The organism is Umezawaea endophytica (assembly GCF_025061645.1).
GTDB classification, from domain to species: Bacteria; Actinomycetota; Actinomycetes; order Mycobacteriales; family Pseudonocardiaceae; genus Umezawaea; species Umezawaea endophytica.
In genome coordinates, this window is the sequence record NZ_JANYMP010000021.1 from 80,494 (window position 1) to 180,511 (window position 100,018).

General features: G+C 71.6%; 84 protein-coding genes. 38 read left to right on the forward strand and 46 right to left on the reverse strand.

Translation table 11 applies throughout. The features are described 5' to 3' along the window. Window positions 1–34: 34 nt before the first annotated feature. The 4 genes from NZH93_RS34440 to NZH93_RS34455 form a co-directional block, all read right to left on the reverse strand. Entirely contained in the window at window positions 35–355 is a 321-nt protein-coding gene (locus NZH93_RS34440) for a DUF4387 domain-containing protein (RefSeq protein ID WP_259627464.1), read from the reverse strand. Further along, a complete protein-coding gene (locus NZH93_RS34445; protein ID WP_259627465.1) occupies window positions 348–1,739 on the reverse strand; it encodes an acyclic terpene utilization AtuA family protein in 1,392 nt (463 codons plus the stop codon). Before NZH93_RS34445 ends, NZH93_RS34440 begins: the two co-directional genes overlap by 8 nt. 89 nt (window positions 1,740–1,828) lie before the next feature. Next, window positions 1,829–2,782 carry a phosphoglycerate dehydrogenase gene (locus tag NZH93_RS34450; RefSeq protein WP_259627466.1) on the reverse strand — a complete coding sequence of 318 codons (954 nt, stop codon included), beginning with the start codon at window positions 2,780–2,782 and terminating at the stop codon, window positions 1,829–1,831. Between the two features lie 5 nt (window positions 2,783–2,787). Beyond that, window positions 2,788–4,092: an MFS transporter gene (locus NZH93_RS34455; protein WP_259627467.1), complete on the reverse strand. Its 1,305-nt coding sequence runs from the start codon at window positions 4,090–4,092 to the stop codon at window positions 2,788–2,790. A 123-nt stretch (window positions 4,093–4,215) separates the two neighbouring features. On the opposite strand from NZH93_RS34455, the gene NZH93_RS34460 reads away from it, so the two are divergent. After that, on the forward strand, window positions 4,216–4,944 hold the full coding sequence (locus NZH93_RS34460; RefSeq protein WP_259627468.1) for a GntR family transcriptional regulator: 729 nt from the start codon (window positions 4,216–4,218) through the stop codon (window positions 4,942–4,944). Between the two features lie 91 nt (window positions 4,945–5,035). On the opposite strand, the gene NZH93_RS34465 is transcribed toward NZH93_RS34460, so the two are convergent. Beyond that, window positions 5,036–6,325: an MFS transporter gene (locus NZH93_RS34465; RefSeq protein ID WP_259627469.1), complete on the reverse strand. Its 1,290-nt coding sequence runs from the start codon at window positions 6,323–6,325 to the stop codon at window positions 5,036–5,038. Window positions 6,326–6,609: 284 nt separating this feature from the next. Here NZH93_RS34465 and NZH93_RS34470 point away from each other — a divergent pair, with 284 nt between their 5' ends. From NZH93_RS34470 to NZH93_RS34480, 3 genes are all read left to right on the forward strand, one after another. Further along, window positions 6,610–7,653 (forward strand): aminotransferase class I/II-fold pyridoxal phosphate-dependent enzyme, encoded by a 1,044-nt coding sequence (locus NZH93_RS34470; protein ID WP_259627470.1) that lies wholly within the window; start codon window positions 6,610–6,612, stop codon window positions 7,651–7,653. 98 nt (window positions 7,654–7,751) lie between these two features. Next, on the forward strand, window positions 7,752–9,443 hold the full coding sequence (locus tag NZH93_RS34475; protein ID WP_259627471.1) for a prenyltransferase/squalene oxidase repeat-containing protein: 1,692 nt from the start codon (window positions 7,752–7,754) through the stop codon (window positions 9,441–9,443). A gap of 43 nt (window positions 9,444–9,486) precedes the next feature. Further along, complete coding sequence (locus NZH93_RS34480; protein WP_259627472.1) at window positions 9,487–10,713, forward strand: cytochrome P450 family protein; 1,227 nt, start codon at window positions 9,487–9,489, stop codon at window positions 10,711–10,713. Window positions 10,714–10,843: 130 nt separating this feature from the next. On the opposite strand, the gene NZH93_RS34485 is transcribed toward NZH93_RS34480, so the two are convergent. After that, a complete protein-coding gene (locus tag NZH93_RS34485) occupies window positions 10,844–11,812 on the reverse strand; it encodes a TauD/TfdA dioxygenase family protein (protein WP_259627473.1) in 969 nt (322 codons plus the stop codon). Window positions 11,813–11,847: 35 nt separating this feature from the next. On the opposite strand from NZH93_RS34485, the gene NZH93_RS34490 reads away from it, so the two are divergent. After that, entirely contained in the window at window positions 11,848–12,840 is a 993-nt protein-coding gene (locus tag NZH93_RS34490) for a methyltransferase (RefSeq protein WP_259627474.1), read from the forward strand. A 191-nt stretch (window positions 12,841–13,031) separates the two neighbouring features. Here the strand turns inward: NZH93_RS34490 and NZH93_RS34495 are convergent, their stop codons facing one another. The 4 genes from NZH93_RS34495 to NZH93_RS34510 form a co-directional block, all read right to left on the reverse strand. Then, on the reverse strand, window positions 13,032–14,297 hold the full coding sequence (locus NZH93_RS34495) for an FAD-dependent oxidoreductase (RefSeq protein WP_259627475.1): 1,266 nt from the start codon (window positions 14,295–14,297) through the stop codon (window positions 13,032–13,034). A 49-nt stretch (window positions 14,298–14,346) separates the two neighbouring features. Further along, on the reverse strand, window positions 14,347–15,330 hold the full coding sequence (locus NZH93_RS34500; protein WP_259627476.1) for a UbiA family prenyltransferase: 984 nt from the start codon (window positions 15,328–15,330) through the stop codon (window positions 14,347–14,349). A 2-nt stretch (window positions 15,331–15,332) separates the two neighbouring features. After that, entirely contained in the window at window positions 15,333–17,333 is a 2,001-nt protein-coding gene (locus tag NZH93_RS34505; RefSeq protein WP_259627477.1) for an aminotransferase class I/II-fold pyridoxal phosphate-dependent enzyme, read from the reverse strand. Between the two features lie 446 nt (window positions 17,334–17,779). Beyond that, entirely contained in the window at window positions 17,780–18,370 is a 591-nt protein-coding gene (locus NZH93_RS34510; RefSeq protein ID WP_259627478.1) for a TetR/AcrR family transcriptional regulator, read from the reverse strand. Between the two features lie 92 nt (window positions 18,371–18,462). On the opposite strand from NZH93_RS34510, the gene NZH93_RS34515 reads away from it, so the two are divergent. After that, entirely contained in the window at window positions 18,463–19,497 is a 1,035-nt protein-coding gene (locus tag NZH93_RS34515) for an NAD(P)-dependent alcohol dehydrogenase (RefSeq protein ID WP_259627479.1), read from the forward strand. Window positions 19,498–19,507: 10 nt separating this feature from the next. Here NZH93_RS34515 and NZH93_RS50935 read toward each other — a convergent pair whose 3' ends face one another. Continuing rightward, the gene (locus tag NZH93_RS50935) at window positions 19,508–19,957 is read right to left on the reverse strand and encodes a hypothetical protein (RefSeq protein WP_308214271.1); all 450 of its coding nucleotides are present in this window, start codon (window positions 19,955–19,957) and stop codon (window positions 19,508–19,510) included. A 74-nt stretch (window positions 19,958–20,031) separates the two neighbouring features. On the opposite strand from NZH93_RS50935, the gene NZH93_RS34525 reads away from it, so the two are divergent. Continuing rightward, window positions 20,032–20,976, forward strand: coding sequence for an SMP-30/gluconolactonase/LRE family protein (locus NZH93_RS34525; RefSeq protein WP_259627480.1), 945 nt, complete (start codon window positions 20,032–20,034; stop codon window positions 20,974–20,976). An 81-nt stretch (window positions 20,977–21,057) separates the two neighbouring features. On the opposite strand, the gene NZH93_RS34530 is transcribed toward NZH93_RS34525, so the two are convergent. Next, window positions 21,058–21,612, reverse strand: a complete 555-nt coding sequence (locus NZH93_RS34530) for an EF-hand domain-containing protein (protein WP_259627481.1) — start codon at window positions 21,610–21,612, stop codon at window positions 21,058–21,060. Between the two features lie 94 nt (window positions 21,613–21,706). After that, the gene (locus tag NZH93_RS34535) at window positions 21,707–22,735 is read right to left on the reverse strand and encodes a LacI family DNA-binding transcriptional regulator (protein WP_259627482.1); all 1,029 of its coding nucleotides are present in this window, start codon (window positions 22,733–22,735) and stop codon (window positions 21,707–21,709) included. A 300-nt stretch (window positions 22,736–23,035) separates the two neighbouring features. On the opposite strand from NZH93_RS34535, the gene NZH93_RS34540 reads away from it, so the two are divergent. Beyond that, entirely contained in the window at window positions 23,036–25,453 is a 2,418-nt protein-coding gene (locus NZH93_RS34540) for a glycoside hydrolase family 3 C-terminal domain-containing protein (protein WP_259627483.1), read from the forward strand. Between the two features lie 21 nt (window positions 25,454–25,474). Here the strand turns inward: NZH93_RS34540 and NZH93_RS34545 are convergent, their stop codons facing one another. Then, window positions 25,475–26,065, reverse strand: coding sequence for a TetR/AcrR family transcriptional regulator (locus tag NZH93_RS34545; protein WP_259627484.1), 591 nt, complete (start codon window positions 26,063–26,065; stop codon window positions 25,475–25,477). Between the two features lie 70 nt (window positions 26,066–26,135). Here NZH93_RS34545 and NZH93_RS34550 point away from each other — a divergent pair, with 70 nt between their 5' ends. Further along, entirely contained in the window at window positions 26,136–27,020 is an 885-nt protein-coding gene (locus NZH93_RS34550) for an SDR family oxidoreductase (RefSeq protein ID WP_259627485.1), read from the forward strand. On the opposite strand, the gene NZH93_RS34555 is transcribed toward NZH93_RS34550, so the two are convergent. The 9 genes from NZH93_RS34555 to NZH93_RS34595 all read right to left on the reverse strand — a co-directional run bounded on the left by NZH93_RS34555 (window position 27,017) and on the right by NZH93_RS34595 (window position 38,675). After that, a complete protein-coding gene (locus tag NZH93_RS34555; RefSeq protein WP_259627486.1) occupies window positions 27,017–28,015 on the reverse strand; it encodes a LacI family DNA-binding transcriptional regulator in 999 nt (332 codons plus the stop codon). The two genes, NZH93_RS34550 and NZH93_RS34555, sit on opposite strands and share 4 nt — an antisense overlap. A 42-nt stretch (window positions 28,016–28,057) precedes the next feature. Then, window positions 28,058–31,219, reverse strand: coding sequence for a family 78 glycoside hydrolase catalytic domain (locus NZH93_RS34560; RefSeq protein WP_259627487.1), 3,162 nt, complete (start codon window positions 31,217–31,219; stop codon window positions 28,058–28,060). A 39-nt stretch (window positions 31,220–31,258) separates the two neighbouring features. Then, the gene (gene rhaI / locus NZH93_RS34565) at window positions 31,259–32,428 is read right to left on the reverse strand and encodes an L-rhamnose isomerase (protein ID WP_259627488.1); all 1,170 of its coding nucleotides are present in this window, start codon (window positions 32,426–32,428) and stop codon (window positions 31,259–31,261) included. 13 nt (window positions 32,429–32,441) lie between these two features. Continuing rightward, window positions 32,442–33,512: a rhamnose ABC transporter substrate-binding protein gene (gene rhaS, locus NZH93_RS34570; RefSeq protein WP_259627489.1), complete on the reverse strand. Its 1,071-nt coding sequence runs from the start codon at window positions 33,510–33,512 to the stop codon at window positions 32,442–32,444. Then, window positions 33,509–34,477 (reverse strand): ABC transporter permease, encoded by a 969-nt coding sequence (locus NZH93_RS34575; RefSeq protein ID WP_259627490.1) that lies wholly within the window; start codon window positions 34,475–34,477, stop codon window positions 33,509–33,511. Before NZH93_RS34575 ends, rhaS begins: the two co-directional genes overlap by 4 nt. Continuing rightward, complete coding sequence (locus NZH93_RS34580) at window positions 34,470–35,486, reverse strand: ABC transporter permease (RefSeq protein ID WP_259627491.1); 1,017 nt, start codon at window positions 35,484–35,486, stop codon at window positions 34,470–34,472. The genes NZH93_RS34575 and NZH93_RS34580 overlap by 8 nt, the downstream gene beginning before the upstream one ends. Then, window positions 35,483–36,997: a sugar ABC transporter ATP-binding protein gene (locus tag NZH93_RS34585; protein ID WP_259627492.1), complete on the reverse strand. Its 1,515-nt coding sequence runs from the start codon at window positions 36,995–36,997 to the stop codon at window positions 35,483–35,485. Before NZH93_RS34585 ends, NZH93_RS34580 begins: the two co-directional genes overlap by 4 nt. Window positions 36,998–37,093: 96 nt before the next feature. Continuing rightward, a complete protein-coding gene (locus NZH93_RS34590) occupies window positions 37,094–37,246 on the reverse strand; it encodes a hypothetical protein (RefSeq protein ID WP_259627493.1) in 153 nt (50 codons plus the stop codon). A 463-nt stretch (window positions 37,247–37,709) separates the two neighbouring features. Further along, entirely contained in the window at window positions 37,710–38,675 is a 966-nt protein-coding gene (locus NZH93_RS34595; RefSeq protein WP_259627494.1) for a LysR family transcriptional regulator, read from the reverse strand. Window positions 38,676–38,789: 114 nt separating this feature from the next. On the opposite strand from NZH93_RS34595, the gene NZH93_RS34600 reads away from it, so the two are divergent. The 4 genes from NZH93_RS34600 (at window position 38,790) to NZH93_RS34615 (ending at window position 41,752) form a co-directional block, all read left to right on the forward strand. Then, complete coding sequence (locus NZH93_RS34600; protein ID WP_259627495.1) at window positions 38,790–39,707, forward strand: NAD(P)H-binding protein; 918 nt, start codon at window positions 38,790–38,792, stop codon at window positions 39,705–39,707. After that, complete coding sequence (locus tag NZH93_RS34605) at window positions 39,697–40,062, forward strand: darcynin family protein (protein ID WP_259627496.1); 366 nt, start codon at window positions 39,697–39,699, stop codon at window positions 40,060–40,062. Before NZH93_RS34600 ends, NZH93_RS34605 begins: the two co-directional genes overlap by 11 nt. 182 nt (window positions 40,063–40,244) lie before the next feature. Then, complete coding sequence (locus tag NZH93_RS34610; RefSeq protein WP_259627550.1) at window positions 40,245–41,255, forward strand: LLM class flavin-dependent oxidoreductase; 1,011 nt, start codon at window positions 40,245–40,247, stop codon at window positions 41,253–41,255. Window positions 41,256–41,344: 89 nt separating this feature from the next. Further along, window positions 41,345–41,752 (forward strand): ATP-binding protein, encoded by a 408-nt coding sequence (locus tag NZH93_RS34615; RefSeq protein WP_259627497.1) that lies wholly within the window; start codon window positions 41,345–41,347, stop codon window positions 41,750–41,752. Here the strand turns inward: NZH93_RS34615 and NZH93_RS34620 are convergent. Then, entirely contained in the window at window positions 41,738–42,121 is a 384-nt protein-coding gene (locus tag NZH93_RS34620; RefSeq protein ID WP_259627498.1) for an STAS domain-containing protein, read from the reverse strand. The two genes, NZH93_RS34615 and NZH93_RS34620, sit on opposite strands and share 15 nt — an antisense overlap. Before the next feature lie 12 nt (window positions 42,122–42,133). Further along, complete coding sequence (locus tag NZH93_RS34625; protein WP_259627499.1) at window positions 42,134–42,538, reverse strand: STAS domain-containing protein; 405 nt, start codon at window positions 42,536–42,538, stop codon at window positions 42,134–42,136. Window positions 42,539–42,776: 238 nt separating this feature from the next. On the opposite strand from NZH93_RS34625, the gene NZH93_RS34630 reads away from it, so the two are divergent. Continuing rightward, window positions 42,777–43,154: a hypothetical protein gene (locus NZH93_RS34630; RefSeq protein ID WP_259627500.1), complete on the forward strand. Its 378-nt coding sequence runs from the start codon at window positions 42,777–42,779 to the stop codon at window positions 43,152–43,154. Window positions 43,155–43,402: 248 nt separating this feature from the next. Here NZH93_RS34630 and NZH93_RS34635 read toward each other — a convergent pair whose 3' ends face one another. Next, a complete protein-coding gene (locus NZH93_RS34635) occupies window positions 43,403–45,874 on the reverse strand; it encodes a transglycosylase domain-containing protein (protein ID WP_259627501.1) in 2,472 nt (823 codons plus the stop codon). Window positions 45,875–46,196: 322 nt separating this feature from the next. Between NZH93_RS34635 and NZH93_RS34640 the strand changes: the two genes are divergently transcribed. Continuing rightward, window positions 46,197–47,030: a lysozyme gene (locus NZH93_RS34640; protein WP_259627502.1), complete on the forward strand. Its 834-nt coding sequence runs from the start codon at window positions 46,197–46,199 to the stop codon at window positions 47,028–47,030. Here NZH93_RS34640 and NZH93_RS34645 read toward each other — a convergent pair. Together NZH93_RS34645 and NZH93_RS34650 are read right to left on the reverse strand one after the other, a co-directional pair. Continuing rightward, window positions 47,024–48,052 (reverse strand): polysaccharide deacetylase family protein, encoded by a 1,029-nt coding sequence (locus NZH93_RS34645; RefSeq protein WP_259627503.1) that lies wholly within the window; start codon window positions 48,050–48,052, stop codon window positions 47,024–47,026. The two genes, NZH93_RS34640 and NZH93_RS34645, sit on opposite strands and share 7 nt — an antisense overlap. A 34-nt stretch (window positions 48,053–48,086) precedes the next feature. Continuing rightward, window positions 48,087–48,389, reverse strand: coding sequence for a hypothetical protein (locus tag NZH93_RS34650; protein WP_259627504.1), 303 nt, complete (start codon window positions 48,387–48,389; stop codon window positions 48,087–48,089). Between the two features lie 249 nt (window positions 48,390–48,638). Here NZH93_RS34650 and NZH93_RS34655 point away from each other — a divergent pair, with 249 nt between their 5' ends. After that, a complete protein-coding gene (locus tag NZH93_RS34655; RefSeq protein WP_259627505.1) occupies window positions 48,639–49,469 on the forward strand; it encodes a DUF3152 domain-containing protein in 831 nt (276 codons plus the stop codon). A gap of 80 nt (window positions 49,470–49,549) precedes the next feature. Here the strand turns inward: NZH93_RS34655 and NZH93_RS34660 are convergent, their stop codons facing one another. The 4 genes from NZH93_RS34660 to NZH93_RS34675 form a co-directional block, all read right to left on the reverse strand. Beyond that, window positions 49,550–49,969, reverse strand: coding sequence for a hypothetical protein (locus NZH93_RS34660; protein WP_259627506.1), 420 nt, complete (start codon window positions 49,967–49,969; stop codon window positions 49,550–49,552). 146 nt (window positions 49,970–50,115) lie between these two features. Continuing rightward, window positions 50,116–50,841, reverse strand: coding sequence for a hypothetical protein (locus NZH93_RS34665; RefSeq protein ID WP_259627507.1), 726 nt, complete (start codon window positions 50,839–50,841; stop codon window positions 50,116–50,118). Continuing rightward, the gene (locus NZH93_RS34670; RefSeq protein ID WP_259627508.1) at window positions 50,838–51,368 is read right to left on the reverse strand and encodes a hypothetical protein; all 531 of its coding nucleotides are present in this window, start codon (window positions 51,366–51,368) and stop codon (window positions 50,838–50,840) included. The genes NZH93_RS34665 and NZH93_RS34670 overlap by 4 nt, the downstream gene beginning before the upstream one ends. Before the next feature lie 172 nt (window positions 51,369–51,540). Beyond that, window positions 51,541–52,491: a hypothetical protein gene (locus NZH93_RS34675; protein ID WP_259627509.1), complete on the reverse strand. Its 951-nt coding sequence runs from the start codon at window positions 52,489–52,491 to the stop codon at window positions 51,541–51,543. Window positions 52,492–52,718: 227 nt separating this feature from the next. On the opposite strand from NZH93_RS34675, the gene NZH93_RS34680 reads away from it, so the two are divergent. Continuing rightward, window positions 52,719–52,955: a hypothetical protein gene (locus NZH93_RS34680; protein WP_259627510.1), complete on the forward strand. Its 237-nt coding sequence runs from the start codon at window positions 52,719–52,721 to the stop codon at window positions 52,953–52,955. A 128-nt stretch (window positions 52,956–53,083) separates the two neighbouring features. Further along, window positions 53,084–54,664 carry a putative glycoside hydrolase gene (locus NZH93_RS34685; RefSeq protein ID WP_259627511.1) on the forward strand — a complete coding sequence of 527 codons (1,581 nt, stop codon included), beginning with the start codon at window positions 53,084–53,086 and terminating at the stop codon, window positions 54,662–54,664. On the opposite strand, the gene NZH93_RS34690 is transcribed toward NZH93_RS34685, so the two are convergent. Next, window positions 54,665–55,639, reverse strand: a complete 975-nt coding sequence (locus tag NZH93_RS34690) for an NAD(P)-dependent alcohol dehydrogenase (RefSeq protein WP_259627512.1) — start codon at window positions 55,637–55,639, stop codon at window positions 54,665–54,667. A gap of 309 nt (window positions 55,640–55,948) precedes the next feature. Between NZH93_RS34690 and NZH93_RS34695 the strand changes: the two genes are divergently transcribed. The 3 genes from NZH93_RS34695 to NZH93_RS50940 all read left to right on the forward strand — a co-directional run bounded on the left by NZH93_RS34695 (window position 55,949) and on the right by NZH93_RS50940 (window position 59,511). Continuing rightward, window positions 55,949–56,593: a hypothetical protein gene (locus NZH93_RS34695; RefSeq protein WP_259627513.1), complete on the forward strand. Its 645-nt coding sequence runs from the start codon at window positions 55,949–55,951 to the stop codon at window positions 56,591–56,593. Between the two features lie 646 nt (window positions 56,594–57,239). After that, on the forward strand, window positions 57,240–58,145 hold the full coding sequence (gene ku, locus NZH93_RS34700) for a non-homologous end joining protein Ku (protein WP_259627514.1): 906 nt from the start codon (window positions 57,240–57,242) through the stop codon (window positions 58,143–58,145). Window positions 58,146–59,067: 922 nt separating this feature from the next. Continuing rightward, a complete protein-coding gene (locus NZH93_RS50940) occupies window positions 59,068–59,511 on the forward strand; it encodes a DUF2867 domain-containing protein (protein WP_259627515.1) in 444 nt (147 codons plus the stop codon). Between the two features lie 55 nt (window positions 59,512–59,566). Here the strand turns inward: NZH93_RS50940 and NZH93_RS34710 are convergent, their stop codons facing one another. Next, window positions 59,567–61,069 (reverse strand): chitinase, encoded by a 1,503-nt coding sequence (locus NZH93_RS34710; RefSeq protein ID WP_259627516.1) that lies wholly within the window; start codon window positions 61,067–61,069, stop codon window positions 59,567–59,569. Window positions 61,070–61,194: 125 nt separating this feature from the next. Here NZH93_RS34710 and NZH93_RS34715 point away from each other — a divergent pair, with 125 nt between their 5' ends. The 9 genes from NZH93_RS34715 to NZH93_RS34755 all read left to right on the forward strand — a co-directional run bounded on the left by NZH93_RS34715 (window position 61,195) and on the right by NZH93_RS34755 (window position 74,644). Continuing rightward, window positions 61,195–63,687, forward strand: a complete 2,493-nt coding sequence (locus NZH93_RS34715) for an FtsX-like permease family protein (RefSeq protein WP_259627517.1) — start codon at window positions 61,195–61,197, stop codon at window positions 63,685–63,687. Then, the gene (locus NZH93_RS34720) at window positions 63,680–64,360 is read left to right on the forward strand and encodes an ABC transporter ATP-binding protein (RefSeq protein WP_259627518.1); all 681 of its coding nucleotides are present in this window, start codon (window positions 63,680–63,682) and stop codon (window positions 64,358–64,360) included. Before NZH93_RS34715 ends, NZH93_RS34720 begins: the two co-directional genes overlap by 8 nt. Beyond that, window positions 64,357–65,007, forward strand: coding sequence for an ABC transporter ATP-binding protein (locus NZH93_RS34725; protein WP_259627519.1), 651 nt, complete (start codon window positions 64,357–64,359; stop codon window positions 65,005–65,007). Before NZH93_RS34720 ends, NZH93_RS34725 begins: the two co-directional genes overlap by 4 nt. Window positions 65,008–65,013: 6 nt before the next feature. Further along, window positions 65,014–66,072 (forward strand): GDSL-type esterase/lipase family protein, encoded by a 1,059-nt coding sequence (locus NZH93_RS34730; protein ID WP_259627520.1) that lies wholly within the window; start codon window positions 65,014–65,016, stop codon window positions 66,070–66,072. A 392-nt stretch (window positions 66,073–66,464) separates the two neighbouring features. Further along, the gene (locus tag NZH93_RS34735) at window positions 66,465–67,562 is read left to right on the forward strand and encodes a hypothetical protein (RefSeq protein ID WP_259627521.1); all 1,098 of its coding nucleotides are present in this window, start codon (window positions 66,465–66,467) and stop codon (window positions 67,560–67,562) included. Between the two features lie 10 nt (window positions 67,563–67,572). Continuing rightward, window positions 67,573–68,388, forward strand: coding sequence for an ACP S-malonyltransferase (locus NZH93_RS34740; RefSeq protein ID WP_259627522.1), 816 nt, complete (start codon window positions 67,573–67,575; stop codon window positions 68,386–68,388). A 12-nt stretch (window positions 68,389–68,400) separates the two neighbouring features. Beyond that, window positions 68,401–71,949: an SDR family NAD(P)-dependent oxidoreductase gene (locus NZH93_RS34745; RefSeq protein WP_259627523.1), complete on the forward strand. Its 3,549-nt coding sequence runs from the start codon at window positions 68,401–68,403 to the stop codon at window positions 71,947–71,949. Further along, window positions 71,949–73,286, forward strand: a complete 1,338-nt coding sequence (locus NZH93_RS34750) for an MATE family efflux transporter (protein ID WP_259627524.1) — start codon at window positions 71,949–71,951, stop codon at window positions 73,284–73,286. The genes NZH93_RS34745 and NZH93_RS34750 overlap by 1 nt, the downstream gene beginning before the upstream one ends. Beyond that, window positions 73,283–74,644 (forward strand): amino acid adenylation domain-containing protein, encoded by a 1,362-nt coding sequence (locus NZH93_RS34755; protein WP_259627525.1) that lies wholly within the window; start codon window positions 73,283–73,285, stop codon window positions 74,642–74,644. Before NZH93_RS34750 ends, NZH93_RS34755 begins: the two co-directional genes overlap by 4 nt. Here NZH93_RS34755 and NZH93_RS34760 read toward each other — a convergent pair. Then, entirely contained in the window at window positions 74,641–75,192 is a 552-nt protein-coding gene (locus NZH93_RS34760) for a GNAT family N-acetyltransferase (protein WP_259627526.1), read from the reverse strand. The genes NZH93_RS34755 and NZH93_RS34760 overlap by 4 nt on opposite strands. Before the next feature lie 26 nt (window positions 75,193–75,218). On the opposite strand from NZH93_RS34760, the gene NZH93_RS34765 reads away from it, so the two are divergent. Beyond that, window positions 75,219–75,731, forward strand: a complete 513-nt coding sequence (locus tag NZH93_RS34765; RefSeq protein WP_259627527.1) for a GrpB family protein — start codon at window positions 75,219–75,221, stop codon at window positions 75,729–75,731. A gap of 3 nt (window positions 75,732–75,734) precedes the next feature. Here NZH93_RS34765 and NZH93_RS34770 read toward each other — a convergent pair whose 3' ends face one another. Further along, window positions 75,735–76,181 carry an Lrp/AsnC family transcriptional regulator gene (locus NZH93_RS34770; protein WP_259627528.1) on the reverse strand — a complete coding sequence of 149 codons (447 nt, stop codon included), beginning with the start codon at window positions 76,179–76,181 and terminating at the stop codon, window positions 75,735–75,737. Between the two features lie 92 nt (window positions 76,182–76,273). Here NZH93_RS34770 and NZH93_RS34775 point away from each other — a divergent pair, with 92 nt between their 5' ends. Further along, window positions 76,274–76,699, forward strand: coding sequence for a nucleoside deaminase (locus tag NZH93_RS34775; protein ID WP_259627529.1), 426 nt, complete (start codon window positions 76,274–76,276; stop codon window positions 76,697–76,699). Window positions 76,700–76,708: 9 nt separating this feature from the next. Here NZH93_RS34775 and NZH93_RS34780 read toward each other — a convergent pair whose 3' ends face one another. The 3 genes from NZH93_RS34780 to NZH93_RS34790 form a co-directional block, all read right to left on the reverse strand. After that, on the reverse strand, window positions 76,709–77,353 hold the full coding sequence (locus tag NZH93_RS34780) for a dihydrofolate reductase family protein (protein WP_259627530.1): 645 nt from the start codon (window positions 77,351–77,353) through the stop codon (window positions 76,709–76,711). Window positions 77,354–77,431: 78 nt separating this feature from the next. Beyond that, window positions 77,432–78,679, reverse strand: a complete 1,248-nt coding sequence (locus tag NZH93_RS34785; RefSeq protein ID WP_259627531.1) for a GGDEF domain-containing protein — start codon at window positions 78,677–78,679, stop codon at window positions 77,432–77,434. A gap of 319 nt (window positions 78,680–78,998) precedes the next feature. Continuing rightward, complete coding sequence (locus NZH93_RS34790; protein WP_259627532.1) at window positions 78,999–80,231, reverse strand: MFS transporter; 1,233 nt, start codon at window positions 80,229–80,231, stop codon at window positions 78,999–79,001. A 155-nt stretch (window positions 80,232–80,386) separates the two neighbouring features. Here NZH93_RS34790 and NZH93_RS34795 point away from each other — a divergent pair, with 155 nt between their 5' ends. Beyond that, complete coding sequence (locus NZH93_RS34795; protein WP_259627533.1) at window positions 80,387–81,193, forward strand: polysaccharide lyase; 807 nt, start codon at window positions 80,387–80,389, stop codon at window positions 81,191–81,193. A 3-nt stretch (window positions 81,194–81,196) separates the two neighbouring features. On the opposite strand, the gene NZH93_RS34800 is transcribed toward NZH93_RS34795, so the two are convergent. Then, window positions 81,197–82,756 (reverse strand): FAD-dependent monooxygenase, encoded by a 1,560-nt coding sequence (locus NZH93_RS34800; protein ID WP_259627534.1) that lies wholly within the window; start codon window positions 82,754–82,756, stop codon window positions 81,197–81,199. Window positions 82,757–82,811: 55 nt separating this feature from the next. Here NZH93_RS34800 and NZH93_RS34805 point away from each other — a divergent pair, with 55 nt between their 5' ends. After that, on the forward strand, window positions 82,812–83,525 hold the full coding sequence (locus NZH93_RS34805; protein ID WP_259627535.1) for a TetR/AcrR family transcriptional regulator C-terminal domain-containing protein: 714 nt from the start codon (window positions 82,812–82,814) through the stop codon (window positions 83,523–83,525). 98 nt (window positions 83,526–83,623) lie between these two features. Here the strand turns inward: NZH93_RS34805 and NZH93_RS34810 are convergent, their stop codons facing one another. The 4 genes from NZH93_RS34810 to NZH93_RS34825 form a co-directional block, all read right to left on the reverse strand. Continuing rightward, the gene (locus NZH93_RS34810; protein WP_259627536.1) at window positions 83,624–88,819 is read right to left on the reverse strand and encodes a PDDEXK-like endonuclease domain-containing protein; all 5,196 of its coding nucleotides are present in this window, start codon (window positions 88,817–88,819) and stop codon (window positions 83,624–83,626) included. A 367-nt stretch (window positions 88,820–89,186) separates the two neighbouring features. Next, complete coding sequence (locus NZH93_RS34815; protein ID WP_259627537.1) at window positions 89,187–89,843, reverse strand: DJ-1/PfpI family protein; 657 nt, start codon at window positions 89,841–89,843, stop codon at window positions 89,187–89,189. A 10-nt stretch (window positions 89,844–89,853) separates the two neighbouring features. Then, the gene (locus NZH93_RS34820) at window positions 89,854–90,792 is read right to left on the reverse strand and encodes a GlxA family transcriptional regulator (protein WP_259627538.1); all 939 of its coding nucleotides are present in this window, start codon (window positions 90,790–90,792) and stop codon (window positions 89,854–89,856) included. Between the two features lie 61 nt (window positions 90,793–90,853). After that, window positions 90,854–91,585, reverse strand: coding sequence for an MBL fold metallo-hydrolase (locus NZH93_RS34825; protein ID WP_259627539.1), 732 nt, complete (start codon window positions 91,583–91,585; stop codon window positions 90,854–90,856). Window positions 91,586–91,734: 149 nt separating this feature from the next. On the opposite strand from NZH93_RS34825, the gene NZH93_RS34830 reads away from it, so the two are divergent. The 3 genes from NZH93_RS34830 to NZH93_RS34840 are packed head-to-tail and all read left to right on the forward strand — an operon-like array spanning window position 91,735 to window position 97,353. Further along, window positions 91,735–93,195: a hypothetical protein gene (locus NZH93_RS34830; RefSeq protein WP_259627540.1), complete on the forward strand. Its 1,461-nt coding sequence runs from the start codon at window positions 91,735–91,737 to the stop codon at window positions 93,193–93,195. 56 nt (window positions 93,196–93,251) lie between these two features. Beyond that, a complete protein-coding gene (locus NZH93_RS34835; protein ID WP_259627541.1) occupies window positions 93,252–96,155 on the forward strand; it encodes an ATP-binding protein in 2,904 nt (967 codons plus the stop codon). A gap of 52 nt (window positions 96,156–96,207) precedes the next feature. Next, on the forward strand, window positions 96,208–97,353 hold the full coding sequence (locus NZH93_RS34840; protein ID WP_259627542.1) for an FAD-dependent monooxygenase: 1,146 nt from the start codon (window positions 96,208–96,210) through the stop codon (window positions 97,351–97,353). Window positions 97,354–97,363: 10 nt separating this feature from the next. Here the strand turns inward: NZH93_RS34840 and NZH93_RS34845 are convergent, their stop codons facing one another. Both NZH93_RS34845 and NZH93_RS34850 read right to left on the reverse strand, forming a co-directional pair. Continuing rightward, the gene (locus NZH93_RS34845) at window positions 97,364–97,813 is read right to left on the reverse strand and encodes an Lrp/AsnC family transcriptional regulator (protein WP_259627543.1); all 450 of its coding nucleotides are present in this window, start codon (window positions 97,811–97,813) and stop codon (window positions 97,364–97,366) included. Next, window positions 97,810–98,940, reverse strand: a complete 1,131-nt coding sequence (locus NZH93_RS34850; RefSeq protein ID WP_259627544.1) for a M24 family metallopeptidase — start codon at window positions 98,938–98,940, stop codon at window positions 97,810–97,812. The genes NZH93_RS34845 and NZH93_RS34850 overlap by 4 nt, the downstream gene beginning before the upstream one ends. A 42-nt stretch (window positions 98,941–98,982) precedes the next feature. Here NZH93_RS34850 and NZH93_RS34855 point away from each other — a divergent pair, with 42 nt between their 5' ends. Then, the gene (locus NZH93_RS34855; protein WP_259627545.1) at window positions 98,983–99,924 is read left to right on the forward strand and encodes a 5'-3' exonuclease; all 942 of its coding nucleotides are present in this window, start codon (window positions 98,983–98,985) and stop codon (window positions 99,922–99,924) included. Window positions 99,925–100,018: the final 94 nt, after the last annotated feature.

Sequence of the window (100,018 nt, forward strand, 5' to 3'; positions counted from 1 at the left end):
TGGTGTTCCCGGCGCGGGAACACCACCACGACGGTCAGGGAACGAGCACCGCGAGCGGGACGTGGTGCTGGCCCGCGTGGATGTCGCGGTCGAGCAGGCTGCCCTGGCTGATCGGCCGGGGGTAGGAGATCTTCACGACGTGCAGCGAGGGGATGCGGAAGATCTGCACGCCGTCGGCGGGGACGTCGTAGAGCCGCGCGACGACGGACTCGTTGAGGAACTCCTCGTCGGCGACGATCGCGTACCCCGCGTCGTCGCGCATGAACAGCTCGACGGTGACCCAGAACGGGCCCGCGTTCTTCGACCGGACCTCCAGCGCCAGGTCGCCGAGGGTCGGACGGGCGGTGTCAGACATGGGCGGCGGCCTTTCGGATGCTGGTGCGGAACATGCTGGTGGGGGTGTCGGTGTCGACCACGTGGTTCAGGACGAACTCGTAGGCCGCGCCGCGCTCGGTCTCCGCGGGGGACGTGGCGAACGCCAGGCTGGGCAGGTAGGCCATGTCCACCGCGGGCAGGTGCAGCATCAGCGGGTTGGCGACCTTCGCGATGGCCGTCGCGGTCTCCTGGTCGGCGGCCTGGACGAGCAGCATCACGCCGACCTCGCGCGCGGGCGTGGTCGCCGGGTCGAGGTGACCGAGGACGGCGTTGTGGCCGTAGAGCCGGATGTCGAACGCGTAGTCGGCCGGCTCGAGGCCGAGCGTCTGGGTCACCCGGCCGGTGAGGACCTGCCGCAGGAACTCGGCCCAGCCCTCGATGTCCTTGAGGATCAGCGGATCGCGGATAGCGGTGAAGGACATGGTCTCGTAGCCGGTGATCCGCGAGCCTTCGAGCTTCACGGTGTGCTGGTCGGCGATCTCGAACCGCGACCCCTCGACGCGGACCCTCCGGTCGTCCAGCGCGGTGTAGACGGCGTCGGTGACGTCGAGCGTGCCCGCCGGTTCGCGCATCCGGAACGGGTTCGCCGTCTCGTAGAGCATGTGCGCCGCGACGGAGTGCGGGGTGCAGGAGACGGACTCGTCGAGCGATTCGATGACGAAGCCGGTCCGGTCGATCGTGGCGAACACGCTGCCGGAGCGGGGGTTCGTCGTGCACTGCCCGCCGCACTCGACGATCTTCGAGGCGTGCCAGGTAGGTCCGGCGGGCATGCCCATCATCAACGGGTACGCCGCGGCGACGGCGGTGTCGGTCGCGCGGCCGGCGAGGACGACGTCCGCCCCGCCCTGGAGCGCGGCGACGATGGGTTCGTGGCCCATCATCGCGACGATGTGGGTGCAGCTCTCCAACGTCTCGGCGCGCAGCTCCCCCATGGGCGCCAACGGGTGCACGCGGCCCGCGTCGAGGTGTTCCACGAGGCTCGCGGCCGTCTGCTCCGCGTGGATCGTCGCGACCGCGAGGTCGAGGCCGTCCTCGGCGATGATGTCGTCGACCATCTTCGCGACCCAGTCGACGCCCGAGTCCGTCCCGCTCGTGCCGCAGGAGCCGACGATCAGCGGGATGCGGGCCGTCGCGGCGGCGCCGAGCAGGATCCGCAGGTCGCGGGACACCGCGGCGGCGGCCGTCTTCGGCTTCCCCGAGCCCAGGTAGTACGGGCCCGAGTCGGTGGAGCCGCCGTCGACGGCGATGACGTCGGCGCCCAGTGCGAGGCCGCGTTCGACGGCGGCCACGTCGAACCCGGCGCCCAGCATCCCCGAGGGCACCAGGATCCGCACTTCGTCGACTACCTCGTCCGGCTTGCTCATCCGCACTCCCCTGAACCCTTGATGAGTTGCTTTTGACTTTTGCTATAGCATAACACGATCACCAGTGGCCCTGCCCCGATCGGGGTGGCCTACCGGCCGATCAGGTGGGCGTTGACCGAGGACCGCGGCTTTCCATCCAGCGCGGCGATGACCTCGTGGGCGGCGCCGACCCCGGCGGCCAGCCGGGCTTCGACGGTCTGGCCGGCCAGGTGCGAGTAGACGGTGATGCCGTCGACACCGCGCAGCGGGCTCTCGGCGGGCAGCGGTTCGACGTCCACGACGTCGAGCTGGGCCCCCGCGATCCGCCCGGACGCCACGGCCCGCACCAGCGCCGCCTCGTCCACGAGCGGGCCGCGCGCGGTGTTGACCAGCACGGCGGTCGGCTTCATCAGCGCGAACGCGTCCGCGTCGATGAGGTGCCTCGTGCGCGGGGTCAGCGCGGTGTGCAGGGAGACGTAGTCGGACTCGCGCAGCAGCGTGTCGAGGTCGACGAACCGCACGTCGGGGTGCTCGTCGGGAACGCTCGTGGTGCACAGCACCGTCATCCCGAACGCGCGGGCGAGCGGCAGCACCCCGCGCGCCGACGCGCCGTAGCCGACCAGGCCGAGGGTCGCGCCGCGCAGTTCACGACCGCCCTCGCGCGGCCAGCGGCCCTCCGCGACGCCGACCGCGACGGGCACCAGGCGGCGGGCGGCGCCGAGCAGCAGGCCGAGGGTGTACTCGGCGACGGCGTTGGCGTTCACGCCGGGCAGGTTGCTGACCGAGATGCCCAGGCGGGTGGCGGCCTCGACGTCGACCGAGTCGTAGCCGACGCCGGAGCGGACGACGGCGCGCAACGAGGTCGCCTTGCCCAGGACGTCGGCGGTCATCGGCTCGTTGCCGATGACCGCGCCCTCGACGCCGTCCAGCGCTTCCACGAGGTCGTCGACGACCCGCACGCCCGTTCGCCGGAGGTGGCGGGTCCGGTGCCCGGCCGCGGTGAGCAGCGCGTCGACCTCGTCGCCGGGACGCAGGTGGTCGGTGGTGATCAGGACCAGGGACATGCCTTTCACAGCACCCTTCCGACGCCCGAGGTCCGGCGGCGCGCCAGTACCTGGATCCGCAGCACGGCGACCACCGCGAACGCGGCCAGCAGCCCCGCGTCGAGCAGCATGAACCGCCAGCCGGTGACGTCGACCATGCCGCCGACGACGGTGGGGCCGACCAGCCCTCCCAACTGCCAGGTCACCGTGTACAGGCCGGTGTAGGTGCCGATCACGCGCATCGAGGGCGCGAGGTTCCACAGCACCACGGCGGCGTTGATGATGAACCCGGCGGCGCCGACCCCGGCCAGGCCCAGCGCGACCATGGTCGCGGTCGAGGTCTGCACGACGGTGCCCAGGACCATCGCGGCGGCGAAGATCGCCATGCCGATCGCCATCGTGCGCAGGCGGCCGATCCGTTCCGCCAGCAGCGCGGCGGGGTAGGCGACGACCAGGAACGCCACGCCCGCGGGCAGCGTGAGCCCGCCGGCGTCACCGCGGGACAGGCCGACGGCCTCCATGGCGTACGGCGTCATGAGCGACCGCGACGCCGCGTAAGCCCCGCCGAAGAGCAGCACGGAGACCAGCAGGAGCAACTGGCTGCGGTCGACGTCGCGGAAGATGCCCACCACGACCTGGCGCATGCGCACCCCGGTGACCACGGCGGCCTCGGGGTTCTTCGCGGCGTGCTCGACGTCGGCGGCGTCCTCGACGAGCGCGGCCTGGTACGCCCTGGACCGGTTGTCGCGCACCCTCCACACCAGCACGGCCACGACGAGGAACGCGATCCCGGACGGGACGACGAACGCGAGCGTCGGGTGGTCGTCGACCAGCAGGACGCTGATGACCGCCGTCGTGATGGTGGTGAGGCCGGAGGCGATCTTGACCGCCGCGTTGCCGCGGCTGCGGCGTTCGGGCTCGACGAAGTCCGGCATCAGCGATTCGACGACGGGCTTGAAGCTGTTGCCCACCAACGCGAAGAGGAACATCACGACGACCAGCGACGCGAACGACCAGGAGAGCGGGATGAGCAGGAAGAGCAGTGCCGAGAGGGGCATGACCACGGCGATGTAGGGCATCCGGCGCCCCCACCTGGTCCGGGTGTTGTCGGACCGGTTGCCCATCCACGGCTGGATGAAGATGCCGAGCAGGTTGTCCATGCCCATCAGCAGGCCCACGACCGCGGCGCTGCCGACGTGCTCGCGCAGCAGCGGCGGGACCTGCGCGTCGTAGAAGGTCCACATCGACTCCTGGGCGAACACCGCCAAGGCGCAGAAGAACGTGATCCCGCGTGCGGCCGCACGGTCCACGGGGGTGGTTACCGACGTCATTCGTGGTCCTTCGCTGGAGTCGGATGAGTCAGGAGTGGCGTGCGGCACACCGTAAGATGCTATAGCAAGGTTGTCAAAAGTTTCTTAAGACTTAACCAATCGCACGTGCACTATCGTGGTGGCATGTCCCGCGACACCTTGAGCACGCTGACCACCGACACGCTGGCCGACCGCTCGTACCGGGCGGTCCGGGACGCCATCGGCTCCGGCGAGCTGCGCCCCGGCGAGAAGATCACCGAACGCGGTCTGGCCGAACGCCTGTCGGTCAGCCCCACCCCGGTGCGCGAGGCCATCCGGCGGCTGGAGCAGGACGGGCTCATCGAACGCACCGGCCCGCGCACGGTCGTCGTCGCCACGATCGGCGACACCGCGCGCCAGGACCTCGCCGAGGTCGAGATCGGCCTGCGCGGCCTGGTCGCGCGGTTCGCCGCCCGGCACGCCACCCCGGACCAGCTCGACCGGCTCGACGCGATCCTCGACGAGGCCGACGACCTGCACATCGTCATCCGCAAGCGGTACGACGACGGCAAGCCGATCGACAAGCACCTGGACACGCTGCTCGACACCATGCAGCGGTTCAACGAGGGCGTGAACGCGTGCGCCGCCAACTCGGTCCTGGTCCGGCTGCTGGAGCAGACCAGGGTGTTCTCCCCGTCGGAACGCCGCACGCGCCTGCTGGAACGGGTCGCCGTCGACAAGGAGTTCGGCCTCGACCGCTACGCCAGCCACCGCGCGCTGGTCCACGCCCTGCGCGCGGGCGACTCGGTGGAGGCGGAGCAGATCGTCCTCGAAGACGCGCGCGGCGGCCTCAACGCGCTGCGCGGCGAGCCGCGTCGGGGCGAGACGGGCTGAGGCACCGCTCCGTCGCACAAGGCGATCACGATCGACACGACGTGATCAGGCCACGCGACGCGCACCTGGTCCGAGGGGGACGATGTCGGGTCTACTCCCGTCGGAGGGGTGCGACGCCCGGTGCCCCGCCTTCCTGACCGATCTCCGGCACCCGCCGCACGGCCAGCGCGCCCGCGATCCCCAGTAGCGCGAGGAAACCGAAGAACGCGGTGTACCCACCGAGGCCGAGCAGCAGCGGCGCGGACAGCGGGACGAGCGACTGCGGCAACATGTTCGCGATGTTGACGATGCCGAGGTCCTTGCCCGCGTTCGCACCGTCCGGCAGCACTCGCACGCACATCGCCAGGTCCACGGCGAGGAACATGCCCATCCCGAGGCCCATGACGCCCGCCGCCACGAACACGACCGCGAGCGACGGCGCGAACGCCAGCAGCGCCATCGCCGCCACGCCGATGAACGCCGACACCACCACGAACGGCTTCTGCCTTCGCACCACGTCGGACAGGTGCCCCGCACCGAGGCTCGCGAGGATCGCGGTGGGCACGAGGATCATCGACCACACCAGCACGAGCCCGCCGACGTCGGCCCGACTCACCCCGAACCGCTGGATCAGGTACAGCGAGACGTAGCTGCCCGCGGCGTAGGTGGCGGTGATGAGGAACCGCACCAGCCACGCCCAGCCGAAAGCGGGGTACCGGCGCGGATCGAGCAGGAACGTCCGCAGCGCCGAGCGGATCCCGCCGCGCTCGTTCGTGCGCGGTTCGGGCCTGCCCTCGCGGATCAGCAGCACCGACACCACGCCCGCGACGGCGGCGATGGCGGCGACGACCTGCCACTGGAGAGCCGATCCGGCGGGCAGCGCGGTGACGACCGCCAGTCCCAGCAGCGGCGCGAGCGGGATGACCAGGCCGAGGAGCCCGGAGGCCAGGCCACGCCGCCGCGGGGGCACCTGGTCGGCGAGCACGGCCACCGTGGCGGACTGCTGGAAGCTGAACAGGGCCTTGGCCACGCACCACAGCAGGACCACCTCCCACACCGCCGACGTCTCACCGAGGACGACCACCACGGCCGCGCCGGCGAGCGCCCCGAAGAGGATCCACGTTCGCCTGCGGCCCAGCGCGAACGTCGTGCGGTCGCTGATCCGACCCGCGACCGGGGTGAACACCAGCACGACGACCGCGCCGAGACCGGTGGCCAGACCGAACGCGTCCGTCGCCGCCCCGGTGTCGTCGGTCAGGTCGGTCAGGCGCAGCGTCAGCAGCAGTTGCAGAGGGGTGATGATCGCGATGTACACCCCGAACTGCGACGTCAGCAGCGCGGCGGCCAGCCTGCCGAACCGAGTGGTCCCGGTCGGTCCGGTCGTGGGGGCGTCGACGCTCATTCCGTTTCTCCTTCGCGGGCGCTTGGAAGAGGTGGGACTCGCGGTCACGGTTGACGCAAAGGGGATGGCGGCAGGCCACCAGCCGGGAATCTTCCAGAGGTAATCCGATGTCGGTCAACCGCTGAAATGGTGAATATCGGTTACCGTCCGGTTAAGGGGGAACGATTTCCTGGTTGAGACGGAGACCTTGACGTGATCAGCGCGTAATCGTTAACGTTTTCCTCGATTTGATCGGCGCAAAGTCTGACCGAATGCGGTTCGCCTCACCGGGAAAGGCTGGTCACGTGACCCGGATCGTCCATCAGCTATCCCTCAACGAGAACCACTCGCCGCCCTTGCCGGGTGTGCACGAGGCATTGGCGAGTTCGTTGGACCACGTCCACCTCACCCTTGACGCGCTGGCCGACGGCCTCACGTCGGAGCTGGCCGGGCGCTTGGACCTCGACGTGGAGCGGGTGGTGGCCGGAGCCGGGTCAGGGGCACTGCTCCAGCAGTTCCTCACGGCGCACGCCGGGGCGGGCTCGACGGTCGTCCACACCTGGCCGTCGTTCGAGATGTACCCCCTGCTGATCCGCAACGCCCTGGCCGAGCCCGTCTCCGTGTCCGGCCCCGACGACCGGCAGGACCTGAACGCCGTGGTCGCCGCCGTCACCCCGGACACCAGGATCGTCCTGCTGTGCAACCCGAACAACCCCACCGGCGAGGTCCTCGACGCCGCCCGGCTCCGCGACCTGCTCGACGCCCTGCCGCCGCACGTGCTCGTGCTCGTCGACGAGGCCTACCGGGAGTTCGCCGACCCGGAGGTGATCGCCGACGCCGTCGAACTGGCCAGGACCGACGACCGGGTGGCGGTCGTCCGGACGTTCTCCAAGTCCCACGGACTGCTGGGCCTGCGCGTGGGGTACCTGGTGGGGGCGGTGGAGGTCGTCGCGCCGCTGCGCCTCACCACGCCGTTCTACCGGGTCCCGACCGTCGCCCAGACCGCGGCCCTGGCCGCGCTCAAGGCCGAGCCCGAGATGCGGGAGCAGTGCGAACGGGTGGCCGCCGAGCGCGACCGCGTCCGGTCGGGGCTGCTGGACCTGGGCCTCGACGTGCTTCCCAGCGGCGGCAACTTCCTGTGGCTGCGACTCGGTGCGCGCAACCAGCGGTTCGTCGCGCACCTGGCCGCCGCGGGCATCGCGGTCCGCGTGCTGGCGAACGGCGCCGGGGTCAGGGTCAGCACAGGTACCCCCGAGGCCAACGACGCCGTCCTGCGGGCGGCGGGTCGGTTCGCCACCGAGCCCCGCACGGGATCGCGGACGGTGTCGGCCGGGACGAACGACGGGTGATCGGGGCACCCCGACCGGTTGTCGGGGGTGCCGCGCCCGGTCCGCGATCTCCACCCGTGATCAGTTCCCGGTCCTCCTGCCGGGTGAGAGGAACGCGCATGACTTCGGTGCACATCAATCCCGATCCCTTCACCGACGTGCTGGGGAACGCGATCACCGAGGGGGCCGAAGCCCTGTTCCGGGCCCAGCGACCCGACGGCGTGTTCGACTACGGCGAAGACAGCCTGACCTCGACCCTGGGCACGGTCGGCGCGGTGTCCGCGCTGCACTTCGCCGACCCCGCCGGCAGCGCCGACCTGATCGCCGCGGGCGCCGGGTGGCTCGGGCGCACCCAGAACGACGACGGTGGCTGGGCGATGGTCCCCGGCCTGTCGAGCGAGGCGGGGCCGACGGCGGTCGCCTCCGCCGTCCTCCACCTCGTCGACCCGGAGAGCAGCGCGACACGGGTGGCCGCCGGGCAGCGCTGGATGGACGACCACGGTGGCCTGGACGCGATCCCCCATCCCGAGGTCGTCTCCTGGTGCCGCCAGTACTACGGCTTCGCGGGCTGGCTCGCGCAGGAGGACATGCGCCGCTTCCCGCTGGAACTGGCGCTGGTGCCGAGCCTGTACCGCAAGCTGTTCGACCTGCGCCTGCCGATGGCTTCGGCGCTCGGTCTCGCCCAGGCCAGGCACAAGCCGCTCACCAGGGTGCAGCGGGTGCTGGCCCGCTGGGCGGAGCCGAACGCGCTGAAGGTGATCCGGCAGGTCTACGAGCACGAGGGCTCGACCGGGGCCTGGTGCGAGAACGCGTGGGTCACCGGACTGGTCTGCACCGGGCTGGCCCGTGCCGGCCTGGCACCGGACATGGTCGCCGCCGCCGTGGGGTGGTTCCACCGGTCCATGGCGGCTGACGGCTCGTGGGAGACCGGCCCGCTCGACGCGGCCTGGACGATGTACGCCGCACGCGGTCTCGCCGAGGCGGGTTACGCCGACGACCCGCGGCTGACCGCCTCGGTCCGGTTATTCGTGCGCCTCCAGCAGCACCGCCCGTTCCTCGCGTTCGGATGTCCACCGGGCTACTGGGGGTGGGCGGGCACCGAGGGCTGGCCCTCGACGCTGGAGACGGGGGAGATCCTTTCCGTGCTGTGCAGGCTGCCGGGGGACGAGCAGGCGAACGCGGTCGAACGGGGCGTCGACTGGCTCACCCGCGTGCAGGACACCCGCGGGTCGTGGGGGCTCTGCGTGCGCAACACCAGGGTGGCCAACAGCGGGCCCTGCCCGATGACGACGGTGCAGGCCGTCGACGCCCTGCTCGACGCGGGCGTCCCGGCCGACGATCGCCGGGTGCGTCGTGCGCTGGGCTGGCTCGCCAAGGTCCAGAGCCCGGAGGGCACCTTCGAGTCGGTGTGGTATCGGCACCACACCATGGCCACCGCGGCCGTGCTGGAGACCTTCTCCAGGGTCGGACGCGCCGGTGACGAGCCCGCCCGCAAGGCGGTGGCGTGGCTGGAGGCCACCCGGCTGCCCGACGGGTCGTGGGGCGACGGGGCCGGTGCTCCGGGCACGGTCGAGGAGACCGGATGGGCGGTGTCGGCCCTGGTGGCCGCGGGCGCCGACCCGGCCACCGTGCGCTCCGGCGTGGACTGGTTGCTGGAGCGCAGGCACCAGCCCGGCGGCGGGTGGCCCGCGGAGAACGTGCACGAGTACGTGCGCTTCGTGAGCCGGTACACCAACCCCGCGTTCGCCAACGGGATGGCGCTGCGCGCACTCGGCCGCTACCGGACGGCGATCCGGCGCTCGACGTCGTGACCAGGCACTCCCACCAGGACGCTCCAGGAAGCGGAGAACCCCGATGACCCGTGCGACGGACGAAGGCTCCTTCACCGAGGACTACTGGCGCGACCCGCACGAGACCCTCGCCAGGACGCGGGAGAGCAGCCCTGTCCGCGAGGTCGTGTTCGAGACGGGGCCGACCTGGCTGGTCACCCGCTACGCCGACGTGCGTGCCGGGCTCACCGACGCACGGCTCGCCAAGGACTGGCGGTCGAGCCTGCCCGAGGACGAACGGGCCTCGGCGCCTCCGGGACTGCCCGCTCCGATGTCGCACATGCTGACCTCCCTCGACCCACCGGAGCACACCCGACTGCGGAACCTGGTCGTCCAGGCGTTCACCGCCCGCCGGATCGCCGAACTGCGCCCACGGGTCGAGGCCGTCGCCGCCGAACTGCTCGACGCGTTGCCCGAGGACGAGCCGGTCGACCTCGTCGCCCGGTACGCGATCATCCTGCCGATGGTGGTGATCTGCGAACTGCTCGGCGTTCCCGAGATCGACCGCGAGGAGTTCGCCCGGCTGTCGACCGTCCTCATCGACGAGTGCCCCGAACCGGAACTGGTCCTCGCCTCCACCCAGATGGCCGACTACCTGGAGGGCCTGGTCGCGGCCAAGCGCGCGAACCCCGACCAGGCGCTGCTGTCCGCGCTGATCACGGCATCGGACGAGGGCGACCGGCTCTCCGACCTGGAGATCGTGGCGATGGCCATGCTGCTGCTCATGGCGGGCCACGAGACGACCGCCGTGTTCATCACCAACAGCGTCCGCGCCCTGCTGGCCGACCCGACCGGACTGGACCGCCTGGCCTCGCCTTCGTCGGCCCCGTCCCTGATCGAGGAGCTGCTGCGCTGGCTCTCGCCCGCGATCAACGCCTCGCTGCGCTTCGCCACCGAGGACCTGGAGATCGGCGGGGTCCCGATCCCCAGGGGAGCGTCGGTGATGCTGTCCACAGGCGGTGCCAACCGTGACCCGGCACAGTTCCCGGCGCCTGCGAGGTTCGACCCGGACCGCGACACCGCGGGTCACCTGGCCTTCGGCCACGGCATCCACCGCTGCCTGGGCGCGGCCCTGGTCCGCCTGGAGGGTGAGGTGGGCCTGTCCGCCCTGTTCACCCGCTTCCCGCGGCTGCGCGTGGCAGCCGACCCCGCCGACCTGACGTTCCGCCGCAGCGTCCACGTGCACGCCCCACGCACGTTCCCGGTCGTGCTCGGCCCACGTGCCTTCCCGATCGGGCGGGCACACCACTGATCCGGTCCTACCCGACGACGCGCCTCCCCCGTGACCGGCCACGGTCCGCCGCGACGAACCTGTCGTCTCGACGTTCTGCGGCCGGTCGCCGGGCCTGGCAGCGGGTACTCCTCCGCGGCCCCGCCCCGTGTCACTCCTTCACCGTCGTCGCCGACATCCCCGCCTCCTGGAACTTGCCCCAGCGCGGCTCCGCCCCGCGCGGCTCGTCACCCATCACGGTCACGCGCCGCCCCACGCGGCGCCCCGCGTAGTCGTTCACCGCGTAGTGCTGGGTGGCCCTGTTGTCCCACAGGGCCACCGCACCCTCCACCCAGCGGTAGCGGCAGGTGCGCTGTGGGCTCTCCGACACCGCGAACAGGTGCTCCAGCAGCGCGTCGCTCTCGCCCTTGGCGAGTTGGAGGACGCGACGGGTGAACATGCGGTTCACGTAGAGGCTCTTGCGGCCGGTCACCGGGTGCGTCCGGACCACCGGGTGCTCCGCCTCACTGCGGAACGTGCCGTTCGGGTGGACGAACAGGTGCGCTGCCGTGGTCCCCTCCAGCAATTCCCGCATCGGTTCCGACAGTGCCTCGTAGGCGAGGTACTGATTGCTCCACATCGTGTCACCGCCTGATTCCGGCGTCAGCGTGAGTTGCAGGACCGAAGCGATGGGCGGACTTTGGGAGAATGTCACATCGGTGTGCCACACATCGGCACGCGCGCCCTGGTCGGAGTCCAGCACGACGATTTTCTCGTGCCCTGCCAGCTTGGGCAGGAAGGGGTGCACCTCCAGTTCCCCGAACCGGCTGCCGAACGCCTCGTGGGCCTGCGGGGTCAGGCCGCCCGCGTCCGGGAAGACGAGCACCAGATGGCGCATGAGCAGGTCATGGACCTCCTTGAACTGCTCGTCGTCGACTGACCCCAGATCGACGCCGTACACCTCGGCTCCGAGCGAACCGGAAATCGGGCGAACCTGCAATGGCATGTCGTACACCTTTCTCCTCACGCGCATGGCGGAATTCCGCACACGCATTGTGCGATACGGTCGACACGAATAGAGGAACGCTTCGAGCCACTCTTGACCACACTCGTCGAACGATGTCAGGATCTTCGTGGACAAATTGTTTCTCGCGCTACCGAGGGGAATCCATCGGAATGACCGCACAGGACGAGTTGGCGAAGATGATCGACCTCGCGACGCCGTTCGCGGTCCGGGTGGCCGTCACCCTGCACCTGCCCGAGCTGATCGACAGCGGTACCACCGGGCTCGCCGACCTCGCCACCGCCGCGGGAGCCGACCCCGACGCGTTGCGCAGGCTGCTGCACCACCTCGCCTCCATCGGGTTCCTGGCCGAGCCGGGGCCCGGCACCTACGCGTTGACCGACGTGTCGCGCGTGCTCCTCGGCGAGGACCACCGCGCGGCGCGGCGGTGGCTCGACAGCGAGGGGCCGGGAGCGAGGATGGACCTCGCCTTCGCGGGCATGGCGCACTCGGTGCGCACGGGCGAGTCCGCCTACGGCGCGGTGCACGGCGTCCCGTTCTGGGACGACTACGGCGCCGACGAGGAGCTGCGGATCTTCTTCGGCGAGGTCATGGCCGTCCACGCCTGGCAGACCGGTCCGGTCCTGGCCACCGAGTGCGACTGGGCGTCCAGCAGGCGGGTGCTGGACGTCGGCGGTGGCGTGGGCGCGCTGCTGGCCGAGGTGTTGAAGGGCAACCAGCACCTGACCGGCGCCGTTCTCGACCTGCCTCCGGTCGAACCGGACGCCACCACCGCGCTGGAGGAGGCCGGGCTGTCCGACCGGGCCACGTTCGTGCCCGGCAGCTTCTTCGACCCGCTGCCCACCGGCTACGACACCTACGTGATCTCGCGGGTCATCACCGACTGGGACGACGAGGACGCGCTGCGGATCATGACCCGCGCCGCCGAGGCCGTCGGCACCGGTCGGGTGCTGGTCGTGGAGGTGCTGGCCGGACCGGAGCACGCCAAGAACAACTCGTCGTTCGACCTCCAGTCGCTCGCCCTGCTCGGCGGCCGGGAGCGCACGGAGGACGACTTCACGGCCCTCGCCGAGCGCGCCGGGTTCGCCACCGCCACCGCCCGCCGCTGGGACAGCGGCCTGCTCGTCGTGGAGTGCAGGCTCTGAGCCGGGAGCCCCACGGGTGTGCCCGGCCGGGCGACTCCACCCGTCCGGGCCCTCCGCGATCACGTGCTCGGCAAGACCGGGTGAAGGCGTCCGCGGGGGCGCGAACGCGGTCGGCCGCCGCCTGCCGGGCGGCTCCCCCGGAGCGGACGGGCACGCGACCCGCGGCGCGGATCCCCGAGACCGGTGCGCGGTCACCGCGACCGCGCCCAACCCGGCAGCCGACCGCCCCTCGGGTCGGGCAGCACGCCGAGTTGGTGCAGCCGGTCCAGCGGGCTCAGCGAGTGCTGTCCCAGGCCCGCCATGTTGTGCATGATCGTGTACCGCAGCCGCTGGTTGCCGCCGGTCTTGCGCAGTGCGCGGCGGCCCAGCACCCGGACGAGCGGCGACAGGTCGCTGATCATGCGGGTGGCGTTGTGGCTGGTCGTCCCGACGTGCGCCAGCGCTTGCCTGCGCTCGGTGCTCCACTCGCGCAGCGGCGGTGCCAGCAGGTCCGGTGACAGGTCGCCGTCGAGCGCGCGCAACCGCGCGGCGAGGCCCGCCGCGTCCAGGATCGAGCTGTTCATGCCCTGACCCGCCGCCGGGTGCACGGCGTGCGCGCTCTCCCCGATCAGGACGAGCCCGTCGGCGGTCAGCGACGTGGCCAGCGCCCGGCCCACCGGCAGCACCTGCCGCGTCGACCACGCCCGTGCGACGTCCTCGCGCAGCGGGGCGAACGCCGGGACGTCGCGCACCAGACCGTCGATCCACCCACCCGCCCCACCCGCGCCCACACCCCGCAGCTCGTCGGGTCCGACCTGCACGTACAGCCGTGCCCGGTCACCGGGGAGCGAGTACCTCATCGCCAGGCCCCGCGGGGTCGCGTAGGTGGACACGTGGTCGCCGAACGCCTGGTCGGTCAACTCGAACGCCGCCAGCCGGTGCGCGTAGTCGACGCGCGCGACCTCGATCCCCGCGCCGCGGCGCAACCGCGAGGACACCCCGTCGGCCGCCACGACCAGCGCTGCCGTCAGGTCTCCGCCGTCGGTGCGCACACCCGTCGTGCGACCGCGTTCGTCGCGCACGAGCTCCCGCACCAGCACCCCGCGCCGCAACTCGACCGAGACCGGCAGGGTGCGGATCAGCGCACCCAGGATCACGTGGTAGTCGTGCACGAGCAGCCACGGCCGCTCGGTGGGCAGCGCCCCGTAGTCCATGGTCATCAACACCGCGCCGTGCGGGTCTCGCGCCACCAAGCCCGACAGGCGCAGCGCGCCGTCGGTGTCCAGCGCGTCGGCGACCCCCCACTCCGCGAGCACCCCCGTCGCGCCGGGTTGCAGCAGCTCGCCCTTCGGCACGGACCTGATCTCGCGCTGCTTGTCCAGCACCAGCACGCGAAGGCCGAGTCCGCCCAGCGCGTGCGCCGCCGCGAGCCCGGCGACCCCGGCCCCGCACACCACCACGTCCACGTCGGTGCTCACGCACCACCCCGTTCCCGGTCGGGACGGCCCGCACAGGAGGACACGCGCGTCATGGGGCGATCACCTTCCGAAGTCCGGACGGGGGGATCTCGTACCTGGTCCGCATGGTGTTCTGGGTGATCACGCTGAACGCGACGATCGGCACCAGCACCGCCACCGCGAGTGACACGCCCACACCGGCCGCGGCCACCGCGCACGCCAGCACGAGCCGTTCGACCACCAGGACCTCGTGGGCGCGCAACGCCGACTCGCGGGTGATGCCGTCCCCCTGGGTCAGCAGCCCCCCGAACACCCACGCGCCGATCGCGGTGGCCACCACCAACAGCGCCAGGTAGGAGGTGTGGTCCGGCAACGGCACCAGCACGGACGCCACGGCCGCGGCCAGCGCCAGGCCGTAGAGGGACTGCGCCAGACGCGCGCCGTGGGCGACACCTCGGAGCACCGGCACGGACCGGTACCCGCCCGCCTCGTCGCCCTCCACGTCGCGTACCGCGCCGACCAGGTTGGACGCGGCGTCGTGCAGCAGGAACACGACCGCGAACGGCACCGCCGTCCACAGGTGGCCGCCGGGCACGCAGGTGGCACCCGCGAGCACGGCCAGCGAGGTCAGCGCACCGCGCACCAGGTTGCCGGAGATGCCGCGCCCCTTGCACACGCGGCTGTAGACGACGATCCCGACGACACCGACCACCAGGAGCACCAGCAGCCGCCAGCCCACGGCCACCGCCACCACCGCCGCGCACACCTCGCACACCACCGCCGAGATCAGCGCGGTGCGCGGACTGAGCCGCCCCGACGGTATGGGCCGCTGCGGCTTGTCGATCGCGTCCAGGTGGCGGTCGAGCCAGTCACCCAGGTAGTGGCCGCCCAGCCAGACCAGCACCGGGATCACCACCGCCGCGACGAGGTGCCCTGCCCCTGGTGCGCCGCCCACCACTGACGCGCCCGCCCATCCGACGGCGCCGGGGTAGAGCAGCGTGTAAGGGCGCCACGTCTGAACGTGCGCCTCGACGATTCCCCGCCAGGTCGCCACGGCTACCGCCTCCGGTCGACCGACATGTCCGCGACCTCCGCGAGCATCGCGGTGTACTCGTTGGGGAGCAGGTCGACCAGGTAGGACTTCGCGAGTGCGATCTCGGCCTCGGCGTGTTCCAGCCCCCGTTTCAGCACTCCCGCCTCGTCGAACACGTCCCGAAGCGTCGCGAACGCCTCATCCGGCGCCAGTTCGCCGCTCAACGCGCTGACCACCCTCGCGCGCTGCTCCGCCGTGCCCGTCTCGTGGGCGAGCAGCACCGGGTAGGTGGGCCGCTGGTTGCGCAGGTCGCTCAACCCGGACTTGCCGGTGACGGCGGGGTCGGCCAGGTAGGGCAGCAGGTCGTCGTACATCTGGAACGCGAGGCCGAGGTGCTCGGCGAACTGGCCGAGCGCGTCGACCGCGGCCGGCTCCGCGCCACCGAGGACCGCGCCCGCCCGGCACGCGCCGCGGAACAGCGCCCCGGTCTTGAGCGCCATCACCTCCAGGTGCTCCGACAGCGGACGCGAGGGGTCGGCGGTCATCACACCCTCCAACGCCTGGCCGCGACACACGTCCACCCCGGCGTCGGAGATCGCGCGCACCGCCTCCAACGCGGCCGCCTCCGGCACACCGCGTTCCACGCTCTCCGCCACCGAGCCGAACGTCCGCAGCATCAACGCGTCACCGGTGACGATGGCGTCGGACACACCGAAGCGGTGCTGCACCGAAGGCCTGCCCCGACGGGTCTCGTCGTCGTCGATCACGTCGTCGTGAACCAGCGATCCGACGTGCAGGTATTCCACGGCGAGCGCGGCGGGCACGACCCGTTCCACGTCCCCGCCCACCGCGCCCGCCGCGGCGGTGAGCAGCAGTGGCCGCAGCATCTTGCCCGGCGCGAGCAGCGCGTAGCGGGCGATGTCGAGCACCGGGTCGTGCCGCGCGGGCCACTCGCCGTGCAGCGCCTCGCGCAGCCGGGCCACGACCGCCTCCGCGGCGGCGGAGAAGCCCTTGCGGGTGTACTGCGCGACCAGGGCGATCACCGCGTCGTTGGCCTCCCGCGTCCCCACGGTCACCCGGATGCCGAGGCCGTCCACCTCGCTGACCGCGATCCCGTGCCCGGACAGGAACTCCACCAGCGGGCGGCCTTCGGTACCCAGCGGAAGCCACAGGTAGTTGCCCGCGCTCGGCGGCACCGACAACCCGTGGTCCACCAGTGCGGCCCGCAGCCTCTCCCGCTCAGCGCACACCGCCGCGCACCGCGCGCGCATCTCCTCCTCGGCGGCCAGCGCGGCGATGGCCGCGGCCTGCGCGACCGTGCTGACGCGGAAGAACGGCGCGGTGCCGCGCAGCGGCGTGACGACCTGCTCCGCCGCCACGAGGTAGCCCACGCGCAGGCCCAGCAGCCCGTGCGACTTGGAGAACGTGCGGACCACCACGACGCGGGGGTCCTCCCGGTACAGCGCCAGCGCGTCGGCGATCTCGCCGGGGTCGCAGAACTCGCGGTACGCCTCGTCCACGATCAGCAGCACGTCCGGTGGCAGCGCGTCGAGCAGCCGCCGCACCTCGGAGTGGCCGAGCACGGCGCCGGTGGGGTTGTTCGGGTTGCACAACAGGACGGCCTTGGTGCGCGACGTCACCGCGGCGGCCATCGCGTCGACGTCCGTGCCGTAGCCGTCTTCCAGCGGCAGCTCGATCGGCGTGGCACCGGTGTTGCGCACGAGCGGCCCGTACCCCCAGAACGAGGGCGAGGCGTGCACGACCTCGGCGCCCGGCCCGGCTATCCCGGTGAGCAACTGCTGGAGCACCGCACCGGAGCCCGCTCCTACCATCACGTCGGAGGCGGGTACTCCGAGGTGGACCGCGAGCGCGGCGGTGAGTCCACCGGCGAGCGCGTCCAGGGTCAAGTGGGGGTGATCGGCGGCGTCGATCACGGCTTCCCTGACTCCGGGCAGTGGAGGGGCGAAGTTTTCATTGAGCGAAAGCTGGTGGATGATCTTCGGCACGCTGAGGTCCCCGTTCACCCGTCGAACCTGTCAGGGATTCACCAAAGCTGTTCCGGTCAACCTCTACCGAATTAACGGCCTACTGGGAAGGGGATTACAATCGGTATATCACCCGCTGACCGACCACCTGATAGGCGTAGAAGTTTCAGCGGCTCCGGTTAACATATAGTCAAATCGACGAATCATAATCGCAACAGAACCCGTGATATAGCGCTCAAGGGCGACTGAGCCGTCCAGAGCAGCACTCGACTGAATGGTTCGAGGCTGTTCGTGTGACGTCGTTGTGAGACGGGACCGGGGCGGGAGCCGATATCGCGAACAACTCCGACGCGTGGTGCCGGGGATCCGGCGGGAACATGCCACCGGCAGACAGGGCAACCACTCGAACGGGCTAGGCGCCGGTCTCACGTGGCGGGTCGATCGGTGGCACACCTCGCCCGCGCACGCCCGTGACACCCCTCGACTCACGCGGTGGGCGCCACCGCGCGGCGAACGCTGTCGTGCAGCAGTGCCCGGCGGCGGTCGTGGACCTCGGCGGGTTCGTCTGCGGTGGCCGCGTAGACGTTGCTGACCGGGGACCAGGCCATCGACAGGGCGATGACCACGGCCATCAGGTCGAACGGGTCGCCGTCGCGGATCACGCCCGCGGCCTGGGCCTCGGCGATGGCCCGCAGCTTGCCGTCGTCGAGGCGGTCGGCGTCCTCGACGAGGTGACCGCTGGACCGCCGCTCCAGGCGGGCCCACGTCGCGAGCCGGATGAGGTCGGGGCGCTGGAGGTACTCGTCGTAGAGCCGCACGGCCCAGTCCGCCAGGTCGGTGGCGTCGATCGGGACGACGTTCACGATCCGCTCCAGGGAGCCGAAGAAGATCGCGTCGAACAGCCCTTCCTTGTTGCCGAAGTAGGCGTAGAGCTGGGCCTTGTTCGTGTTCGCCGCGGCGACGACCCGCTCGACGCGGGCCCCGGCGATGCCGTGCTCGGCGAACTCGCGGGTGGCGACGTCGATGATGCGCTGCCGCGTGGCCGCTCCGCGAGCGGTCAACTGCTGGTCGGACATGGTCCAAGCCTACAGACAGAACAGTCGGTTTGCTTTATCGGGGACACCGGCCTAGCCTCGAAACAAACCGAACAGTCTGTTTAAGGAGCGTCATGAGGAGCACCACCGGCTGGCAGGCCCACGGCACGACCGAGTTGCGGCGGGTGTCGATCCCCCGCCGCGACCTGCGTCGCGACGACATCGCGGTGCGCGTGGACTTCTGCGGCGTCTGCCACACCGACCTGCACGCCGTCCGCGCGCACGACGGCGACGACGTGCTCGTACCGGGCCACGAGTTCACCGGCGTGGTCACCGAGACCGGCCCGGACGTGACCCGTTTCCGCGTCGGCGATCCCGTCGCCGTCGGCAACATCGTCGACTCTTGCGGCGTGTGCGTGATGTGCGCGGCGGGGCAGGAGAACTTCTGCCGCGAGTTCCCGACCCTGACCTACGGCGGCACCGACCGCCACGACGGGACCACGACGCTGGGCGGCTTCTCCCGCGAGCACGTCGTCCGGGAGGGGTTCGCCTACCCCCTGCCCGCCGGGCTGGACCCGGCCGCAGCCGCGTCCCTGATGTGCGCCGGGATCACCGTGTGGGAGCCGCTGCGCGCGCTCGGCGTCGGACCGGGCAGCCGCGTCGCGGTGAGCGGCCTCGGCGGGTTGGGCCACCTCGCGGTGAAGTTCGCCAACGCTCTCGGGGCTGAGGTCACGGTCGTCAGCCGGTCGGCGGACCGCGCGGGCGAGGCGGTCAAGCTCGGCGCCTACGACCTCGTCGACTCCGGCGACCCCGACGCGATGGCCGCCGCCCGCGACCGGTTCGACGTCCTGATCGACACCATCCCGGTCCCCCACGACGTCGGCCCGTACCTGCGGCTGGTCGCCGTGGACGGCACGCTCAGCCACCTGGGTCACCTCGGCACCATCACCGTCGAGGCGATGGACCTGCTCGTCGGCCGCAAGAAGCTCAGCTCGGCGGGCAGCGGGGGCCGTCCCGCGACCGCCGCCATGCTCGACTTCTGCGCCGCACACGGCATCACCGCCGACGTCGAGGTCCTGCCGTCCGCCCGCGTGGTGGAGGCCCTCGACCGCCTCGAACGGGGAGACGTCCGCTACCGCTTCGTCCTCGACCTGTCCGACCTGTCCTGACCGGCGGAGCTCACCAGTCGTGCGGGGTCCGATCGGCCAGGCGGTTCACCGGCAGGTAGGCGGCGCGGTACGGGAACCGCGCCGCCACCCCCTGGTCGACCTCCACGCCGAGCCCCGGCGCGTCGGACGGGTGCAGCAGCGGCAGTTCCGGCCCGAACTCGGCGCGCACCGCCGCAGGCTCGCGCCCGTTCACGGTGGCGTCGCCCCACCCGGTGAGACCGTCGTCGGTGGTGATCCTCAGGGTGACGAAGTTGCGCCCTGGGCAAGTCATCACGACCTCGGCCGATTCCCCGCTCCTCCGCGGTCCGACCACCACCACGCCGCGCGGAACCGCCGCCACCGACCAAGTGTCCCGCTGCCGCCCTGCCCCGTCGAGCATCCGCGAGCCGGGACCGCCATGCGTCACGCGCATGGCCCGCATGCCCGATCCGCGTTGGCGGACCGGGTCGCCGATCGGCACGCTCGACCACGTGCTCCCGCCCGCAGGCGGACGGACACCACCGTCACGGAGCACCTCATCCGAAAGGCTCCACCTTGACCACACCGCTCCGCCGCGCCGCCCTCGGTGCCGCCGCCATCACCACGGCCGCCGTGCTCGCGGCCTCCTCCCTCTCCCCTGCCTCGGCCGGGGCCGGGCGTGGTCACCACGGCGGCGAGGTCTCCACCCACGTCGACCTGCCCGACGGCTTCCCGCCCGAGTCCATCGCGATCGACGGCGGGACCGCCTACCTCGGCTCCCGCGCCAACGGCGACATCTACGCGCTCGACCTCGCCACCGGCGAGGGCCGGGTGATCAGCCGAGGTCCGGGGACGCAGTCGCTCGGGCTGGCGATCGACAGCCGCACCCATTGGCTGTACGTCGCGGGCGGAGTGTCCGGCGACGCGCGCGTGGTCGACCTGCGCACCGGCGCGGTGGTGGCCTCCTACCAACTGGTCCCGAAGGGCACACCGGCGTTCGTCAACGACGTGCTCCTGACCGAGCGCGGGGCGGTGTTCACCGACTCGGTCCACGACACCCTCCACCGGGTCCGGGACGGCCAGGTCGAGCACGTCCCGCTGCGCGGCGAGTGGGTGGAGACGACGGAGTACAACGCCAACGGCATCACGACCACCCCCGACGGCCGGGCCCTGCTGGTCGTGAACTCCACCACCGGCGACCTCTACCGCGTCGAGGAGAACGGCCAGGCGACCAAGGTCGACCTCGGAGGCCGGTCCTTCACCCACCCCGACGGCCTGCTCCGCGAGGGCCGCACCCTGTACGCCGTGCAGAACGCCATCAACGCGATCGCCGCCGTCCACCTCGACCGGACCGGCACCAGCGGCGCGGTCGTGAACACGCTGACCTCGGGCGACTTCGACGTGCCGACCGCGGTCGCCCGCCACGGCGACCGGCTCTACGTGCCGAACGCCCGGTTCGCGGTGGAGGAGGCCCCCGGCACCGAGTACTGGCTCACCGCGCTCGAGGTCGGCCGCTCGTAGCGGATCACCCGGTGCCGGGCGGGCCGATCGCGGTCGGCACCGTCGCACGACGGCGAGCGGCGCCCGTCCCCACCGGTGCGGTCAGGCCGGTTGCAGCGACGCCGGGTAGAGCCAGCTACCGGGTGTGTCCTGCGACGAGTTGGTGTAGTAGTCCTTCACCGCCGCGACGTACTCCCGCACGCTGACCGCGCCGTCGCCGTCGGTGTCGAGGTGCGTGAACGCCAGCCCGCACTCGGCCTCGCTCAGCCCGCGCGCCTTCAGCAGCACGCCGAACTCCGCCGCGTCGACCCGGCCATCGCCGTTGGTGTCCGCGATGGCCAGCAGCGACGCCACGACCTCGGGGAACACCACGTCGAACGCGCCGCCGTCGGCGAACGCCACGACCATCGCCTCCTGGTACTCCCGCGGCGAGATCAGGCCGTCGCGGTCGGCGTCGCAGTGCTCGACCAGGGTGTCCCAGAACCCGTCGTAGGCCTCGACCAGTTCTCGCCCGCGCTCCGAGGAGGCGGGTTCGCCGAAGGCCTTGAGCAGGCGGTTGGCGAGCGCGTAGAAGTCGGCGAGTTCGATCACGCCGTTGCCGTCGACGTCGTAGTGGGCGAACGTCGCGTCGATCCGGTGTCGCAGAAGCGGCTTCATGGTCAGGCACTGTGGTTCGACCCGCCGGTGAACGCAACGCACGTCGCCCACCCGAGTGGTGTTGTTCAGCCGGTCCAGCCCCTCCTGCCGCCGGTCACGCCGACTGGCGGACCACCAGCGTCGGTTCGAACACCACGGACGTGACGCGGCGGTCCTGCCTGCCGATGCGGTCGAGCAGCAGGCTCGCCATCTCGGCCGCCATGTCCTCCACGGGCTGGCGGACGGTGGTGAGGGCGGGGCGGCTGGCGGTGGCGGCACTGCTGTCGTCGAAGCCGATGACGGCGACGTCGTCGGGCACGCGGCGGCCGTGGTCGCGCAGCACGTGCAGGGCGCCCGAGGCCATCAGGTCGTTGGCGGCGAACACGCCGTCGACGTCGGGGTGCTCGGCGAGCAGGCGTTCCATGGCGCGCTCGCCGCTGTCCAGGGTGAAGTTGCCCTCCACGAACGGCGCCTCGGGATTCCCGTGGCCCACCCAGGCCTCGCGGAACCCGGCCAGGCGCTCCTGGCTGGCGGGCACGTCGAGCGGGCCGGAGATGGTCGCGACGCGGCGGCAGCCGCGGGCGACGAGGTGGTCGACGGCGAGCCGCCCGCCTTCGCGGTGGGCCAGGTCGACGAAGCTGATCGGCAGCGGCCTGGTCGGGCGGGCGAACAGGACCGAGGGCACGTTGGCGGCGACGAGCATCGCGGGCAGCGGGTCGGCGGAGTGGATGGCGACGACGAGCGCGCCGTCGGCGTTGCCCTGCCGCAGGTGGTCGACCACGTGCGCGCGGGTCTCGGGCGTGTCGGCGAACATCAGCAGCGGGTAGATGCCGCGCGGTCGCAGCGCGCTGATGATGCCGCTGGCGACCCGGCCGAAGAACGGGTCGACCAGGATGTCGCCGCCGAAGTCGCCCGCGCCGGAGACGACCAGCGCGATCGTGCCGGTGCGGCGGGTGACCAGTGAGCGCGCCGCCGTGTTGGGCGTGTAGCCGGTCTTGGCGATGGCCCGCCGCACGGTCTCCTGGATGACCGGGTCGACGTTGCGGGTCGTGTTGATCACGCGCGACACCGTCGCCCGTGACACCCCTGCCACCCGTGCCACGTCCTCCAACGTGGGAGGACGTGCCTGGGACGCTGCGCTCATGAACGCTTTATAACACAGCGGAGAGCGCTCTCCAGGTCACGAACCGGTCGAGCCGGCGCCCGAACGCCGACACCCGGTGCTCCCACCGGTAGCACCGGCACGGCTTTCCCGACGCCTTGGAGAGCGCTCTCCAAGGCGTTTCCCCCGGCCGTCGTCATTCCTGTCCGGGAAGGGTGGAATTCGTTCCCGCACCCACCGTGAAGACCAGGTAGTGGGCATCACTTGACACGCCCGACACCGACACGCGAGGGTGTCCCCAGTCGGAGAGCGCTCTCCAATGACTCCAGGAGTGATCGCCCCATGACGACCACGCAGAGACCCGGCACCGACCTCGACGTGCTCCTCGCGCGGCTCACGCTGGCGGAGAAGATCCGCCTGCTGTCCGGCGGCGGCACGTTCCGCGGCCAGGCCGAGGAGTCCATCGGGCTGCGCGCGATCGTGTTCTCCGACGGCCCGGTCGGCGTGCGCGGCGAGCGCTGGGACGAGCGCGACACGGCGCTGACCCTGCCGTCGCCGACGGCCATGGCGGCGACCTGGGACGTCGACGTGGTGAGCGGGCTGGGCAGGCTGCTGGCGGCCGAGGCCCGGCGCAAGGGCGTGGACGTGCTGCTCGCGCCGAACCTCAACCTGCACCGCTCCCCGTTGGGCGGCAGGCACTTCGAGTGCTTCTCCGAGGACCCGCTGCTGACCTCGCGGATCGGCGCCGCCTACGTCCGCGGCGTGCAGTCCGGCGGTGTCGCGGCGACCCCGAAGCACTACGTGGCCAACGAGTCCGAGACCGAACGGCTGACGCTGGACGCCCGCGTCGACGAGGCCACGCTGCGCGAGGTGTACCTGGCGCCGTTCGAGGCCGCCGTGCGCGCGGGCGCGTGGGTCGTCATGTCGGCCTACAACGGCGTGAACGGCACGTCGATGTCGGACAGCCCGCTGCTGGACGAGCCGCTGCGCGGCGAGTGGGGCTTCGACGGCGTCGTGGTGTCGGACTGGGGCGCGGTGCGCTCGGTCGAGTCGACCACGGACCTCGCCATGCCCGGCCCGCACGAGCTGCGCGCCGAGCCGCTGGAGGAGGCCGTGCGCCGGGGCCGGGTGCGCGAGTCGGAGATCGACGACCGGCTGCGGCGGATCCTGCTGCTGGCCCAGCGGGTCGGGGCTCTCTCCCCTGCTGCGTCGATTCCCCCGCCGCGCATCACCCCGGACGAGGCGCGCGGCAGGCTGCGGCGGGCCGTGGCGGCGGGATCGGTGTTGCTGCGCAACAGCTCCTCTCTGCTGCCGCTGGACCCCGCGGCGCTGACCCGCGTGGCCGTGCTCGGCCCGAACGCCGTGGACGCGCGGGTGCAGGGCGGCGGCAGCGCCGGGGTGTTCCCGGCGGCCGTGGTGTCCCCCGTCGACGGCATCCGGTCCGCGCTCGCGGGCAGGGCCGAGGTGGTGCACCGCGCGGGCGCGGTCCTGCACACCCGCCCGACGCCCCTCAAGCCCGAGCACACCAGCGACCCGGTCACCGGCGAACCCGGCGTGCTCGTGCGGTACCTGGACGCCGACGGCGAGGTGATCCACGCCGAGCACCGGCTCAGCGGCCGGATCCTGGACCCGTCCATCGACGTCGAGGCCGACTCCGTGGAGGTCAGCGCGCTGCTGCGCCCGCCGTCGTCCGGTGACTGGCGGTTCGCCGTGGTCGGTCTCGGCCGGGTGCTGCTGGAGGTCGACGGTCACGTGCTCGTGGACGAGCTGGTGGTGCCAGAGTCGGACGACCCGACCTACGTGCACGTCGCGCCGTCGTTCCGCGAGGCCGTGCGGCCCGTGCGGGAGGGCCGCGAGGTGCTGGTGCGCGCCCGGCGGTGGCTGACGCCCGGCGAGGGCAACGCGGTGGCGCTGGCCGCCGACCCGCCGAGGGTGGACGAGGACGCCGAGCTGGCGGCGGCCGTGGCCCTCGCGCGGACGTCGGACGTGGCGGTCGTCGTGGTCGGCACGACGGACGAGATCGAGAGCGAGGGCTTCGACCGCACGACGCTGGCGCTGCCCGGCAGGCAGGACGAGCTGGTGCGCGCGGTCGCCGCGGTGAACCCACGCACGGTCGTGGTCGTCAACGCGGGCGGTCCGGTGGAGCTGCCGTGGCGCCACGAGGTGGCCGCCGTGCTGGTCACGTGGTTCCCCGGCCAGGAGGCGGGTGACGGACTGGCCGACGTGCTGTTCGGCGCGGCGGAACCCGGCGGGCGGCTGCCGACGACGTGGGCGGCGCGCACGGCGGACGTGCCGGTGCTGGACACGACCCCGGTCGACGGCGTGCTGCCCTACACCGAGGGTCCGCTCATCGGCTACCGGGCGTGGGCGGTCCACCCGGTGGCGCCCGCGTACTGGTTCGGCCACGGCCTGGGCTACACGACGTGGACGTACGAGGGGCTCTCCGCGCGGGACAACGTGGACGCCGGGTCCGGGTTCGACGTGCGGGTGCGGGTCCGCAACACCGGGACGCGCGAGGGCCGCGAGGTCGTGCAGGTCTACCAGGCCGAGGGCGAGGACCGGCGGCTCGTCGGCTACACCACCGTGCACGCCGCTCCCGGCGAGGCCGTGTGGGTGCGGGTGCCGATCGAGGCGGAGGCGCTGCGGCGGTGGTCGGTGCCCGACCGCGCGTGGCGGCGGGCGAGCGGCACGATCACGCTGCTGGCGGGTCCGTCGGCGGGTGACCTGCCGCTGGCCGGGAAGCTCAACACGGCGCCGTAGACCGGTCACCGCACCAGCCGATCAGCCCGCGGGACCCGCTGTCCGGGTGACGCGGGCGATCAGCGTCCCGAGCAGCTCGTCGGCCGTCGTGTGCCACTTCTCGGCGGTGAGGTGACCGCTGTTGGCCATGGTGATGATGCCGTGCACGCTCGTCATCAGCAGCGCGCCGATCGGCCGGGCGTCGCCGCCGTCGCCGAGGACGTCCGCGACGATGGCCAGGAACTGGTCGTGCGTGCGCGACACAGCGGCCACGGCGTCGGCGTGCTCGGCGGTCGGCGCCGTGAACATCAGCGCGTAGGCGTGCGGGTGTCCCCGGCCGACCGCCATGAGTTCCGCCAGCGCCCGTTCCAGGCGCTCCGACGGCGACCTGCGCCCGTCCGCGATCAGCTCGTCGAGCCGCTCGCCGACCGCGTCCCAGTTCTGGGCCGCGACCGCGGCGAGCAGGTGGTCCTTGTCCGGGAAGTGGCCGTAGGGCGCGCTGCGCGACACGCCCGCGCGAGCGCCCACCGCGCGCAGCGTCACGGCGTCGGGGCCGCCCTCGTCGAGCAGTTCGGCCGCGGCGTCGACCAACGCGCGCCGCGTCGCCGCGGCGCTCTCCACCCTGCTGACCATGCGCACAACCTACCTGACATTGTCATCCCACTCACTTGACGCTGTCAGGTGAAGTGCTAGCCTCGTTCATATGACAACGTCACATGAAGAGCTGGTCCTCATCAGCGGCGCCTCCACCGGGATGGGCGCCGCCACCGCCCGCGAGCTGGCCCGCCGCGGGTTCCACGTGCTCGCGGGCGTCCGGCGGGAGACCGACGCCGACGCGCTGCGCGCCCCGAACGTGGAGCCGGTCCTCCTCGACATCACCGATCCGGGACAGGTCGAGGCCGTCGGCCGCCGCGTCGCCGACGACCCGGCGCGGCGACCGCTGCGCGCCGTGGTCAACAACGCGGGCATCGCCATCAACGCGCCGGTCGAGGTGCTGTCGATGGCCGAGTGGCGGCACCAGTTCGAGGTGAACTTCTTCGGGCACGTCGCGGTCACCAAGGCCGTCCTGCCCGCGCTGCACGCCAGTTCCGGCCGGGTGGTGAACATCAGCTCCGTCGGCGGCAAGGTGGCGATGCCGACCTACGGGGCGTACGCGGGCGCCAAGTTCGCGATGGAGGCGATGAGCGACGCCCTGCGCCGGGAACTCGCACCGCACGGCGTGCAGGTGGTGGTCGTCGAACCCGGCGGTGTCCGCACCGAGATGACCGGCCACGGCATCGAGCGGGCGAACGACACCATCGCCGCGCTGTCGCCGACCGAGCGCGGGCGCTACGGCGGGCTGATGCGAGCCATCATCAACCAGGCCACTGGGTTCACCGCCTCGGGACTGCCCGCCGACGCCGCGGGCCTCGTCATCGCCGACGCCGTGACGGCGCGCAGGCCCCGCGCCCGCTACACCATCGGCCGGGACGCGGCCGTGCTCACCCGCCTGTCGCGCGTCCTCCCGGACCGGGTGCTCGACCGCGTCCTGGCGAACTCGCTGCGCCCGCACTTCCCGGAGGAGCGGCCCACCACCTCGGCCGCCTAGGCGACCCTGGTCGACTCGCGGACGACCAACTCCGGTCGGAACATGATCTGCTGGTGGGAGTGCGACTCGGGGTGGTCGCACTCCTCCACGAGCAGCCGCGCCGCCGTCCGTCCGATGTGGAGGGTCGGCTGGCGGACCGACGACAGCGGCACGGCCGCGTCGGCGGCGAACTCGATGTCGTCGTAGCCCAGCAGCGCGATGTCCTCCGGCACCCGGCGGCCGGTGCTCACGGCCGCGCGCAGCACGCCCAGCGCCAGCAGGTCGTTGGCGCAGAACACCGCCGTCGGCCGCCCGCCGCCGTCGAACAGCTCGCGCGCGGCCTCGTACCCGTGGCGCGCCTTGAGCGCGGGCACCTCGATCACGTCGATCGTCACGTCGAGGCCCGCCACCGCGCGGCGCAGCCCGGTGAGCCGGTCCTTGCACTGCCGCAACGACAACGGCCCGGTGACGTAGGCGATCCGGCGGTGCCCCGCGCCGACCAGGTGCTCCCCCGCCAGCTCACCGCCCGCCACGTCGTCCACGGCGACCGAGCAGCAGTCCACCCGCGGGTCGTGCCGGTCGACCAGCACGGTCGGCGTGCCGCGGCGGCGCAGCGCGTCGAGCCGTTCGGACATCGGCCCGACCGGGGTGATCAGCATGCCCCTGACCCGCTGCTCCTCCAGCAGTTGCAGGTACCGGTCCTCGCGGGCGGCCTGCTCGTCGGAGTTGCACAGCACCAGCGCGTAGCCCAGTTCGGTGGCCACGTCCTCTATGCCCCTGGCGATGTCGTGGAAGAACGGGTTGGCCAGGTCGAGCACGATCAGGCCCAGCGACCGGCTGGTGCCCGCGCGCAACTGCGCGGCCTGGGAGTTGCGCACGAAACCCAGTTCCGCGATCGCCGCGAGGACGACCTCCCTGGTGGCCTCGGAGACCTTGTCCGGCCGGTTGAGCACGTTGGAGACCGTGCCGAGGGAGACCCCGGCACGTTCCGCCACGTCCTTGATGCTCGGCGCCATCGCGCGATCCTATTCGTCGGACGACGATTCTGCTGGAACGATTCACTGCCGTCCGGCGAACCTCCAGGTCCCGAACGGCACGCGGTGCACCACGTACCCCGGCTCGGCGCGCACGAACTCCGCGCCGGTCGGGGCGGTGACGGCCTCGCGCGACGCGGCCGGGACGTGCACCTCCGCGGTCGACCCGACGGGGACCTCCACGGTGAGCTGCACCGCCGTGCCGACCAGCGACCAGCCGACCGAGGCGGTGCCGCGCACGGTGCGGATCGACGTCTGCGCCCAGGTCACGCCGACCCGCGCGTCGGGCCGCACGACGAACGTCTTGTACCCGGCGTCACCGGGACGCAGGCCTGCCACGTTCTCGTACAGCCACTGCACGACCGTGCCCTGGAAGTAGTGGTCGCGCGACCGCGAGTCCGCGGGCCACATCTCCCACATCGTGTCGGCGCCGTTGTCGAACCAGTAACCCCAGCTCGGGAAGCTGCGCTGCACCGCGAGCGCGTGCGCCACGTCGGGGAAACCCTGCTGCGTCAACACCCTGAGCAGCACGCTGGTGCCCAGCGCCCCGGTGTTCAGGTGGTCGCCGCGCCGCCGGACGTCCGCGACCAGCGCCGCCACGACCGACGACACCTGACCGGCCGGGACGAGGCCGAACATCAGCGGGATCGCCTGCGACGTCTGGCGGAAGTCCGGGTCCTGCGGGCTGCGGTAGTGCCCGTCGACCAGGAACTTCGCGTTCAGCGCGTCGCGGCAGGCGTTCGCCGTCGTGCGGTAGCGGGCCGAGACGTCGGCGTGCCCCAGCAGGTCGCCGAGTTCCGCCGTGGCGATCAGGGCCCGGTGCAGGTACGCGGTCGCGGTGAGCCGCGTGTCCTCCGGCGGGTTGCCGCCGTAGCCCGGCGGCAGGTAGTCGCCGAGCGCGGTGGAGGCCAGACCTCCTTGCAGGCGGCCGATCTCCCAGTCCAGGTACTTCGTCAACGTCGACCAGTGGTCGGCCGCCAGGCGTTCGTCGCCGTAGACCCGGTACATCTCGCGGACCAGGAACGGGTACACCGTCGTCCACTCCGGCGCGGGCGCGGCCTCCTGGTAGCCCCAGCCGCCGCTGGGCACGATCACCGGCAGCGCGCCCGGACCGGTCTGGCTGTCGGCGAGGTCGCCGATCCACTTGCTCAGGAACCGCTGCACGCCGAACGCGTACGCCATCACCGGGGCGCCGAGCTGCGCGTCACCGGTCCAGCCGTTCTTCTCGTACATCGGGGTGTCGGTGGGGATGCCGTGCAGGTTGTTGAGCAGGGTCCGCTTCATCGCGCGGTCGAGCTGCTCGAAGAACGGCTTGGAGCAGCGGAACGTCCCGGTCTCCGGGACGTCGCTGTGCACGACCCGGCCGACCACGTCGTCCAGTCCCGGCTTCGCCGGGAACCCGGTGACCTGGACGTAGCGGAAACCCTTGTAGGAGAAGCGGGGTTCCCACGTCTCGGCGCCCTGGCCCGAGCAGGTGTACTCGTCGACCTGGTGGCGTCCCGGCACGTGGCCGTTGGTGTTGAGGACGCTGCCGTCGGCGTTGAGGCGTTCACCGTGGGCCAGCCGGACCACCGTGCCCGCTGGCGCGGTGACGGTGATCCGCGACCAGCCCGCCATCGTCCGACCGAGGTCCACCACGTAGACGCCGGCCCGCAGTTCGGTGACGGCGGTGGCGCGCACGGTCTCCACCACGCGGATCGGCTCGTGCTGCTGGGCCCGCAGGGTCCCGGTCGGGGCGGCGACCAGCGTCGGCTCGCTCCAGCCCTCGACGGCCCGGCGGGCGTCGTAGGACTCCCCCGCGTACAGGGAGTTCGTGACGGTCCGGCTTTCCGCGACCCGCCAGCCCGCGTCGGTGGCCACGGTGGTGCGCGAGCCGTCGGTGTGCGTGACCTCGAGCTGTGCCAGCAGCTTCGGCTCGGCGTGCCAGTACGCCTGTTCCCAGCGCCACACGTTCGGCGTGGTCATGCCGTAGAAACCGCGGCCCAGCACCACGTCCAGGGTGTTCGCGCCCTTCGCGAGCTGCGCGGTGACGTCGTGGGTGGCGTAGAGGACGGTCTCCTCGTAGTCGGTGAAGCCGGGGTCCAGCACCCGGTCGCCGACCTTGCCGCCGTTGAGCTGGGCGTCGTAGTAGGCCAGACCGGCGATGTGCAGCCGGGCGCTCTTGACCGGCTTGGCGAGGGTGAACTCCTTGCGCAGCACCGGTGCCGGGGGTTCCACGACCAGGCTGACGCCACGTCCCCACGGGCCCTGGCCGTACGGCGCGAGCACGGTCGCCGCGACCCACGCCGAGTCGTCGAACCCCTTCTGCTGCCAGCCGTCCTGCTCGGTCTCGGCGACCTTCCACCCGGTCCCGGTGACCAGTTCCCGTTGTCCTGAGCCGGATTCGACCACCAGCCGCACGAGCAGGCCGCCGGGGTTGACCGAGACGTTGCCGCGGTTGGTGGCGAGCGCCGCGAGCACGACCCGGCCACCGGCGGCGCGCACCCGGGCGGTGACGTCGGCGGACTTGCCGAGCTTCCAGCCGTCGACCTGCTCCGGCGAGGACAGCACCTGCTGCCCGTTCAGGAACAGGGTGAAGTCGTCGTCGGCCGTGGCGATCACCCGTGCCCGCGTGACGTCCGACGGCACGTCCAGGCCCGCGCGGAACCAGCGCGGACCGGGCACGGCCCCGGACGGGGTGCCGCCGGGTGACCAGATCCACGACGCCGGGTCGAACGACAACCCGGCGACCGGCGGCGCGGCGCCGATCCACTTCGCGGTCCACGCCGTCCCGAGGAACGCCGTCTCCCACCACTTCGCCGCGCTCCAGGCCGACGCCCGCCCCCGCTGGTCCCACACCCGGACCCGCCAGGTGTACCGGGTGTGGGGGCTCAGCGCGGGACCGTCGTAGACGATCCCGACGCTCCGGTCGGACACCACCTTGCCGGTGTCCCACACCCCTTCCACCTTCACCTGGTACGCGGTCTGCGCGCCTCCCTCACCGTCCGCCGCCAGCACCCACGACAGCCGCGGCTTCGCGACGTCCGTGCCCAGCAGCGTCTCCGCGTACTCGACCGTCGTCGACTCGACCCGCAGTCCGCCCGCCGGTTCGACGTCGGCCGTCGCCGTGCCCGTCGGAAGTGCCAACGCTCCCGCCCCCACCGCCGTGCCCACCAGGAAGTCCCGCCGCTTGACCCCGCCGCTCATCGTTTCCCCTCGTCGTACGACTCGTCTGGGAGAATCTGGTCAGGCGCCCCACCCGGCCTGGTCGCCGCCAACGCGGTCCGCGCTGATCCGATCGCCGTAACCGGACCGGCGGTAGGCCCGGACGGGATCGGGGTCGAGCCCCATGTCGGTCCGCAGCTCGGCGAGCAGCGGACGGACGTCGGTGTTGTAGGCGTCCATCAGCACCTCGTTGGACTCCAGCACGTCACCGGCGTCCTGAGCCGCTTCGAGCGCGTCCACGTCGACCAGCAGCGCTTTCGCCGTGGCCTCCTGGACGTTGAGCACCGAGCGGATGATCGCGGGGATCTTCGCCTCGATGTTGTGGCACTGGTCGAGCATGAAGGCGATGCCCGCCTCCGGCTTCAGCGCGTCGCCCCGGACGATCTCGTGCATGATCCGGAAGAGCTGGAACGGGTCGGCGGCCCCCACCATCAGGTCGTCGTCGGCGTAGAAGCGGGAGTTGAAGTCGAACGCCCCCAACCTCTTCTGCCGCACCAGGAACGCCACGATGAACTCGATGTTCGTGCCGGGCGCGTGGTGACCGGTGTCGATCACCACCTGCGCCTTGGGGCCGAGTTCGACGCAGTGCGCGAACGCGGTGCCCCAGTCGGGGATGTCGGTGGCGTAGAACGCGGGCTCGAAGAGCTTGTACTCCACCAGCATCCGCTGGTCGTCGCCCAGCCGGTCGTAGACCTCCCGCAGCGCCTCGGCCAGCCGGTCCTGCCGCCGGGCCAGGTTGTCCTGGCCGGGGTAGTTCAGCCCGTCGGAGAACCACAGCTTGAGGTCGCGCGACCCCGTCTTGTCCATGATGGACACGCAGTCCAGCAGGTGGTCCGTCGCCTTCCGCCGCACGCGCGGATCGGGGTTCGTGACGCTGCCGAGCTTGTAGTCGTCGTCCTGGAACACGTTGGAGTTGATGGCCCCCAGCGCCACGCCGCGTTCCGCGGCGTGGTCGGCCAGGGCCCGGTAGTCGTCGACGGTGTCCCACGGGATGTGCAGCGCCACCGTCGGCGCGACGCCGGTGAAGGCGTGCACCTGCGCGGCGTCGTCGATCTTCTCGAACGGCGTGCGCGGCACACCGGGCTGGGTGAACACCTTGAACCGGGTGCCGGAGTTGCCGTACGCCCACGACGGCGTCTCGATCCGCTGTGCGCGCAGGGCGGCCTTCACCCGGTCCGTGGTCTCCGTCATCGTGCCCCCAGGGCTAGAAGTTGAACTGGTCGATGTTGCTCGCGGTGAACTCCGTCGGCGGGCCGAGCACCAGCTCGCCCTTGGCCCCGAGGGTGTAGTCGCCGAGGTCGCCCGCCTTGAACTTCTCGCCCTCGGCGCCGGTGATCTGGCCGGACGCGAGCGCGCCCGCGGCGTAGACGGCCAGGTAGCCGAGCTTGCTCGGGTCCCACAGCGCGAACGACTTGACGGTGCCGTCCTTGACGTAGTCGCGCATCTGGTTCGGCGTGCCCAGACCGGTCAGCGCGACCTTGCCCTTGTACTCGGAGGAGCTGAGGTAGCGGGCCGCGGCGGCGACACCGACGGTGGTCGGCGAGATGATGCCCTTGAGGTTCGGGTGCGCCTGGAGCAGGCCCTGCGTCTTCTGGAACGAGGTCTGGTCGTCGTCGTTGCCGTAGGCCGTCTCCACGAGCTTGAGGCCCGCGTTGGCGGGCTTGGCCAACTCGGTCTTCATGATCTCGATCCAGGCGTTCTGGTTGGTGGCGTTGGGGGTCGCCGACAGGATCGCGATCTCCCCCTGGCCACCGGTCGCGTCGGCGATCATCTTCACCTGGATGGTGGCGATCTCCTGCGTGGTGGCCTGGTTGACGAACACGTCGCGCGCGTCGGGCGCGGCGTCGGAGTCGAACGTGACGACCTTGACCCCCTGCGACCGCGCGGTCTTCAACGCGGGCGCGACGGCGTTGGCGTCGTTGGCCGACAGCACGAGCGCGTTCTGCTTCTGCTGCGCGGCGGTGTTGATGTAGGTGACCTGGGAGGAGGCGCTGGCCTCCGACGGGCCGGTCGCCTTCAGCTCGGCCTTGATCGCCGACGCGGCCTCGTCCGATCCCTTCTGCGCCACGGTGAAGTACGGGTTGTTCACCGCCTTGGGCAGGAAGGTGATCTTCAAGCCCTCCTTGATCTTCGCGTTCGGGTCGGCGGCGCCGGTGCTGCCCGCCGCCGGGGCGTTGGACTGGGCGCTGTTCTTGCTGGTGCCGCTGCACCCGGCCAGCGCGACCGCGCCGGACAGCAGCAGCACCAGCGTGGTGACCGCGGGGCGTGGGGTCATGGTGATCGCCTTCCTGTGCTTGACGTTCGAACGCGGGCCGTCAGCGCCGGCGCGAGCACGCTCACCAGGAGCAGCAGGCCGGTCACGACGGTGAGGATCTCGGTGGAGACGTCGTCGAGGATGAGGACGTTGCGCAGCCCGCCGAGCAGGAGCACTCCGGCGAGCACACCGCCCAGCGTTCCGCGTCCGCCGAAGATGGAGACGCCGCCGAGGAGGACGGCGGCGACGACCGCGAGTTCCAGGCCGACTCCGTTGTCGGCGCGGGCACTGGAGAAGCGGAACGTGTAGACGATCCCGGCCAGCGCGGACATCGCGCCGGTCAGGACGAACAGCGTGAGCTTGACCCGCTTGACCCGGATGCCGGAGAAGCGGGCGCCTTCCTCGTTGGAGCCGATCGCGTAGACGGAGCGGCCGAACGAGCTGCTGTGCAGGATGACCGCGAACGCGACGGCGAGCACCGCGCACAGCAGGATCGGCCACGGCAGCCAGGTGCCGGGGACGGGGGTGGTGCCGAAATCGGTGAAGCTGCTGGGGAAGTCGGCCACGGCCCGGTCGCCGAGCACGACGAGCGCCAGGCCGCGGTACAGCGCCAGGGTGCCGATCGTGACGGCCAGCGACGGCAGGCCGAGCCGGGTGACCAGCAGGCCGTTGACCGCGCCGCACACCGCTCCGAGCACGATCACCGTCGGCAGGATCGCCTCCAGCGTCCAGCCCGCGTCCCACAGCTCGCCGATGACCGCGCTGGACAGGCCCAGCACCGACGCGACGGACAGGTCGATCTCGCCGGACACCACGACGAGCGTGAGCGGCAGCGCGATCAGCGCGACCTCGCCGATGTCCAGGCCGAGGTAGAACAGGTTGCCGCCGTCGAGGAACGCACCACCGGTGCGGATCTGGCCGACGACCGCCACGAGGACCAGGAGAGCGACCAGCGCGGTCTCCCAGCGGGCGAACCGCTCAAGCATCGTGGTCACTCCTTCCGCGCAGCTCCCTGGCGAGCCTCAGCGCCAGAAGCCGGTCGACGGTGATGGCGCCGATGAGCAGGGCGCCGCTGATGGCCTGCTGCCAGAACGCCGGGATGCGCAGCACGACCAGGCAGCTCGCGATCGTGCCGAGCAGCAGCGCGCCCAGCGCCGCGCCGACGACCGTGCCGGAGCCGCCGAAGATCGCCACGCCGCCGACGACGACCGCCGCGACCACCTGGAGTTCCAGGCCGGTGCCCGCCGCCGCGTCGACCGTGCCGTAGCGGGCGACCCACAGCGCGCCCGCCAGGCCCGCGACGGCGCCGGACAGCAGGAACGCGGTGAACACCCGGCGCGGCACCGGGATGCCCGCCAGCACGGCGGCCTCCGGGTTGGAGCCGATCGCGTAGAGGTCGCGGCCGGAGCGGTAGGAGCGCAGGTACAGCGCGGCGGCCGCGACCACCGCGAGGGTGATCAGGACGAGCACCGGGACGCCGAACAGCCTGCCGTTGCCCAGGTCCAGCAGCTCGTCCGGCAGGTTGGACGCGTTGATCTGCGTGCCCTGCGCCAGCGCGAAGTCGACGCCGCGGAAGACGTAGAGCGTGCCGAGCGTGACGACGAGGCTGGGCACCCTGCCGACCGCGACCAGCAGGCCGTTGACGACCCCGCACACCAGGCCGACTCCGACGCCGACGAGCAGGCCGAGCACGATCGGGGTGTCCGGGTGGTCGGCGAACGTCTGCGCCGTCAGGAACGCCGAGAGCCCCAGCGTGGAGCCGACGGACAGGTCGACGTTGCGGGTCACCACCACGAGCGTCTGGCCCGCCGCGAGGACGGCCACGACGGAGGCGTTGAGCAGCAGGTCGCGGATGCCCTGCGCCTCCACGAACCGCGGGTTGACGAAGGCGGTCGGGATGATCACCAGCGCGAGCGCCACGACGATGCCCAGTTCACGGGCCCGGCCGACCAGGTCGGCGATCCGGCGGGCGCGCGAGGGCGCGACGGTGGTCACGAGACCACCCCCGGCCTGCCCGCGGCGGCCAGCGCGACCCGTTCCTCGGTCGCGTCCGCACGGGGGATGTCGTCCACGAGTCTGCCCTCGTGCATGACGAGCACCCGGTCGGCCATGCCTAGCACCTCGGGCAGCTCCGAGGAGATCATCAGCACCGCCACGCCCTCCCCGGCCAGTTCGGACAGCAGCCGGTGCACCTCGGCCTTGGTGCCGACGTCGATGCCGCGGGTGGGCTCGTCGACGATCAGCACGGACGGCCGCCGGGACAGCCACTTGGCGAGCACGACCTTCTGCTGGTTGCCGCCGGACAGCGTGGCGGCGGGCGCGCCGAGGCGCGCGGTCTTGATGCTCAGCTTGATCGCCCAGTCCTGCGCGAGCCGCCGTTCGGCGCCGCGCGAGAGCAGGCCGAAGCGGGACAGGCGGCCGAGCGAGGCGAGTGCGACGTTGCGCTCCACCGAGGCGTCCACGACCAGGCCCTGCTGGCGGCGGTCCTCGGGGACGAAGCCGATGCCGGAGGCCATCGCGGCGGTCGGCGAGCCGAGCTTGAGCGCCTTGCCGTTCACGCGCACCTCGCCCGCGTCGACGGAGTCGATGCCGAACACCGCGCGGGCGACCTCGCTGCGGCCCGCGCCGACCAGCCCGGACAGCCCGACGATCTCGCCTGCGCGGACCTGGAACGACACATCGGTGAACACGCCCTCCCTGGTGAGCCTGCGGACGTCGAGCAGCACCTCGCCCGCCGTGGTGTCCTGCTTGGGGAACAGCGCGGACAGCTCGCGGCCGACCATGCGGCGCACCAGCCCGTCCGGCGTCTCGCCCTCCAGGGCCCCGTCCCACACGTGCTTGCCGTCGCGCAGCACGGTCGCCCGCTGGCAGAGCGCGAACACCTCGTCGAGCCGGTGGGACACGAACAGCACGGCGGTGCCCTGGGCGCGCAGCACCTTGACGACATCGAAGAGCCGGTCGACCTCGCGGGCCGACAGCGCGGCGGTCGGCTCGTCCATCACGACCACCCGCGCGTCGAACGACAGCGCCTTGGCGATCTCGACGACCTGCTGGTCGGCGATGGACAGGCCGCGTGCCGGGCGGACCGGGTCGAGCGCCACGCCGAGCCGGTCGAACAGGGCGGCGGTGTGCGCGTGCATGGCCTTGGTGTCGATGCGCCGCCCGGTCTTGAGGGGCTGGCGGCCGGTGTAGACGTTCTCCGCGATCGACAGGTCCCCGAAGAGCATCGGCTCCTGGTAGATCACCGCGATCCCGGCGGCCCTGGCGTCGGCCGGTCCGGAGAACCGCGTCTCCGCGCCGTCGACCAGCACCCGTCCGCTGTCGGGGCGGTGCACGCCCGCGAGGGTCTTGATGAGGGTGGACTTGCCCGCGCCGTTCTCGCCCAGCAGCGCGTGCGCCTCGCCGGGGGCTAGGGCGAGGGTGACATCGGTCAGGGCCGCGACCGCGCCGAAGGACTTCGAGACGCGGTCGAGCACGACGAGCGGCTGCTCCTGGGGCAGGTCCACACACGACTCCCGGTACGTGATGAAACGTTTCAATCATCAGGCGTAAGGGAGTGTGCTACGCGTCACATGCGCTGTCAATGGTGCGAACGGACCAGCCTAAGCGCGGCGTTCGGCTCTCTCGGATCTCGACCGCGGCGACTCCTGGTGCTCGGGACGGCGGTCGGCGGGCTCGTGCGGCTCCTGAACGGCGGGGTCGCCGTGCTTGGCGACGAGCGAGGTGTAGATCGGGTGCGGGTCCGGCTGCGTCAAGGGGAAACCTCCTGGCACTCGTGGTCGGGATCGCCGCAGGTGGGTACCTGTCCACAGGCGACACCGCACATCCTGCGCCGCGATACCGTCATCCGCAGGCCATCCGGCCGAAACAGGGGTGGGCCGGATGATCGAGGTCAACCGGTTCAGCCAGTCGGCCGCCCAGGTGAGTCATCGTGGGCCGTTTGCCCCATTCGGCGGCGTGGTTAAGGGCTTAACCCAGCGCCCGTCAACGTCTTTCACACCTGGACGAATAGGGTTTACCGACCTCCTGCCCGCCAGAGGGCCCCGCGTGGCCTGGTCTTCCGGCTCCTCTCGCTGCTCGACGGCGGTATTCACCGAACTGATGGGGATCTCACTAGCTTCCTGCTGGTGATCACGATTCGGGCAAGGAGCCGGTGTCGGCTCGGACGACCGTCGTGGACGGGCTGCGCCACGCTGTCCCGACACCGGCGGGCACCGTTCACCTAGCGGTGGGCGGCTGGCCGGTGCCCGCCCCTCCGGACGGCCGGAGCACCCGACGCACGGCGCCCCGCAGCCACTGGTGGGCCCCGTCGGCGGTGTGGCGCGGGTGCCAGGCCATCCCGATCACCAGCGGGGGCAGCGGCAGCGGGATGTCCAGCAGGCTCAGTCCCAGCGAGCGCGCCGCGTCGCCCAGCGGCGAGGGCGGCTCGCCCGGCAGCGCGGTCGGCACCAGGCAGACCACGTCCTCCACCGCGGCCAGCGCCATCGCCGCCAGGTGCCCGGACAGGACGACGCCGACCCGCCTGCTGAGCCCCTGCTCGGCCAGTGCCGCGTCCAGCGGGCCGGTGAAGCGGCCCCGGCGGCTGACCGCCACGTGCTCGGCCGCGGCCAGGTCGGCGGGTGTCGGGGTGCGCCCGGCGAGCGGGTGCGCGGCCCGGACGCCCGCCGCCATCCGCAGCGTGACCAGCTCCTCGACCCTGGTCTCCGGGTCGACGTGGTCGATGACGCCGATCTCCAGGTCGACCCGGCCCTCGCGCAGCGCGGGACCCGCCTCCCACTCCTCGGCCAGCACCCGCAGCGAGACGCCCGGCGCCTGACGCCTGGCCAGCGCGAGCAGGCCCGGTGCCAGCGCCGCGCCGACCACGTCCGCCGCCTGCACGGTGAACGTGCGCCGCAGTGCGGCGGGGTCGATCCCCCCGCTCGGGGCGAGCAGCGCCCCCAGCGCGCGCACCACCGCGGCGGCCTCGTCCCGGAGTTCCTCGGCGCGGGGCGTGGGCACCATCTCCTGCCCCGCCCGCACCAGCAGCGGGTCCTGGAGCACCCGGCGCAGCCTGGCCAGGACGCGGCTCATCGCGGCGGGGGACGTGTGCAGCCGCGCGGCGGCACGGGTGACGCTCTGCTCGGTCAGCAGGGCGTCCAGCGCGACGGCGAGGTTGGCGTCGAGCCTCGGAGAAGAGCTGCTCATCGAAGTTATTCCGTTCCAGGCAATGATCTGATGCTGAAGTTCCCATTGTGGCAACACGGGCCGGGTCCACACGATGGAGGAGTCACACCGATCCGACACAGACCGCGAGGTTCCATGATCGTCATCACCGCTCCCACCGGGAACATCGGCGGGCGACTGCTGTCCCTGCTGGTCGAGGCCGCGCCCGCACGCGGAGAGGAGCTGCGCGTCGTGGTCCGCGATCCCGCCCGGCTCCCCGAGGCCGTGCGCGGGCAGGTCGAGGTGGTCACCGGCTCGCACGGCGACGCCGCGACCGTCGAGCGCGCCTTCGACGGGGCCGACGCCGTGTTCTGGCTGGTGCCGCCGGACGGCTCGGTCACGCCGGACGAGGGGTTCAGCGGCTTCACCCGCCCGGCCGCGAAGGCGTTCGCCACCCACGGCGTCGGCCACGTGGTCGGCGTCTCGGCGCTCGGCCGCGGCACCCCGCAGGCCGCCCACGCCGGGCTGGTCACCGCCTCGCTGGCCGTGGACGACCTCATCGCGGGTTCCGGCGTCGCCTACCGGGCGCTGGCCAACCCGTCCTTCTACGAGAACCTGCTGGAGGAGGCCGACTCGATCCGCGAGCACGGCGTCTTCACCGACACCGTCGCGGCGGACCGCCCGGCCCCGCTGGTGGCCGTCGCCGACATCGCCGCGACGGCGGCCGGGCTGCTGCTCGACCGCTCCTGGACCGGCGTCGGCAGCGTCCCGGTGCTCGGCCCGCAGGACCTGTCGCCGGACGACCTGGCCCGCATCATGACCGAGGAGCTGGGCCGTTCGGTCCGCTACCGGCGCCAGACGCTCGACGAGCTGCGGTCCGACCTGCTCGGCCACGGGCTCGACGAGGCGTTCGTCGAGGGCGTGGTCGACATGAAGCGCGCCAAGGACCAGGGCCTGGACTCGGGCGTCGACCGCTCGACGCAGGCGGGCCCGGCCACCGGGTTCGCCCAGTGGTGCGCCCAGACCCTCAAGCCCGCCATCCTCACCGCACCGGAGGCAACCCATGCCCGCTGAGCGAACCGAGTCGCCGATCACCGCGTTCATCCTGGTCAAGACCACGCCCGAGTGGCTGGCGATGACCGTGGCCGACCGCGTCCAGGCCTTCACCACTCAGGTCGTCCCGGTGGTCGAGGCCCGCACCCGCGGCGTCCGCTCCCGCTTCTACGACACGGAGTTCTACTCGGCGCGGGTCACCGACGTCTGGGTCTGGGAGGCGGACGACCACGACGCCTACCGGCTGCTGATCGACGCGCTGCGCGAGACCCCGTTCTGGGACCGCTACTTCACCGTCGTGGACCTGCTCGTGGGCATCGAGAACGGCTACGCCCGCACGTACGACCTGGAGCCGGTGGCGACCCTCGCCACCTGACGCCCCCGCCGACCGGCCGGTGCCACCACCCCGGTGGGACACCGGCCGTCGGGTCGCGGATCCCCTGACGACGTCGGCGTTCCCGACCAGTGGACGCGGAGCGCCGCGTCACCGGACCTCCGACCGTCCGCCTGCGACAATCACGACGTTCGCCGGACGACGAAGGAGCTTCCGTGCCACCCATCTCGGAACCGCTGCGGAAGCTGGGCTTCCTGACCATCGGCCTGTTCGACGAGGCCGATCCGCGCAAGGGCCACGAGTCGACACTGGAGATCATCGAACTCGGTGAGCGGCTGGGGTTCGACAGCGCCTGGGTGCGGCACCGCCACCTCCAGTACGGCGTCTCCTCCCCCGTCGCCGTGCTCGCGGCGGCCACCCAGCGCACGTCGCGCATCGCGCTGGGCACGGCCGTCACGCCGGTCGGCTGGGAGAACCCGCTGCGGCTGGCCGAGGACCTCGCGACGGTCGACGTGCTGTCCGGCGGCAGGCTCAACCCCGGCGTCAGCGTCGGGCCGCCGATGCACTACGAGCAGGTCAAGCACGCGCTGTACCCGGACACCGCCGACGTCGAGGACTTCAGCTACGAGCGCGTCCGGCGGCTGCTGGACCTCGTCCGCGGCGAGCCCGCCACCGACTTCGGCGGTGTCGAGGGGTTCGAGGTGTTCTCCCACCGCGTGCAGCCGCACTCCGAGGGTCTGGGGCGCCGCATGTGGTACGGCGGCGCCAGCCTGCGCTCGGCGCGGTGGGCGGGCGAGAACGGGATGAACTTCCTGACCAGCAGCGTGGTCAAGGCGGAGGAGTCCGAGGACTTCGCCGAGATCCAGCGCTCGCACGTGCGGGCGTTCCGCTCCCACCACCCGGACGGCGACCGGGCCCGCGTCTCGCAGGGGCTCGTGGTGATCCCGACCGACAGCGCGACATCGGATCAGCGCGCCAGGTACGAGGAGTACGCCGCCAAGCGCCTGCCCCGCACCGCCTCCCCGCTGGGCCCGGCGCGGATGCTGTTCGCCCCCGACCTGGTGGGCACGTCGGAGGAGATCGCCGAACGCCTCCACGCGCACGCCGGGTTCCAGGAGGTCGACGAGGTCGCGTTCGCCCTGCCGTTCACCTTCGAGCACGACGACTACGTGCAGATCCTCACCGACATCGCCGAGAAGCTGGGTCCGGCGCTCGGCTGGAAGCCCGAGGCCTAGCACTCACCCGATCGAGGCTTTCGCGTGTCGTCCACGGCGGGTACCCGCCCGGTGGGGCAGGCTTCTGCCGTGGGAGGTGCGCCGTGGACGTGCGACTGCCTGAGGGACGGCCGGTGGGGTCCCGTTCGCCGTGGGAACTGCGGATAGCCGACCAGGACACCGCGCGGGCCGTGCGCCGCGCCGTCCGCGAGTTCTGCCGCCCGTCGGTGTTCGGCGGCCTCCTCGACGACCTGCTGCTCGTGGTGAGCGAATTGGTCGCGAACACCTACGCGCACACCGAGGGGCCGAGGGTGCTGCGGCTGTCGTTCGTCCGGGGAGGGGTGCTCGTGGAGGTCGGCCAGGCGGATTCCGCGCCCGCCCTGCTGTGCTCGCCGCTGCCCTGCCCCAGCCGGGCGTGCGCGCTGCTCGACGGCTTGAGCTCCGGCTGGGGCGTGCTCCCCGACCCGGACGGCGGCGCGTCCGCGTGGGCGCTGGTGACGCGGTCAGGCCGTCGGTAGGACCAGCGCTTCGGCGGTGGTCGGGTAGAGGTCGAGCACGCGTTCCAGGCTCGTGGCCGCGATCGGCCGCAGGACCCTGCGGTCGGACGCCGCGACCCGCAGGCCGAGCCCGTGCCGCAGGGCGAGTTCGTGGCAGCGCACCAGCATGTTCAGCCCGGAAGAGTCCACATAGGACACCAGTGTCAGGTCCACCACGACGACGGCGGTCGAGGTGCACGCGGTGGCGGCCTCGACGGCCGCGACGACGTGGCGTTCGAGGTCCGGAACGGTGTCGAGGTCGAGTTCACCCGAGGCCGCGACCACCACGGCACCCGCGTGGAAGTCGCACCGGACGGTCAGCGGCGGCGATTCCTCCGGGCCGCCGTCCACGGTGACGGCGATCTACCCCACCCCTTGCGTGAAGCGGATCCGCGCGCCGTCACGGGGTTCCGGGACGGACGACGCCACCGCCTGCTCCGGGCTGGCGACCACGGCCACCAGGTCGGCCGCCCCGGTGATCTCCAGCGCGCGGAGCACCCCGCGCCTGGTGGTGGCGACCACGAGGCGGACGCCGAGCCGGTCGGCCCGGTGCGCCGCGCCGACGAGGGCGGAGATCCCGCTGGACCCGAAGAAGGCCACCCGCCGGAGGTCGAGCACCAGCGTGTCAGGACGCTCGTCCAGGAGGTCGTGCAGCGCTCTGCGCACCGCGCCCGCCGTGGCCATGTCGACCTCCTCGACGACGCTCAGCACCACGACACCGCCGTTGCGAACGGTCAGCGAACACCCTGTCGACATCGCGTCGCCCATCCCGGACCTCCCCTGTGAAACATTCCGCGAACCAGCCGAATAAATCCTCGCCGTCTCCTTATTACGCCGTGGTCGATCTGCTGACATTAAGCGCGGACTACCCCCACCACAAGGTTCCTACCGCCGACTTCGACGATTTCACCGAGTTGTGTGACTCGTTGACCGGCGGTGACCACCGGTCGACTTCCACTATTCCGCACGAATCGCGTCGGCGCGAAACACACCTAATATTGACCACATGAACCGTGAAACCACGCAGTGCGCCACCAAAACCGAAAATCCCGTCGAGGTGCTGGGGGCCGCGCTGGACGCGGCGGTCTCGCCGCTGCGGCACCTCGACGACCCGACCGGTCCGCGACCGGTTCCGGGAGAGGCGGTGAACCGGGTGCTGCGGGTCTTCGTCGGCACCACGAAGCCCGTGCAGGCCCAGCTCGCCGCGCTGGCCCACGCCGACCCGCACGGCGCCGTGGCGAAAGCGCTGCTGCACGTGCGGCGCGCGTTCGGGCACTTCTGCGCCGACGACGGGCTCGCGGAGGGGCGCGCGGAGCTGCTGGCCGCCCGAGCGTGCCTGGAGGCCCCGTCGCCGATCCCCCAGCCCCGCGACCAGCGCCGCTGAAACCGTTCCGACGCCCGCTCCGACGATCGACGGCTCACCGGTCCCCACCGCGAAACGACCCGCGCCGCGACCGAATGCCGGGACATCGATGTTTATCCCGCCGCCGTTCACCCGTTCGGGAATTCTCCTGGCGTGAGTCGCACCGCTTCGAAATCCGATCCGGGATCGCGCCGCGCTTCATCCGACAGTGGCCACCGGGAAACCCGAATCGGAATTCGACCCCCCGCTCCCGCCGTGCGCGATTCCCGTCAGCCCGTCGTCGCGAGTTCCGGCGGGGCGGCCGAGGACGTCGGCTCCGCAGGGGGCTGGGCGGTCGTGGGCGTGGTCTGGGCCGGTGGCGGGGCCGTCGTCGCCACCTCGCTCGGCTCGCTGGGCTCGGCGGTCGGCGGTGGCGGCACGTACCCGGAGCTGACGGACAGCGTGACCAGCGTGCCGGGGAACCCGGTGCCGCGCGGGGTCTGGCTGACCACGATCCCCCTGGCCTGCCCGGAGTTCACCGTGTGCGTCGCGACCTCGTACCCGGCCTTCTTCAGCGCGTCGGTCGCGCCGTCGACGCCCTGGCCGACGACGTCGGGGATCCGGATCTCCGGCCCGCCCTTGACGTAGCGCTCCTCCGCCTGCGGCATCGGCTTGACCGGCAGGCCCGCGTGCACCTGCGTCATCGTGGCGTACCAGGTGCGGGCGGGGATGGTGCCGCCGTAGATGTTGCCCTCGTCGCACAGCCGGGGCGCCCCGCTCACGCAGATGCCCCGCGGCGCGGGCCCGTCGTTGAACGTCTGCACCGCGCCCGCGAAGTCCGGGGTGGCGCCGACGAACGCGGCCGACTTGTAGTCCTCGGTGGTCCCGGTCTTGCCGAGCATCGGCCGGTTCCACTCGACCTGCCGCGCCGCCGCGGCGGAGGTGCCGCTGGCCTGGTCGTCCTTGCTCATGCCCACCGCGAGCGCGTTCGCCAGCGGCTCGGCGACGACCTGCTCGCACGGCGCGGTGGTGAGCGCGACGGGCTTCCCGTTGCGGTCCACCACCTTCCCGACCGGGGACGGCGGGCACCACGTGCCGCCGCTCATGATCGTCGCGGCGACGTTGGCCAGTTCGAGGGTGCTGACCGGGGCCGGTCCCAGGGTGAACGACGCGTTGGCGTTCGACTTGTAGTGCTCGGCCTGGCTGACGCGGAGTTCCCTCTCGGAGGAAGTCGGGTCGGGTCGGACGCCCGAGATCGAGGTGGCCATGGTCTCGCGCATCCCCAGCCGTCCGGCCATGTCCACCACGGCGTCCAGGCCGACCTGCTCCTCCAGCATGACGAACCCGGTGTTCGGGGAGGTGGCGAGCGCCTCCTGGAGGGTCATCTGCGGCGGGTAGCGGTCGGTGTTGTTGCTCAGGCAGTACCAGCGGGTGTCGGGCTCGCCGGTGGGCGGGCACCCCCCGGCGCCGCCCTTGAACACCTTGGACACGTGGGAGTTGGGCGTGGGGATGACGTTCTCGATCCCGAGCCCCTTCTCCAGCGCCGCGGCCGCGGTGAAGATCTTGTAGACGGACCCCGCGCCGAACTTGTTCTCCACCCCGCTCGGCAGGTCGAACTGGGTCTGGTGCTGGTCGGCCTTCAGGCCGTAGTCGCGGTTCGCGACGAGCGCGACGACCTCGTGCTTGTCCTTGCCCGGCCGCACGACGGCCATCGTGTTCGCGACGCCCTCGGTGTCCTTGGCGACCTCCGCCTCGGCGGCGGCCTTGGCCTGACCGGTGATCGTGCGGTCCAGCGTGGTCTGGACGGTGTACCCGCCGGTCTTGAGCTGTTCGAGGTTGAACCCGGCGGTGACGAGGTGGTTCACGACGTAGGAGCAGAAGAAGCCGTACTCCGGCCCGGCGCCGACGCAGCCGTTGGCGAGCGTGCGCACCGGCTGCTGGAGGACGATCGGCTGCTTCTTCATCTCCTCGGCCTCGCCGCCGTCCAGCTTGCCGGTCTCCACCATCTTGTCCATGACCTCGTTGCGGCGCTTGAAGGCCTTCTCCGGGTAGGCCTCCGGGTCCAGCGCGGACGGGCTGTTCACCATGCCCGCCAGCACCGCGGCCTGCGGGACGGTCAGCTTGTCCGGTGTGGTCTCGAAGTACGCCTGTGACGCGGCGGCGATCCCGTAGATCGTCGAGCCGAACGGCACGACGTTGAGGTAGCGGGCCAGGATCTCGTCCTTGGTGAACGCTCGCTCCAACTGCATGGCGATGCGCGCTTCCCGCATCTTGCGGGCGATGGTCTGCTCCTGCGCCGCCTGCTGGTCGGCCTTGTTGTTGCGCCCCAGCACGTGCACGAGGTAGTTCTTCACGTACTGCTGGGTCAGCGTCGAGGCCCCCTGCGACACGCTGCCGCTCGCCTGGTTCGTCACCGCGGCCCGCACGGTGCCCAGCCAGTCGACGCCCGCGTGCTCGTAGAACCGGCGGTCCTCCACCGCGACGAGCGCGTCCTTGACGTTCTGGGAGATCTTGTCCGCGGGCGTCAGCACCCGGTACTGGTCGTACAGGTACGCGATCGGCGCGCCGTCGCGGTCGGTGATCGTGGTCATCAGGGGCGGGTCGGTGTTGACCAGCTCGGCCGAGATGCTGTCCACCTGTTCGGTCATGCGGTTGGAGATCGTGCCCACCGCGCCCACCGCGGGGAACATGATCCCGGCCAGCACCAGCCCGCCCAGCACGGACAGGACGGCCAACTTCCCCACGCATTCCCAGGTTCGCACCTTTTCCACGGTAGGTCCGATCAGGACCGGGCAGAGCCGGGGCGCACGGGGATTCACCTCTTGAGCGGGGAAAGCGGCCGATGAGGTTTGAGCCTGCCTACTTCGCACTAGGTGACCACGGCACCCGTTCGCGACCGTCCTCTTCGGTCGGACCCCGCGCGTCGGCAGCTCACGGTGACCGGGTGTGAAGGCTCTTCGGCATTTGTTCCCCGCACGGGTTGCACGGCCGAACCCGCGTTTTCCCCGTGGCAGGACAGGGGTAGCCGTTGCTCGGAAGCAATCGCCGCAACGCCTTGGCGGGACGCACGAGGGCAGGGGAAGCATGTCGACACGACGCGGACGGAACAGGTGGGCAGAACGCACCACGGTCATGGCGGTGGTGCTCGGGTGGCTCGTCTCGACCCAGGTCCAGGCGACCGCCGAGGCGCGGCTGCCGGAGGGATCGGCGGACCACTACGCGGGCTCGCAGATCGCCAAGCACGAGGGGACCGGCGGTTCTGAGCGGTCCGCGCCGTCCGGGGAGGGCGGGGTCGAGGGCATCGACGTCAGCAGCCACCAGGGCGAGATCGACTGGGCCGCGCACTGGGCCGAGGGCAAGCGGTTCGCCTACGTCAAGGCGAGCGAGGGCACCGACTACCTCAACCCGCACTTCGAGCAGCAGTACGACGGTTCCTTCCAGGTGGGCATGATCCGCGGCTCCTACCACTTCGCGCTGCCGGACCGGTCGGACGGCGCGACACAGGCGCAGTACTTCGTCGCCAACGGCGGCGGCTGGTCGGCCGACGGCCAAACCCTCCCCGGCGTGCTGGACATCGAGTACAACCCCTACGGCAGCACCTGCTACGGGATGTCCGGCACCGCGATGGTCGACTGGATCCTGTCCTTCAGCGACACCTACGCCGAGCTCACCGGTCGGTGGCCGGTCATCTACACCTCGACGCGCTGGTGGGCCCAGTGCACCGGCAACACCGGGGACTTCAGCGCCACGAACCCGCTGTGGGTGGCGAGGTACTCCGACTCGGTCGGTGAACTGCCGCACGCGTGGACGGTGCACACGATCTGGCAGCACACGTCGACCCCGTTGGACCAGAACCTGTTCAACGGCTCGTACGACCGGCTCGTCGCACTGAGCACGGGCGTCCCGGCCCTTCAGTAGCCGACCGCCCGCCCGGCGAACCGCGCCGACGGGACGACCCCGCTCGACCGCGGGTAGGAGATCCGGTCGGCCCGTCCGTCGGAGGTGTAGCGGCGGCCGGGGTCGGACGCGAGTTCGTCGAGCCGGACCGAGGAACCGTAGGCCGCGTCCTCACCGGTCGGCCCCTGCGACCGGACGCGCGGCACGGCCGACGGGTCGAAGGTCTGCGCGTACGGCGACGGCGACGGTTCCGCACCGACCAGGAAGACGCAGCGGTGGTCGTAGGAAACGCCTTCCGAGGCACCGCGCAGGGCCAGCGCCGGGTCCTGCGGCGCGGACCCGAACGGCAGGGCCAGGCTGGACACCCGGTACCCCGGCACCGCCCGTTCGATCGCGGCCTGCCCCCGAGCGATCTCCCGCTGCACCCCCGCGCCGTCGAGCCCGGAGAGGTCCGCGTGGTCGTGGGTGTGGTTGCCGATCTCGAAACCGTTGTCCCGCAACCACGTCATGGACGTGCCGCCGAACGGTTCGGCGTTGACGTAGAGGCTCGCCACGGGCCGGAAACCGGGGTGCTCGGCCGCCACCCGGAGCAGGATGCCGACGGCGGTGTCCGGGTCGGGGGCGCCGTCGCGGCCGAGCGCGAACTGGCTGGGGTCGCCGTCGTCGAAGGTGAGCACGACGGGGTGCGCGCCCGCCGGGATGTCGATCTCCCCCGCGGCGAAGTCGGCGGCGGTGACGGGCACGTACCCCTCGGTCGCCAGTCGGCGGAGTTCGGCGCGGAACTCCGTCGGGTCGCGGTCGTACACCGACGCGGGGTTCCGCACGACGCGGTGGTACATCAGCACCGGCACCTCCCCGAGTTCGTTCGCGCCCACCTCGGCGGGTTCGGGTGCCCGCGAGCTGGACGTCGCGCTCGGGCCGGGGAGGGCGCTGGACCCGACGGCCTCGACCACCGGCGACCCACCCGTGCCGCAACCTGGAGCGGAGAACAGGACGGCCGTGGTGATCACGGCCCACCGGCGTCGTCGGGGTGACCTCCGCATGGCGTACTCCTCGGTTTCCGCGCGCCGCACGGCGTCACACCAGGTGCTCGCCGTTCAGCGCGGTTCGGCAGTTCTCGACGAACGGGAGCGGCAGCACCACCCGGACGACCGGTGCTCGCTCGCCGTCCTCGTCCCTGGTGATCCCGGTCTCGTCCGTGACGAGCACGACGGGCAGGAGGTGGAAGTTGATCACGAAGGTGAACCCGTCGCCGACGGTGAACGCGACCGGTTCGGCCCGGTGGCTCCACACCCGGACCGCGTCCGCCAGTTCCGCGACCGTCACACCCTCGCACTCGACGAGGAAAGGGACTTCGTAGACCCTGAGGTACGCGACCATGCTGAAACCGTACTTCGCGGGAGGGCGCGCGGCCCGCCCATTCGGCCGGTCTCGCCCGGAAAGGCGTTCCCGTCGGGGAAAACCACCGTTTCGGGTCTCACTTCCGGGCGTTCACCCTCCTGACGACCACCTTCCGCGTTCGGGAATTCCCTTACAGGTGAACAAGTCCCGAGAATCGCCCATTCACCTCCCCGCCTCGGGAGAATGAGTGGACAGAACGAATGCGTTGCTGCCCTGGGGAGTTCATTCATGGTGTTCGGCAAGTCACGGGTCCGGACCATCGCGGGCACGGCAGCGGCCTGCGCGGTTTCCCTGGTCGCGATCACCACCGTGCGGCTGGCGGGGACCACCGCGGAGGCGAAGCCGTGGTCGTTACCGGAGAACGCGCTGATCACGGTCAGGGCGAACCCCGCGCCGACGTCGGCCACCGGCCCTGATCGGCTGACGGGAGCGCGCGGTTCCACCGCGGACCTGCCCGACGGGCCGCCGGTCCCCAGGCTCGGCTACGGCACGTGGCACGTGGTCCCCGGCAGCGGTGAGGCGGTCGGGGACGGGCTCGTCCAGACCTTCTCGGTGGAGGTCGAGGACGGGGTGCGGCCCGCGGACGGCGATCCGGCCTTCGGCCGCGCCGTGGAGCAGGCGCTGGGCGATCCGCGCGGCTGGACGGCGGACGGCGAGGTGGCGCTGCGCCGGGTCGACGTCGAGGAGCCCGCCCTGCGGATCAGGCTCACCTCGCAGGAGACGGCCCGCGCGCTGTGCGGGTTCGAGCTGCCGTACGACACGTCGTGCCGGATCGACGACGCCGTCTACCTCAGCGCGGCCCGCTGGGTGCGCGGCGCCAAGGCGTTCGACGACCTCGGCGAGTACCGCCGGTACCTGGTCAACCACGAGGTCGGCCACTTCCTCGGCCACTCGCACGAGCCGTGCGACGTCGACGGCGGACCCGCGCCGGTGATGATGCAGCAGACGTTCAGCACCGCGAACGACGAACTCGCGCGCCTCACGCGGGAGAACCCGCAGCAGGCCGTGGTGCCGACCGACGGCAAGGTGTGCGAGCCCAATCCCTGGCCCCACCCCTGACGTTCACGGGGCGGCGGTTTTCACCGCTGTCGCCGATTTCCACCGGACCCACGAAATCCGGTGAAAACCAACCGGCGGAATTACTGGTGGATGATCCCCGACATGGAGCAGAAGTCGGGAGAAGCGCTGATCGCCTCGGTGTGGCCCGGCGACCCGACGGGAACGGTGATCCCGTTCGCGACGTCCTCGATGGGCACCTGCACGCCGAGCACGCTGATGTTGTTGTCGCAGACGGCGCCGACGACGTTGACGTTCTCCGCGACGCTCGTGTCGTTCACGTTGACCAGGCCCACCTGTCGGTGTTTGCCCTGGTGAACGCTGTCGCCTTGGCCAATGGCGTCATCGGCGCGGCAGGTGGCGCCGCAGCCTGCCTCCGAGGCGGAGGCCATTCCACCCAGCACGACCAAACCCGTGGCGGTGGCGGCGACGACGGTACCGATCTTCTTCAGCAACGGAATTCCTTCGATAGTATTCCAGGCGACGTGGCCAGCCGGAATCACGGCAGCGGATATCCCGAGTCCTCGCCCACCGGTGGCCGCGAGCGAAATTACCGCCCTCCGCTATCGACCTCCAAGCCGGCTACACGATCGTGTACTCCTCGAACAGGAATCCGTCGAACTCGCCGAGAAGGGCGAATACCGGTTCGTCACATGATCATTTCCGCGGCACCGCCGTCACCTGCGGCGCTCACCCCGGTCTCGACCGCGGTCGGGGTGGTCTCGGCGGCACGCGGCCGCGGTACGCCGACCTCCTCCGGCCTCCTGCTCCGCGGCACCTCGACGGTCCCGTGGAACGACGGCAGGACGTCGAGGAGGTCCGCGAACTCGCGGGTCCACTCCTCGATCACCCGCTCCCGACCGACGAGGCGGGCGAGCAGTTCCTCGCAGCCGCTCCTGGCGTCCCGGACGACGTCGAGCGCCGCGGTGGTCGACAGGGCCAACCGCCGCCGGTCCTCCCGCCCCGCGTCCTCCAGCGCCGCCATCCCCGACTCGATGGTCCGTTCCTGCCGGTCGAGGGCGAGGCGGGCTTGGCCGCGGGCGTCCGCGACGACGGTGGCCGCGTCGTGCCGCGCCCGCGTGACCACGTCGCGGATCGCCGGGTCCTCCTCGCGGCAAACCTCGTCACCGGAGTGGAGCCGGTCGTACTCGTCCAGGAGCGACCGCATCACCAGGACCTGCTCGTCCAGGACGGCCGCCAGTTCGACGTAGGCGTCGGCGTCCTCGACGGCCGCCGCCAACCGCCCGGTGGCCTCCCGGAGCACCTCGTCGACCTCCCGGCGGCCATAACCGCGGAACCGCGACGGGAGGACCCGCCGCGCCGCCGTGAACACCTCCTGCAACGCCGTCGGCCACTCGCCGCGCGTCCCGTTCACGACCCCGTCCTCGCGATCCGCGCCTGGAGCGCGTCCCGCTGGTCGGCGAGGTCGTCGGCCAGCCCCTCCGCCTCCCGCACGATCGCGTCCACCAGCCGACCCGCCTGCACCGCGGCGCCTTCCAGCCTGCGCACGCTTTCCCGGTGGGCCTCCGACAGCTCCTCGCGCCGTGCGCCGAGCAGCCGTTCGCCCTCCTCGGCGAGCGCGCGTGCCCTGGCTCGCGCGTCCGCCTCGATGGCACGGGCCTCGTTCATCGCCGTGAAGAGGAGGTGGCGCACGAAGCACGCGAGCGGGTCGCGGGTCGGGTTCTCGGCGTGCAGCCATTCGTACTCGTGCAACGTCCCGTAGCCGCGCCCCAGTTCGGCGGCCGCGCGCTTGACGCGGACCAGCGCGTCGTCGTGCCTCGCGCGTGCGGCGGCGGTCTCGGAGTCGATCGCGGCGAGTTCCGCATGGACCGAACGCCGGTCGTACCCGCGCAGGCGAACGCGGAATCGGGGTGGCGGAGGATCCGCCTGCTCCTGGGTCATGCCCACCTCTTCCCGGTCGTTCGGAGACGGAGCCGCACACAGCTCCTGGCGGCGGTGCGAAAACCCACGCCGCCAGGAACCTCGCGTGTGCGGCTCCCCCTTTCCCCTACGCGGCGGACCGGGCGTTCCCCGTCACCGACGGGGCGGGCGCCCCGGTCCGCGCACGATTTCCTCAGACCTCGACGGTGTCCATGAACGAGCTCCACACCTCGGCGTCGCCGCCGTGGCCGCCATCGCCGGAGTCGCCACCGGAGGTGTCGCTGGTGATGGACGCGTCGCCGGTGTCGCCGGTCGTGGTGTCGCCGGAGTCACCCGTGGTCACCACGGTGGACGAGTCGTCGTCCCAGTCCCACGAGCCCCACCAGTCGTCGTTGACCGCGCCGTGCTCCCAAACGCCGTCGTTCCAGTCGTCGTTCCAGTCGCTGTCGTTGTCGTCGTTCCAGTTGTTGTTGTTGTCGCTCCAGTCGTTGTTGTTCCACTCGTCGTGGTTCCACTCGTCCTCGGCGGTGGTCAGGGTCGCGTTGTAGCCGGTGTCACCGGAGTCGCCCGAGGCGCCCGAGTCACCGCTGACCGCGACGTTCACGCTCTCGGCGTCGCCACCGGCGCCCGAGTCGCCACCGTCACCCGCGACCGCCACCGATTCCTCGGAGTCGTCGGCCGCGAACGAGTGGACCGCCGGAGTGGCCTCCACCTCGGCGTCACCGCCGCCGCCACCCGCGCCGGTGTCACCGGCGGTGGTGTCGCTGGCGATGGTCGCGTCGCCGGTGTCACCCGTGGTGGTGTCACCGGAGTCGCCCGTCATCACGTACGTGTTGCACCCGCCCAGCGGGCAGTAGACGTAGGTGAAGTTGCCACCCGTCGAACCCGAGTCGCCCGAGTCACCGGAGTCGCCCGACACCGCGACGTTGGTGCTCTCGGCGTCACCGCCGTGCCCGGAGTCGCCACCGTCGCCGCCGACCGCGACCTGGGGGCCGCTGTCGTGCGACGGCCCTCCCCAGTCGCCCATGTCGGACCCGGAGTGGGTCGGGTGGGCGACGCCTGCGCTCGCGCTCCACGTGCCGGGCACGATGAGCGCGCCGGACATCACCGCGGCCAAGAGGCCGCGCTGGATGTTCTTGTGCATGGTCTTCCTTCCGTGACAACGAACTTCGAACACGGTGGTCAACTAGCGGTGGTGCCGGATCGGGTCGGGCGGTTCAAGGTGTCGGCGCGGAACCGAGGTCCGCGCGACTCGCCACCGGGGCGGGAGAACCGCGCACGGTCACCTGCCACGTCGAGCTGATCTCCTTCACGGGTCATCCCCTCCGCGGTAGGCCGCCATCCGTTCCCGATGAGGAATAACCTGCGAACGTGGAAGGCAATCCCGGAAAATGGCCCGCCACCCTTTTCGGTGCCGCCGCCACGACTGGAAAAGCGGTTTTCGGCACCTGGTCGGTGGGTGGTCGGGAGCATTTCGACTCCGCGACTACCCAGCGTGTAGATTCGTACCGGCGCAACGGCTTCGCGATGGTTCACGAGTCGTTGGGCCGGTCGTGGACGATCACCCGTTGGAACAATTTCGGCGGGGCCGTTTTATACCGACGGTGAACACTTTTCCCGGCTCCGTCACCCGGCACGGTTGATCGCGGGTGCCAGGGTTTCCCGTTGGAGAAAATCGGGGTAATCCCCGACGAATGACGACAGGTCCGGTTTTCTCGGAGCACCCGGAGACAACGATGACCGTTTCACCGTCCGTCAGCACTCGGGGCATGGTCATCGTCGCGGTGGCCATGGCCGCCACCGCCGTGGCCGCCACGTCCATCAGCGTCGCCCACTCGCGCGGGACGGCGCTCGTGGTCCAGGGGATCGAGGACGGGGCGGTCGTGCGGTCCGTGGACGTCAACAGGCTCGCGATCAGCTCGGCCGACGCCGGTTCGCTGGACTCGGTCGAGGTGGTGATCGACGGCGTGGTCGTGCCGACGCGGCGGGACGGCGACCGGCTGACCGCGGAGCCGGTGGACCTGGCCGACGGCGCGCACGAACTGGTCGTGCGCGTGGACAACAGCGTGCCGTTCCTGCCCGGCACGTCGACCGAGCGCGTGTTCACCATCGACGACACGGCTCCGACGGTGCTGGCCGACGCCGTCGACGCGGTGTCGTTGCGCGATCCGGTGACCGTCGAGGGGACGGTGGCGGGAGCCGAGTCGGTGCTGATCGGCGAGCAGCGCTTCCCCGTCGACACCAACGGTTCCTTCAGCGCGTCACTGGCCGCCGTGCCCGGCCGCGTGCGCGTCGAGGCGACGGACGCGGCGGGCAACTCCGGCCACCAGGACCTGGAGGTGCGCGCCCACCACCCCGGTATGCGGGCGGTGCACATGAGCGCGCAGGCGTGGGCGTCCGAGGCGCTGCGCGAGCCGGTGCTGCGGCTGATCCGGGAGAAGCGGATCGACACCGTGCAGCTCGACATCAAGGACGAGAGCGGTGAGATCGGCTACGACTCGCAGGTGCCGATGGCGAAGAAGCTCGGCGCGGGCACGGACAACTACGACGCGCGGGCCGTGATCGACCAGCTCCACGGCGCGGGCGTACGGGTCGTCGGCAGGCTGGTCGCGTTCCGGGACCCCGTCCTCGCCGAGGCCGCGTGGCGGAGCGGCGCGAAGGACCTGGTGGTGCAGGACGAGAGCGGGTCGCCGTGGTCGGGCGGGTACGGCGGCTTCGCGTTCACCAACTTCGCCAACCCCGAGGTGCGCGCCTACAACGTCGAACTCGCGGTCGAGGCCGCGTCGCTCGGCTTCGACGACATCCTCTACGACTACATCCGCCGCCCGGACGGCCCGCTCGCGCGGATGACGTTCCCCGGCCTGACCACGTCCCCCGAGCAGTCCATCGCGGACTTCCTCGGGGACTCCCGCGAAGCGGTGCGGCCACGGGGGGCGTTCGTCGGGGCGTCGGTGTTCGGGATCGCCGCGCGCAGCGGGTCGGACGTGGCGCAGGACATCCCGGCGATGGCCGCGCAGGTCGACTACATCGCCCCCATGGTGTACCCGTCCCACTGGGGGCCGGGCGAGTACGGCGTCGCCGATCCGGAGGGGCAGCCGCACGACATCGTCAAGGCCTCGGTCGCCGACTTCGTCGCGGTGACCGAGAACTCCGGCGCGGCGGTCATCCCGTGGCTCCAGTCGTTCTCGCTGGCGAAGTCGTACGGCCCCACTGAGGTCCAGGCGCAGATCGCGGGCTCGACCGAGGCGGGCGCGAAGTCGTTCCTGCTGTGGAACGCGGCCTGCGACTACGAGTCCGCCGGGCTCCAGCCGGGCTGATCACACCGTGATGACGACCTTGGCCCGCGCGTGCTCGACCTCGACGTACCGGATCGCCTCGGCCGCCTCCTCCAGCGTGAACCCGCGGTCGATGACCGGGGTGACCTGGCCGGACTCGACGAGTTCGCCGAGCACGGCCAGGTTCTCCGCGCTGTTCACCGCGGTGAGCGGGCAGACGCGCTGGCTCATGAACGGCCGCACCACCAGGGCCTTGAGCAGCAGCGCGATGGGCCCCAGGAAGGACCCGCCCTCCGACACGCCGCCGCCCGCGAGGACCAGCGTGCCGCCGGGGGTGAGCACGCGGCGGTGGTCGGCCAGCGACCGGTTCGCGACGAAGTCGAGGACGACGTCGTACCGCTTCCCGGAGCGGGCGAAGTCCTCCGACCGGTAGTCGACGACGTGGTCGGCGCCCAGTTCGCGGACCAGGTCGACGTTCCGGGTGCTGCACACGCCCGTCACCTCGGCGCCGTGGGCCTTGGCGATCTGCACGGCGAACGTGCCCACCCCGCCGGACGCGCCGTTCACGAGCACCCGCTGCCCCGCCGTGACCCGGCCGAGGTCGCGCACGCCGATGAGCGCGGTGTTGCCCGCCAGCGGCACGGCGGCGGCTTGCTCGAACGTCAGGCCCGCGGGCTTCACCCCCACGGCCAGCTCGGACACGCGCACGTACTCGGCGAACGTCCCGTCCACCTCGCCGTACACCTCGTCCCCGACCGCGAACCGCACCGCGCCGTCCCCGACCGCCTCGACCACCCCGGCGAAGTCCCGCCCCCGAACCCGCTCCTTCGGCCCGCGCAACCCCATCGACAGCCGGGCGAGGTACGGGTCGCCGCGCATGAAGTGCCAGTCGTAGGCGTTGACCGCCGCCGCGCGCACCCGTACGAGCAGCTCACCGGGGCCCGGAACCGGCTGGGGAACGTCCTTGAGCTCCAGGACGTCCGGGGAGCCGTACCTGTGCTGAACGATCGCCTTCACGGGGACCTCCTCGGCGCGGGTCGCTGCCCACGACGGTGGCAGGCGGGGCGGACGCGCACATCGGGGATGACCCCCGGGGGCTTGCGGATGGGGGTTGATCGACCTGGTCTAAAAAATCTTGAAAAAATTCTTCGCCAGGGCTTGCGCGACAAAACCGCAGCTCAGAAGGTCAGATCGGGACCTTCGACCCGCGTGTCGAGCTTGACAAGGGCTCGCGGGCCGTTCGCCGGTCCCGTTTTTGTCGGTGCTCACCGGCACCATCTCGAACAGGTGTTCGTTTTGGGTGTTGCGAGCCGAGAGGAGCGTGCGATGCGGGTGAGGCTGGATCCGAGGCAGTGGCCCGGTCGTGTCATCCCCGAGACCGATTCCGAGATCGACACGGCTGTCGAAGCCGTGTGCTTGCGCGCGAGTTGGGCGGACGCGGACCGCCAGTCCATCCGCGCGGTGCTGGTGCCGTGGTTCGCCGAGGAGTGGTCGGTGGACGCGGTGCTCAAGGCCGTCGACCACCGGCCGGACGGGTCGTGGCAGGGCAGGCCGCGCGGGCGTGACCAGGAGGCGCACGAGTTCCTGAGAGCGCGGCTGCGCGCGTGGTCCGGCAGTGGGGGGCAGCGGGCGAAGCCGCCGGTGCCGGGCGTGCCGTTCGGGCAGTGGTGGCGGGTGAACCGGCGCAACGCCCGGCTGTACGAGCCGCGGGAGACGGCGCCGCTGGGGCAGGCGGGCCGGGAGGCGCGCGAGGAGTCGCTGGCGCGGGCTCGGGCCCACCTCAGCGATCCGGTGGAGCGGTCGCGGGCGAAGGCCGAGCGCTGGCGCGAGGCGTTGGACTCGCTGCTCGTGCCGGGCAAGGCGGTGCCGACGTTCGAGGACTCGCGGCGGCTGCTGGTCGACCGGGTCGTGCCGCGCACGGTGTGCGCGCACTGCGGGTCGGGGCAGGTGATGATCCGGCGTGCGGCGTGATGAGACCGGGGAGGGTGAGGTGAGGTGGCGCCACGGTGTTGGCCGGTGGGGATTTGGTCAGTGGCGAGAGCGGTGAGGTAGCGCCGGCACAGTCGGCGGTGACCGGTGGCGAGTCAGGTGAGATAGCGCCGGCACAGTCGCCGGTGGTCAGCGGTGAGTGAGGTTCAGTGGTGAGTGAGGTGAGGTAGAGCCGGCACGGTGGCCGGTGGTGAGAGCGGTGGACTTGGTGCTCGTCGGCCGACTGGTCGGTGAGGACGGTCGTGGTCCTGGTGCTGGTCGCCTGGGTGGTCTGCGGACTGGGTACGCCGGAAGTTGAACGGCGCCTTGTCAGTGGGTCTTCGCGGGCCGAGGCTTTCTTTGGCATGCCCGGAATCCGGCTGCTACGGCAGGCTCGACCTTGCGCCTACTGCCCAGCGGGGCGGTGATTCGTGCTGCCCTGCGCGGAAAGCGCTCGCGGTCGGCCACGAGACCACGGCTGCCCGGTGGGACGAGTCTGCCATCCCGTTCGGGCTGAAGCATCTCGGGGGGTGGGTGGATGCCTGGCGGCTCACCGGGTCGATGGTCTTCCGGTCCCTGCTCGGGGGGTTGAGGACTGGCCGCGCGTGGTACCCGACCAGCGTCTTTCGGCGATCTGGAGGGTGTGGCGATGGCTCGGGCGATCTGGAGTGGAGCGGTCAGCTTCGGGCTGGTCACGATTCCGGTGGCGCTGTACGGCGCGACCCACGACCACACCGTGCACTTCAACCAGTTCGAGCGCGGTACGTCCGACCGGATCCGCTACCAGCGGGTCAACGAGCGGACCGGTGACGAGGTCGAGTACTCCGACATCGTGAAGGGCCATGACGTCGGTGGCGGCGAGTACGTCGTCGTCGAGCAGGAGGAGTTGGACGACATCGCGCCCGGACGGTCGCGCACGATCGACATCGACACCTTCGTGGACCTCGACGAGATCGATCCCGTCTACTTCCAGAAGAGCTACTGGCTGGGTCCGGCGAAGTCCGAGTACGCCCGCCCGTACCGCCTCCTGGTGCGCGCCATGGCGAAGACCGGGAAGGCGGGCATCGCCACGTTCGTCATGCGCGGCAAGCAGTACCTGACCGCCATCCGCGCCGACGGCGACCTGCTGGCGCTGGAGACCCTGTACTTCGCCGACGAGATCCGCGACCCGGCGGACGTCCTCGACGAACTCCCGACCGGCGACCGCGCCAAGCCGAAGGAGGTCGCCATGGCGACCTCGCTGATCGAGTCCATGAGCGGCCCGTGGAAGCCCGAGGACTACCGCGACACCTACACCACCAAGGTCGAGAAGCTGATGCGAGCCAAGAAGGCGGGCAAGAAGACGGTCAGCGCCGAGGAACCGCCGGAGGCGACCGAGGTCGTCAACCTGATGGAAGCGTTGCGCCGCAGTGTGGAGGGCACCCGCAAGAAGACCGCCGACCTCTCCGACCTGTCCAAGGCGGACCTGGACAAGCAGGCCAAGGCACTGGGCATCACCGGCCGCTCCAAGATGAAGCGCGCGGACCTGGAGAAGGCAGTCCGCAAGGCGTCCTGAACCACCACAGCTCCACCCACCCCAACTCCACCCACCACAGCTTCGCACCACAGGGTGCCGAACGGTCCCTTGACCCACACCCACCACCCCACGACGATGAGAGCGCTTCCACACCCCGGTCGGGGGGTGACCAAGAACGTCAGGCGCACCACAGGTGGCCGTTCCCCACCGCGCCAGACCACCCGACCGAACCACGACAGCGCCGACCGCCATCGCACTGTCGCGTTGAGACACTCGCGCGGGTGTCCGCTGCCGCACCGGCGAACACCCGCGCGAGCCCCACGATCGCCGCGGACAAAGCCAGACAGGCGCGGATAGGGACCGGACAGCCGCGGACAGGCCCGGACCAGGGACCAGACAGCATCGAGCGGCGACAGCCGGCGAGGGCAGCCACAACACCCGATCTCCACCACCCGGCCTCATACCGCCCAGACTTGCACTACTCAGACTTGTACCACCCAGCCTGGTATCCCCCTGGCTAGCACCACCTGGCCGCCTCGCCGAACGGCCGCCCACCAACCAACCTCCTCGCCACCCGGCCTTGCCCTACCCGACCGCCAATCACCCCGGCTTCCTACCGACCGGCCTCACACCCCTGGCCACCCCGCAAATGGGCCGCCTCACCACCCGACCTCCCCCTGCCAGGCCGCGCTTCCTACCAGCCGTCCTCTCACCACCTGGCCGCCCAACAAACCAGCCGCCCCAAACAGACCACCTCACCACCCGACCAACCCTCCCCCGGCCTTCCCACTGCCCAGGGCCACCCACCACCCCGGCCTATCCACCCGGCCGCCCCGCCATTCGCCCCCAGCCACCCGACCTCCCCCAACCCGCCCTCCCCAACCCGACCTCCCGCCACGACCCGCACCCCCGACGGCTACCGTCCGCACCGACCTGGACACCAGCGAACGGAGCCGTGCCCGTGCCGACCCCCGCCAGCTCCGCGCTGCACGACTCCCTCCCCCACGTCGACTACGCCGACGCCCACTCCGCCCCCCTCCCCGAAGACGCCCCGACCGACCCCCACGCCTGGGTCACCCGCCTGTTCTCCAACCCACCCCGAACGTTCCGCCTGCTGATGGGCGCGCGGGACCGGCTGGTCGGCACGGCTGGGCTCAAGAAGGGGTCGTTCCCGGAGTTGTTGAGCACCGCGGAGGAGGTCGTGCTGGGGGTGGATGATCTCCACCTGGACTTCCGGGTCGGGGTGCGGGTCGATCCCGGTCGCGGGCTGGTGACGGTGGGTACCGTCGTGCGGTTCCACAACCTGTTCGGCAGGCTCTACTTCCTGCCCGTCCGGGCGGTGCACGCGGTCGTCGTGCGATCGATGCTGCGCCACGCGACCGAGCGCCGACCGGGGAACGCCTGAGCGCTCCCCGGTCGGCGTGCCCTTGCCGGGTGGGGGGACCACCCGGCAGTGGCGGTCATCGGGGCAGGAACGCCCGGTTGGCCTTGGAGAACTCGAAACCGTTGAACCGGTCCCAGTTGATCGACCACGTCATCAGGCCGCGCAGGTTCGGGTACACGCCCCGCGGCTGGTACGAGCCGCAGTTCGTGCCCTTCATCAGGCAGTTCAACGCCGTGTGCGTGTCGGCGACGGAGGTGAAGCCGCCGCCGGCGTTGACGCTCGCGGGCAGGCCGATGGCGACCTGGTCCTGGCGGAGGCCGGGGAAGAACTTGGTCGTGTCGCCGCGGACGGGGAAGCCCGCGAGGACCATGTCGGTCATGGCGACGTGGAAGTCGGCGCCGCCCATGAAGTGGTACTGGTTGTCCAGGCCCGTGACGGGGCCCGAGTTGTAGTCCTGCACGTGCAGCAGGGTCAGCGAGTCGCGCAGGGCGTGGATGACGGGCAGGTACGCGCCGGTGCGGCTGTCGGCGCCGCCCTGGCCGCCGTAGAACTGGTAGCCGACCTGGACGAAGAACGTCTCGGGCGCCATGGTGAGCACGAACTTGCTGCCGTAGCGGGCCTTCAGCGTCTTCAGCGCGGAGATCAGGTTCACGATGACCGGCGTGGTCGGGCTGCGGAAGTCGGTGTCACCGGCGTTCAACGACAGCGAGTGGCCCTCGAAGTCGACGTCGAGGCCGTCCAGGCCGTACTTGTCGATGATGGCCGACGCGGAGCTGACGAACGCGTCGCGCGCGGCCGTCGTGGACAACTGGACCTGGCCGTTGGCGCCGCCGATGGAGATCAGCACCTTCTTGCCCGCCGCCTGCTTGGCGCGGATGCCCGCGATGAACTCGGCCTCGGACTCGACGTTCGGGCACTCGGCGACGGGGCACTGGGCGAACCGGAGCTGGCCGGACGTGGCGGACGTGGGCTCGGCGAAGGACAGGTTGATGATGTCCCAGTCGTCGGAGACATCCTTCATCCGGATGTACCCGGAGCCGTTGGCGAAGCTCGCGTGCAGGTAGCCGACGAGCACCCGCTTCGGCAGGCCGGTCGCGGGCGTGGTGGTGGTGGTGGTGGTGGTCGTAGTCGTCGTCGTGGTCGTGGTGGTCGTCGTGCTGCTGGTCGTGGTCGGCGGCGTCGTACCGCCGGTGCACGCGGCACCGTTGATCTTGCAGTTGGCCGGGCTCGCGGTGCCCGAGGCGTTGAAGCCGAACGTGACCGTGGCGCCGGGCGCGACGGTGCCGTTGTAGTCGCGGTTGGTGAACGTGTAGTGGCCTGAGCTGTTGGTCTGCAACGAGTCCCAGTACGCGCCGACGGTGGTGCCCGCGGGCAGGTCGAACTCGACCTTCCAGCTCGTCACCGTCGAGCTGGTGTCGTTCTTGACGGCGAACTGGGCGGTGTAGCCCGTCTCCCAGCTCGACGACTTGGTGAAGGTGGCCGTGACACCCGCGGCGTAGGCGGGCGCGAGGCTCACCAGCACCGCTCCGAGCATCAACGTCACCACCGCCGCCACCCTGGCGGCCAGCACTCGTGACATTCGTCCTCCTAGTGGTGGCGGCCTCCAGGTGGTCCTTCCGGGAATTGGACTAGACCATCTACCCACTGTCAAGGTTCGAGGCGAAAACGTTCCCCGGCCGAACGTCCGACGTATAGCGTGCGGAGGTGCAGATCCCGTGGCGCGCCGCCCCCAGAGCAGCGCTTTCCAGTCCGCTCACGCTGCTGGTGAGCGTCGTGACGGCGTTGCTGCTGAGCTTCGTCGTGGCCGCCGCCGTCCTGCACTCCTCGGCGTCCGGCAGCGCCGCCATCGCCTACCAGGAGGACCGGCTCTGCGACCAGTTGCTGCACCCCGGCCTGGACGCCAAGAAGGGCGTGCCGACGAAGTCGGTGAACGAGGTCGTCGACATCGCGACGAAGGCGGCGGGCGGCGGCGAGGTGCTGGCGGGCACGTACACCGAGGTGCGCAGGGCCGACTTCGGCGGCGCGGCGACGTTCGCGAAGTTCGGCTACCGCGAGGGCGCGGTCGACCGCCTGCGCGTCCTCGAAGGCGGGTCGCGCGACGGGCTGTGGGTGCCGCTGAGCCTGACGAAGACCGTGGAGGGCTTCCAGCTCGGGCAGCGCGGCATGGGCGGACGGCTGCCCCCGGTGACCGCGGTCTACGCCGACCTCAACGACCCGCTCGACCAGTGGTGGTGCACCGAGCGGCAGTTCGTCATCCCGAACATCATCGACAAGAACACCGACGTGACCAGCGCCGTGGTGTGGATGCCCAGCAGGCAGTCGTTCCTCGACCTGCCGGAGAGCGTCACCGCGGGCGGCGTCGGCATGACCGTCCGCTTCCCCACCGAGGCCCCGGCCACCGCGGCCGAGGCGCAGGCCCTGCTGGAGCGCGGAACGGCGGTGCTGGACCGGGCGAACCTGGGGCTGCGCCGCAACGTCGTGCTGCCTCTGCCGGTCGAGAACGCGCGGGCGACCATCGGCAACGTCCGCTCGGCGATCCTGCCGCTGACCCTGATCAGCCTGCTGATCGGGCTCGCGGGCGTCGCCACGGTGACGTCGGGCTGGGTGCAGCGCTGCCACACCGAGCTGCGGATGCTGTGGTGCCGCGGCTCAGGGCCCGCGGCGCTGGGCGGCCGGGCCGTGCTCGAACTGGGGCTGCCGCTGCTGCTGGGCGGCATCGCCGGTCTGGGCGTGGCCTGGCTGCTGCTGCCCGTCTACGCCCCGTCGACCTCGCTGGAGCCCGGCACTGTGCCGACGGCCGCGGCTGCGGTCGGCGTCGTGGTGCTCGCGAGCCTGGTGGTGACGTGGCTGGTCGCCGCGTTCCGCACGCACCGCGCGTTCCAGGGCCGTCCGTCGAGCGGCCGGGCGCGGCGGGTGTTCGCCGCGGTCCCGTGGGAGCTGGCGACCGGTGTGCTGGCGGTCCTCGCCTGGCAGCGCCTGCGCGAGAGCGGCCTGTCCACGCCGGTGAAGATCGGCGGGCTGCCGCGGATCGACGCCGCCGCGCTCGCGTTCCCGCTCCTGGTCGTGCTGACGACGGCGCTGCTCGCGGCGCGGGTGTTGCGCGTGCTGCTGCGGCTGTCGCACCGGATGTCGCTGTGGCACCTGCCCGCCGCGCAGATCGCCGTCCGCAGGCTGGCCGCGACCGCGGGTCCCGTCACGGGTGTGCTGCTCGTCGGTGTCCTGGCCATCGGCACGATCGCCGTCGGCAGCACCGTGGCGGGCGCGCAGAAGGCGTCGCTGGACGACAAGTCCGGCTTCTACACGGGCGCGAACAGCGTGGTGCAGATCGGCACGGACCTGGTCACCGGCGCTCGGGAGCTGCCTGCGGAACTGCGCGGGTCCACCACGATCGTCGGCGTCAGCAGCCAGTACGAGCGCACGGCGCTGGTGGTCGACCCCGCGACGTTCACCGACGGCGCCTACCTCGGCGCCGTGGACCCCGACGAGCTGCGCGCCCGGCTGACCGAGCCGCTGAGGATCGGCACGACGCCGAACCGCGCGGTCCAGCTACCGGGCCTGCCGCCGCTCAACCCCACCGCGGGCCTCCCGTCGTTCCCCAAGGTCGGCACCTCCGGGTACGTGGTGCCGATCGACCGGATCACGTCGGTCAAGGACGTCAACACCTGGTACCTGTGGTCCTCCAGGTCCGCGATCGACCTCGTCCGGCCGCTCCAGGCCGCCGAGATCGGCTACCGCAACGTCGAGGAGCGCTCCAAGGCGATCTCCGGGCTGCCGTTCCTGACGATCCAGTGGACGTTCACCTTCGTCACCGCGATCGGCGGGGTGCTGGCGATCGTGGCGGCCATCGCCCTGCTGCTCGCGATCGAGGTGCGCAGGCGGCAGAACGCCGTCGCGGGCGCGCTGAGCACCCGGATGGGCATGAGCCCGGCGACGCTGCTGTCCAGCCACCTGGTGGAACTCGGCGCGCTGACGGGGTTCGCGGTCGTCGTCGGCAGCGCGGCGGGCGCGATCGGCACCGGGTTCGCCGTGCCGCGCCTGGATCCCGCGCCACGCCTCGCGCCGGGCCCGGTCCTGCCGAACCTGCTGCCGCTGCTCACCACCACGGTGCTCGGCAGCGCGCTGGTCGTCGTGGCGGCGGCGTGGATCGCGCTGCGCGCTTCCAGGTCCGCTCGAATCGGGGAGTTGATCCGTGGCTGACCACGTCCTGCGGCTGGTGGAGGTCGGCGTCGACTACCGGACGCCCGGCGGCACGGTGACGGCCGTGTCCGACGTGAGCCTCGACGTCCCGGCGCGCGGCGTCACCGTGCTGGCCGGTCCCTCCGGGTCGGGCAAGTCGACGCTGCTGCGCGTGCTGAGCCTGGTCGAGCGGCCGACGCTGGGCAACGTCGAGCTGCGCGGCGCGGGCACGACGAGGCTGCCGAACCGGGCTCGGCGGGCGTTGCGGCGCACCGACGTGGCGCTGGTGTTCCAGAACCCCGGCGACAACCTGATCGGCCACCTGTCGGTCGGCGACAACCTGCGCGCCGCCGCCCAGTCCGCGGGCAGGCCCGAGCGGGTCGACGAGGTGCTGGACCAGCTCGGGCTGCCCGGCACGGCGGGCTGGAAGGTGACGGCGCTGTCCGGCGGCCAGCAGCAGCGGCTCGCGTTCGGCTGCGCGCTCGCCCGCGGCGCCACGGTGGTGCTCGCCGACGAACCCACCTCGCAGCTCGACCGCGCCTCCGCCGACCTCGTCCTGGAGACCCTCGTGGACCTGTCCCGCCGCGGCATCCCGGTCGTGGTCGCCTCGCACGACCCGAGGCTGATCGCGTTGGCGGACACGTGCTTCACGCTGCGGGACGGCACCCTGGTCGCGGACGGAGCCCCCGCGTGAGCCTGCGAGCCGAGGACGTTCACCGCTCGTTCGACCACCCGAGCGGCGCGGTGCACGTGCTGCGCGGCGTCGACCTCGCGGTGGAGCCGGGTGAGCTGGTGACGCTGTCCGGCCCGTCCGGGTCGGGCAAGAGCGCGCTCATCACCCTGCTGTGCGGTTTCGACCAGCCCGACCGGGGCACGGTGGCGGTGTGCGGGCGGTCGCTGGCCACTCCCCCCGCGTGGCGGCTGTGCGCCGTGCTGCCGCAGGCGCTGGGGCTCTCGGGCGAGCTGACGCTGGCGGAGAACATCGCGCTGCCGCTGCGCCTGGACCCCGAGCGGCGCGGCGAGCCCGTGGCCGACGCGGTGGCCGGGCTGATGGCGGAGCTGGGCATCGACGGGCTCGGTGACCGCTACCCGGCGGAGGTGTCGTTCGGCCAGCAGCAGCGGACGGCGCTGGCGCGGGCCGTGATCGCCGGACCGAAGGTGCTGCTCGCCGACGAGCCGACCGCGCACCTGGACCACCACAGCGCGCCCGCCGCCGTGCGGGTGCTGCGCCGGGCCGCGGACGCCGGATCGGCCGTGCTCATCGCCACGCACCACGACCTCGTGCACGAGGCGGCGGACCGCACGCTCGTCCTCGAAGCGGGCCGGATTTCCGTAGAGTAGGCGCCGATGCATCCGCTAGCGCGCCGGTCACTGGCCCTCCTCGTGGTGTTGCCCCTCCTCGCCGTCCTCACGGTGGTCAGCGACCACCGCTTCGCGGCACCTCCGGGGCCCGCCCGCGACGCGCCCACGGCCATGGTGGCCATGGGCGACAGCACCATGTCCGGGGAGGGCGCGGGCGACTACGAGCCCGGCACGGACGGCGAGAACGGCGACTGGTGCCACCGCTCGCGCAAGGCCACGATCAACAAGACCGTCGTGGCGGGCATCGACCGGACGTTCAACCTGGCCTGCTCCGGCGCGAACTCCGAGGCCGTCGGGCTGACCGACAAGTTGCAGAACACCGAGCAGTCCCAGGCGAAGCGGCTCGCCGCCATCGCCCGCGTCAACCGCGTCGCGGTCATCGTGGTGGCCGTCGGCGCGAACGACGACCCGCGGTTCTCCGACGTCCTCAACCGGTGCGTGCAGGCCTGGTTCGAACGCGGCCTGGACTGCACGGCGACGCTGTCCGACGACTGGCGCGACCGGGTGGACCGGATGGTGCCGAAGGTCGAGAAGGCGTTGCGGGACATCAGGAAGGTCATGGACGACGAGGGCTACACCGAGCGCTCGTACTCGCTCGTCGTCCAGTCCTACGCCTCCCCCGTCGCCCCCGGCGTACCCGGCGACCTGCAAAACCTCGCGGGCTGCCCGCTGCGGACCGCCGACATGGCCTGGGTGCGCGACACGGGTGTCGGCGTGCTGGCCAAGGGCATCAGGACCGCCGCGACCCGCGTCGACGCCCGCTACCTCGACCTCACGCAGGCTGGCGCGAAGCACGAGGCGTGCACGGGCGGCCCCAAGCCGGAGAGCGAGTGGTTCACCCGGCTCACGGTCGACTTCGACGGTCTCCGCGACGAGGCCCGCGCCTCGCACGCCTTGCAGGAGTCCTTCCACCCCAACGCCCGCGGCCACGAGCAGGTGGGCCGGTGCCTGACGGACTTCCTCGGCACCAGCGCCAGGACCGCCACCTGCGTGGCCGACGACAAGGGCGATCTGAGGGCCGAGACGAACCCGACGGCGGACTAGCCCGCTTCGCGAACACGAAGCGATCCGCGCCCGCTCGATAGGGGTCGGGGTCGCGGCCATTGGGGAACGGGCTGTGCCGAACGGCCGCAGACCTCGCCCGCGCCGTTCCCCGTCGACGGCCGCGCCGTGCGGACTTCCGCACCCGCGGTGAACTGCCCGAACGGGATGGCCGCTCCGAAAAATGCGGAATCCCGCACTCCGCCCGCCATTCGGATGGAAACTTCTCAGCGGTCCGGTACTCCTTCCGCCTTTCGTCGCAACCAGTCCTCCGGTCATGTGGATATCGCTATTAGCCGCCCCGGCCGGGCGTGTGCAACCGTTCACAGGAACTCGCACCACGGCCTCATCGTCGCGGCCACCCCTGGTCAGGACCCCCTGAAGAGGTCGAGGTCATGCGTACCCTGCTGCTCTTCGACGGTCTCGGTGGCACGAACGACACCGTGGTCGCCGCGCTTCGCGAACTCCGTTCCCGACCCGAGAACGCCGCCTACTTCCACACGGTGTTCACCGTTCTGGACGACGTCCTGAAATACATCGGAAACGATACGCGCGACGCGGTGTTACCTAGCGGAATCTCCCTGAAACAATGGCTCGACTCGGACTTCCCCGCCGCCGCTCTGCGCAATTCGATCGTCGCCGGGATCTGCGTGCACGTGTGCCAGGTCTGCCACCTCCAGCCGACCGGGTGGAGCGCGGACGACGTGGTCGTGGGGGCGCTCGGGCACAGCATCGGGCTCCAGGCCGCGGTCGTCGCGGGGATGCGGGTCAGGCGGCTGGACGAGTTCCTGGCGCTGGCGGCGAGTTCGCTCAAGCTCGTCGCGCTCAGCCTCGTGCGCGGGCACCAGCTCGACGAGGCGCGGGTCGCCAGTCCCGAGCTGGTGAGCCGGTACCTGGCACGGGACGGCAAGGGGCGGGCGCCGAGCCCGATGGCGTCGCTCACGGGCATGTCGCGGCACGACCTGACCAGCGCGGTGCGCCGCTTCGACCGGGACGGCGGGCTCTCGGTGAGCCTGGTCAACTCCCCCACCGCCCAGGTGCTCAGCGGGTCGACCGCGGACCTGCTCGACTTCTACTTCGCCCACGAGGACGTGTTCACGCGCGAGCGGGTGAGCTGGGCGTTCCTGTCGAACTCGATCCCGTTCCACAGCTCCAAGCTCGCGCCCGCCGCCCGTCGGGTCCGCGACGACCTGGGGTTCATCGGCCCGATGCCCGGCGCGGACGCGCTGAAGGTGCCCGTGTACGCGACGGACGCGCCCCGCGACCTGCGGGGGTCGACCGACCTGGTGCAGGAGTTCCTGGACCAGGTGCTGGTGCGGCCCATCGAGTGGGAGCTGGCGGCGGGTCACGCGATCGGCGACGCCGGGGTCGAACGCGTGGTGGATTGCGGTCCCGGTCCCGGCGCGCGCCGGTTCACCCGCGAGTGCCTGCGCGCCGACGCCCGTCCCGTGCGCTTCGAGTCCGTCCAGCAGTTCTCCCGCCGAGCCCGTTAGGAGCACCGCCATGCGTTGTCTGCTCTTCCCCGGTCAGGGCGTGCAGCGGAAGGGGATGGGGGCGGAGCTGTTCGCCCGCTTCCCGGACGCCACCGCGCTCGCCGACGAGGTACTGGGCTACTCGATCGAGGAGCTGTGCGTCCGCGACCCCCAGCGGCGCCTGCGGGACACCCGCTACGCCCAGCCCGCCGTGTTCTTCGTCAACGCCCTGATGGGGCTCGCCGTCGAGACCGGTCACGACTTCTACGCCGGGCACAGCCTCGGCGAGTACAACGCGCTGGTCGCGGCGGGCGTGCTGGACCTGGAGGCCGCGCTGCGGCTGGTCCGGCGGCGGGCCGAGCTGATGTCGGAGATCACCGGCGGCGGCATGTCGGCCGTGCAGGGCGTGCCGGTGGCGTTCGTGCGGCGCGCGCTGATCGAGACCGGGCTGACGGGCGTGTTCGTCGCGAACCTCAACGCCGACACCCAGACCACGATCGCGGGCGACCGCACGGAGGTCGCGGTGGCGGCGAAGGCCATCGCCGCGCTGCCCGGCGCGCGGGTCGTGCCGATCAACGTGAGCGGCCCGTTCCACACCCCGCTGATGGCGCCCGCCGAGGCCCGGTTCCGCGAGGTGCTGGCCGGGTTCGAGTTCCGCCCCGCCCGCGTGCCCGTGGTCTCCGGCGTCACCGGCGAGGTGTTCGACGGCCCGGACCTGCTGGCCCGCCAGCTCTCGTCGCCGGTCGAGTGGGTGCGCGCCGTCACGACGCTGCGCGCGGCGGGCGTCACCGCGTTCGACGAGGTCAACGGCACGACCCTGGGTTCGCTCGCCGGCAAGATCGCCTGAGGAAGGGTTTTCATGAACACGGACATCGCGATCGTCGGCGTCTCGGTCGACGTGCCGGGAGCCCGCGACCTCGACGCGTTCTGGCGGATCATCAGCACGGGCTCCAGCAGCGTCCGCCCGTTCCCGCAGGACCGGCGGCAGAAGCTCGACCAGTACATCCACTACCTGCGCGCCACCAGCATCGACCCGTTGAACGAGCCAGACATCGACTACCACAACGGGTCGTTCCTCGACGAGGTCGACACGTTCGACTACGCGGCGTTCGGGATGAACCCGCGGCAGGCGACGCTGACCGACCCGCACCACCGGATGGTGATGCGGGCGATGTTCCTGGCGTTCGAGGACGCCGGGTACTCCGCGGACCGGTTGCGGGGCAGCAGGACCGGTGTGTTCGTCGGGTTCGCGGTCAACCCCGGCTCGACGTACCTGGACTACATCTGCCGGATCGACCCGACGGTGGGCCAGCAGGCGATCACCGGGAACATCCCGACGATGCTGGCGAACCGGCTGTCGCACCTGCTGGACCTGCGCGGCCCGAGCCTGGTGGTGGACACCGCGTGCTCGGCGACGCTGGTCGCGGTGCACCAGGCCAAGAACGCGCTGCTGGTGGGCGACTGCGACCTGGCCGTGGTCGGCGGCGCGCGGATCGTGTTCGCGCCGGTGAAGCACCCGCACTCCAACATCGGCATCGAGTCGTCGGACGGCGTCACCCGCACGTTCGACGAGGCGGCCGACGGCACCGGGTTCGGCGAGGGCTCGGGCGCGGTCGTGCTCAAGCGGATGGAGCAGGCGCTCGCCGACGGCGACCAGATCTACGCGGTCCTCAAGGGCAGCGCGGTCAACCACGACGGGAACACCGAGGGCATCACCAACCCCGACTCCGACTCGCAGGCCGAACTGCTGCTCGCCGCGTGGCGCAACGCCGACGTGGACCCGCGCAGCATCGGCTACTTCGAGGCGCACGGCACGGCGACCCGCGTGGGCGACCCGATCGAGCACGAGGGCATGAAGCGGGCGTTCGCGAAGCACACCGACGACCGCGGTTTCTGCGCGGTGGGCACGGTCAAGGCGAACGTCGGGCACCTGTTCGAGGGCTCGGGCGTGATCGGCCTGATCAAGGCCATCGCCGTGCTGCGCAACGGGATGATCCCGCCGCAGGCGAACTTCGCCACCCCGAACCCGAAGCTCGACTTCTCGTCCGGGCCGCTCTACGTCCCCACGACCCTGCGCCCGTGGGAGTCCGACGGTCCGCGCCGAGCGGGCGTGAGCGCGTTCGGGCTCGGCGGCACCAACGCGCACGCGGTGCTGGAGGAGCACACGTCCGGGGAACGGCCGGTGCCGTCGGAGGGCGAGGTCCTGGTCACGCTGTCCGCCGCCACCCCGCGTTCGCTGACGTGGCTGGTGGAGCGGTACCTCCGGTTCATCGACGGCGGCGGGTTGGCCGACGCTGACATCGCCGACATCGCCTACACCACACGGGTTTCGCGCAGTTCGCACCGGCACCGCGTCGCGGTCCTCGCGTCCGATGTGGACGATCTGCGCCGAGGGCTGGCGGAACTGCTGGTCAACGGGCAGCGGCCGATCACCGGTCCGCTGGCCGCGCGGGCGAAGGCGTACCTCGCGGGCGGTCCGGTCGACAGCGCCCCGCCGGAGGACCGCGCGCCCCGGATCGTCCGGCTCCCCTCCTACGCCTTCGACGAGACGCTGGCCTGGATGGAGTTCCCGGACACCTGGCGGGCGCAGTTGTCGTTGGCCACCAACGACGAGCGCCACCCGGTGACCCACGACGTCGAGTTCCAGCCCACCCCGGCGCTGCCGAGGACCGGCGTCCCCGACGGCGCGTCCGTGCTGGCGCTGGTCGACCCGGACACCGACGCCGAGGCGTTCCTCGCGACGGCCGACCTGGGCGCGGCGCGGGTGCTGCGGCTGGGCGAGGACTTCACCGCCGAGTCGTTCGACGACGTCGCCCGGCTCGTCGTCGACGAGGACGTCACGCACGTCGTGCACGCCCTCGCGTTCGAACCCGCGCCCGCCACCGAGGTCGAGGAGGTCGAGCGGCGCACCGCGAAGAACCTGACGAGCCTGTTCCACCTGTCGAAGGCGTTGATGGCGGCGGGGGTGAAGGTCGACCTCGTGGTGCTGACGCGGACCGCGGTGTGCGCCGAGGAGGGCGACACCACCGCCGTCACCGAGAACGCCGCGCTGGTCGGGTTCGGCAAGGTCATCGGCCGCGAGTACCCGTACATCAAGGTGAAGCACCTCGACGTGGACACCGCGGTGCCCGGTCCGGCGCTGGCGGCGGAGGTGTTCTCCGGCGAGCACGGCCTGTTCCTGCTGCGCGGCCCCGACAGGTCGCGCGAGGTGTTCGTGGAGGTGCCCGACGTCGACACCGACGGCCCGGAGACCTACCTCAAGCCCGGCGGCACCTACCTGATCACCGGCGGCACGGGCGCGCTCGGTCTCGCGGTGGCGCGGTCGTTCGCCGAGAAGCGGCCCGACATCACGCTGGTGCTGCTCAGCCGGTCCGGGATGCCGCCCCGCGACGAGTGGGACGACCTGCTGGCGGCGGGCACGGCGACCAAGCGGATCACCACGGTCCGCGACCTGGAAGCGCTCGGTACCAAGGTGTTCGTGCGCTCCGCCGACGCGGGCGACCCGAAGGCGCTCGCGGCGGCGGTGACCGGGATCCAGCAGGACCACGGGCGGATCGACGGCATCGTGCACGCCGCCGGGCTGCCCGGTGGCGCGACGCTGATGTTCCGCCTGCGCGAGGACTTCGACGAGGTGGTGCGGGTGAAGCTGCACGGCGCGTTCGTGCTGGACGAACTGACCCGCGACGACCGACCCGACTTCGTCGTGCACTTCTCGTCGGTGGCCTCGGTGTTCCCCGCGCCCGGCCAGGCCGACTACGCGGCGGGCAACTACTACCTGGACAACCTCGCCCGCTCGCAGGCGGGCGGGTCGTGCCACGTCGTCGCGCTGGACTGGGTGGCGTGGAAGGAGATCGGCATGGCCGTCGACCACGGCACCAACGGCGACACCATGTTCAAGGCCCTCCCCACGTCCGTCGGGCTCGACGTCGTGGACGCCGCCCTGCGGTCGCGCAGGTCCAGGCTGTTCGCCGGTGAGCTGAACTACCGGGGCGAGCTGATTCACCTGCTGCGCTCCTACGACGTGCCGCTGTCCGCCGACATCGACGCCAAGGTCGAGCGCGAGATGCACGCGCTGGAGGAGCGGCTGCTCAAGGCGTCGGAGAAGATCAAGGCCACCGTCGCCGCCGTGCAGGTCGAGCTGAAGGGGCGGGAGAACGGCGAGTACACCGACGTCGAGCAGTCGGTGGCGCAGTGCCTCGCGCTCGCCTTCGGCTACCCCGCGCTGGACGTCGAGGCCGACTTCTTCGAACTCGGCGGCGACTCCATCATGGCCGCCTCCGTGGCGAGCACGATCGCCGTCCGCCACGGCGTGCACTACGACGTCGCGGACCTGCTGGCCGACCGCACGATCTCGGAGATCGCCTACCACGTCGAGGAACTGGCCGAGTTCGCGGAAGACGTCGCCTGATGACCGACATGACCACGGGGCCCGAGCTGCGCAGGATCGTCGGCTTCGCGCTGCCCCTGACCGCTGCCAACCTGCTCCAGCAGGGGTACGTGCTGATCGACGGCATCCTGGTCGGGCACTACGTCGGCGTCGACGGCCTCGCCGCCGTCGGCGTGGCGGGCCCGATGTTCTACCTGCTCAACGCGATGTTCATCGGACTCGGCACCGCGTTCACCATCCGGCTCGCGCACCTGCGGGGCGCTCGGCAGGACGGTGAGCGCCGAGGCGTGGTGATCGCGCTGGCACTGGTCACGGCGGTGTGGTCGGCCGGGTGCGTCGCGCTGGCGACGCTGCTGGCCGGTCCCGTGCTGTCGGCGATGGGCATCCACGGGAAGCTGGCGGAGGACTGCGCGCTGTTCTTCGGCACGCTGTCCATCGGCTTCCCGGCGATGTTCGGGCTGGCCGCCGTCAGCGCCTACCTCCGCGGGCTCGGCGACTCGCGGGCGGCGATGTGGGTGCAGGGCTTCGGCAACGTGGTCAACATCGTGCTCGTCTGGTTCTTCCTGTCCGTGCTGGGCCTGGGGATCGGCGGCGCGGCGCTGGCGACGGTGATCGCCAGCGCCGTCGCGCTCCTCGTCGGGCTCCTGGCCGCTCGGCGGCTCTACCCGTTGGGGCGCAAGCAGTCCGAGCCCGCCGTGCGCCGCGAACTGGTCGACGCGGTGCGGCTGGGGTTCCCGTTGGCCAGCCAGCACATCATCCTCGCGGTCGGGATCATGGTGCTGGTCTGGATCATCCAGTCCTACGGGACCGTCGTGCTCGCGGCGTTCACCGTGGTGTCCCGGCTAGAACTGTTCACCGGCATGCTGTTCCTGGACTTCTCCGGCGCGGTGACCGCGTTCGTGGCGCAGAACCTGGGCGGCGCGGACCGGGACCGCGCGCGGCGGGGTCTCGTGCAGACGCTGGGGCTCACGGTCGGGCTCACGGCGGTCGTCTCGGCCGTCGTGCTGCTGGCGCGCGGGCCCATCGCCGGGCTGTTCACCGCCGACCCGGCGACCCGCGAGCTGACCGAGCGGTACGTGCTGATCATCTACCCGTTCCTGGTGCTGTACACGGTGATGGTGGTGCTGCACGGGTACCTCAACGGGGCTCGGCGCACGACCGCGCCGCTGGTCTGCACGCTCATCGCGTTCGTCGTCGTCCAGGTCCCGTTCGCCTACCTGCTCAACGGCCCGTTCGGCATCGACGCCGTCATGTGGGCCGTGGTCGCGGGCTGGACGGCGGGCCTGACCTACACCGTGCACTGCCTGCGGGACGTGCTGTTCGCGCGTCCCGCCGTCGAGCTGAAGGGCGCGTCGTGATCACCGAGAGCACCGTCCAGGCCGAGTTCCACGGCGGGCGCTCCCGCGTCGGCCCGCTGACGTGGGGCCAGCAGGGCACGTGGGACGGCATCCACGAGTGGCTGCCGCAGGTGAAGCCGTTCTTCGTGCTGACCCGCTGGCTGCCCGTGCCGCTGCTGCTGTCGGTCGGCGACGTGCTGGAGCAGATCAGCGAACTGCTGCTGCGCCACGAATCCCTGCGCACGTTGTTCCACGCGTCACCGCGCGGCGACGCCACGCAGGAGGTGCTGGCGTCCGGCGCCCTCGACGTGGCGGTGTTCGACCGGCCCGCCGACGACCCGGTCGACTTCACCGACATCGTGACCGACTGCCTGGTCCGCGCGGGCGCCACGGCGTTCGACCACGACCAGGAGCTGCCGATCCGGATCTCCCTGGCGCTGCACGAGGGCATCCCCGTGCTGGTCGTCCTCGGCGTCTCCCATATGGCCGCCGACCACACCGGCACCGAACTGCTCGTCGCCGAACTCACGGCCATGCTCCAGGCCCGCGCCGACGGGAAGCCCGTGCCCGCCCCGAAACCGTCGGTGCAGCCGGTGGACCTGGCCACCCGGCAGAACTCGCCGGACGGCCAACTGCTCAACGTCGAGGCGATGCGGCACCTGCGCGAGCACGTCGCGCGGATGCCGCCACCCGAGCCCGCGCGGGCCGTTCCACTGGAACCGCGCTTCGTGCGCGGCGAGATCGAGTCCGGCACGCTCCCGGTGGCGGTCCGGGCGGCGGCCAGGCGACTGCGGACGACCACGTCCGTCGTGCTGCTGTCGATCACCACCGGCCTGCTCCACCACCTCTGCACCGGCCCGGTGTACCGACTGGACGTCATGCAGAGCAACAGGTTGGACCCCGACCTGTTCGCCGCCGTGACGACGCTGAACCAGGCCGTGAAGACGGTGGTGGACCTGGACGCCGCGGACTTCGACGAGGTGCTCCGCCGGTCCGCGGCGACGATGGTCGCGGCCAAGCGCCACGCCCGTTACGACGGCCGGCTGGCGGCGGAGGTGCTCCGCGACGTCCACCTGCCGCCGGGCTGCCAGGTCAACGACATGTGGTCCACCCTGCCCCGCGCCCGCACGACGTCCACCGCGGAGACCACGGTCGCGTGGCCGGAGCGAACGGCGCACGAGGACATGGCGTTGTACCTGGACACCGGCGGGACACCGGATCGGATGCGCCTGTCCCTGATGGCCGACACCGCCCTGCTCCCACCGGACGGCATCCGCGCGTTCCTGTTCGCCTTCGAGGCACTGGCGGAGGAGTTGGCCACCGGGGACGTGCGGCTGGAGCGGTTCGGGGAGGTGTTCGCCGGGGTCCCGGTCGACTAGGGCAGTTCGTCCTCCAGCAGGGCGTAGATCAGTTCTTCGCCCCACTCGCCCTTGAAGATGTCGTTGTGCCGGAAGTGCGCCTCCTTGCGCATCCCCAGCCGTTCCATGAGCTTGATCGACGGTGTGTTGCGGCCGTCGCACCGGCCGATGATCCGGTGCAGCCCCAGGTTCGTGAAACCCAGTCGCAGCGCCACCCCGGCCGCTTCGGTCGCGAACCCGCGACCGCCGTGGCCGGGGTGGAAGACGAAGCCGAACTCGCCCTGCCGCCACTCCTCGTGCAGCCACTCGACGTGCACCTCGCCGATCACCTCGTCGGTGTCGCGCCGCTGCACGGCCAGCGTGAACGACTCCCCCACCGCCGTCGGCCACGGCACGGCGATCTTCGCCTCCAGCGCGACCCGGCTCTCCTCGCGCGTGCGCGCCGACCAGTACAGGTACCGCGCGACCTCGGACAGTGACTGCCAGGCGTGCACCGCGTCGAGGTCGTCGATCGTGAACGGGCGCAGCACCAGGCGTTCGGTCGTGATCGGGAAGTCGGGTTTCACCACCTCCGCAACCTACTAGGCTGTCCGGAATGCCGATCGACTTCTCCGACCCCGACCCGTCCTGGCCCGCCGAGGCCGCCAGGAGCACGGCCGAGCTGCGGCCGCTGTTCCCGGTCGTCGAGCACGTCGGCAGCACCGCGGTCCCCGGCCTGGCCGCGAAACCCGTGATCGACCTGATGGCGTCCACACCGGACCTCGCAACCGTCGACGAGAACGCCCTCACCGCGCTCGGCTACGTGCGGGAGGAGACCGGGATGCGGAACCGGCTGTTCTACGGCCGCGACACCGACGGCGTCCGCACGCACCACCTGCACGTCGTCCCGGCCGAGGGCTGGGACACGCGCAACGAACGCCTGCTGCGCGACCACCTCCTGGCCCACCCGGAGGCCGCCGCGGAGTACGGCGAGCTCAAGCGCGTCCTGGCGGCCACCGAATCGGACGGACTGGCTTACACGAAGGGGAAGACGGCGCTGATCCAGCGGTTGATCGACCGGGAGCGCGAGGCGCGCGGGCTGCCCGCGAGCGACGTGTGGGAGGACTGAGCGTCACGGCTCGCGCGGGCCGCGGAACGGGAGCGTCTGGCTGTAGACGAGGTTGGTGTTGGTGTCGCCGAAGAACGACAGCGCGTTGACGACCCGCTCCAGGTGCGGCATCGAGGTCGCGGCCACCTTCAGCACGTAGCAGTCGTCACCGGTGGTGCGCAGGCACTCCAGCACCTCGGCGCGTTCCTCCAGCAGCCGGTGGAACGGCTCGTGCCTGCTGCCGGAGTGCTTGAGCCGCACCACGGCCAGCACCGGGTAGCCGAGGCGGTCGAGGTCGACGGTGGCGCGGTAGCCGGTGATGACCCCGGCCGCCTCGAGGCGCTTGACGCGCTCGGTCGTCGCGGACGCGCCCAGGTTGACCCGCCTGGCCAGTTCGGTGAGGGGCACGCGGCCGTCGTGCTGGAGTTCCGCGAGGATCAGCCAGTCGGTCGCGTCGAGGGTCTCGGCCATGGCGCGAACCTACCGGGGAATCCCCGGCGAAGAGGGTCCAACGCCGGGGATCACCTCTTCACCGCCGCGACCGCGAAACCTAGCCTGGTGTGGTGGACACCAGCGAAGAACACCTCCTCCGACAGGCCATCGGCCTGGCCCGCGCGGCACGGGAAGCGGGCGACCCGCCGTTCGGCTCGCTGCTCGCGGCGGCCGACGGCACCGTGCTGGCCGAGGAGCGCAACACCGTCCTGTCCGACGGCGACATCACCGCGCACCCGGAGCTGAAGCTGGCCCGGTGGGCGGCCCGTGAACTGGACCCGGCCACGGCCGCGGCCACCACGATGTTCACGAGCTGCCAACCGTGCGGGATGTGCGCCGGGGCGATCGACCGGTCCGGGCTGGGCCGGGTCGTCTACGCCCTCTCGACCGAGCAGCTCTTGGCGCTCAAACCCGGCGGCGGGTTCCCCGGCTTCCGCCAGGACGGCCCCGCGCTGCTCGACGAGGCGTCGGCCGTGGTGGACGGCTTCTACACCTAGTCCACGGCCTCAGCCCTCGTGCCCGAGACCGCGGTCAGGCTCGCTCATGTCCCCCGTTCCGGGTGTGCCGTCGGCGAGCCCGTACCGCAGGTGCACGGTGCCCGTCGGGGTGGCCACCGGCGGTTCGAGCAGGGTGAAGTTCGCGGGCACCGCGCCTTCGCCGAACACCTTCTTCCCCACGCCGAGCGCGATCAGGTGCACCCAGAGGTCGAGGCGGTCGAAGAGCTTCTCCCGCAGCAGGGTCTGCACGAGGTTCAGGCTCCCCACCACCTTCACGTTCTCGTGCCGGTCGCGGACCTCCCGCACGGCCTCGACCAGGTCCGGCCCGAGGTGGTGGGACCCGGCCCACGAGAGGTCGGGAGTGCCGCGGGAGGCCACGTACTTCGGGACGCGGTTGAACAGCTCGGCGATCCCGCCCGCCTGGCTGTCGTCCTGGTGCGGCCAGTAGCCGGCGAACACGTCGTAGGTCCGCCTGCCCAGCAGCAGAGCGTCCGTGCCCTCGTACGCCGCCGCGATCTGGGCGCCGGCGACGTCGTCCATCAGCGGCGCCTGCCAGCCGCCGAACGGGAACCCGTCCGGGTCTTCCTCCGGCCCGCCCGGCGCCTGCCCGACGAGGTCGAGGGTCGCGAACATCTCGATCTGGATGAAGCCCATGTCCAACTCCCGGTGAGGTCGTCACAACTGTCGGGAGCTAGACCCTCGAACACCGCGAAACTCATCGCGGCCGCGCGGTCAGTCCACCGCGTGCGTCTTGCGGGCCGACGGGGCCCAGCGGAGCCTGCGGTGCGTGCCCGCGAGTTGCACCTGGTCGCGGCCGAGGCGTTTCGCCTCGTACAGCGCGGAGTCGGCCGCGGCCAGGACTCCTTCCAGGGTGTCCTCGTCGATCTCCGGCCAGATGGCCACGCCGATGCTGACGCCGAGGCCGGTGACGGTGCCGCCCAGGCAGTCGTCGATCACCAGGCCGAACACCTGCGCGCGGACGCGTTCGGCGATGGCCAGTGCTTCGGCGCGTTCGACCATGGGGAGCAGGACGGCGAACTCCTCGCCGCCGAACCTGCCCACCGAGTCGCCGCGGCGGACCGAGCCCGCCAGCGTCGACGCGATCTCGCGGAGGACCGTGTCGCCGACCTGGTGGCCGTAGCGGTCGTTGATGTCCTTGAAGTGGTCGACGTCGATCATGAACAGGCCCATGGTCGACGGGGTCTGGCGGTCGCGGGTGCGCTGGAGCTCCAGCCTGGCTTGCAGGTGCCACGACTCGGCGTTGAGGAGCCCGGTCTTGTTGTCCGTTCGGGCAGCCAGCTCCAACTGGTGGATGAGCACCGTGCGGTGCAGCGCGACGGCCGCGACGACCATCGGCAGCGCGAAGCCGGGCCACCAGGCCACGGCCAGCGCCACGAACGCGCCGAGCGCGAGCTGGCCGACTTCGAGGAGGTTGTCGGCCCCGCTGCCGAGGGCCTCGCCGATCTTGCGCAGCTTCACCGTGATGGCGATGACGACGCCGACCAGCAGCGAGTTCACGCCCCACTGCGCGGCGGCCGCGCCGACGATGCCGACCAGGTCCAGCAGGCCGGACGGCGTGCCCGCCAGCAGGTGTTCGCGCAGGCCGGAGGCGTGGGAGACGCCGTTCGCGGCCAGCGCGGCGAGGATCATCATCGACACGGTGAACACGCACCGGTGCGGTGGCCGCGACGCGTCCCAGCGGCCGACCACCCACCACCGGTGCAGGTAGATGACGATCACCAGGAGCACCGCGGGCAGCGGCGGCAGGACCAGGGCCCCCGCGAAGATCCAGATGCTGCACAGGTCAACGTGCGGCAGGTGGCTGTGGTCGCGGCGGATGCGCTCGATCCAGCGCGAGAAGTGCAGGTGCGCGGTCGCGCAGGCGGCCAGGACACCCGCGATGACCCACGAACGGGCGGGCACGGGGCTCAGGGCGCACAGGAAAACCCCTACTGCCGCGCCCAGGTCAACCAGTAGCACGTACGCCAATGCCCGTGCGGGCAGGGACCATAGTGACCAGCGCGCGACGTGCCTAGCACCCCCGGCCTCGGCCGGAGCGTCCGCGCGATGTCCCATGCCCGTTGCCACCTCACGACGCGTAGTCCTGGCGGCGACCAGGACCAACGGACCGTGACGGTAATCGTGACCAGGGGCGATGTCAGCCGCTGCGGGGGTGACACGACGACGGGAGGTGATGACCGTGCGCGACAAGATCTGGTGATCCCCCACCCCGCCCGAGCCGTGTGCCAGGGAAAACAGGGAGGTGGGCCGACATGCGCGACAAGATCTGGTGACCCGGTCAACCCTCGGTAGTCGTCACAGCAGGCCCGACACGCGACCACGAGGTGGCCGCGGCGAGCGCGAGTACCGTTCCCGCGGCCCCCGCGGCGGCGATCGTGCCCACGATCGTCCCGCTCCCCTGCGCCACGAGCCCGCCACCGGCCACGCCGAGCCCCTGCGCGGCGACCAGGCTGGTGCGGGCGAACCCGAGCGCCTGCCCCCGCTGCCGGTCCGGGACCAGGCGGACGAACGTCGCACCCGCCGTGACCTGGTACGCGCTGAACGCGCCGGACAGCGCGAGCAGCGCGACGGCCACCCCGAACCCCGGTGCCGCGAGGTACCCGACCAGCGGCAGCGCGGTGCCGACGGCGAGCACGCCGAGCAGCCGCACGCGCGTGCCCGGCGGCACGAACCGCAGCAGCAGCGTGCCCACGACCATGCCGATCGGGTCGGCCGCCAGCAGGACGCCGACTCCCGCGACCCCGGCGCCGACGTGCTCGGAGAACGGTGCGGCGAGCCCTTCCGGGACGACGCTGAACGTGGCCAGGCAGCCGAGCGCGATCAGCACGCGGAGCCTGCGGTCGTGCCACACGAGGCCCGCGCCCGACCGCACCTGCGTCCACCACAGCCCCGCGGCCTGCCGGTCCGACGGCGTCAGCGACGCGGGGCGGGCGAGCAAGCCGAACCGCAGCAGCAGGGCGGACAGCGCGAACGTCACGGCGTCGACCGCGAGCGCGCCGGACGTGCCCAGTCCCGCGACCACGAGCCCGCCGCCCGCGAACCCGACCAGCAGGCCGACCTGGTGGGTGATCAGGTGGATCGACTGGCCCGCCTCGTACCGCCGGTCGCCCAGCACCAGCGGCAGCAGCGCCCCCTGCGCGGCGGCGAACGGCGGCTCGGCGAGCTGCACGAGCACCAGCAGGCCCGCGACCAGCGGCAACGGCGATCCGGGCAGGGCCATCACGGCCACCAGCGCGGCCCGGACGAGGTCGCTGCACACCATCACCGTGCGGCGCGGGTACCGGTCGGCGAGCCCGGTGAGCAGCACCCCGGACAGCAGGCCGGGCAGCATCGTGAGCGCGTAGGTCAGCGCGGTCCACGCGGGCGAGCCGGTCCGCTGGAACACCAGGATCGACAGCGCCAGCCGGGCGAGCTGGTCGCCGACGATCGACGCGAGCGAGGCGAACCAGAGCACGCGGAACTCGGCGACGGCGAAAGCCGCTCGAAAGCCGCCCCCGGCGTCCCCGCGCATGGTCATCACCGTGGCAGACCCGATCACCCCGATCCAGCGGTTCACATTCATGAACTTGAATCACGGTGTTGAACTTGTGGTCTAGACCGTTTACGTTTCCTCCCACGCCGCCGGACACGGGCAACGGAGCCCGCACCCCAACGGAAGGAAGACGGATGGGAAATCTGACTTCTCGGCTGCTCAAGGCCCTGCTCGCGGTGACCGTCTCGGCCGGGCTGCTCTCGTCCGCCACGGGAACGGCCGCCGCCGCGCCCGCCCCGTGGTCGGGAACGTTCTCCGGGTTCCCCTCCTCCTCGTGGCGCGGCGCCTGGGGGATCGACGGCAGCGGCGAGTTCGGCTTCGGCAACATGAAGGCGAACGGGAGCACGCTGGACGTCAAGTACGGCAAGGGTTCGTCCGCGCCGTCGTGCACCAACTGCCCCACGTCGGGCGGCGGGCAGTTCTACCAGGACCTCGGCAAGAACGGCCACACCGACTTGCGCAACGCCACCACGCTCTACCTGAAGTACGACCTCCGCTTTCCCAGCGGATTCGACTTCGGCCTCGGCGGCAAGCTGCCCGGCCTCTACGGCGGCAAACCCGGCGAGGCGAGCGGCGGCAACCACGGGCAGGCCTGGTCGACGCGGTTCATGTTCCGCAACGGCAGCAAGGGCGAGGTCTACGTCTACACGCCCGCCGGTGACGGCTACGGCAAGGACATCGGCCTCGGGTCGTGGAACTTCGCGCCCGACGGGCAGACGCACACCGTCCAGCAGTCGGTGAACAGGTCCACGGGCCAGATCACCGTCTGGTACGACGGCGCTCAAGTGCTGTCGAGCAAGTCCGCTCCCGGCATCTCCGGGATCCCGTTCAAGGGCGTGTTCTTCTCGACGTTCTTCGGCGGGCACGAGACGAGCTGGGGCCCGAAGAAGGAAGTGCACGCGTACTTCTCGAACTTCAAGGTCAGCACGACGAAGCTCTGATCCTCAGCCCCGACCCGGTGTCCCGACCGGGGTCCTGGCCAGCACCTGGTCCAGGACCCCGGCCAGGAACCGCGCCGGGTCCGGGCTCGGGGTCGTGGTCCGCATCGCGACGATCCCATCAGGACGGACGAGCACGGCCCCTTCCTCGGGGAGCCACGGGACCGCGACGCGGTGGGCCGGGAGGCCGACCTCCGCCGCGGCGGTGAGCCAGTGCCCGCCCGCCAGCAGGGTCCACCGGGACGCGACCAGGTCGAGGGTGGAGACCCCGTCGACCCACGCGTGCGGCACCCGTGATCCGGGCGATCCGTCCAGCACCAGGTCCACAGTGGACGGGAGTTCCGGCCGGGGGTCGACTACGGCGGCCGAGTCGTAGCGCTGGCCGAGGTGCACGACCGGCGCGGCCCACACCCCCGCAGCCGCCCGCGCCGCATCGGCTTCGGGTCCTCTCCCCCAGTGCAGCGCCGGGTCCGACTGCCTGCGCATCGCCTGGTCCACGGTCGCCGCGGCGACCGGCTCCCGTTCCTGCGCGTAGGTGTCCAGCAGTGCGGCACCGGCCTCGCCGTGGTGGACGGCGGCCAGCTTCCACGCCAGGTTGTGCGCGTCGGCGACCCCGGTGTTGAGGCCGAACGCGCCCAGGGGTGACACGGTGTGCGCGGCGTCGCCGACGAGGAACACGCGCCCCTCGGTGAAGTGGTCGGCCAGCGCGCTGCGGGGACGCCAGGGGAGCACGCTGCGCACCTCGACGTCGAGGTCAGGATCGCCGACCGCCGTCCGGACGACCGCGGCGCAGCGCTCGGGGGTGAAGTCCTCGGGGCGCTCGCCCGCGTCGACGTGGAAGACCCAATTCGTCTCGCCGTCCACGGTGACCAGCAGGCCGGGCGCGTCCGGCGTGGTGATCGTGCAGGTGGCGAAGGACATCCCCCGCAGGTGCGGCCGGAGGTCGGCGCGGAACAGGATGTTGATCATCGACTTGCCCAGGTCGCCCGCCCCGGACGTGCCGATGCCGAGCGCGGTCCGCACGGTGCTGTGCGCGCCGTCCGCAGCCACCAAGTACCCGCAGCGCACGGAGTAGCGGCCGTCCGGCCCGTCCAGTTCGACGTCGACCCCGTCGGCGTCCTGCGCGAGGCCGACCAGTCGGGTCGACCAGCGCAGGTCAGCCCCGCGCCGCGCCAGGTCGTCGGCCACGACGGCGTCGAGCCGGTCCTGCGCGCAGACGCCGCGCAGCCGGAACGGCGTCACGTCGAGTTCGGTGGTGGACGGGACCGGCATGGGCACGGTCACGACGTCGCCCGCGCCCATCTCGACGACGGTCCGCGCCACCGCCTTGCCCGCCGAGCCCCGCAGGTCGACCGCGACGGCGTCGACGGCCGCGTCGAGCCCGAGTTCGCAGAGGACCTCGACGGTGCGCGGCCCGATGCCGGTGGCGCGCGGGTGGACCGACGGCCCGGCCCGGCGTTCGACGAGCGCCGCGCGAACGCCGTGGTGGACGAGCAGGGCCGCGGTGAGCAGCCCGACGCTGCCGCCCCCGACCACGAGCACTTCTGGATACGCCGTTTCCGTCATGGATACACCGTAGCCAGAAGGTAGGATGCCGGTCAACGAGAGAGGAACCGCCGCGATGACCGACCCCGCCCCGCCGTCGGTGTGGACCCGACCGCGCCCCGAACCGCGCCGCCGTGCGCCGGGGGTGGACCAGTTCGTGGCCGCCGCCCTCGCCGTCGCCGACGCGGAGGGCCTGGCGGCGGTGTCGATGCGGCGAGTCGCGGCCGACCTCGGCTCCGGGACGGCCTCGCTCTACCGGTACATCACCAACCGCGACGAACTGCTGGACCTGATGGTCGACGCGGCGCAGGGCGAGGACCCGCTCCCGACGGCCGCGGCCGACTGGCGAGCCGACCTCGGCGCCGTCGCACACGGGTTGCGCGCCGCCCTGCTCCGGCACCCGTGGCTGGCGGGCGAACTGACGGGCAGGCCGTCACTCGGCCCCAACTCGTTGCGCCGGGCCGAATCCGCGCTGCGCGCCGCCGTCGCGCTCACGCCCGACATGACCCTGGCCTCACAGGCCGTCGGCCTCGTGCGGGCGTACGTGCTGGGCTCGGTCGCCGCCCAACTGGCCGCCCTGCGCGCGGAGCAGCGCACCGGCCTGTCCAAGGAGCAGTGGCAGCACAGCATGGGTCCGTACGTCAGGGAGGTCATCGCGGCGGGTGACCACCCGATGCTCGCCCGCCGCGTGCACGAGGCCGACGAACCCGAACCGGACGCCGAGTTCGCGTTCGGCCTGGACTGCGTGCTCGACGGCCTCGCGGCCCGCATCGGCGGTCAGCAGGAGTAGCGGTCCACGGTCTCCGAGTGGATCTGAAGCCGCCTCCTGGCCCGCACCGCAACAGCCGACATCAGTCACCCAGACCACCTTCGCCTGGTGTCACGACATCAGGATCGCAGCGCCTGAACAGCGGCGAAACGGTTCTTGACGTTGTCGGTGAGTCGCTTCAGGCCCAGCAGTTCCAGCACGGCGCGCTGCAGTGCCTCCTCGCCCCTTTGCCCGTCCCGCTCGGCGACGAGGTGGAGCAACGCCGCCAGCTCGCTCGGAGGGACTTCCTCGAAGGACCTCGGTCCCACGTGGCGCATCCGCACCTCCGGCTGGCCGGGCAACCGGTACGTGCGTGGCTTGACACCGCTCTCACCGAGGGGGTTGTCCTCAAGAAGGCGCCCTTCGCGCACCGCTTGGGCGATTGCCTTGTTCAACTCGCCCGCGACCAGTTTCGTGACCCTGATGGAGCCCGAGGATCGGACGTAGGCGGTGTGCAGCCGGCTGCCCAGCACAGGCCCTTCGGCTTCGACGAGACGCACAAGTCCGTCGAGCAGATCCCGTCGTGATGCCTCGGCTACCTGGACCACGGTCCCCGTGAACGTTCCGTATGCGGCAAGTGCGGAACCCAGCGCCTGTTTCTCGACGACCACGGGTGGCAGCTCTTCGTGGTGCTCCACGGCCACCGGTACGAACGGTTCTGGGAGGTTCACGGGCACCACGAACTCCGGCACCACGACGGCATCGACCACAACGGGGGTGCGCACGACCTGCGCCGGAACCGTGGGCTCAGCGACACCCGGTTCGGGCGCTGTCGTCACCGAAGTGTGCACTGCGGCTGGCACAGGTGAACTCGCCACCACGGCCGACGGGTCGTTGCGGTCCGATATCCACCCGGAGGGGTGAATGTCGAGCTCCTGCAATGCGTCCCAGAGTCGCGCCATGACCGCAGGCCGGTCAGCGTAGAACTCCGACTCGCGGATGCGGAAGAACGTCCAGCCGCACCGCTCCAGGTCGCGCTGCCGGGCCATGTCGCGCTCGTACGCGTCGGGCCCGTGCCACGCGTCGCCGTCGCACTCGACCGCCAGTCTGGTCTTGCCGCCCACGACTACCAGGTCGATCCGGTAACCCTCGGCCGGGAACTGCGGTACGACGCTGTAGCCGCGGTCGACGAGGCGGTTGAAGACCCGCTGCTCGAACAGCGAGTCGAAGGGCTCCACCTTCCGGTCCTCGGGCACTGCCGTGTTCCTGGCGTCGTCCACGCCGTCCACGTGCCCGGACAACGCGTAGCAGTAGTCCAACAACTGGAACCGCATGTCCTCGGGGTTGCCGAGGTCGGACAGGCGCAGGGAGTGGAACACCCACATCTGGTCCTTGCCGCGGGACGCGGCGACGTTGAAGCGCTGGACGTACAGGTCCTGGGTCAGCGCGCCAATCCGCTTGCCGGGCTCCGCAGCCTTGACCATGGACAGGAACATCACGTTGCGCTCGGAGCCCTGAAAATCGGCCGAGTCGCCGCACCGCAGGTCGCGGGCCTTCCACTCCTCCGGAGGAATGCGCTCCAGCAAACGCTTCTCGATCCTCTTCGCCTGGGCGCGGCCCAGCAGCGACACGACGCCAAACGTCATGCCGTCGTACCTCGGGTCGGCAATGCACTTCTCGATCTGGTCGACGATGGCGTCGGCCTCGGCCGGGTTGACCTTGTCGGTCACCCCGCGCTCGTAGCCGTTGTCGAGGAACACCGGCTTGATCGGCTCCAGGCGGTCCGCGCCGTACTGGCGAACGGGCACCAGCCGGATGCCGTCGGGCTCATAGGCGATCCGGTTCGAGAAACCGATGATCTCCGGCACGCAACGGCGGTGCTCTACAAGCGTGGTCATGCCCTCGAAGCGCATCTTCGCCTCGTCGAACAGGCTGCGCTTGGGGTCCTGCCACGACGCGCGATAGGGGTCGTCCCACAGGTACTGCTCGGCGAGGTCGCGCAACTGCTGCTGATCGGTGCCCACGGCCGTGGGCGAGACCTGCTTGTCATCGCCGATAACCACGATCTTGGGAGCGAGAAAGTGGAGGAACGTCGCTTCCAGTCCCGCCTGGGACGCCTCGTCGACGATCACGACGTCGAACATGTCCGGCTGGACGCGAAACTGCTCGGCGATCCGGTAGACGGGCATGATCCACACCGGCACCGCGGGACGGCAACGGTCCATGGCCGCCTTGATGTCAGCCCGGCGCTGGTTCGCGTAGACACCGGTGCCCTTGCCGAGCAACTTGACCAGCTGCGCGTACTGGAGCAGGTCGGCACGAGCCTTGCCGGACAGTCGTTCCGGCGAAACGGCGTGTCCCCAAGCACGTTCGGCGGCCAGCCGCTCGACCTGACCGCGCACCTGCTCCTCGACGTGCAACACCTCGCCCTGGAGGGCGTTGACATCCTCGACACCACTGCCCAGCACCCACGACCGTGCCACGGTCCACGCCCACGCGGCGTCCCAGTCGGCCAACTTCTCCGCCCAGGTCGGGTTCCGGGGTTCCGCCGACACCGCCTCGTACAACCGCGGCAGCCGGCTTGCCAGCGTCGCCGCGACCTCATCCCGACGACGCGCCAGCCCGACGACCTCGGTCAGCCGAACCAGCCTTTGGTGCGCGACGGCGTACGACTCGTGGTCGCGTTCTGAGACGGCTTGCGCCAGGTGCTTCACGCACGGCGCGGCTTCCGCCCACTGCGCCACCTCGGCGATGGTCCGCACGACCTCCAGCAGCGGCACGGTCGCGGCGGTGCGTGCGTCGGACGCGGCGGCGGCGTCGACGAGTCGGGCGTAGGTCTGGACCGCGTCGAGGTCGGTCCAGTTCGGACGCGGTAGGCCGAGTCCCGCCAGTCCGCGCTCCTCCTCTTCGAGAGCCTCTCCCAGCGCCAGCACGCGGCGCAACTGCTTCAGCTCGGTCACGTGCCACTGCAGCCGCTCGTTCAACGTGTCCTCGGCGGGGATGTGCACCGAGTCGGGCCATGCTCGGTCCAGCGCGTCCAGCGTCCTGCTGGCGTCGGCCCACACCAAGAACACGTCGAGGTGGTCGGCACTGGTGGGCGGGAGACCGTTTACCCTTGCCGCTTGGAACAAGGGCTGGGCCTGCTTCACTGCCTTCGGGGCGAACGTCCCGGTTTTGGGCGAGCCGTCCGGGTTGATCTTGAGTTTGCCGTCGTCTCCAATGTGCGCGCGGAGCGCGCCAGCCAGGGCGACGAGCACGCCCATGTCGGCGGGACCGACCCGCACGTCGGTGAGCGGGCCGAGGCGGTCCACGAGGGGACCGACGCGCCCGACGAGCTGGTCGACCTGGCTCCCGCGCGACCGCCAGTGGTTCGCCCGGCCTACGAGCACGTCGTACAGCGCTTCGTTCATCCACTGTTCGCGCCGCCGCGACAGGTCCTCGGCCTCCCGCGCCAGGCCGTTCAGCCGTCGCCGCAGCACCGTCCGCGTGGACTGGTCCAGGCGGCGGACTGCGTCGAAGGCTGTGTGCTGCGTGAGGTTGCCGTGCCCTTCCTCCGCTGAGATGGCCTGCCGCTCTGCGGTCACCAGCGCGGAGAACGCCTCGGGGGAGGGCACCTCCGCGATGGGCAGCAGCTTGAGCCGCGATTCGGGCTCATCGGCGTTCAACGCGTCGTCAACGACGTTTCGATGCCACTCAGCGATGTCACTCGCGGGGACCGGAGATGGGACGACACCGCTCACGGTGGTCAGGTCGGCCACCCAACCGAACCGCTCCCGCTCCGCTTCCACGCGCTGTGCCAAGGCGGCGAGCGTCCCCCGGTAGTCGCCGACCTCGTGCTCGGCCACCTCATCACCGCGTGCGTCGAGCAGGCGCCGGTACAGCCCCGCCCGGCGCAGGCGGAGTTCTTCGATCGCCGCGACGTGGTCCTCAATGGCCCGGTGTGCGGCCTCGGCGTCGTACTCACCGGATACATGGCTGATCCGCTCCACGGCGACCTTGAGGTCCGCCAGATCCGAACGCGAGGAGCCGACGACCGAGACGGCCAGCGGTGCGATGGCCTCGGGCAGCTTCGCCCGCACCTCCTTCAGTGCGCGATCGGTGTGCGCGGTGACGAGCACCCGCTTGCCTTGCGCAAGGAGGTGGGAGAGCAGAGCGGCGACAGTGTGGGTCTTGCCCGTTCCGGGCGGGCCTTGAACGAGGGTTTGAGCTTTCCCGTCGACCTGAGTGAGCACACGCAACTGCCGGTCGTTGACCGGCAACGGTAGGAAGAGGTCCGCGTCGAGTTCCACCAGAGCGCCGGCCTCTGGCGAGCGTTCCGCGGTCGGCCGGTGGTCCGGGTCGACGAGCGGGAGCAGCCCGTCCGGGACCACGCCCGATTCGCCGAGCTGCACGGCGATCGAGTCGAGGATGTCGACGATCCCCTGCCGTGAGCGCCTGCGCAGGATGACGGCGGGCGCGAACGCCGCCACGGCGTGCGTGCCCGGCTTCTGCGCCTCGTCCTCGTCCAGGTAGGACGCGTCGCCGTCGAGGGCGTGGACCAAGCGCCGCAGCACGCCGCCCACGACTTCGCGGTGCAGTACCGCGGCGGTGACCTCACGGGCCTCATTCCTGATTTGCACGACGTGCGGCGGATTGGCCACGCGACCTGGATCAAGCATGTCCAACTCGACGTTCAATCCGTCTGCGACCTCGGCCTGCTGGAGGGTGAGGCGCCCTGTGGCGTCATCGAAGTGGATCGCTGCGCGCACGGTGGCGAGGTGCCGCCGCACGACGTAGTGGCCAGGAGGCGACCATGACAGGCAGCCGACGCCGACGACGAGTTCGAGTTCCTCGGCGTGCCCGGTCGCGGTGACGTAAGCGGAAAACAGGTCGTTGTAGACGTTCCGCGCAGGTCGATCGCTCCGCTCGCGCTCGGCCCACGCCGACCAACGCGCCTCCCACTCGGCATGGGCGTCGCGGACTTCGGGCGCGTCATCGAGTGCAGTGCGCTGCCCCTCTTCACCGATCGACTCTCGGAGACGCGGCGGAGCACTCGGGTCGTCCCACTCCCCTGCCAACCAGGGCCGCAGGTCCGCTTCCGGTTCAGGCGGTTCCTGGTGCGAGACCCGGTCGACCACGAGCAAAGGGCCACCGGGCTCGGGTGCTTCCTCACGATGTGCGGCCTGGACGGAGGGGTGGTCGGGCAACTGGCCGAACCACAGCACCGAGTCGTAGCTGTCGGTGGTGCGGGGCGAGTTCGACTTGAGCTGTTGGCTCCGCGCGAGGAACTCGAAAAGCCGTACCGCTCTGTCAACCGCAGCACCCTGCGGATTCGGAACAGCGCCGTTGTCCGCCACAGTCGTCCCCCTTCCTCACCACCAAACTGATCAAGCTGCTCATCGCCGACAGGACATGTGGCGATACAGCCGACACCACACCGTTACGAAACAGGCCGAAGGAGCCCAAGAGGTCCTGACGGAACGTCGACTCGACCGGGCGGCCCCATTTATGACCGAGGCTCACAACACGCTGGGTGCGGAGGCCACACATTGTTTGCCGCCACCGGAGCCACGCCTGCCTGATCCCACGTGGGTCCGAAAATCTCTTCGGAGCGAAGGGTGCTCCACCGATCGGCTCGGCGATATTGCCTGGTGAATACCTTCACCGCCTGCATGTCGAAGCGCCCTCCACCAGCACCGACTACCTCACCACGAGCAGCCGCTGTCAGGCCGTCGCAGCTTCGTCCTTATCCGCACTGAAGCCACTGGCGATGACGCCCCGGACGAAGTCGACCACCTCGGGTGCCGCCTTCTCCACCGAACCGCTGTCGTACGGCGGTTCGGGGTCGTACTCGATGGCCAACTGGATGCCCTGGGCGACGGTGTCGCCCCACAGGATTCCCGCCAGCGTCAACGCCATGTCGATGCCCGCGGAGACGCCGGCGGCGGTGAGCACCGATCCGTCCCGCACGACCCGGTCGGTGCTCACCTCCGCCCCCAGCGAGGCCAGCAGGTCGCGCAGCGCCCAGTGCGTGGTGGCGCGCTTGCCCTCCAGTACGCCCGCGGAGGCCAGCAGCGTCGAGCCGGTGCACACCGAGGTCGTCCAGGTCGCGGTCGGGTGGACCTTGCGCAGCCAGGCCGCGACCGCCCCATCGGCCAGCACGTCGTACGGCTCGCCGCCGGGCACGACGATGACGTCCGCGTGGTCCAGCTCGTCGAACGTCGTGGTCGGGACCAGCCGCATCGCCGAGCCCGCGAGCACCGGGTCCGGGGTCGCGGCGACGAGGTGCGCGGTCACGTCCGGTCCGGGCGACAGCACGTCGTACGGGCCGACCAGGTCGAGCGCGGTCATGTTGGGGTAGAGCACGAAAGCGATGTCCACTTCGATCTCCTCAGCCGGTGGTGCGGAAGCGCGATCGGTAGCCGCCGGGCGACACCCCGATCACGCGCTGGAAAGCCCTTCGGAGCGTTTCGGGCGAGCCGAACCCGCTCCGGCGGGCGACGACGTCGAGGGCCTCGTCGCCGGAGTCGAGCAGTCCGGTGGCGAACTCGACGCGAGCCCGTTCGACGTACTGCGCGGGTGGCAGGCCGACCTGGCGCGGGAACACCCGTGCCAGGTGCCGGGTGCTCATCGCGGCGCGGTGGGCCATGTCGGCGACCGTCCACGCCGCCGTGGGGTCGGCCGCGATGGCGTCGAGCAGCACCCGCAGCCCCTCGGACCGGACCGTCGGAACGCTGGAGCGGACGCTGAACTGGGACTGCCCGCCCGGCCGTTGCAGGAACACCACCATCCAGCGGGCGATCTCGCGGGCCACGTCCTGGCCGTGGTCGTCGGCGACCAAAGCCAGCGACAGGTCGATCCCCGCCGTTACGCCAGCCGACGTGGTGATCCGGCCGTGCCGCACGAAGATGGCGTTCGGCACCACCTCGACGGTCGGGTGCAGCCGGGCCAGCTTCGCGCAGAACGCCCAGTGCGTGGTCGCCCGGCCGCCGTCGAGCAGCCCGGCCGCCGCGAGCAGCCACGCCCCGGTGCACACCCCGGCGACCCGCCGCGCACCGGCCGCCAGCCGCCGGACGTGGCCGATCAGCACCTCGTCGGTCGCCGCCGCCTCGAAACCGAACCCGCCGACCACGAGCAGCGTGTCGACGGGGCCGTCGACGTCGGCCAGGTCCTCGGCCAGCACCCGGAGACCGGCGGTCGCCCGCATCGGACCACCTCCGACCGTGGCCAGCCGGACCCGGTAACCACCCGCCCCCTCGAACACCTCCACCGGCCCGGCGACGTCCATCAGGGCCACGTCGTCGTAGCCGACGACCACCACCTCGCGCACTCCTCCACTGTGGTGGAGCCCGATGAGGACGGCAACGACACATGCCCCTCGTATTCCGCCATCACCGCACGCCCGCGGCCACCGCCGCTCGGACGGCGGACGGCAGGCCGTCGGTCCACGGGTCGCCGTGGCCGGGGTGCACCGTGGCGACGTCGTGGGACTCCAGCGCCCGCAACGACTCCAGCGCCGCGCGGCCGTCGTTGGTGAACGCCCGGCACAGCAGCGTCGGCCCGACGTGGCCGACCATCTCGTCGCGCGTGACGAGCGCGTCCCCGGTGAACGCCTGCTCCGCGAACACGAACACCGTGCTCCCGTGCGTGTGGCCGGGGGTGTGGACGGCGAGCGGGCGGCCCGGTACGTCGTCGAGCCTGCCGTCGGCGAACAGGACCGGCTCGACCACCGGCCGGGTGCGCAGGGCCCCGAGCCTGAGCAGGTGCAACGGGGTCCGCAGGCCGCTCGGCCGCCGCAGGGCGTACCCGGCGATCGACTTCTCCGGCCGCGCGTCGGCGGCGGGCCGCAGCGGAGCGGCGACCAGCGCGGCCTCGGCCCGGTGCACGTGGACGCGCGCCCCCGCCTCGGTCCGCAGCCGCTCGGCGAGGCCGATGTGGTCCGGGTGGCCGTGCGTCACGAGGACGTCGGTGATGTCCGACGGGGCGATCCCCAGCCGGTCGAGGTCGGCCAGGAAGCCCGTCCAGTGGCCCGGCAGACCGGCGTCGACCAGCACCAGGCCCTCGCCCGTGTCGACGAGGTAGAAGTTGACCAGCCCGTCACCGAGGCGGTGCACCACGCTCATCGTTCGGTCTCCCTTTTCGTCGACGACCGGTATCTCCGCATGATCTTGCCCGCGTGCGCCGCGCCGACGTACCGTGGCACCGCTTGATCGCTGTAGCTCGCTCGCAAGGGTGCCGCCGCCGGTCCTTTTCCGCGTACGAGGAGATCGGCATGCGCAAAATCAGCACCGGCTGGCGAGCGGCCCTTGGTGCGGCCACCGTGGTGGCCACCCTGACCGGCACCACCACCGCGACCGCGGACCCGGCGTCCACGGCCACCATCACGATCGACACGGCCAACCCGGCGGGACGGCTGGCGTCCGACTTCGTCGGGCTCTCGTTCGAGATGCGGGAACTCGGCATCGGCAACCTCGACGCCGCGAAGGGCAACGCCGCCGCCCTGTTCAAGACGTTGGGCCGCAGCAACGTCCGCATCTCCGGCAACACCCTCGACCGCGACACCCTTTGGGTCCCGCAGGGCCAGCAGCCGCCGAACCCGTTGCCGGAGTGGGTGAACGACGTCGTCACCCCGACGGACATCAAGCGGCTCAACAGGTTCCTGTCCGTCACCGGCTGGGACACCATGGTGGGCATCAACCTGGGCCGCTGGGACGAGGCGCTGGGCAGGGACCAGGCCAGGTCGATGTCCTCCATCCTGGGGCGGAAGCTGGTCGCCGCCGAGTGCGGCAACGAGCCGGACCAGTGGGTGGGCAAGGGTTTCCGGCCCGCCGGGTACGCCTACGCGGACTACCGCACGGACTGGGAGCGCTGCGCCGCCGCCGTCGGCAGCACGCGCATCGCCGGTCCCGACACCGCGGGCACCTCGTCGACGTGGGCGGCTTCGCTGGCCGCGGACGAGAAGGACCGGATGTCCATGGTCACCGTGCACCAGTACAGCGGCGGCCCGGACGCCACGATCGCGACGCTGCTGTCGCCGACGACCGTGACCAACCAGCTCAAGGCCGTGTCGAAGAACCTCGCCGCCGCGAAGGCCAACGGGCTCGCCTTCCGGGTCGACGAGGCCAACTCCGCCTACAGCGGCGGTGTCGACGGCGTGAGCAACAGGTACGCGTCCGCGTTGTGGGGCTTGGACTACAGCCTGCAAATGGCACAGGCCGGTGTGGACGGCATCAACGTCCACGGTGGACTCGGTGTGTGCGACGAGCCCATCTGGAACGGCAAGTTCCAGCGCTACACGCCCCTCTGCGCCGCCAACGCGGCCGACGAGCAGGCCAAGGTGTACCGGGCCATGCCGATCTACTACGGCCTGTGGATGGCCCGGCAGATGAAGTCCGGCAGGTTCCTGCCGCTCACCCTGTCGACCGACCGCAACGTCACCGCGTACGCCGTGAAGGGCGACGACGGCCGCACCAGGATCGCCGTGGTCCAGAAGGACGAGACCACCGCCGCGCCCGTGCGCCTCGACATCGCCGTCGACGCGCGCGGCGCCGAGGTCCTCCGTCTCACCGGGGACAGCCTCGCGGGCGTGGCGACGGCCGTGCAGGGCTCCACGGTCGACCGCCAGGGCCACCTCAGGCCGGGGCGGGCGGAGCAGGTCCGGGCCCGCGACGGCAGGCTCGGCGTCGACGTGGCGGCGGGCAGCGCCGTGATCATCACGCTCGACGGCTGCTGACACCCCGGCACACGGCTCCGCTCACGGGAGGGGAGCCGTGTGCCAGGCTGACCGGCGTGCGATTCGGCGTGCTCGGTCCCCTGGAGGTGTGGTCCGCCGACGGTGAGCTGGTCCACGTCGGCGGGCCCCGGCCGCGGGCGCTGCTGGTGATGCTGCTGCTCGACGCGGGTCGGGTGGTGGAGGTGGAGCGGCTCGTCGTCGGGCAGTACGGGGACGAGGCGCCCGTCGGGGCGGCGAACGCGGTGCAGGCGCAGGTGTCGCGGCTGCGGCGGGTGGTGCCCGTGCGGTTCCACGGTGGTGGTTACCGGCTGGACGTGGACCCGGACGACGTGGACGCGTCGCGGTTCGAGCGGCTCGCTGCCGAGGGGCGGCGGCTGCTCGACGCCGGTGCGCACGCCCAGGCCGTCGTGGTGCTGCGGGAGGCGCTGGGGTTGTGGCGCGGGCCCGCGCTGGTGGACCTGCCCCGCGACCCGGTTCGGGCCGAGCGGCTGGAGGAGCTGCGGCTGACCGCGGTCGAGGACCTGGCCGCGGCGTTGCCGGGTGGTGGCTCGGTGGCCGAACTGCGGGCGTTGGTGGCCGCGCACCCGTTGCGGGAGCGGTTGCGGACGCGGCTGTTGCGGGCGTTGGAGGCCGCGGGGCGCCGGGGTGAGGCGCTGGCGGAGTTCGAGTCGGCTCGACGGCTGCTGGCCGACGAGCTGGGCGCCGACCCCTCCCCCGAGCTGGCCGCGGCCCACCTGGAGATCCTGCGCGCGGACCGGCCCGCGCGGCGCCGGGTGCCCGCGCAGTTGACCAGCTTCACCGGGCGGGACGCCGAACTGGCGCGGCTGCGGGAACTGCGGGACGCGCGGCTGGTCACGATTACCGGGCCCGGCGGGATCGGCAAGACCAGGCTGGCCGTGGAATCGGTGGCCGGGCGGGACGCGTGCTTCGTGGACCTGGCGCCGCTCACCGACGGCGACCAGGTGCCGTGGGCGGTGCTGACCGCGCTCGGCCTGCGCTCCGGCTCGGTGCCGCCGGACCGCGTGCTGGTGGCGGCGCTGGACCGGGACCTGCTGGTGCTGGACAACTGCGAGCACGTGGTCGACGCCGTCGCGGGGCTGGCCAGGACGCTGCTGACCGAGTGCCCCTCGCTCTCCGTGCTGGCGACGAGCCGGGAACCGCTCGGGTTGACCGGGGAAGTGCTGCTCCCGTTGGCGCCCTTGGACACCACGCCCGCCGTCCGGCTGTTCACCGACCGGGCGGCGGCCGTGCGGCCCGGCTTCGCCGTCGACGCGGGGACCGCCGACGCGGTCGTCGCGATCTGCGCCGCGCTGGACGGGCTGCCGCTGGCGATCGAGCTGGCCGCCGCCCGGTTGCGGCAGTTCACCGCGGCCGAGATCGCGGTGCGGCTGCGCGAGGACGACCGGTTCCGGCTGCTGTCACGGGGTGACCGCACGGCGGCGGCCCGGCACCGCACGCTGACGGCGGTCGTGGAATGGAGCTGGGACCTGCTCGGGCCGGAGGAGCGCGAGGTGGCGCGGCGGTTCGCGGTGTTCACCGACGGCGCGCCGCTCGCCGCCGTGGAGGCGGTCTGCGGCGGCTCCGAGGACGTGCTGGCGGACCTGGTCGACAGGTCGTTCGTGGAGACCGACGGCGAGCGGTACCGGATGCTCGACACCATCCGGCTGTTCTGCGCCGACCGGCTGACCGACGCAGCGGACCTCCGCCGCGCCCACGCCCGCTACCACCTCGACCTCGCCCGGCGGGCGGACCCGTTCCTGCGCGGCGCCGACCAGCTCGTCTGGCTGGCGCGGCTGTCGGCGGAGAACGGGAACCTGGTGGCCGCGCTCCGGTGGGCCGCGCGGGAGGACCGCGAGACCGCCTACCGGCTGGTCGCGACGCTGTCGGCGTACTGGTGGTTCACCGGCCGCAGCAGTCAGGTGGGCGAGATCGCCGCGACGCTGCTGGAGGACGTGCCCGCCGGGTTCGAGGAGGAGTACGTCGCGTGCGTCGTGCACGCCGTGCCGCGTGCCTCCCCCGTGCACTGGGAACGGGCGCTGCGGGTCGTCCACGGGCTCGGGTGGCCCGTGCGGTACCCGTTCGGCGTGGCCAGGTGGGGCATGGCGGTCGGGCCGTGGGGTCCGCCACCGGAGGACGAGCCGCTGCCCGGCGCGGACCCGTGGAACGCCGCGCTGGGTGAGTTGGGCATCGCGCTGGTGCGGTTGCTGCACGGGCGTCCGGCCGAGGGGGAACGCCGCCTGCTCGCGGTGCTGGAGCGGTTCCGCGCGCTCGGCGAGCGCTGGGGCACCGCGCAGGCGCTGGACTGGCTGGCGCAGGTCGCGAGCTGGCGCGGTGACTGGGACCGCGCGCACGCGCTGTGGGCCGAGGCGCTGCCAGCGTTCGGGCAGCTCGGCGCGCCCGAGGAACGCGTGGACGTGCTGTGCCGCCGCGCGGGGTGCCTGGTGCGGCAGGGCGAGTTCGACGCCGCCACCGCCGACTACCGGCTGGCGGCCACCCTGAGCGCCGAGGCCGGGCACGCCGACGTCCCCGCGGCCGTGCGCCTCGGGTTCGCCGAGGTCGCCCGGCTGCGGGGCGACCTCACGGAGGCCCGCCGCCACCTCGCCCCGGCACCGACCGACGCGGCCGTGCTCACCGCGCTCGCCCGTCTCGCCGACCCCGCCACCGCCGTGGACCTGCACACCCGAGCACTGGCCGCGGCCCGGACGTCACCGCTGGCGGACCTGGCCGCGGCCGTCGAGGGGCAGGCCGACGCCGCGCTGGTGACCGGGCGGGCCGAACGGGCCGCGCTGCTGCTCGGAGCGGCGGTGGCCGTGCGCGGGACGGCCGTGACCGGTGACCCCGACGTGGCCAGGATCGCCCGCGCGGCCACGGCCTCGCTCGGCCCGGCCGGGTTCGCGGCGGCGTTCGCGCGGGGTGCGGGCCTGTCCCGCGAGGAGGCGCTGACAGTGGTGGACGGCTGACCGTCAGCGGACTGCTCACGGGTTGTCAGGGCGGCCGGACACGCTGCTCCCCATGAAGAACACCACCGTCCTCATCTCCGGCGCGAGCATCGCCGGTCCCGCGCTCGCCTACTGGCTCGACCGCGCGGGCTGCCGCGTCACCGTCGTGGAGAAGGCTCCCGGTCCGCGCTCCGGCGGGCAGGCCGTCGACTTCAAGGGGGCCACGCACCTCGCCGTGCTGGAGCGGATGGGAATCCTGGACGAGGTGCGGCGGCGGCAGACCGGTGGCGGCGACCAGACCGTGATCGACGCCGACGGCCGGGCGCTGACCGTGATCCCCGGCGAGTTCACCGGCGGCGAGGTGGAGATCCGCCGGGGTGATCTCGCCGCTCTGCTGCACGAGCGGACGACCGGGTGCGACTACGTGCACGGCGACACGATCACGTCGTTGACGGAGACCACCGACGGCGTGCACGTGACGTTCGAGCACGCCCCGCCGCGCACGTTCGACCTCGTGGTCGGCGCGGACGGCATCCACTCGAACGTCCGGCGGCTGGTGTTCGGCCCGGAAGCCGACCACGTCCGGTTCCTGGGCTACCACTACGCGCTCGCCTCGACGGACGTGTCACTCGACGAAGCGGTGATGTACAACGAGCCGGGGCGGATGGTCGCGGTCGGCGGCCCGAAGGCGGACGCGTTCCTCGTGTTCGCGTCCGAACCGCTGGACTACGACCGGTACGACCCCGCCCAGCAGAAAGCGTTGCTGCGCAAGGCCTTCCAGCACGGCGGCTGGCGGATGCCCGAGGTGGTCGACGGGCTGTCCGACGTGTACCTGGACTCGATCAGCCGCGTCGAGGTCGACCGGTGGTCGCGGGGACGGGTCGTGCTGCTCGGGGACTCCGCGTTCGGCAACACGCTGGGAGGGTTCGGCACCGGGCTCGCGGTCGTCGGCGCGTACGTGCTGGCGGGCGAACTCGCGGCGGCGGCGGGCGACCACCGGACGGCGTTCACCCGCTACGAGGAGAAGTTCCGGCCCTACGCCAGGGTTTCCCGCAACGGCAACGCAGGGCAGTTCCTCGCACCCCGGACCCGACGCGGCATCCGGGCGCGGAACCTGCTGTTCCAGTCCCGGCCGCTGCTGCGGTCCATGCTGTGGCTGACGGACCGCTTCGCCACCCGGATCGAGCTGGCCGACTACCCGGCGCTGACCGGCGTGTGACACGGGCCCGTCACACCGCGGGCGGCCGGTCCTCGTACGGCGTGGACAGCACGACGGTCGTCCGCGTCGACACGTTCGCGGCCTCGCGGATCTGCCGCAGCAGCTCCTCCAACGCCCCCGGCGACGCGACCCGCACCCGCAGCACGTACGAGGCGTCGCCCGCCACGGAGTAGCAGGCCTCGATCTGCGGCAGGTGCTCGAGGCGCTTGGGGTAGTCGTCCGGCGCGGCCGGGTCGATCGGCGTGATCGAGATGAACGCGCTGAGCGGCAACCCGATCTCGTCACCGTGCAGCCGGGCCCGGTAGCCGAGCAGGACCCCGCGCTGCTCCAGCCGCTTCACCCGCTGGTGCACGGCCGACACGCTCAGGCCCACCCGTTCGGCCAGGTCCGTGAAGCTGCACCTGCCGTCGGCGGCCAACTGCTTGAGGATGGCCCTGTCGATGGGTTCCAGGTTCGTCACGCGGGGAGCACCACCAGCTCGTGCGGACGGTTGTTGACGCTCTCCACACCCGTCTCCGTGGCGATCACGATGTCCTCGATCCGGGCGCCCCACCGCCCCGGCAGGTAGATGCCCGGCTCCACGCTGAACGCCATGCCCGGTTCCAGCACCAGGTCGTTGCCGCCCACGATGTACGGCTCCTCGTGCACGTCCATGCCGATGCCGTGCCCGGTGCGGTGCACGAAGTACTCGCCGAAGCCCGCGTCGGCGATGACCGACCGCGCGGCCGCGTCGACCTCGGACGCCGTCACCCCAGGACGAACCGCGTCGACGGCCGCCTGCTGCGCGGCCTGGAGCACCGCGTAGGTCGACCGCACGTCGTCGAACCGCGGCTCACCGACCGAGTACGTGCGGGTCGAGTCGGAGCAGTAGCCCTCGGCCACCGGCCCGCCGATGTCGACCACCACGACGTCACCGACCTCGATCACCCGGTCCGACAGGCTGTGGTGCGGACTGGCACCGTTCGGCCCCGACCCGACGATCACGAACTCCGCGGTGGTGTGCCCCTCCTCGACGATGGCGGCGGCGATGTCCGCCCCCACCTCGGCCTCGGTGCGCCCCGCCCGCAACCACTCACCCACACGGGCGTGCACCCGGTCGATCGCCGCACCGGCCTTCCGCAGCGCGGCCACCTCCACCGCGTCCTTGCGCATCCGCAGCTCCCGCAGCACCGGCCCGGCGAGCACCTGCTCCCCACCGATCGCGTCGCGCAACGCCAACGCGTGCAACGCGGGCATCATGTCCGCCACCGCGACCCGCCCGGACTCGCGCAACGCCCGCACGACCAGCTCGTACGGATCCTCACCGTCGACCCACGTCGCCACCTCGACACCCAGCTCACCGGTGGGCAGCCCCGCGTACCCTGGGGCCTCCAGCTTCGGCACGACCAGCACCGGCGACCCACCGACGGGCAGCACCAGGCACGTCAACCGCTCGAACGACGTCCCACCCACCCCCAGCAGGTACGCGAGGTCCGAACCGGGCGAGATCAACAACGCGTCCACGCCAGCCGCTGCGGCGACCGCCCCCGCACGGTCCAGCCGCCCACGCAGCGCGTCAACATCGATGGGGCCAACACTCGTCGACATGTCGCCGAGCCTAGTGGCCCGCCGTCTGGCAGTCTTGCCGCCGTGGCCCAACCCCTCGTGCTGCTCGACTCCGCCAGCCTGTACTTCCGCGCCTTCTACGCGCTCCCCGAATCGATGACGGCGCCGAACGGCACCCCGATCAACGCGGTGCGCGGCTTCATCGACACCATCGCCCGAGTCATCACCGAACGCCACGCGCACAGGCTGGTCGCCTGCATGGACGCGGACTGGCGCCCGGACTTCCGCACCAACGCCCTCCCGTCGTACAAAGCACACCGCGTAGCAGCGGAAGCAACGGACGGCTCCGAAGAAGTCCCGGACACCCTCACACCACAAATCCCGATCATCATGGACGTCCTGGCAGCAGTGGGCATCTGCACCGCCGAAGCCACCGGCTACGAAGCAGACGACGTCATCGGCGCACTGGCCCACCACGAAAAAACAGACAACGTAGAGGTAGTCACAGGCGACCGCGACCTCTTCCAGGTGGTCCGCAACACCCCAACCGAGGTCAAAGTCCTCTACGTGGGCCGCGGCTGGGCAAAAGCAGAACTACTAGGACCAGAAGAACTGGCCAAGAAGTACAGCCTCCCGGCCGACTCAGCAGGATCCGCCTACGCAGCCATGGCAGTACTGCGAGGCGACCCCTCAGACGGCCTACCGGGCGTAGCAGGCATCGGCGAGAAGACGGCAGCAAAACTCATCACCGAATTCGGCTCTCTAGAAGCCGTACTGGCAGCAGTCACAGACCCACGAGACCGCAAACTCACCACCAGGGCCCGCAACAGCCTCATCGCAGCAGAGGACTACCTGGCAGCCGCACCAACAGTGGTCAACGTGGCAGTAGACGCCCCAGTAGTACTGGACCGCCCAGACAAGGTACCCACAGCCCCAATCGACCCCGACCGCGTAGCGGAGCTGGGCAAGCAATGGGGCCTAGGCAGCTCACTCCCCCGCCTAGTCTCAGCACTAGAACGCCGCTAACCACCCACCAAACCGGCATCACCAGCACCGACCACCCACAAAACCGGCACCCACAAGCACCGACCACCTATGCAGCCGGACGCCGCCTACGCAA

What these genes read in the sequence shown, in the direction of transcription:
- NZH93_RS34600 (WP_259627495.1), top strand. Translation starts at nt 38,790, where the DNA reads ATGATCGTCATCACCGCTCCCACCGGGAACATCGGCGGGCGACTGCTG.
- NZH93_RS34490 (WP_259627474.1), top strand. Translation starts at nt 11,848, where the DNA reads ATGACCGCACAGGACGAGTTGGCGAAGATGATCGACCTCGCGACGCCG.
- NZH93_RS34745 (WP_259627523.1), top strand. Translation starts at nt 68,401, where the DNA reads ATGAACACGGACATCGCGATCGTCGGCGTCTCGGTCGACGTGCCGGGA.
- NZH93_RS34645 (WP_259627503.1), bottom strand. Translation starts at nt 48,052, where the DNA reads ATGCGGAGGTCACCCCGACGACGCCGGTGGGCCGTGATCACCACGGCC.
- NZH93_RS34650 (WP_259627504.1), bottom strand. Translation starts at nt 48,389, where the DNA reads ATGGTCGCGTACCTCAGGGTCTACGAAGTCCCTTTCCTCGTCGAGTGC.
- NZH93_RS34790 (WP_259627532.1), bottom strand. Translation starts at nt 80,231, where the DNA reads ATGCGCGGGGACGCCGGGGGCGGCTTTCGAGCGGCTTTCGCCGTCGCC.
- NZH93_RS34675 (WP_259627509.1), bottom strand. Translation starts at nt 52,491, where the DNA reads ATGCACAAGAACATCCAGCGCGGCCTCTTGGCCGCGGTGATGTCCGGC.
- NZH93_RS34460 (WP_259627468.1), top strand. Translation starts at nt 4,216, where the DNA reads ATGTCCCGCGACACCTTGAGCACGCTGACCACCGACACGCTGGCCGAC.
- NZH93_RS34510 (WP_259627478.1), bottom strand. Translation starts at nt 18,370, where the DNA reads ATGTCCGACCAGCAGTTGACCGCTCGCGGAGCGGCCACGCGGCAGCGC.
- NZH93_RS34805 (WP_259627535.1), top strand. Translation starts at nt 82,812, where the DNA reads ATGACCGACCCCGCCCCGCCGTCGGTGTGGACCCGACCGCGCCCCGAA.
- NZH93_RS34450 (WP_259627466.1), bottom strand. Translation starts at nt 2,782, where the DNA reads ATGTCCCTGGTCCTGATCACCACCGACCACCTGCGTCCCGGCGACGAG.
- NZH93_RS34480 (WP_259627472.1), top strand. Translation starts at nt 9,487, where the DNA reads ATGACCCGTGCGACGGACGAAGGCTCCTTCACCGAGGACTACTGGCGC.
- NZH93_RS34830 (WP_259627540.1), top strand. Translation starts at nt 91,735, where the DNA reads ATGCGCAAAATCAGCACCGGCTGGCGAGCGGCCCTTGGTGCGGCCACC.
- NZH93_RS34630 (WP_259627500.1), top strand. Translation starts at nt 42,777, where the DNA reads ATGAACCGTGAAACCACGCAGTGCGCCACCAAAACCGAAAATCCCGTC.
- NZH93_RS34695 (WP_259627513.1), top strand. Translation starts at nt 55,949, where the DNA reads ATGCGGGTGAGGCTGGATCCGAGGCAGTGGCCCGGTCGTGTCATCCCC.
- NZH93_RS34605 (WP_259627496.1), top strand. Translation starts at nt 39,697, where the DNA reads ATGCCCGCTGAGCGAACCGAGTCGCCGATCACCGCGTTCATCCTGGTC.
- NZH93_RS34540 (WP_259627483.1), top strand. Translation starts at nt 23,036, where the DNA reads ATGACGACCACGCAGAGACCCGGCACCGACCTCGACGTGCTCCTCGCG.
- NZH93_RS34800 (WP_259627534.1), bottom strand. Translation starts at nt 82,756, where the DNA reads ATGACGGAAACGGCGTATCCAGAAGTGCTCGTGGTCGGGGGCGGCAGC.
- NZH93_RS34560 (WP_259627487.1), bottom strand. Translation starts at nt 31,219, where the DNA reads ATGAGCGGCGGGGTCAAGCGGCGGGACTTCCTGGTGGGCACGGCGGTG.
- NZH93_RS34840 (WP_259627542.1), top strand. Translation starts at nt 96,208, where the DNA reads ATGAAGAACACCACCGTCCTCATCTCCGGCGCGAGCATCGCCGGTCCC.
- NZH93_RS34465 (WP_259627469.1), bottom strand. Translation starts at nt 6,325, where the DNA reads ATGAGCGTCGACGCCCCCACGACCGGACCGACCGGGACCACTCGGTTC.
- NZH93_RS34535 (WP_259627482.1), bottom strand. Translation starts at nt 22,735, where the DNA reads ATGAGCGCAGCGTCCCAGGCACGTCCTCCCACGTTGGAGGACGTGGCA.
- NZH93_RS34550 (WP_259627485.1), top strand. Translation starts at nt 26,136, where the DNA reads ATGACAACGTCACATGAAGAGCTGGTCCTCATCAGCGGCGCCTCCACC.
- NZH93_RS34670 (WP_259627508.1), bottom strand. Translation starts at nt 51,368, where the DNA reads ATGACCCAGGAGCAGGCGGATCCTCCGCCACCCCGATTCCGCGTTCGC.
- NZH93_RS34625 (WP_259627499.1), bottom strand. Translation starts at nt 42,538, where the DNA reads ATGGGCGACGCGATGTCGACAGGGTGTTCGCTGACCGTTCGCAACGGC.
- NZH93_RS34780 (WP_259627530.1), bottom strand. Translation starts at nt 77,353, where the DNA reads ATGGGCTTCATCCAGATCGAGATGTTCGCGACCCTCGACCTCGTCGGG.
- NZH93_RS34595 (WP_259627494.1), bottom strand. Translation starts at nt 38,675, where the DNA reads ATGAGCAGCTCTTCTCCGAGGCTCGACGCCAACCTCGCCGTCGCGCTG.
- NZH93_RS34710 (WP_259627516.1), bottom strand. Translation starts at nt 61,069, where the DNA reads ATGTCACGAGTGCTGGCCGCCAGGGTGGCGGCGGTGGTGACGTTGATG.
- NZH93_RS34795 (WP_259627533.1), top strand. Translation starts at nt 80,387, where the DNA reads ATGGGAAATCTGACTTCTCGGCTGCTCAAGGCCCTGCTCGCGGTGACC.
- NZH93_RS34740 (WP_259627522.1), top strand. Translation starts at nt 67,573, where the DNA reads ATGCGTTGTCTGCTCTTCCCCGGTCAGGGCGTGCAGCGGAAGGGGATG.
- NZH93_RS34735 (WP_259627521.1), top strand. Translation starts at nt 66,465, where the DNA reads ATGCGTACCCTGCTGCTCTTCGACGGTCTCGGTGGCACGAACGACACC.
- NZH93_RS34515 (WP_259627479.1), top strand. Translation starts at nt 18,463, where the DNA reads ATGAGGAGCACCACCGGCTGGCAGGCCCACGGCACGACCGAGTTGCGG.
- NZH93_RS34825 (WP_259627539.1), bottom strand. Translation starts at nt 91,585, where the DNA reads ATGAGCGTGGTGCACCGCCTCGGTGACGGGCTGGTCAACTTCTACCTC.
- NZH93_RS34850 (WP_259627544.1), bottom strand. Translation starts at nt 98,940, where the DNA reads ATGTCGACGAGTGTTGGCCCCATCGATGTTGACGCGCTGCGTGGGCGG.
- NZH93_RS34655 (WP_259627505.1), top strand. Translation starts at nt 48,639, where the DNA reads ATGGTGTTCGGCAAGTCACGGGTCCGGACCATCGCGGGCACGGCAGCG.
- NZH93_RS34765 (WP_259627527.1), top strand. Translation starts at nt 75,219, where the DNA reads ATGCCGATCGACTTCTCCGACCCCGACCCGTCCTGGCCCGCCGAGGCC.
- NZH93_RS34475 (WP_259627471.1), top strand. Translation starts at nt 7,752, where the DNA reads ATGACTTCGGTGCACATCAATCCCGATCCCTTCACCGACGTGCTGGGG.
- NZH93_RS34770 (WP_259627528.1), bottom strand. Translation starts at nt 76,181, where the DNA reads ATGGCCGAGACCCTCGACGCGACCGACTGGCTGATCCTCGCGGAACTC.
- NZH93_RS34730 (WP_259627520.1), top strand. Translation starts at nt 65,014, where the DNA reads ATGCATCCGCTAGCGCGCCGGTCACTGGCCCTCCTCGTGGTGTTGCCC.
- rhaS (WP_259627489.1), bottom strand. Translation starts at nt 33,512, where the DNA reads ATGACCCCACGCCCCGCGGTCACCACGCTGGTGCTGCTGCTGTCCGGC.
- ku (WP_259627514.1), top strand. Translation starts at nt 57,240, where the DNA reads ATGGCTCGGGCGATCTGGAGTGGAGCGGTCAGCTTCGGGCTGGTCACG.
- NZH93_RS34545 (WP_259627484.1), bottom strand. Translation starts at nt 26,065, where the DNA reads ATGGTCAGCAGGGTGGAGAGCGCCGCGGCGACGCGGCGCGCGTTGGTC.
- NZH93_RS34445 (WP_259627465.1), bottom strand. Translation starts at nt 1,739, where the DNA reads ATGAGCAAGCCGGACGAGGTAGTCGACGAAGTGCGGATCCTGGTGCCC.
- NZH93_RS34750 (WP_259627524.1), top strand. Translation starts at nt 71,949, where the DNA reads ATGACCGACATGACCACGGGGCCCGAGCTGCGCAGGATCGTCGGCTTC.
- NZH93_RS34440 (WP_259627464.1), bottom strand. Translation starts at nt 355, where the DNA reads ATGTCTGACACCGCCCGTCCGACCCTCGGCGACCTGGCGCTGGAGGTC.
- rhaI (WP_259627488.1), bottom strand. Translation starts at nt 32,428, where the DNA reads ATGACGGAGACCACGGACCGGGTGAAGGCCGCCCTGCGCGCACAGCGG.
- NZH93_RS34530 (WP_259627481.1), bottom strand. Translation starts at nt 21,612, where the DNA reads ATGAAGCCGCTTCTGCGACACCGGATCGACGCGACGTTCGCCCACTAC.
- NZH93_RS34575 (WP_259627490.1), bottom strand. Translation starts at nt 34,477, where the DNA reads ATGCTTGAGCGGTTCGCCCGCTGGGAGACCGCGCTGGTCGCTCTCCTG.
- NZH93_RS34685 (WP_259627511.1), top strand. Translation starts at nt 53,084, where the DNA reads ATGACCGTTTCACCGTCCGTCAGCACTCGGGGCATGGTCATCGTCGCG.
- NZH93_RS34640 (WP_259627502.1), top strand. Translation starts at nt 46,197, where the DNA reads ATGTCGACACGACGCGGACGGAACAGGTGGGCAGAACGCACCACGGTC.
- NZH93_RS34555 (WP_259627486.1), bottom strand. Translation starts at nt 28,015, where the DNA reads ATGGCGCCGAGCATCAAGGACGTGGCGGAACGTGCCGGGGTCTCCCTC.
- NZH93_RS34455 (WP_259627467.1), bottom strand. Translation starts at nt 4,092, where the DNA reads ATGACGTCGGTAACCACCCCCGTGGACCGTGCGGCCGCACGCGGGATC.